Here is a 111,493-nt window from a genome sequence, read left to right as displayed (position 1 = left end):
TGCCGTCGCAGGTGACGAGCTCGCCGATCCCGACGTAGGCCGTCGAGCCCGCGACGGCGCCGCTCACGAGGACGCCCGCACGGCGAGGATCGACTCGGCGACGAGGTCGTCGACGGGTCCGAGGGCGTGGACGCCGCCGGAGACGACCCGGCGACCGCCGACCACGACGTCGGTGACGTCCGCGCCGGTCGCACCGAAGATGATCTGGCCGAGCGCGACGCCGCTCGTGCGCCGGCTGTCGGTGCGCACGGCGACGAGGTCGGCGAGCGCACCGACGACGATCCGGCCGCCGTCCCAGCCGAGGCTGCCGTAGCCGGCCGACGTCCCCATCTCGAGCAGCGCAGCGGTGCCGAACCGGCCGCGTTCGTGGCTCTTGAGGCGCTCGTGCATCTCGATCCCGCGAATCTCCTCGAACGGGTCGATGACGGCCTGCTGGTCGGAGCCGAGGCTGAGGGGCACGTCCTGGGCGGCGAGCTCGCACGCCGGTCCGATGCCGTCGGCGAGGTCGCGCTCGGTCGTCGGGCAGAAGCAGGCGCCGGCGCCGGACCGCCCCATGAGCTCGAGGTCCATGTCGGACATGTGGGTCGCGTGGACGGCGGTGAACGCCTCGCCCAGCACCCCCGTGTCCGCGAGGTGCTCGACCGGGCTGGCGCCGTAGACCATCTGGGTCGTGAGGTTCTCGCCGATCTGCTCGCTCACGTGCGCGTGGACCGGGCGGTCGCCGACGACCTTCGAGAACTCGCAGAGCTGGTCGCGGGTGAGCGCCCGCACGGAGTGCGCCGCCGCACCGATGCGGACGAGGTCGGTGTCGCGCAGCGCCTCGACGCGTTCCGCCCAGGCCTGCACGGAGCCGTCCGAGAAGCGGACCTGGACCTCGTCCAGCGGCAGGTGCCCGGACGAGGACAGCCCTCCGGAGAGGTAGCAGGTGTCGAGCAGCGTCAGCCGGATCCCCGACTCCTCGGCGGCCGCGATGAGCGCCTCCCCCATGGCGTTGGGGTCGTCGTACGGGCGACCGCCGGGACCGTGGTGGAGGTAGTGGAACTCCCCGACGACGGTGTAGCCCGCCGCGAGCATCTCGGTGAACACCCCTCTCGCGAGGGCGAAGTAGGTGTCCGGGTCGAGTCGGGACGTCACGGTGTACATCTGCTGCCGCCAGGTCCAGAAGTTGCCACCGTCGCCGTGGGTCCGCCCACGCAGCATCCGGTGGAACGCGTGGCTGTGGGCGTTGGCGAAGCCGGGGAGGACCACGCCACGCAGCCGGACGTCGCCGTCGCGCTGGGTGGTGGAGGTGGCGACCTCGGTGATGCGGCCGTCGGCGACGCTGATGCGGACACCTCGGTGGACCTTGTCGGGCAGCTGCGCGTGCTCACACCAGTAGGTCGTCACGCGCGGACCCCCGCGAGGTCGGTGAGCACCGTGACGAGCGCGTCGACCCCGGCGTGGCAGTCCTGCGAGGTGGCGAACTCCTCCGGCGAGTGCGAGATGCCCGTGGGGTTGCGGACGAACAGCATCGCGGTGGGGACGCCGGCGTTCGCGAGGATGCCCGCGTCGTGGCCCGCTCCGGTCCCGATGACCGGGATGCCGCCCAGCCGGGTCGCGAGGCGCCGCACCAGGGCCCGGTCGAACGGGGTCGGGCCGGTCCAGGAGTCCTCGACGACGAGGCCGTCGAAGTCGGCGACGACCTCGGTGACGTCGTCGACGACCGCGCGCACGGCCGCCTGGTCCACTCCCCGGGCGTCGAGCCACGCCGTGACCTCGCTCGCGATGGCGTTGACCCCACCGGGCGTGACGACGACCTTGCCGACGGTGGCGACGCAGCCGTGGGTCTCGGCGGCCCGGCGTGCGGCGATGACGGCGGCGGCGAACCCGAGCATCGCGTCGTCGCGGTCCTCGAGCCGGGTCGTGCCGGCGTGGTTGGCCTCGCCGAGGGTCCGGATGCGCCACCGCCCGTGCGGCCAGATGTCGCTGCCGACGGCGACGGGTGCGCCGACGTCGACGAGGTGCCGGCCCTGTTCGACGTGCAGCTCGACGAACGCGCCGATGCGGCGGACCGTCTCGCCGTCGGGCCCGAGATGCTCGGGGTCCCGGCCGGCCGCGACGAGGGCCTGCGCCAGGGAGACGCCGTCACCGTCGGTGAGGGATCGCGCACGGTCGGCGGTCATCGCGCCGGTGAGCACGCGCGACCCGGCGCAGGCCACGCCGAAGCGGGCCCCCTCCTCGTCGACGAAGTTGACGATCCCGATGGGCCGGCCGGGCTCGAAGCCCTTGTCCCGCAGCGCGTCCACGGCGGCGAAGGCGGAGACGACACCGAGCGGACCGTCGAAGGCGCCGCCGTCGGGCACCGAGTCGAGGTGCGACCCGGTGACCACACCGCGACGGCCGCCGGCGGACGCGCCGTCGGGGTCGCCCCACCAGGCCCACTGGTTGCCGACCCGGTCGACGGTGACGTCGAGGCCGCGGGACTCGGCCTCCCCGACGAACCACTCGCGCAGCGTGTGGTCCTCGCGGGTCCAGGCGAAGCGGCGGTAGCCACCGGTCCTCGCGTCCCGGCCGACCGCACCGAGGTCCCGCCACATCGCGTCGAACGTCACCGCTGCCCCTTCCGCCCTCGTCACCCGCCTGCCACCCCCATTCCACACCCCCGAGGGCACGCGGGCGCGGCACCGCGTCGCATCCGTGTCTGTGATTCGAGACCCTGGGTCCGCGGGAGGGGGGTCGGGGCAGCCCTAGAGTCGGGGGATGACCGACATCGGCAGGGCTGCGGACGAGGGCGACGGTGCCCGCAGGGCGCGCGAGGCGATCGAGGCCAGCGGCATCGAGCACCGGATCCTCGTCGCCACCGAACCGGCCCGGTCCCTGGCCGAGGCGGCTCGCCAGCGCGGCATCAAGCCGCGCGACATCGTCAAGACCCTGGTCGTGCGCCGGGGGCCGGGAGACCACGTGTTCGTCCTCGTGCCCGGCGACCGCGAGATCTCGTGGCCGAAGCTGCGCTCCCACCTCGGGGTCAACCGGCTGTCGATGCCGCCCGCCGACCAGGCGCAGGAGGCGACGGGCTACGAGCGCGGCACGATCACGCCGTTCGGGTCGAGCACCGCGTGGCCGGTCATCGCCGACGCCACCGTGCCCGGTCGCACGATCTCCATGGGCGCGGGTGCGCACGGCACGTCCGTGACCGTGGCCGCCGACGACGTCGTCCGGGTCCTCGGCGCGGACGTCGTCGACGTCACCAACCCCGCCTGAGCGCGCCTGAGCGCGCCTGAGCGCGCCTCAACGCCCACGGGGACGCGTGGCGTCAGGTGGAGATGACGTCCTTGACGAGGTGGGGCGGCAGGTAGTCGTAGCGGGCGAACCGTCTCGTGAACGTGCCGGTCCCGTGCGAGACCGAGCGCAGGTCGATCGGGTAGCGCGAGAGCTCCAGCGACGGGATCTCGGCATGGATGACCGTGCGGCCCTCGTGGGCCGACGGCTCGGTGCCGTGGACCTGCCCGCGTCGCCCGCGCAGGTCCGCGAGCGTCGACCCGACGGACTCGTCGGCGACGTCGATGTCCACGGCGTCGATCGGCTCGAGCATCGCCACCGTGCTCTCGTTGGCCGCCTCCCGCAGGGCGGTCCCGGCGGCCGTCTGGAAGGCCATGTCGGAGGAGTCGACCGAGTGCGACTTGCCGTCGACCAGGGTGACCCGGACGTCGACCGCGGGGTAGCCCGCGAGGACGCCCTTGTCGAGCTGGGCACGCACCCCCTTCTCGACCGACGCGATGTACTGGCGCGGCACTGCACCACCGACCACCTTGTCGACGAACTCGATCCCGGTGCCCCGGGGCAGTGGCTCGACGCGCAGCCGGCACACGGCGTACTGCCCGTGACCACCGGACTGCTTGACCTGACGACCGTGCGCGTCACAGGCGAGGACGAAGGTCTCCCGCAGGGCCGTCCGGAGCGGCTCGGCCTCCACGGGCAGGTGGTGGCGCTCCTCGAGCGACTGGGTGAGCAGGGCGACGTGCGCCGGGCCCATGGTCCACAGCACGACCTGGTGCGTCTCCGGGTTGAGGTCGAGCCGCATCGTCACGTCCTCGGACACGAGCGTCTGCAGCACCGTGGCGAGCTTGTCCTCGTCGCCCTTGCTCCGCGCCCGGATCGCGACGGGCAGCAACGGTTCGGGCAGCACCCACGGCTCGACCAGCGCCGGGCGGTCGGTCGACGAGAGGGTGTCGGTCGTCTCGGCGGCGGCCAGCCGGGCGACGAGCACGAGGTCGCCCGCGATCGCCTGCGGCTTGGACCTCGAGTCGGCACCGAGTGGCGCGGACAGCGCCCCGACCCGGTCGAGGTCGGCGTCGTGGTCGAGGTGGCCCCCGAGCCGGTCGCCGGCGAACTGCTGGAGGTGCCCCGACACGTGCACGGGGTCGTCGGGACGCAGGGTTCCGGAGAAGACCCGCACGAGCGACTGCCGCCCCACGAACGGGTCGCTCGTCGTGCGCACCACCTCGGCGACGAGCGGACCGCCGGGGTCGCAGGAGATGGCGCCGAAGTCGCCGCCGTTGGTGCGGAAGACGCGGGGGAGGCCGGCATCGGCCGGTGAGGGCAGCCCCCGCTCGACGAGGTCGAGGAGCTCCTCGATGCCGATCCCGCCCGTCGCGTGGGTCGGGAGGACGGGGAAGAAGCGCCCGGTCGCCACCGCGGCATGGAGGTCCTCGCGCAGGGTCTCGAGGTCTACCTCCTCCCCCTCGAGGTAGCGCTCGAGCAGCGTGTCGTCCTCGGACTCCTCGATGATCGCCTCGACGACGTCGCCGCGCCGCTCGGCGAGCAGGTCGACGAGCCCGGTGACGGCGGTGCCCGGGCCGTCCGGCTGCACGGGCTGCGCGAGCGGCTGGGCGTCACCGAAGACGCGGCGCAGGGTGGCCACGGTGTCGTCGAAGTCCGCGCGTGCGTGCTCGAGCCGGGTCACGGCGACGGCGCGCGGCATCCCGGCTGCGTCGCACTCGCGCCACAGCATCCGCGTCGACTCGTCCACCCCGTCGGCCCCCGAGACGACGAAGAGGGCGGCATCCGCCGCCCTCAGCCCTGCACGGACCTCCCCGACGAAGTCGGGGTTGCCCGGTGTGTCCAGGAGGTTGACCACCACCTCCCCGCTGGCGAAGCTCGCCGCGACGAGCCCGGTGGACGACGCGCGGTCGTCGTCCCGGGGTCGGCGTCCCTCGACACGGGCCGCCACGAGGTGCTCGAAGAGGGTGCTCTTGCCGGCACCTGGCGGCCCGACGAGGACCACGTTGCGGATCTGCTGCGGGCTGCTGGGAACAGGGGCGTCCTCGCCACCTGACGTGCGGTTCATGACCTCACCCTCCACCCGCCCACCTGCGCCGCACAAGGGCCCGCGAGCGAGGACCATGGGAGTCACCAGCTGGATCACCGGTCGCTCCCGGGAACCCGGGGCGGGCCTCGATGGTCGTTGGGGTGTCGGGAGCTCGCCGACACCTCGCCGTCTCGAGCACGGAGGTAGGCCATGGCAGGGAGTGAGGCGCTGTCAGCCATCTATGACGCGTCCTATGCCCGGCTCGTCGCCCAGCTCATGGCCGTCACCGGCTCCCAGGAGGAGGCCGAGGACGCGGTCCAGGAGGCGTTCGTCAAGGCCATCCGCCAGGGTCATCGGTTCGACGCGGTCGCCAAGCCCGAGGCCTGGCTGCGGACCGTGGCGATCAACAGCCAGCGCACCCGGTGGCATCGGGGCACGGTCCTGCGGCGGCTCCTGCCGCGCGTGCCCGGTCCGGTCCGGCCCGTCGAGCCCACGCCCGAACGACTGGCCCTCACCGAGGCGCTGTCACGCCTTCGGCCCGAGTGGCGCGTGGTCGTGGTCCTGCACTACCTCGCCGACCAGCCGCTCGCGGCCATCGCCGAGGACCTCGGCATCCCCATCGGGACCGTGAAGTCCCGCCTCGCCCGTGCCCGGGAGCAGCTCGGGACCGACGTGGCCCTCGCCGAGGAGGTCGACCATGCCTGACCTTCGGTCGTATGCCGCGGAGCTGGAGCGCGAGATCGTCGCACCTGCGCTGGCCGACCTCGAACGCGTCGCCACCCGACGCGCCCGGGTGCGGACCGGCGGCGCCCTGGCGCTCACGACCGCCGCGACCGTCGCCGTGCTCTCCGTGGTGTGGGGGGGACCGGCAGCCGACCGTGGCGGCCTGCCCGCGGTCACCCCCACGAACGGAGGCGTGGTCTCTCTCACCGCGGACGAGATCGTCCGGCTCAGCGGTGGGGCCACGGAGACCCTCGGCTCGGACGACGGGGTCACTGCCGCGCTGACCGCCCACGAGCTCTGCCCGGGGACCCCCGGCGCCCCCGCGGGGCTGGAGGAGTGCCGGGTGGCCTACCGGGTGACGGGGCCCGGGGGCGCCGAGCAGACGTACGTCCTCACGGGGAGAGGCGAGTCCCTCGGCCCGGTGGCCTATCTCGGGCGCGGCGAGTTCATCGTCTCCTGCACGGTCTGTGGCGACGACTCCGCCTTCTACGCGGTCTCGGCCGCGTCGCCCTCGCCCCGACGCCTGCTGGCCGAGGGGGCCCCGCGGCGTCCCGGCCCCGGGCTGACGCTCGTGCCGTGCCGTGGGGACACGTGCATCTTCGACCGGACCACTCGCACGCTGGCGCACCTCGACCTGGCCACGCTGCCGTTCTGGGTAGAGGAGCTCATGGCCACCCCCTGGATCGCCATGGAGCCCGAGGCCCAGAGGCTGGTGACCGGCGAGTTCTACCTTCCGGCCGACGTGATCCTCGGCGGTGGGTACGGCCGCTCGCCGGCACTCGTCGTCGAGCCCGGCCGTCGGGCTCGGGAGCTCACCCAGCCGAGGGGGCCGGTGCCGGCGACCCCGGGACTGACGGGCTGGGTGGGCGGCACCGCCATCGCCGGGGACTGCCCGTGCGTGGTGGACCCCGTCAAGGCGACCATCACCCGGATCGACCTCCCCCCGAACGTCACCTGGTCCCGGAACACCGCGGACGGCTTCTGGGGTCTGCTGGTGACGTCCGGCACCGAGGGGGCGATGACCTACACCGCCGTCCATGTCGGCGCTCGGGGGAGGCAGACCACCCACGACCTCGCGGTCGACGACCCGGATGGCTCCGTCCAGCTCGCCGAGGACGGGACGACTCGCGCCATGGCCTACTACGAGATCCTTCGGGACGGACCGAGCCGCCTGCACGTGAGCACCGACCGCGGCCTGACGTGGCGCATCCTGGCCGTGCCGGCAGCGGCCAAGGACTCCATCCAGAACGGCTACCTCCTCGCCACGTGGGAGCGCTGGCCGGAGGTGGGCTGACGAGCGCCTGACCGAACCCGGCCCCGAGGCGTACCGTCGTGACAGCGGAGCCGCACCACACCGCCACGACGGAGCATGTGATGAGAAGGACGCCGAACCCGGACCGGGACGCGGTCACCGGCTGGTTCGACCGCTCTGACCCGCGGGCCACCCGGAGGGTGAGCTGGGCCGCCGTCGCGGCTTTGGCGGTCGCAGTCGTGTGGTCCCTCCCGACCCCGGACGGCACAGGGGGCAACCTCGCGGACGGCCGTGGGGGCGCGAGGGCGGCGGTCGCCCCCGCCGTCGTCCCGAGGGCCCCGGCCTGCTGGCCCGAGTCCGGCCGACCGGACCCTCGCCCGGCGGGCCTCTCCGCCGTCTCGACCGGACCCGTCCAGCCGGGCGGGGTGGTGGAGTCGACGCGCTGGGGCAGGGAGGGGCGCCGCGGCCTCTGGGGCGTGGCCGCCGTCGCGGACTGCAACACGGTCCGGCTCGACGCCGTCTGGTTCGAGCCCAGCGGCCGGAAGCACCGGCACCGGATCGGTGGCTCAGGACTGTCCGCCACCGGTGTCGTGGCCAACGGCCTCGACGGCGCGATCGCCGTCTACTCCGTCCGCACGGACCGCCTGGGACGGCTGGAGGCGCTGCTGCACATCAGCACGGACTGGGGCACGACGTGGCAGGAGCGTCAGGTCCCCGCGTCCGCCGAGCCCCACGTCCGCGCCGGGAAGCTGTCGCCCGACTGGACGCGGTGGAGCGTCCTGCGCGGCTGAGAGTGCTGCTGGAGCGTCACCCCTCGCGCATCGGGACGCGGATGCCCTGCTCGGCCGCGGTGCGGTCGGCGATGTCGTAGCCCGCGTCGACGTGCCGGATCACGCCCATGGCCGGGTCGTTGGTGAGGACGCGCGCGAGCTTCTCGGCGGCCAGCGCGGTCCCATCGGCGAGCGAGACCTGACCGGCGTGCAGCGAGCGGCCCATGCCGACCCCGCCGCCGTGGTGGATCGAGACCCACGACGCACCCGACGAGGTGTTGACGAGGGCGTTGAGCAGCGGCCAGTCCGCGATCGCGTCGGAGCCGTCGGCCATCGACTCGGTCTCGCGGTAGGGGGAGGCGACGGAGCCGGTGTCGAGGTGGTCGCGACCGATGACGATCGGGGCGCTCACCTCACCCGTGCGGACGAGCTCGTTGATCGCGAGACCGGCCTTGTCACGCTCACCCTGGCCCAGCCAGCAGATGCGAGCAGGCAGGCCCTGGAAGGCGATCCGCTCCTGCGCACCCCTGATCCACTTGTGCAGGCGGTCGTTGTCGGGGAAGAGGTCGAGCACCGCACGGTCGGTCGCGGCGATGTCCTTCGGGTCGCCGGAGAGGGCCGCCCAGCGGAAGGGCCCCTTGCCCTCGCAGAACAGCGGCCGGATGTAGGCGGGGACGAACCCGGGGAACTCGAACGCCCGGTCGTAGCCACCCTGGCGCGCCTCGTCGCGGATCGAGTTGCCGTAGTCGAAGACCTCGGCGCCGGCGTCCTGGAACTCGACCATCGCCCGGACCTGGTGGGCCATCGACTCACGGGCGCGGTCGGTGAACTCCTCCGGCTTCTTCGCGGCATACTCCGACCAGTCCTCGAGGGCGACGCCCTCGGGCAGGTACGACAACGGGTCGTGCGCGGACGTCTGGTCCGTGACGATGTCGATCGGTACGCCACGGCGCAGCAGCTCGGGGAAGACCTCCGCGGCGTTGCCGACGACGCCGACGCTCCAGCCGCGCCTCTCGCCCTTGGCGCGCAGCGCCTTGTCGACGGCCTCGTCGAGCGAGCCGGCGACCTCGTCGAGGTAGCGGTGCTCCACCCGCCGCCGCAGCCGCGCCTCGTCGACGTCGACGATGAGGCAGACGCCCTCGTTCATCGTCACGGCGAGCGGCTGCGCGCCACCCATGCCACCGCATCCGCCGGTGAGGGTGAGCGTGCCCGCCAGGGTCCCGCCGAAACGCTTCTCGGCGATCGCCGCGAACGTCTCGTAGGTGCCCTGGACGATCCCCTGTGTCCCGATGTAGATCCACGACCCGGCGGTCATCTGGCCGTACATCGTCAGCCCGAGCTGCTCGAGCCGGCGGAACTCCGGCCAGGTCGCCCAGTCGCCGACGAGGTTGGAGTTGGCGATGAGGACCCGGGGCGCCCACTCGTGCGTCTGCATGACGCCGACCGGCCGTCCCGACTGCACGAGCATCGTCTCGTCCTGCTTGAGCGTGGACAAGGTGCGCACCATGGCGTCGAAGCTCTTCCAGTCGCGCGCCGCCCGACCGGTGCCGCCGTAGACGACGAGGTCGTCGGGACGCTCGGCCACCTCGGGGTCGAGGTTGTTCATGAGCATCCGCAGCGGGGCCTCGGCGCCCCAGTGGGTGGCGTGGGTCAGCTGGGTGCCGCGCGGGGCGCGGACGGGTCGTGCACCGTCCATGGTGGCGGGTCCTTTCATCGAGGCCTGGGATGAGTCGGGGTGGCTAGTGGAGGGGGCCGGTCACGGTCTCCGCGGCGGCGACGACGGTGCCGGCGACGACGGCCTCGTGTGCGGCGTCGAGGTCGGGTGCGAGGAACCGGTCCGGGCCGGGGTCGACCCGGACGGTCTCCGCGAGGGCGGCGATGACGGCGGACGACGCCGGCGACGGCGCGAGCGGGGCGCGCAGCTGGATGCCCCGTGCGGCGGCGACGAGCTCGATGGCGACGACGCGGGACAGCGCGTCGACCGAGCGGCGGAGCTTGCGCGCGGCCGACCACCCCATCGAGACGTGGTCCTCCTGCATCGCGCTGCTCGGGATCGAGTCGACGCTGGCCGGCACCGCGAGCCGCTTCATCTCGGAGACCATCGCGGCCTGGGTGTACTGCGCGATCATCAGCCCCGAGTCCACCCCCGGGTCGTCGGCGAGGAAGGGCGGCAGCCCGTTGTTGCGTGCCTTGTCGAGGAAGCGGTCGGTCCGGCGCTCCGAGATCGAGGCCAGGTCGGCCGCGACGATGGCGAGGAAGTCGAGGACGTAGGCGACCGGCGCCCCGTGGAAGTTGCCGTTGGACTCCACACGGCCGTCGACCGTGACCACGGGGTTGTCGATCGCCGCGGCGAGCTCCCACTCCGCGACCCGTGCGGCGTGGTCGACCGTGTCGCGCACCCCGCCGGCGACCTGGGGGGCGCACCGCAGCGAGTAGGCGTCCTGCACCCTCGTGCACGCGTCGGGGTCGCGGTGCGAGTCCCGGATCGGGCTGTCCGACAGCACCTTGCGCATGTTCTCGGCCGAGCGCGCCTGCCCGGGCTGCGGGCGCAGCGCCTGGAGGTCGGCCGCGAAGACGTCGTCCGTGCCGAGCAGCCCTTCGACGCTCATCGCCGCCGAGATGTCGGCCGTCGTGACGAGCATCCGGAGGTCGCTGATGGCGAGGCAGAGCATCCCCAGCATGCCGTCGGTGCCGTTGATGAGGGCCAAACCCTCCTTCTCGGCGAGCTCCACCGACGTGATCCCGGCGGCCCGCAGGGCGTCACCGGCCTCCATCAGGGTGCCGTCGGCGTCGCGGACCGGGCCCTCGCCCATGAGCGCGAGGGCGCAGTGGGACAGGGGCGCGAGGTCGCCGGAGCAACCGAGCGAGCCATACTCGTGCACGACCGGGGTGATGCCGGCGTTGAGCAGGGCGACGTAGGCCTCGAGGGTCGAGTCGCGAACGCCGGTGCGTCCGGTCGCGAGCGTCGCGATGCGCAGGAGCATGAGGGCGCGCACGACCTCGCGCTCCACCTCCGGACCCGCGCCTGCGGCGTGCGAGCGGATGAGCGAGCGCTGCAGCTGGGCCCGCAGGTCGACGGGGATGTGCCGGGTCGCCAGCGCACCGAACCCGGTCGAGACGCCGTAGTGGGCGACCGTGTCGTTCGCGAGCGCCTCGATCGTCGCTCGGGTCGCGCGGACGGCGTCGAGGGCCGTGGGGCCGATCTCGACGGGTGCGCCGTGCCGGGCCACCTCGACGACGTCAGCGATCCGCAGGGCGTCACCGCCGACGACGACGGGGCGGCGCTGGGTCTGGGTGTCCGTCATCCCCCAAGCAAAGCGCCGGTGTGCCGTCCGCGACAGCCGCGCACCCGGCATACCGTCTCGGATACGAGACCTTCACCCGATGCCCGACGCGCGAGGCTCAGGCGGGGTTGCATCCGGTGGCCGCGGTGGCGAACCGCTCGATCGCCAGCCGGGCCTGAGTCGGGCTGGCCGCGCCGTTCTCGATGATCGAGAAGATCCGCTGGCGGCCGTCGACGCCGTAGGCCGTGCCCGAGAGTGAGACGACGTCGCTGAGCCAGCCGGTCTTGGCGCGCACCTTGCCGCGGGCGCACAGGGTGTCGGGGGTGGCGAACCGGGTCTTGAGGGTGCCCGAGACGCCCGCGGTCGGCATCCCGCTCGGTGCGTAGAGCACCTGGTTGACCGCGGGGGTCCTCGCCGCCCGCAGGAGGAGGCTGGTGAGGTTGGACCCGGACATCCGGTTGGACCGGGACAGCCCGGAGCCGTCGTGGATGGCGACCCCCGAGGTGTTCACCCCGTGCGCCTTGAGCACCGCCAGGGCATGCACGTTGGCCGCGCTCCAGGTGGCCCCCTTCGCGGCTGCCAACGATGACTGCCGGTGGGTGTTCTCCGCGTAGTCGTTGTCCGAGCTGTCGACAAGCTGCCCCACGAGCGTGCGGACGTAGGGCGAGGTGGCACTGACGAGGGTCGTGGCTCCGGGAGCCACCTTGCCCCTGAGGGTCGACGAGACCGAGATGCCGAGGCGCTTGAGCTCGTTGCTGAAGGTCACGCCTGCGTCGAGGCTCGTGTCCATGACGCCGCGGCCTCCCACGACCAGCGCGCGAACCGGCGCCACGTCACCGGGGACGTAGGACGTCTTCCACCCGGTTGCGTTCGTCGGGGCGGGGAAGAGGGAGTCGTCGACGCGCACCGCCACGGTTCGGACGCCGGCCTTGACGAGGGCGGAGCGGGTCGTGGCTGCCATCTCCTTCACCCGGGTCACGGCCAGCGCCGGGTCACCTCCGCCGACGAGCCACACCGTGCTCCGCGTCGAGTTGGTCCGAACGGTGGTGCGGAACGTCTTGGTACCGGCCATCGAGGTGAGCCCCACGAACGCCGTCGTGAGCTTCTGGTTGGAGGCCGGCATGAGGGCGAGGGAGGGGTTGCGGCTGTAGAGCACCGCCCCCGTCGAGGCATCGATGACCACGGCGCTGACCCGGCTGCCGAGGGCGGGGTCCTTCCCGGCGACGGCGAGGCGCTGGGCAACGGAGCGGGTGTCCGCAGCCGACAGGTCCAGCTGCCCCTGACCGGGGGTCGTGCCCGAGTCGACCCGGTCCGGGGGCGGCGAGGACTCCGGGCGCGGAACCGGCGACAGCACGCTCGGGGGCACCGCCGAGGCAGTCGGTCCGGAGGCCATGAGAGCCGCTGCGGCGACCATCGATGCGGCTGCGACGAGAGTCGATCCGGACAGTCGGCGCGAGGTCATGGCATGAGCGTGGCACGCGTCGACCGAATCCGCTCGGCGAGCGAAACCAGCCCCGTCGGCTCAGGCTGCGGCCACGTGCGCCGGCCGCTCACCCGCGAGCGCGGCGTACCGCCCGCCCAGCGCGAGGAGCTCGCGGTGGGTCCCGCGCTCGACGATGCGGCCGTGGTCGAGGACGGCGATCTCGTCGGCGTCCTCGACGGTCGAGAGCCGGTGGGCGATGGTGATGGTCGTGCGGCCCTGGATGAGCATGTCGAGCGCGTCCTGGAGTGCGCGCTCGGTGTCGTTGTCGAGGGCGCTCGTCGCCTCGTCGAGGACGAGGACACGCGGGTCGCGCAGGATGGTCCGGGCGATCGCCAGTCGCTGCTGCTCACCGCCGGAGAAGCGGTGGCCCCGGGCGCCGACGACGGTGTCGAGCCCGTCCGGCAGGGAGGCCACGAGGTCGGCCACCTGGGCGGCGCCGAGCGCACGCCACAGCTCGACCTCGGTCGCGTCGGGCGCCGCGAGCAGCAGGTTCTCGCGGATCGAGGCGTGGACGAGGTAGGTCTCCTGCGAGACGACGCCGACGACGCGGGCGAGCACCTCCGGGTCGAGGTCGCGCAGGTCGACGCCGTCGACGGTGACCCGCCCGGAGGTCGGGTCGTGGAGCCGGGCGACGAGCGAGGCGAGCGTCGACTTGCCGGAGCCGGTGTGGCCGACGAGGGCGAGCGAGCCGCCCGCCGGGACCACGACGGAGATGTGCGCGAGCGCGTCGGGGGCGTCGGCGGCATACGCGAAGGAGACGTCCTCGAAGCGCACCTCGCCACGCACCCCCTCCGGATCGAGCGCGATCGGCGCGGTCGGCGCGGCGACGTCGGGGACGAGGTCGAGGTACTCGAAGACCCGCGAGAAGAGGGCCATCGACGAGACCCACTGCGCCCCGACGTTGAGCAGTCCCATGAGCGGGCGGAAGATGCCGGCCTGCAAAGTCGTGAAGGCGATGAGCGTGCCGATCGTCATGCCCCCGGACGTCGCGGGCAGCCCGGCGACGAGGTAGATGAGCGCCGGGATCGCGGCGAAGATGACCTGCATCGTCGCCATCCGCCAGCGGCCGGCGAGCTGGCTGCGCAGCTCGAGGTCGACGAGCTCGGAGGACGTCGACGTGAACCGCTCGGCGTGGCGCCGCCCGGCACCGAGGGTCTTGGAGAGGCGCACGCCGGAGACCGACAGTCCCTCCTCGATCTGGACGTTGAGGTCGGCGCGGCGCGACTGCTGGCGGGCAGTGACCTCGCGGCGGATGAGCGCGACCCGCCGGGTCATCCACACCGCCGGCGGGATGACGAGCAGTGACAGGAGCGAGAGCCGCCAGGAGAGCGCGACCATCGCGGCCGACGTGGCGACGGCGGTCGTGAGGTTCGAGGCGATCGAGGTCGCGGTCGTCGTGACGACGCCCTGCATCCCGTTGATGTCGTTGGTGAGCCGCGACTGGACCTCACCGGCACGCGTGCGGGTGAAGAAGCCCAGCGACTGCTGCTGGAGGTGGGCGAAGAGGTCGGTCCGCAGGCGGTGCATGACCCGCTGGCCCACACCAGTGGACATCCAGGTCTGCACGACGCCGAGGACCTGCGTCGCGGTGGCGACGGCGAGCATGGCGCCGACGGTGAGGAGGAGCAGGCGCACGTCCTGCTGCGGGATGGCGACGTCGACGACCTCCCGCACGAGGAAGGGTTGGGCCATCGAGATCGCGGAGGTCACGACGATGATCGCGGTGACGACGCCGATCGGGCGGCCGAAGCCGCGGAAGAGTGCGGCGACGCGCCGCACCGGGACCGGCTTGAGCTCGAGCTGGGCGCGGTCCCCGGGGTCGACCTGCATCGGGGCGCCGCCGCCGCGCCCGCCGCCGAGGCCGTGGCCCCGGCCGCCGGGGAGTCGGGACTGCGCGTCCCTGGGGGTGTCATGGGCTGTGGTGGCCGTCATGTGCACCCTCCCTTCTGTCCTGATGTTCTTTTCGTTCTGGGGGTTATTAGTGAGGCTAACTCACAATGAGTCAAACCGAAGACTTGCCGCTAACATTCCCGTATGCCGTCCGCCCGCTCCGCCGCCCCGTCCGAGCCGCCCCTGGGCGAGCTCGTCATGCAGGTCGCCCGGGGCCTGCGACGGCGGTTCGCCGAGACGCTGGAGCCGTGGGGCGTGACGCCGCACGAGTCGCGGGCCCTTCGGGTCATCGGACAGCACGAGCCCACGCGTCTCGGGGTCGTCGCCCAGCACCTGCGCATCGCACCACGCTCGGTGACCGACGTCGTCGACTCGCTCGAGGCCCGGGGGTTCGTGGCGCGCGAGCCCGACCCGAGCGACCGCCGCGCCACCCGTGTGGCCCTCACCGCGCGGGGCCGGACGGTCCTCGCCGAGCTCGACACAGCCCGCCGCGCCGACCACGAGAGCTACTTCGCGGACCTGTCCGAGCGCGACCGCGCCGCCCTCGCGAGGATCCTCGGACGCCTCGTGGACGACCGCTGACGGTGCCCGGGCCCACCGGGTTCGGCTGCGGTGGTCGTCGGGGCGGGTGGATGATGGGAGCCCCGCCCGTCGCACCGAGGAGGCCCCGATGACGCGCGCCATCCACTTCGAGATCCACGCCGCCGACGTCCCGCGCGCCGTCGCCTTCTACCAGGCGGTGTTCGGCTGGCAGGTCGAGGACTGGAGCGACTTCGCCGGGATGCCCTACTTCGGCGTGACGACCGGCCCCGACGACCAGCCCGGGATCAACGGCGCCATCATGCAGCGCTCAGGACCCGACCCGGGGGCCGGCGCCGCCGTGGCCGGGTGCGTGCTCACCATGGGCAGCGAGGACTTCGACGCCACCGCCGCCAGGGCCGTCGCCGCCGGCGCGACCGTCGCGCTGGAGAAGCACGCCCTGGCCGGCATGGCGTGGCAGGGCTACTTCGTCGACACCGAGGGCAACGTCTTCGGCGTCCACCAGCCCGACACCGAGGCGGCGTAGGCCGTCGGCGCCAGGACCCCTCGGCGGTCCCGTGGGCACCGCCGATGACCGATGAGCGCCACGACCGCGGCAGCGTGCCCGCGGCCGGGTACGCCCTCGACGTCCTCGAGCTGCTCGCGCGCCGCGGCGAGCCACTGCCGGCGGCAACCATCGCGCGCGAGCTCGGGCTCCCCCGGTCGAGCACGTACCACCTGCTTCGCGTCCTGCGGGACCGCGGCTACGTCTCGCACCTCGAGGGCGAGCGCCGCTACGGCCTGGGCGTCGCGGCATACGAGCTGGGGTCGGCCTACGGACGGCAGGCGCCGCTGCAGCGGATGGCGCGCTCCACGCTCAACCGCCTCGTCGACACGACCGGTCACAACGCCCACCTCGCGGTCCTCCACGGTCGCGACGTCCTCTACGTGATCGAGCAGCGTGCGCCGAAGGGCCCGGTGCTCGTCTCCGACGTCGGGGTCCGGCTGCCCGCGACGCTCACCGCGACCGGGATGGCGATGCTCGCCGCGCTGCCGGCCGGTCAGGTGCGTGCGCTCTTCCCGCACGCGGACTCGCTCGTCCAGCGCGACGGGCACGGCCCGGCCTCGACGACGCAGCTGCGGAGCCTGCTCCAGTCCGTGCGGGCACGCGGGTATGCCGTCGAGGACGGTCAGATCACCGGTGGCCTGAAGTCCGTGGCCGTGGCCGTGCTCGACCACAGCGACCACCCCCTGGCCGCGGTGGCGGTGACGTTCCGGGTCGAGCTCGTCGACGAGGCCGAGGTGGGGCGCCTCGTCTCCGCCGTGCGTCACGCCGCCGAGGATCTCTCGACGCGGCTGCACGGGCAGGTGCGCCCACCTCGGCGCCCGTGACGCGCCGACGCGGTCAGTCGTTGAGCAGCGGCGGCCGGTAGCCCGGCCGGCCGGCCAGCGCCGCCGAACGCACGACCGAGCGGCCCACGGCGCGGCTCGCGCGGCTGAGGACTCCGGGCGGCTCGTGCAGGAACCGGGGCGGCATGACGACGACCGGGCAGCTCGCCGCGTAGACGAGGCGCTGCGCGAACAGCGGCGGCCCGGTGAAGGTGCGGGGGGCGTCGATGACGAGCAGGTCGGCATCGTCGGCGGCCGCGAGGAGGACCTTGCGCTTCCCGCCGCGCACGACCCGGAGCTCGGCGCCGTGGTCGGGACCGAGCGCCTCCGCCACGTCGGCCTCGAGCGCAGCCCGTTCGGCGTGCTCGGCGTCCCGCTCGTCCGTCACCCGGGCAGCGGCAGCCCCCGACGTCGTGCCCGGCGGGCCGGTGACCCGCCATGACCGGACGGCCACGAGGCGGCCCTGGTTCTGCGCGGCCTGGGCGGCGCCCCAGATGAGGGCCTTCGGCGACCGCGAGGTGGCACTGACCCCGACGACGACCGTGTAGGGGTGGTCAGCCGGGTGGTCGTCGCCGTCGTCACGCACGTTCTCGATGTTCTCGCTCATGGCCGACCTTCTCAGACCGGGAGCTTGACGGTCTCGTTGCCGTCCTCGTCGTAGCTGCTCAGCGGTGGCGCGATCTCCTCGAGCGACTTGCCCTCGGCATCGACGCCCCAGACCGCCGCGACGGTGGCGCCGACGAGCATGATCCCCGACGCGATGAGGTAGCCCCAGAACATCGGGGTCCGGTCCTCACCCTCGCCGATGAGCCAGCCGTAGAAGACGGGGCCGATGGCGCCGAAGACCTGGGCGGTGGCGAAGAAGTACGAGATCGCCTGGCCGCGCACCTCCATCGGGAAGATCTCGGAGACGGTGAGGTAGCCGGCCGAGGCACCCGCCGAGGCGAAGAAGAACGCGAGGCACCAGAAGGCGGTGTGCGTCCAGGCCGACAGCATGTCCGCCTGGAAGAGGAAGGCCGACACCGCCAGCACGATGGCGGCGAACGCGTAGCAGCCACCGATCATCTTGCGTCGTCCGATGGTGTCGAAGAACGGGCCGAGAAGGAGTGGCCCGAGCAGGTTGCCGACGGCGAACGGGAAGAAGTAGATCGCGGCCCCCGACGCGTCCAGGTCGTAGAAGTTCTGGAGCACGAGGGAGTACGTGAAGAAGATGGCGTTGTAGAGGAAGCTCTGCGTGATCATCAGCGTCGCGCCGAGCACCGTCCGCTTGGGGTAGAGCGTGAAGAAGACGTAGGCCAGCTGCCTCGGGGTCAGGCCCTCGCGCGGCTTGAGCCACATGCCGTCCCGCTTCTCGTCCAGCTTGGGCAGCTTCTTGCCCGCGGCCACGACCTCCGCCTCGACCCGGGAGACGATCCGCTCGGCCTCCTCGGCCTTGCCGTGGGTGACCATCCACCGCGGGCTCTCCGGGATGTGCCGGCGCAGGAAGATGATCGCCAGGCCCAGGACCGGGCCGATGAGGAAGGCCAGTCGCCAGCCGACGTTGTCGCCGAAACGGTCGGTGTCGAGGAAGTAGAGGCTGGCGAACGCGCCGATGCCCGCGCCGAACCAGTAGGTGCCGTTGATCGCGAGGTCCACGCGTCCGCGGAAGCGGCCGGGGATGAGCTCGTCGACCGCGGAGTTCACCGCGGAGTACTCGCCACCGATGCCCATGCCGGCGACGAAGCGCAGGGCGAGGAAGACCCACATGTTCGGGGAGAAGGCCGCGAGGCCGGACGCGACGAGGTAGAGGGCGAGGGTCAGGGTGAAGAGCTTCTTGCGGCCGAGGGTGTCGGTGAGCCGACCGAACCAGAGCGCACCGACCACCTCGCCCAGCAGGTAGACCGTGCCGGCGAGGCCGATCTCGGCGGTGCTCATGCCCAGCGCCTTCTCGAACCCGCCCGCCGCGACGATCTGGACCTCGAGCCCGTCGAGGACCCACGCGGTGCCGAGACCGAAGATCACCATCCAGTGGAACTTCGTCCATGGCATGTCGTGCATCCGGGCAGGGATGAGGCTCCTGATCGGCTTGCTCTCGACTTCTGCCTCCACCGCTGCCTTCGACATGCGACGACCTCCCCGTGCCCAGTACGGGTCGACCGTCCGCCGACCAGATGGCACGCTACGCGCGAACGCGCTGACCTGCGGCTTTGGAGGTGGGGGTCTTTTCGCGGGCCCGCCGTCAGTCCCTGAGCGGGTGGGCGAGCTCGTCGGCGGGCAGCCGGGCCCAGAGGATCGCGACCACCGCGATGACGCTCGGGACGAGCCCGGCGATGAGGAACGTGGGCCGCAGCCCGATCGCCTCGGAGACGGGTCCGGCCAGCGCCATCGACACCGGCATGAGGCTGATCGAGACGAAGAAGTCCAGGCTCGACACCCGGCCGATGAGGGACGGGGGGACCCGGCGCTGCAGCAGCGTGCCCCAGATGACCATCGGGGCCGAGAAGCAGGCACCGAGGACGAAGGCGGACACGACGACGACCCAGAGCCGACCGGCATACCCGATCACGGCGAGCGGGACCGTCCCGACTCCCCACAGCAGGTTCATCCACGTGAGGTAGCGCCGCGGCATGCGCAACGAGGCCATGACGAGCGACCCGGCGGCGCCGCCGAGGCCGAACGCGGCGAGCACCCAGGCGTGCTCGCGTGGGCCGCCGCCGAGGCGGTCCTTGATGAGGAAGGGCAGGAGGACCTCGAGCGCACCCATGACCACGAGGACCATGAGGCTGGCGAAGAGCAGCGTCGCGAGCAGCCACGGAGCGCGGACCATGTAGGAGAAGCCCTCGCGCATGTCGGTCGCGGCCGAACGGACCGGGTGTCGCGCGTGGAGGTCGTCGAGCCGGCGGCGCAGCGGGGTCTCGGGGACGGCGATGAGCGCGAGCAGGCCGAGCAGCACCGACCCGGCGGCGATGCTCACCGCGAACCCCGGGCTGGCCGCGGCGACGGCGGCCCCGGCCACCGCGGGACCGATGGCCTGGCCGATCGTCGGGCGGACCATGCCCTCGAAACCGTTGACCGCCATGAGGTCTCGCTCGTCGACCAGCGCCGGCAGCCACGCCGTGTAGGCGGGGTAGTAGAACGCCATCCCGGCGCCATTGACGAACCCGATGACGGCGAGCATCCACAGCGCCGTCACCCCGGTGAGCGACAGCGCCGCCACCGTCGACATGCAGGCGAGCTCGACGCCGGCGACGACGAGGAGGATCCGCTTCTGCGGGACGCGGTCCGCGACGACACCGGCGAGCAGCGCGGGCAGGATCACCCCAACCGCCGACGAGGTCGCGACGACGCTCAGCTGCGACGCGCCGCCGCCGATGCGCACGACCTCCCACACCAGGGCGACGGCCCAGACCCCGCTCGCGAACGTCGTGAAGACGAGCGCGACCGCGAGCCGTCGGTACGCCGCACCCCGGAACGGGGTGAGGGCGCGCGGCAGCTGCCGCTCGGTGAGGTCGGTCATCCTCCCAGCGTCCACCCGTCCGCCGACAGCACGCCACCGGGTTTTGCGGTGGATGTGGCGAGAGCCCCCGGACGCGGACGGCGTGTGCCGGTCAGTGGCTGACCGGCACACGCCGTGCTGCGTGCTCGAGGACCGAAGCGTCAGACGCCGATGCGCTCCCACGGGCCCCAGATGGCGAAGGACATGCCATTGAACGCCTGGATGTTGACGAAGAGCGTCCGGCCGTCCGGGCTGAACGTCGACCCGGCGAACTCGTCACCGAAGCGAGGCGCCCCGTCGCCGCCGACCCGCAGCCGGTTGAGCGCGATGTCCCACAGCTGGCCGCCGCGGCTCAGGCCGCGCAGGTAGTTGTCGCCGCTGCTGTCCTCGCAGACGACGAGGGTGCCACGGTCGCTCACCGTGATGTTGTCGGGGAAGTCGAACGTCTCCTTGCCCGGCGACTGGTAGACGAGGCGCAGCTTCTCCGAGCGGGTGTCGTAGGCCCAGACCTGGCCGAAGCCGTTGCCGTAGCCGTTGATCAGCTCGTCACCGGTCTCGGCGGGGCCCCCGCCCTGCGTGGACGTGAAGTAGACGACCCCGTTGTCGTAGATCTGCCCCTCGAGTCGGGAGAACCCGGCCGCGCCCTGGGCCCGGCCTTGGTCGCCGACGTACTGCAGCGCCTCGTCGTTGGTCGTCGGCGCCGTCTGGCCCGGGGTGTAGGGGAAGGTCGGGTCCGGGTCGTCGATGTCGACCCACTCGACCTTGTAGGTCGCACCCTTGGACTGGTGGGCCTCGAGGTGGGCGTTCGGCTGTCCCTTGACCGCGAGCATCTGCAACCTGCCCATGTTGTCGAGGTGACCGGTCCGCATCGGGTTGCGCCTCGGGGTGTAGCGGTAGAAGCCCGACGGGAAGGCGAAGTTGTCCTCGGTGAGGTAGAGCCGGCCCTCGCGCGGGTCGAACGACACCGCCTCGTGCGGGAAGCGCCCGGCCTTCGTGATGGGCTCCGCGTCGGCACGCCCCCTGGTCGGCACCTCGAACACGTAGCCGTGCGGCTTGGTCAGCGTGATGTTCGGCCTCGTCGTGAAGTCCGGGCCGACGTCGGGACCGTTGACGGTCTCCTCGCACGTCACCCAGGCGCCCCACGGCATCTGTCCGCCCGAGCAGTTCATCATCGTGCCGCTGATCGCCGTCCACGCCGCCTTGACGTTGCCGCGCCCGTCGACGTCGACGTGGGTGCAGCCACCCTGAGCCATCGGGTCGTAGACGTGGTCGCCGCCACCGGCAGGTCCGAACGCCGGCCCGGGGTTGTTGACCTCGTGGTTGCGGATGAGGGTGATGGAGCCCCTGGGTCCCCTGAAGGCGCCCATGCCGTCGTGGCGACCGGGCAGGAGGGTGCCGTCGTCGAGGGTGACCGTGGTCTCGGTGTCGTGGAACGAGCGGTACGAGAAGCCCTCCGGCAGGTGCAGCCGCACCTTGCCGTCCCGCTCGTCCGGGATGGGGCGCAGCGCACGGAAGGCGGGCGCGCCCAGTCCCGCGGCCGGTCCGGCCACGAGTCCCTGGAACGGTCCGCCGAGGGCGGTGGCCCCCGCGGCGACTGCGGCACCCTTGAGGACGGTGCGTCTTTCAACTGCCATTGGTCCGACTCCTTCGTCGTGGACTGGTCCCCTCAACGTAGGTGGGGTCACCGACGGCGACAATGGTCATGTGAGTACATCCGTGACGGTTCTCGTGCTGGCCGGCGGGTCGTCACGCCGGTTCGGCTCGGACAAGCTCGACGCCCGCCTCGGCGACCGGTCGGTGCTGGACCACTGCCTGTCGGGTATGCCGTCGGGCTGGGACCTCGTCGTCGTCGGCCCGTCGCGTCCGGTCCCGGACGCCGTGGCCGGGCGGGTGCGCTGGGCCCGCGAGGTGCCGTCCGGCGGGGGCCCTCTCGCGGGGATCGCGGCCGGTCTGAAGGTCGTGTCGGCCGGCGTCGTGTGCGTGGCACCGGGTGACGCGCCACGCGCCGGCGAGGTGCTGCCGCTGCTGGTCGCGGCACTGGAGGCAGACCCCTCGCTGGCGGGTGCCGTGCTGAGCGACGGAGCGGGACACGTGAACCCGCTGCTCGCGGCGTACCGCACCGACGCCCTGCGCCGAGCCATGCCCGCCGACGCGCACGGCCTCCCGGCGCGCACCCTGCTGTCGATCCCCCACTGCGAGGTGCGTGCGCCCTTCGAGGTGCCCGACGTGGACACCCCGGAGGACCTCGACGCGATGACGCCCTGACGTCGATGACGGGGACATCGCGATCCGACCCGGTTGCAACCGGGCAGGGTGACGATGGCCGCGTCACCGCGCCGTACGTTGGGGACATGAAGGCGATCACCATCCCCACGCCGGGCGGCCCCGAGGCCCTCGTGCTCACCGACGTCGACGTGCCCGAGCCCGCCGCGGGCGAGGTGCGGGTCACCGTGGCCGCCGCCGGCGTCAACCGCGCCGACGTCATGCAGCGGATGGGTCGATACAACCCGCCGCCGGGCATGACCGAGGTCCCCGGCCTCGAGGTGTCCGGGGTCGTCGACGCCGTCGGCGACGAGGTCACCGAGTGGGTCGTCGGCGACCGGGTGTGCGCGCTCCTCGTCGGCGGCGGCTACGCCGAGCAGGTCGTCGTGCCCGCCGCCCAGGTGCTGCCGATCCCGCCGGGGGTCGACCTCGTCGAGGCCGCCGCCCTGCCCGAGGTGGCGTGCACGGTGTGGTCCAACGTCTTCCTCACCGCCAACCTCCAGCCGGGAGAGACCTTCCTCGTCCACGGTGGGTCGTCGGGGATCGGCACCATGGCCATCCAGCTCGCCCGCGAGGTCGGGGCCCTCGTCGCGGTGACCGCCGGCTCGCAGGAGAAGCTCGACGCATGCCGTGACCTCGGCGCCGAGGTGCTCATCAACTACCGCGACCAGGACTTCGTCGAGGAGATCCGGCGGGCGACCGACGGCCAGGGCGCCGACGTCATCCTCGACAACATGGGCGCGAAGTACCTGACCCGCAACGTCGAGGCGCTCGCCACGGCCGGCCGGCTCGTCGTCATCGGCCTCCAGGGTGGCGTCAAGGGCGAGCTCGACCTCGGCGTCCTGCTCCGCAAGCGGGCCGCCGTCATCGCCACCTCGCTGCGCGCCCGCCCCCTCGCCGAGAAGGCGACGATCGTCGCCGCCGTCCGCGAGCACGTCTGGCCGCTCGTCGCCGACGGCCGCGTGCGCCCCGTCGTGCACTCGCGGCACGCCCTCGCGGACGCGAGCCGGGCCCACGCCGAGATGGAGTCGAGCACCCACATCGGCAAGATCCTCCTCCTCCCGACCTGACCCGCGCTGACCCGCGCCTGAGCGCGGAGCGCCCCAGGGGACGAGCCCTTGCCCTGACCCGTAATACCCGGTATACATGTCCTGTACGAGCACGGCATACCGGGTATTCAGGCAGGTCAGGGGCCGCCCTGGGTCTAGGGTATGCCGGCTCGGCACCGCCCGCGAGAACGCAGGAGTCTCGCGTCGAGCCACCGAGGGAGACGCACATGTCGGTCAAGCAGGGACTCATGGCCCTCCTCGCGGAGGGCCCCATGTACGGAGCCCAGCTGCGAGCGGAGTTCGAGCAGCGCACCGGCGGCACCTGGCCGCTCAACGTCGGGCAGGTCTACACGACTCTCGCCCGGCTCGAGCGCGACGGACTCGTCGAGGCCACCGGCGAGGCCGACGCCGAGGGCCGCATCCCCTACCGCCTCACCCCGGCCGGCGCGAGCGAGGTCACCACGTGGTGGCGCACGCCGGTCGACCGCGACAGCACGCCGCGCAACGAGCTGACCATCAAGCTGGCGCTCGCCGTGACCGTGCCCGGGGTCGACGTGCAGGCCGTCGCGCAGACCCAGCGCACGAGCACCCTGCGCCACCTGCACGACCTCACCCGGCTCAAGCAGCAGGTCATGGCCAGGCAGCGCGCCGCCGAGCAGGCGGGCGAGGACAGCCGCCCCGGCGATGGCGAGGTCAACAACGACCTCGCCTGGCTCCTCGTCCTCGAGAACCTCATCTTCACCGCCGAGGCCGAGGTCCGCTGGCTCGACCACGTCGAGACCCGGCTCCACCGGGAGTCCCTGCGCCCTTTCCCCCGACGGGCGAGCGCTTACGCCGCGGACGCTGCGGGGGCCGGCCGGACGGCATACCGGCCTGAGCGGGACACCGAGACCGAGGCGACGGGGGCACGTCGATGACCACCCCCAGCCTCCTCCTCGACAACGTCAGCAGGGTCCACGGCACCGGCGAGACCGCCGTCCACGCCCTCGAGGGGGTGACCCTGGAGGTCATGCCCGGCGAGCTCGTCGCCGTCATGGGCCCGAGCGGCTCCGGCAAGTCCACGCTGCTCAACCTCGCCGGCGGCCTCGACATGGCGACCAGCGGACGCGTCGTCATCGAGGGGGACGACCTCACCGCGATGGACGCCAAGGGGATCGCCAGGCTGCGGCGTCGTCGCGTCGGCTTCGTCTTCCAGGACTACAACCTCATCCCCAGCCTCACCGCGGCCGAGAACGTCGCCCTCCCGCTCGAGCTCGACGGCGAACGGGTCGGCCAGGCCCGCCGTCACGCACGACAGGCGCTCGAGCTCATGGGCCTGCGCGAGCTCTCCGACCGGTTCCCCGACCAGATGTCCGGCGGCCAACAGCAGCGGGTCGCCATCGCCCGCGCCCTCGTCGGCACCCGCCGCCTCGTCCTCGCCGACGAGCCCACCGGGGCCCTCGACAGCCACACCGGCGAGGACGTCCTGCGGGTGCTCCGCGAGCGCTGCGACGCCGGCGTCGCCGGGCTGCTCGTCACGCACGAGGCACGGCACGCCGCGTGGGCCGACCGCGTCGTGTTCCTCCGCGACGGCGTCGTCGTCGACTCCACCGGGCGGGCCAGCTCGGCCGAGGACCTGCTCGACGCCACCGGCGCGAACCGATGACCACCCTGACCAGGCGGGGGGCTCGCACGGGGGCGCAGCCCCCCGCCGCCCCCGGGCCCTGCGCCGAGCCCGGCTCCGCGTGGCGCCGGTGGATCGGCAGCTGGGGCGTGGCCCTGCGCATGGCCCGCCGTGACGTGCGCCGGCACCGTGGGCGCAGCGCCCTCATCGTGATCATGGTGGCAGTGCCCACAGCGCTGCTCACCTTCGCGCTCGTCATCGGCGTGACGAGCCAGGTCAGCGGCGCCGAGTCGATCCCCGGACGCATGGGGAGCGGGGTCGCCGCCCTCACCTACCCCCAGCCCGGAGTCGTCGACCAGCCGTTCGACCCCGGGTTCTCCGCGGGGTCCGACGGCACCCGCGCGCCCACCCCGGGCTGGGTCGAGGAGGGGTCCGCGTTCGACAACGCCGAGGCGGTGGCCGCGCTCACCGGGACCCGGGCCGTGCCCTACGCGGAGGAGTACGGCACGACGAGGATCGGCGAACGACGTCTCACCGTGCAGAGCCTCGCGCTCGACGCGCGCGCCGGGGTCACCGACAAGGTCGAGGTCGTCAGCGGGCGTCTGCCCGAGCGACCGACCGAGGCCGTCGTGTCGACGTGGGGCGAGAGCCGTGGCCTGCCGACCAGCGGGTCGCTGCAGGTCCGAACCGGGGGGACCGAGGTGACGCTGCAGGTCGTCGGGCTGGCGCGCGTGCTCGGCGAGCCCGGCTCCCAGCTCGACCTCGTCGTCCCGCAGCCGCTGGTCGAGGGCCAGCCGGGCGGCGGGTGGATCCTGCTCGGCGACGACCCCGTCACCTGGCCCGAGGTCCGCGAGCTCAACCGCTACGGCTTCACCGTCTACTCCGCGGAGGTCCTCCAGAACCCACCCGACGTGAGCCAGCTGTCGGCCGACCAGAGGAGCCAGCTGGAGTACGACACCGACCGACTGGGGACGTTCCTGGCGATCGGAGGGGCTCTGCTCCTCGTCATCACGACCCTTCTCGTCGGACCGGCCTTCGCCGTGAGCGCGGCTCGCCAGCGCAGGACCCTCGCGCTTTCGGCGAGCAACGGCGCGACCACCGGGCAGCTGCGCCACACCGTGCTCGCCCAGGCCCTCGTCCTCGGCGCGCTCGCCGCCGTGGCAGGCGGCGGACTCGGCATCGCGGGCGCCTGGCTCACCACGCGCAGCGTCTGGCTCAGCTCCTACATCGGCAGCGGTGGACCCTTCGAGGTGCCGGCCGGGCCGGTCGTTCTCGTCACGCTCACTTCCGTGTCGAGCGCCGTCATCGCCGCCCTCATCCCCGCCCGTCGGCTCGGCCGCCTCGACATCGTCGGGGTGATGAAGGGCCAGAACGTCTCCCCGCCGCCGAGCCGGGCGGTGTTCGTCGTCGGGCTGGTCCTGGCCGGGACGGGGGCGTTCGCCGTGGTGTCCCTCGCCGCGGCGCAGGGGTCGGAGCTCGGCGTCGTCGTCGCCACCATCGCCCTCGTGGTCGGCGCGATCATGCTCGCCCCGATGGTCCTCGTCGTCATCGCCCGGCTGAGCGCCCGGTTGCCGGTCCCCCTGCGGATGGCGACCCGTGACGCCGGGCGCCAGCGCGCCCGCAGCGTCCCCGCCATCGCCGCGATCCTCGCGGGGGTCGCCGTCCTCACGATGACCCTCATCGCGAGCGGCAGCGACAACGAGCAGAGCCGGCGCGAGTACACGCCCCAGAACGTCATCGGGGACGCGACGATCTCCGGCAACACCAGCCCCACCCAGCAGCTCGACGCCGCCGCGATGCTCGCGAGCTTCACCCCGGTCCGCTCCGGCCTCCTCGTCACGCCTGTCGCCTCGGTCGCCACCGGCGACCCGTGGATGACCAGCAACGGAACCGAGCCGACCGAGCCCTTCGACCTCACGTCGGTCAACGTCGTGCCGCCGGGGTGCACTCCCGTCCAGACCGTCGAGGACACCGCCCCGTCGCCGGAGGACCGAGCCCCACGCTGCTCGGTCATCGGCACGCAGGCGATGGGCAACATCTCCGCGATGGGCATGACGACCACCGACGAGGTCGTCCGCCGCCTCACCCTCCTCGGACGCGAGGGTGACGTCGACGTCATCCGTCGCGGTGGTGTCGTCGTCGGCCGCGCCGAGGGCGCCCCCTCACTCGTCACGAACGGAACCGTCACGGTGGCCTCCGCCGTTCGCACCGTCGACCCGGCGGGTGACACCCCGCCGGAGGTCCGCGGGCTGCGGACCGTCTCGCTCCCGGCCGTGGAGGTCGAGCTCACCCGCGACACCGCCGGGATCATGCTGTCGCGGGCGATGCTCGTGCCCACGCCGGTGGCCACCGCCCACGGGTGGCCGCTCATGGTCGACCGGCTCACCGTCCACGACCCGGCCGGACCGATCTCGCAGGACCTCACCGACCGCCTCGGCTACACCGCGGACGACGACATCTGGATCGAGGCCGAGCGCGGCTTCCAGTCACCGCTGAAGTGGGTCGTCGCGATCCTCATCGGGATCTTCGTGCTGCTGCTGCTCGTCATCACCCTCACCTCCACGGCCCTCACGCTCGCCGAGCAGGAGCAGGACCAGGCGACGCTGGCAGCCCTGGGCTCCGGGCGTGGCACCCGGCGGGTCATGGCGGCCGCGCAGGCGTTCACGCTCTGCCTCATCGGCGCGGTCCTCGGCCTGGCCGTCGGCGTGGTCCCGGGGATCGGCCTCACCTACCCCCTCACCGCGCAGTCGTGGGACCCGGTCAGCGGCCAGAGCATCTCCTCCGACCCGGTCCTCGTCTTCCCGTGGCTCGTCCTCCTCGGGTTCGTCATCGCAGTCCCGGTGGTCGCAGCGGGACTCGCAGCGGCCGGCATACGGAAGGCTCCGGACGCGACCCGACGGACCGCCTGACTGACAGACTGCGCGTATGCCGTTGCCACACGACCCCGCCGGACGTCACCGTGCGATCGCCGCCACCTTCGCCGACCGGACGGTGGGCACGACCGACTGGGACGTGCCCAGCCCGGTCGACGGGTGGACCGCGCGAGACGTCGTGCGTCACCTCGTCGAGTGGTTCCCCGGCTTCCTGCGGGCGGGCACGGGAATCGAGCTCCCCGGCGGTCCGTCGGTCGACGCCGACCCGGTCGGGGCGTGGGAGGCGCAGGCCCGCGCCGTCCAGGCGGTCCTCGACGACCCGGCCACCGAGACTGCGATGCTGGAGAACCGGCACATCGGCACCATCCCCCTGCCCGGCGCGATCGACCAGTTCTACACGGCCGACGTCTTCATGCACACGTGGGACCTCGCCCGAGCGACGGGGCAGGATGACCGGCTCGACTCCGAGTTCGCGAACCAGCTGTTCAGCGGGATGCAGGAGCACGACGAGATGCTGCGGGCGTCGGGGCAGTACGGGCCGAAGGTGGACGTGCCGGAGAGCGCGGACATCACCGACCGGCTCATGGGCTTCGTCGGGCGCGACCCCTCGTGGACGCCGCCCGACCGAGGCCACTGACGCGCGTTGGGGCAGGATGATTGACATGACCGACCAGCCCCGCACCACCGAGGACGAGCAGGCCGAGCAGCCGCAGCAGGTGCACGGCACCGCGACGATCGACGACGACCGCGTCGTCGTCGTCACACCCGAGGGGATGGGTGTCGCCGACCGCACCGAGGGCGGGCGCCAGGTCCAGAACCCGGCCGACCTCGTCGAGCAGCCGGCCAAGGTCATGCGGATCGGGTCGATGATCAAGCAGCTCCTCGAGGAGGTCCGCAACGCGCCGCTCGACGAGAAGGGCCGGGTCCGCCTCGCCGACGTCCACGAGCGCTCCATCGCCGAGCTCAAGGACGGCCTCGCGCCCGAGCTCGTCGAGGAGCTCGACCGGATCGCCCTGCCGTTCAGCGACGACGCACCCTCCGACGCCGAGCTCCGGGTCGCCCAGGCCCAGCTCGTCGGGTGGCTCGAGGGGCTCTTCCACGGCATCCAGACGGCGCTCGTCGCCCAGCAGATGGCCGCGCAGGCACAGCTGCAGCAGATGCGGGCGCTCCCGCCCGGCCACGCGCCGGCGCCGGGAGCCCAGGGGCCGCCGATGGGCATGCCCAACATGCCCGGCGGCCGCCCCGTCCAGCCCGGCGAGGGCCCGGGCGAGGGCACCGGCCAGTACCTCTGACGTTCGGGTCAGCGGGACCTCACGCCGCGCGTGACCGCCGAGGTGCGGCAGGGTGGCGGGCATGCGCACCTCGATCAGGACCCTCACCGCTCCCCTCTGTGCCGTCGCGCGCTGCTCGCGCTCGCCGTCCCCGTCGCGAGTGCCTCACCACCTCCCGCGCCGGCCCAGCTCGAGTGGTCGGTGACGACCGTCGACGCCGACCAGAGCTTCCGCGGCCTCGACGCGGTCGACCGCTTCGCGGATCTACCGCACCACTGACGGTGGCACGACGTGGACCGAGACGTTCCGCAACACCGAACCGACCGCGTTCTCAACTGCATGGACTTCTACCCCGGCGGCAGGCGCGGCCTGGCCGTGAGCGACCCGGTCGACGGGAAGTTCCGGATCTTCACCGGGGACGGGGGCCGCTCGCGGGAGGTCCTACCGGACGCGGGGATGCCCGACTCGACCGGTGAGGCGAACTTCTCGGCGAGCGTCGACTGCCTCACCATCTCCGGTCGGGACGCGTGGTTCGGGTCAGGAGGCGCGGCCTCCCGGGTGTTCCACTCGACCGACCGCGGCCTGACCTGGACGGCCACCGACTCCGGGATCCCCGCCGGCGAGGCGGCCGGAGTCTTCGGCCTCGCCTTCGCCAACCCGCGCCAGGGAGTCGCCGTCGGCGGCGACTTCTCCGCACCCGCGGACGGGGTCGACGCGGCGTCGACGACCCGTGACGGGGACTCGTGGACCAGCGCCGGCGACCTCACGCACCTCGGCGAGGACGCGGCACACCTCCGTCGTCTGCTCGTCGTCGTCGGCGAGTCGGGAGCGGTGGGCGGCAGCAGCGCCTCGGCCGACGGCGGCCGGTCCTGGACGCGCTTCAGCGACGTCGGCTTCCACACCCTCGACTGCACCCGCGACGGCGCCTGCTGGGCCGCCGGGGGCCGGGGTCGCGTCGGCACCCTCTGACCACCACCTCGCCTCGTGTGCCTCAGCGCGAGCCCTGGCTCGCGCTGAGGCACACGAGGCGACGGGTGGGGCGAAAACACTGGCGAGTAACTGGAGGGGGTTAACTACGCGAGCGTAGGTTGGCCAGCATGACCGCGACCACCTGGAGCCAGACCGACCTGCTGCGCGAGATGAACCAGGTGGTCGAGGGCGAGCTCAACCGTCACCTCGCCGTCGCGAAGGACTGGTACCCGCACGACTACATCCCGTGGAGCGACGGGCGCAACTTCGACGGCCTCATGGGCGGTGACGCGTGGAGCCCCGACGACGCACCGATCTCTGACGTCGCGCGCTCGGCGCTCATCGTCAACCTGCTCACCGAGGACAACCTCCCGAGCTATCACCACGAGATCGCCATCATCTTCGGGCGCGACGACGCGTGGGGCGAGTGGGTGCACCGCTGGACTGCCGAGGAGGGCCGGCACGGCATCGCCATGCGCGACTACATGCTCGTCAAGCGCATGGTCGATCCGGCGGTCCTCGAGGACTTCCGGATGACCCACATGTCCAAGGGCTACGAGTCGGCCCACAGCGGCGAGCTGCTGCACTCGTTGGCATACGTGTCGTTCCAGGAGCTCGCGACGCGGGTGTCGCACCGCAACACCGGTCGGTTCACCGACGACCCGATGGCCGACCAGCTCCTGCAGCGGATCGCGGCCGACGAGAACCTCCACATGATCTTCTACCGCAACCTGCTCAACGCGGCGCTCCAGCTCGACCCCAGCGCCTCGATGATGGCGATCCGCGACGTCGTCAAGGGGTTCCAGATGCCCGGCACCGACATCCCGGGCTTCCAGCGCAAGGCCGTCGAGATGGCTGTGGCCGGGATCTACGACCTGCGCCAGCACCGCGACGACGTCGTCGCCCCGGTGCTGCGATTCTGGAAGGTGTGGGACGTCGAGAACCTCTCGGCCGAGGGCGAGCAGGCCCGGACCGAGCTCGACGCGCTCATGGCCGACCTCGACACCAAGGCCTCCCGCTTCGAGGACAAGCGCGACACCCTCGCCGCGCGCATGAACCTCTGACCCCTCTCGCCCCGAGCCGGTTCAGGCCGACTGATGGCGCATTCCGGTCGCTCTGCGCGCGGGTCGACCTCCGCGCGACTGACCGGAATGCGCCATCAGTCGGGCAGGTCCGTCAGGTGACCTGGCGGGCCGCGGCGCGCCCCGCGGCCCGGCCGGAGAACAGGCACCCGCCGACGAAGGTGCCCTCGAGCGAGCGGTAGCCGTGCACCCCGCCGCCGCCGAACCCGGCGACCTCACCGGCGGCGTACAGCCCCGGCACCGGGTCGCCGGACGCACCGATGACCTGGCTGTCGAGGTTGGTCTGCAGCCCCCCGAGCGACTTGCGGGTGAGGACGTTGAGGCGGACCGCGACGAGCGGGCCCCGCTTGGGGTCGAGGACGTGGTGCGGCGGGAAGGCGCGCTTGGTCAGCCGGTCCCCGCGGTACTGGCGGGCGACGTGGATCGCCGCGACCTGCGCGTCCTTGCTGTAGCCGTTGTCGACCTGCCGGTCGCGCTCGAGGACCTGCCGCTCGATGTGGGCGAAGTCCACCGGCGCCTCCGGCGTCAGCGCGTTCATCCGGTCGACGAGCTCGCGCAGCGTGTCGGCCTGCACGAAGTCGACGCCGTGGTCGAGGAAGGCCTGCACCGACGGCTGGACCTTGGTGACCGGGCGCTTGAGCACGTCGCGGTAGCTGCGCTCGGTGAGGTCGAGGTTCTGCTCGCTGCCCGACAGCGCGAACTCCTTGCCGACGAGCGTGCGGTTGGTGATGAACCACGAGTGGTCGTGCCCGGTCGTGCGCAGATGCGTCAGCGTCCCGAGGGTGTCGAAACCGGGGAAGTTGGGCGGGGGCAGCCGGTCGCCGTTGCCGTCGAACCACAACGACGACGGGCCGGGGAGGATCCGGATGCCGTGGCTGGGCCAGACCGGGTTCCAGTTGTTGATGCCCTCGACGTAGTGCCACATGCGGTCACGGTTGATGACGGTGCCGCCGGCGGCCTCGGTGATCGCGAGCATCCGTCCGTCGACGTAGGCCGGCACACCGGTGATCATGTGCTCCGGCGCCGACCCGAGGCGGTCGGGCCAGTTGGCCCGGACGAGGTCGTGGTTGCCCCCGATCCCCCCGCTGGTGACGAGGACGCACTGGGCGCCGAACTCGAAGTCCCCGACGACGTCGCGGTTGGTGGCCACTCCCCGGGCCGAGTCGTCCTCTGCGAGAGCGGATCCGCGGACCCCGGTGACGACGCCGTCGTCGGAGACGAGCTCGTCGACGCGGTGGCGCGGGCGGTAGATGATGCGGCCGGCCGCGATGTGCGCCCTCACCCGGTCGACGAACGGCGCGACGATCCCCGTGCCGGTGCCCCAGGGGATGTGGAAGCGCGGCACCGAGTTGCCGTGGCCCCCGGCGCGGCCGTCACCGCGCTCGGCCCAGCCGACGACGGGGAAGAAGCTGATGTCGAACTGGCGCAGCCAGTCGCGCTTCTCGCCGGCCGCCCACTCGACGTAGGCGCGACCCCAGCGGCGCGGCCAGTGGTCCTCGGCACGGTCCCAGCCGGCGCTGCCCTCCCAGTCCTGCCAGGCGAGGTCGAAGGAGTCCGTGATGCCCATCCGGCGCTGCTCGGGGCTGTCGACCATGAAGAGACCGCCGAAGCTCCACCACGCCTGCCCGCCGAGGTTGGCCTCGCTCTCCTGGTCGAGCAGGACGACGGAGCGTCCGGCGTCGGCGAGCTCGTTGGCAGCGACGAGACCGGCCAGGCCGGCCCCGACGACAAGGGCGTCAGCGTCCATGCCGCGACCCTAGTGCGCGCTACCCACCGGTACCAGCCGCACCGACCCCGCGTCCCCAACTCGCCAATTCCCCCGTTGGGCACACGGCGTGTCCGTCCCCCACCGGGGAATTGGCGAGTTGGGCACGGGTCAGGGGGTGGGGTCGGTGAGGCGGGTCCAGTCGACCTCGGCGACGCTGTCGAAGACGACGTCGGCGTCCTGCGCCAGCACCTCGACCGGGGTGGTCCCGAGGACGGCGAGCAGTCCGCCGGCGCCGGCCGCGCGCCCGGACACCAGTCCCGCGGTCGCGTCCTCGACGACGAGGCAGTCTCCCGGCGACAGACCGAGGAGCGCGGCTCCCCGTTCGTAGGGTTCGGGACCGGGCTTGCCGTGGCTCACGTCGCTCGCCGTGACGAGGACCTCGGGCCGCGGGAGCCCGGACGCAGCCAGCCGGGCGGCGGCGAGGTCGCGCTCGCACGACGTCACGATCGCGTGCCTCACCCCTCTCCGCGTGAGCGACTCGAGAGCCTCGAGCGCACCGGGCAGGACGACGACGCCCTCGGTGTCGGCGACCTCGATCTCCGCGATCCGCGAGTGCGCCCGCAGCCGCTCGCCCTCGGAGCGGTCCGCCATGACGACGGCGATCGTGTTGGCGCTGGTCCGCCCGTGCGACCCCGCGAGCGCCACGGGGTCGATGCCGAACTCCTCGCTCCACGCCAGCCACGAGCGCTCGACGGCCGCCATCGAGTCGATGAGCGTCCCGTCCATGTCGAAGAGCACCCCGGCGAAGGAACGCTCGGGGAGACGTCCGGCCCGCGGTGCACCCATGTCGTCAGCCTAGGGTTGGCTCATGGCGCCACGGACCTCGGGACACGTGCGCGGCGCCCTCGTGACCGCGACGACCGCGGTCGTCGCCCTCGTCGGTGGCTGGACCTGGGCCGCGGCGCGCCAGCCCGAAGGGTTCGACCCGGTGCGCGAGTCGATCAGCGCCCTCGCGGCCACGGAGACCCCGCACCGCTGGATCATGACCGTCGCGCTGGTCGTCACCGGCCTGGCCCACATCGGGTCGGCACTCCTGCTGCCGGGGATGCGTCGGGCGGGTCGCGGGGTGCTCGGGGCGGCCGGCGTGGCGACCGTCGCCGTGGCCCTCGTCCCCCTCCCCTCCCGCTCCGACGACTCCCTCACCCACACGGTCGTGGCCGCCGCGAGCTTCCTCCTCCTCGCGCTGTGGCCGTGGTTCGCCGCCCGTCCCACGGCCACCCACCTCCTGCGCACGCCGGTCGCCCGGACCGCCTCCGTGGTCCTGGTCGCGCTCGTCGCCTCCCTCGCCGTCGGCTCCCGGGCGGGTATGCCGTTCGGTGCTCACGAGCGCGTCGTCGCCGCCCTCCTGGCCCTGTGGCCGTTCGCGACCGCGGTCACCGCGTGGTGGGCGCTCGGGCACCGGGTCGGGGGTCGGCGCGTGCGCAGCCTGCTCACCGTCGCCGCCCTCACCCTCGCCTGCGCGGCCGGAGGCATCGCGACCACGCGGCTCGCCCCGGCCACGGCGCACACGACCCACTACTCGGCGGAGGTCCAGCTCTCGATGGACCCCCGGCAGTCGACCCGGCTCGTCGCCCGGACGCTGTTCGGTGACATCGACGTCGGCTTCACCGGCCTCGCGCCGGGGATCGAGGCGACCCCCCAGGTCAAGGCGTCGATCGCCGACATCCTCAGCCGACCGGGGATCACGGTGTCGAGCCTGCAGCCCGGACCGCTCGAGCTCAACGCCGCGATCGTCACGGCAGCCCGGGACGTCGGGCTGCGCTTCGCCCTCGGCGCCCTCGTCGTCGCCGCCCTCTGGCTCGTCGTGCGGTCACTCGTCCTGCGGCGCCGGCCGCGCCGCTGGTCCTTCCTCGGGGCCGGGGTGGCCTGGGCCGTCGCCTGCGCCGCCACCGGGGTGGGGATCTGGCAGACCTACCAGCCGGAGCGGCAGCACGAGTTCACCTCGACCGGGGTCCTCGGTACGGTGCAGCGCAACCAGTCCCTCATCTCCGACGTCGAGGCCCGGTCGGCGCAGGTCACGCCGTACCTGCGCAACCTCATCGCGCTGTCGTCGGCGCTGCAGGACAAGTACTCCCCCACCGAGCTCGGCCAGCCCGCGGCCCTGCGGGTCCTGCTCGTCTCCGACCTGCACGCGGGCAACCAGTACGCCCTGATGCGGACCATCGTCGAGGAGGAGGACATCGACCTCGTCGTCGACACCGGCGACCTCGTCAACTTCGGGACGGTGGCCGAGGGGAACGCCACCGAGATGTTCACGGGCATCGCCTCCCTGCCCGTGCCCTACCTCTTCGTCCGCGGCAACCACGACGCGACGTCCGCGACGGACACGGCCATCCTCGACCGGATGGCATCGATCCCCAACGTCGTCCTCCTCCAGCGCGACGCGGAGAGCTACACGCTCGTCGAGGCCGGCGGCATCCGCATCGGCGGGTTCAACGACCCCCGCTTCTTCGGTGACGACGGGAAGCGGAGCAGCGACAAGCAGCAACCGGCCAAGCGCGCCTTCACCGCCGCGTTCGAGGACGAGGTCCCTCTGGACCTGCTCGTCTCGCACGAGCCGTGGGCCGTCCAGGACGTGCCGAGGGCCGACGTCGCCGTCAACGGCCACATGCACACCCCCGACCTCGAGGGGAACCGGATCCAGGCCGGCACCTTCACCGGCGGCGGCCCGCTCACCCACTTCGTGGGGCAGGAGGACGGCGAGGAGCTCGTCGGCCAGCCCTCCGCCTTCGACGTCCTCACCTTCGGCGAGACCTGCCGCCTGACCTCGGTGACCCGCTACCGCTACCGCAACGTCATCGAGGGGCGGCCGGCATACGACGACGTCAGCCTGCTCAACGGGACCCGCATCGACACGGTGACCGACCCGGAGCGGCAGTGCGCGCGCCCCGAGGCGGGTGCCTCACCCCTCGACTCGCTGGTCCTGCGAGAGGTCCGGGCGCAGCGCCCCGCCACGGAGTCCGCCGGGGCAGACTGAGGCCCATGGCTGACTACACCGATGCAGAACGCGACACCGTCCGCAACGCCGCCTTCGGGGCGATCGCCCTCGTGAGCAAGGCCGACCCGGGCTTCCTCTCCTCCTTCAAGGAGAGCCTCGCCGGGTCCAAGGCCCTGGCGGCGGGACCCAAGGAGATCACCGAGCTGCTGCGCTCGGGCGGCTTCCCGTCCCCGCCGACGGGCGACCCGGCCGCGCAGGAGCAGGCGGTGATGTCCGGGCTGACCGAGGCCAAGGCACTCCTCGCGGCGAAGGCCGACGGCTCGGCCGAGGCGTTCTCGGGCGTCATCCTCGAGGCCACGCAGGCGGTGGCAGACGCCTCCGACGGCGTGAGCCCGGAGGAGCAGGCGGTCATCGACAAGGTCAGGGCCGCCCTGGTCTGAGCGCGAGCGCGCCCAGCAGGCCGCCAACGAGGTGCCGGTCGATCCGGCCGTCGCCGAGGCCGATCTCGACGAGCGCGTCGAACACACGCCGGTCGCGGCCGGCGGCCCGGATCCCGGCGTCGACCACGTCCGGCGACCGGGCGAGCCGCGACGACACCCACGTGTGCCTCAGGTGGGTGCCGAGCAGACGACGCACCTCACGGCGGTGGACCGCGCCCGCGTCGACCGGTCGGCGCAGGCGCACCGCGCGAGCAGCGGTGCGCCCGGCGGCGATCCCCGTCGCGACGGCGTAGTAGATCCCCTCACCCGTCATCGGGTTGACGAGCCCGGCAGCGTCGCCGGTCAGGAGCACCGGCCCGTCGGGCTGGTCCCAGTGCCAGGTGCTGAGCGGCAGGTGGTGACCGAGCCAGCCTGTGCCCGTCGCGGCCGCGCCCGGCACGAGCGCCTCGAGCTGGTCGAGCAGCAGCCGTCGGCTCGGTGCCGCGGGCGCGCGTCCCCGGCCCGACCGGTCGCCGGGGAGCAGCTCGCCGTAGCCCACGTTGACGAGCCCGTCGCCCCGGTCGAACGCCCAGGCGTAGGAGGGCTGCCGGCGGTCGCCGTACCGGATGACCTGACGTCCCCGCCATCTCTCGGTGACCGGCGCGTAGCCCCGCAGGGCGAGGGCGCGCGGCTCCCGACGTCGGCCGAGCAGCTGCGCGCGCACGACCGAGTGGGCCCCGTCCGCCCCGATGACGACGTCGGCGTCGATCCCGTCGACGCCGAGAGGAGCGGTGCTGACAGAGGTCACCCGATGCCGGCGCAGCTCCGCGCCGGCGGCCACCGCCCGCTCGACGAGCCGCGCGTCGAGGACCGTCCGCGGGATGACGTTGACCTCCCGGTCCATCTCCCCCTCGACGCGCACCGATCCGTGCGAGAGCTCGAGCCGGCGCAGCGGCGCCCAGCCGTCGACGACGTCGGCGGCCCCGACCTCCGCCAGCGCGGTGACGACGTGAGGGGCGATGCCGTCGCCGCACGACTTGTCGCGCGGGAAGGCGCTGCGGTCGAGCAGCACCACCCGGAGCGACGGGTCCTCGGTGAGCGCTCCCAGCGCCGCGGCGGAGCCGGCCGGCCCGGCGCCGACGACCAGGACGTCAGCCCTCACGAGAGAACCCGTATGCCGGTCAGTCGCCCTTGACGATGTCGTCGCGCCACTCGTGCTCCGGCGGTTCGATGTCGCCGTGGGCGAGCTGCTCCTCGCGCCCGCGCAGCTCGACCCTGCGGATCTTGCCCGAGATCGTCTTGGGCAGCTCGCCGAACTCGAGCCGGCGCACCCGCTGCCACGGCTGCAGGTGCTCGCGGGCGTGGGCGAGGATCGAGCGCGCCGTCTCCTCGGTGGGTTCGTGGCCGGGGGCGAGCACGACGTAGGCCTTGGGCACCGCGAGGCGGAGCTCGTCGGGCGCGGGCACGATCGCGGCCTCCGCCACCGCCGGGTGCTCGATGAGCACCGACTCGAGCTCGAACGGGCTGATCTTGTAGTCGCTCGCCTTGAAGACGTCGTCGGTGCGCCCTATGTAGGTGATGTACCCCTCCGCGTCGATGCTCGCGACGTCACCCGTGTGGTAGAAACCGTCGGCCATCGCCTCCGCGTTGCGCTCCGGGTCGCCGCGGTAGCCGGTCATGAGCGGCAGTGGACGGGCAGCGAGGTCGAGGCACAGCTCTCCCTCGGCGACCCCTTCTCCTGCGTCCACGACCCGCTCGCCGGTCGCGGGGTCGACGAGGACGACCGGGACGCCCGGCAGCGGGCGGCCCATCGAGCCGGGCTTGAGCCGTGACTCGGGGGTGTTGCCGATGGCCGCGGTCATCTCGGTCTGGCCGTAGCCGTCGCGCAGCGTGAGCCCCCACGCGCGCCGGACCTGCTCGATGACCTCGGGGTTGAGCGGCTCGCCGGCACCGATCACCTCACGCAGCGCCCCCGGCCCCCCGGACAGGTCGGCGTTGATGAGCATCCGCCACACCGTCGGTGGCGCGCAGAACGACGTGACCGCGTTGTCCCGCAACACGTCCAGCAACGCGGCAGGGTCGAACCTGGTGTAGTTGTGGACGAGGATGGTCGCCTCCGCGATCCACGGGGCGAAGAAGCACGACCACGCGTGCTTGGCCCAGCCGGGGCTGGAGATGTTGAGGTGGACGTCGCCCGGCCGGAGCCCGAGCCAGAACATCGTCGAGAGGTGCCCCAGCGGGTACGACACCTGCGTGTGCTCGACGAGCTTGGGCCGGCTCGTCGTCCCCGACGTGAAGTAGAGGAGCAACGGGTCGCCCGGCGCCGTCCCGGGGTGGGGCAGCGGAGGTGCGTCGACGGCATACGCGTCGGTGAGGTCGTGCCAGCCCGGTGTGGCGCCGACGCTGATCCGGGTGATGTCGTCGACGAGCCCGGCGAACTTGCCGACCTGGGAGGCGTTCGCGATGACGTGGCGTACCGCACCACGGGCGACCCGGTCCTCGAGGTCGGCGGCCCCGGCGGCCGAGGTCGTCGGCATGATGACGGCGCCGAGCTTCATCACCGCGAGCATGCAGTCCCAGAGCTCGACCTGGTTGTCGAGCATGATGATCACGGGATCGCCCTGTGCCACACCGCGTTCCGCGAGCCACTGCCCGACGCGGTCCGACCGGTTGGCCATGGCGTCGAAGGTCAGCTCACGACTGGCACCGTCCTCCTCGATGATGACGAGGGCGTTGGCGTCGTTGCCCCGCGCGATGACGTCGAACCAGTCGACCGCCCAGTTGAAGCGGTCACCGAGGTCGGGGAACGAGAAGTCACGCACGGCCTCCTCGTGCTGCCCCCGCCACTCGAGCAGCCGGTCGCGTGCCGCCCGGTAGAGGTCGGTGGCCGGGCTGCTGGCTGCCGTGGTCGGCGCGTCGCTCATGGGGACAGCCTGCCCGCCGCAGGGCTCGCCCACCACCCCGTTGCCGGTCAGCGGGGGTCGGGGACGACCATGGTCCGGTAGGCCGTGTGCTCGCCCGGGCCCTTGCCGCACGACAGCGGCACGGGAGGCAGCGCCTCGGCCGTCACCTCGACCCACGTCGTGTCCGGCAGCGGGTCGTCGCCGATCACCTCGACGCGGGTGACGGTCTCCGAGACGACGTCGATGGTGCCGGGCCGGGCAGCGGTGATGGGCGCCGGGCCGTGCGCGGCCAGGACCGAGCCCGTGGCCGCTTGGATCGCCGGCGACCAGCGGGCGACGCCGCGCAGGTGGGTCGTGTCGACCTCGCCCGCCCGGTGGGACCGGACGACGGCGACCGCGTTGGGGAGGTCGACGGTGCCGAAGCAGGTGCCGTCGGGCATGGAGAGGAAGGTGCCGGCGAAGCGGTGGCCCCCGAGGTGGGTGCACTCCCACACCTCGTCGGGGAAGACCCGGGCCAGGGCGGCGGTGACGGGCCGCCCGCGCAGCGCGCAGCAGGCGTCCCGGGTGCCCTGGGTGCAGACGAGCAGCATCGGCTCGGCGAGCGCCTCGGAGTGGGTCAGCGGGGCGCCGAGGGCGGCGACGGCGGCGAGAAGGTCGTCGCTGGTGCGCCACGTGCCGGTGACCCAGGTCCCGTGCGCGGTGTCGACGGCATACCAGGCGGGCGCCTCGCCGGGGTCGCGACGACCGTGACGACGCACGAGCAGCGAGCGACCGTGCAGCTCCGCGCAGGCCGACTCGATGGCCCGCGCGACGGGGCCGGCGATACCCGGCGTCTCGAGGTGGTCCCTGGACCACGGGCCGGGGTGCTCGATGAGCAGCCAGCGGCGGGCGACCGGCGCCGACCCGAGCATCGGCTCGCCCCGCTCACGGAAGGCGTTGGAGCAGCGTGTCGTCTCTGGGCTCACACGTTCGATGCTACGGGTCCTCGGTCCCGGCCCACCGACGGCCGGGTCGCGGATGAGGGCCCGGTGTGGGCGCGGTGTGGGTGTGCTCCGTGGGCCGCCGTCACGAGGCTGGTGGGACTCCCCGCACCCGAGCCGACAGGACTCCTCATGAGCACCACCGCCTTCAGCACCACCCCCACCACGGACCGGCCCTGGGTCCACGAGATGGTCATCGTTCACCGCGCCTTCCGGCGGGAGTTCCGGCTCCTGCCCCCGCTGCTGCGCGCGGTCTCCGACGGCGACCGTCCCCGGGCCGACGTGCTCGCAGGGGCCCTGCGCCTCGTCCTCGGTGGCCTGCACCACCACCACACCGGGGAGGACGACATCCTCTGGCCCGCCCTGCTCGAGCGGGCCGCACCCTCGACCGGCCTCGTGGAGACCATGCAGGCCCAGCACGAGGCCGTCGAGCGGCACGTCGACCGGCTCGGTCCGCTGCTCGAGGCGTGGGAGTCGGCTCCGACCCGGGCGGGCGCAGCCGGGCTCGCCGACGTGGTCGACCAGCTCGCCGACGCCCTCTGCGAGCACCTCGACGTCGAGGAGCGCGAGGTCCTCCCCCTCGTGCTCCGACACCTCACCGTGCAGGAGTGGAACTCCCTGGGCGCGCACGGCATCGAGGAGATGGACCAGTCGTCACTGCCGATCGTCTTCGGCGCGATCCTCGAGGAGTGCACCCCGGCCGAGCGGCGGGCCATGCTCGCGAGGCAGCCCCTGCCGGTGCGGATGCTGCTGCGGACGGTCGGTGCGGTCCAGTACCGCCGCTACGTCAGGCGGGTGCGCGGCTCGTGACGTCCGCGACGACCCGCGCGGCCAGCGCGGCGACCTCCGCGGGCGTCGCCGAGCGCCCGGCCTCCCACGCCGCGACGAACTCGTTCCCGGGAAGGGCGTCACGGGCCACCGCGAGGCCGGCGTCCGCGGTCTCTCGGGACGGAGGGAACTGCGGGTCCACGGCGGTCGAGGCGCCCAGCGTCGCCGCGGCCCCGAACAGCGTGGCGGCGGCGACCGGGAGACCGGCCCGGGCGGCCACCCCCGCGAGGGCCGGGACGGCATATCCGATGGTCCAGCTCAGCCGCAGCGGCCAGGCCACCTCGAGCGACTCCCCGAGGAGGGACGCGGCGCCCCGGTCGTCGCCGACCGCCTCCCGGAGCGTGGCCATGGTGTTGAGCGTCGTGGCGACGGCGAACTCGTTGCCGAGGGCCCGAGCCTCGGCGAGCGACGCCTCGAGGAGGGCTCCCGCGGTGCTGACGTCCCCGCCCACCATGGCCGCCTGACCCAGCCCGATGCGGGCGTGCAGGCGCATCCAGCGCCGTCCCGCGTCGTCCGCCAGCCGCAGGTCGCCGTCCAGCAGGCGCCGTCCCTCCTCGAGGTCCCCGGCGAAGACCGCGGCCAGACCGGCGAGGACGCTGACCTCGCCGAGGAGCACGGGGTCACCGACCCGACCGGCCAGCGGCAGCGCGAGCCCTGCCTCCTGCCGCATGCCGGCCACGTCGCCGATGACGAGGAGCAGTCCCATCCGCCCGACGGCCCGGTGCACCAGCGCCTCGTCGGACCCCGCGCCCTCGAGCCGGTCGAGCCAGCCGAGCCCTTCGCGGGCGTGGCCGCGCAGGGCGAGGTGAAGCCACAGCGACCCGGCCAGCTCGGCGGCCTCGGCCGTCCGGTCGAGCTCGAGCAGGCGCAGGAAGGCCGAGCGCAGGTTCGCATGGTCGGCCTCGAGCCGGTCGAGGACGGGTCTGGTGTCGCCGCCCCAGAGCCGGCGGTGCGCGGCCACCGCGACGCGGTGGAAGTGCTGTGCGTGGGCGCCCGACGTCTCGGCCGAGAGCCCGGTCGCCCGGGCCCGCACGGCCGCATACTGGCGCACCGGCTCGAGCAGCCGGAAGCGCGCGACGCCGTCGGGGGTGGCCACGGGCACGACGAGCGACTGCTGGACGAGCGAGGTCAGCGCCGGGAGCACGTCGTCCGCGTGCCCGTCCTCGGCCGACGCGCCGACGATCGCCTCGACCGAGTCGAGCGAGAAGCCGCCCGAGAAGACCGCGAGCCGGGCCAGCAGTCGCGCCTCCTCGGGCTCGAGCAGCTCGGCGCTCCAGTCGAGGACGGCGGTCATCGTCCGCTGGCGGGCCGGCAGGTCCCGAGGGCCGGCGAGGCCGGCGTCGGGTCCTCGCTCCTGCAGCCGGGTGAGGAGGGCCTCGGGGGGCAGCACCCGGGCCCCGGCGGCGGCCAGCTCGAGGGCCAGCGGCAGGCCGTCGAGCAGTCGGGCGATCGCCGCGAGCGCGGGCGCGGCGGCCGGAACGTCCACCCGGGCGCCAGCCGCCGTGGCGCGGTCGACGAGGAGGGCCACCGCCGGCGAGGCGAGCACCGTCGCCGGCTCGTCGTCGTGCGGGAGGGCGAGGGGGCCGAGCGGGACCTCGCGCTCGGCCCGGACCCGCAGCGGCGCCCGGCTCGTGGCGAGGACGGTCAGCCCGGCCGCTCCGGCCACGAGGTCGGCCACCCGGGGGGCGGCCGAGAGCACCTGCTCGAGGTTGTCCAGCACGAGGAGGACCCGCCGGCCGGCCAGGTGCCCGACGACCCGGTCGAGGAGGTCCGTGGCGGTCGTGGTGCCCTCGGCGACGCCGAGTGCCGCGGCGATGCGAGGCAGCACGAGCGCGGGCTCACGGACCGCCGCGAGGTCGACGACCGTGGCGCCCCCGCCGAACTCGCCGGCGAGGCGCTGCATCACCTCGGTCGCGAGCCGTGTCTTGCCGACCCCACCGGGACCGGTGAGGGTGACGAGCCGCCCCTCCCCGGAGGAGAGCAGGTCGAGGAGAGCGTCCACGTCGTCGTCCCGGCCGATGAGCGGCGCGCCAGGGGCCGGGGGCGTCGGCGGCGGCGCCGCGGCTCCGGTGCCCGGGTGCGGCGCCCCGCCCGGCGAGGAGGGCCCGGTGGCTGCGGCGACGAGCCGGGCCCGGTCGGCCGCGTCGAGGCCGAGGCCGTCGGTCAGCGACCGGACGGTGTGCGGGTACGGGCGGCGGCGCTCCCCCCGCTCGAGCGCACCGATCGCCTTGGCCGTGAGGCCGGACCGCTCCGCGAGCTCCTCCTGGGTCAGCGAACGGGACTGCCGGAGGGCCCGCAGCACGGACGCGAAGTCCCCCGGTCCGGACGCCGCCTCCATGCGCCAGACGCTAGCCCGTCGGACAAGGCCCGACGCCGGGTTCGCCCAACACCCGCCGGGCGGTGTGGGGGCTGTGTGGACGTGCTGTGGGTGGGACGGCGGCCGCCGCGGCACGACGGTGGGAGCGACGGCACCTCGGCCGTCCGAGACGAAGGGACTCCACCATGACGACCAGGACCACGGCCGCGAGCATGACGGCGACCACCGGACGGCCCACGGACCGCGTTCTCCCACAAGCGCGTCGCACCCGGACCTCCGGCCGACACCAGTGCGGGGTGCTCGTCGCCGCGTTCACCCTCTCCGTCGTGCACACCGTCCACAGCTGGACCCAGGGCATCGACGACCCGAGCTTCACCGTCGACTCCCCCCTCGCGTGGGCGTTCTACGCCGTCGCGTTCGGGATGGCCGCCCTCGTCCGCCGGCCCCAGCGGTGGGCCCAGCTCACCGTGCTCGCGTTCCTCGCCCTGGTACTGGCCGTCGCCGTCCTGGTGTACCCGACGATGTTCGGGCCGGAGCAGCAGACCGTGTTCGGCTGGTTCGAGAACGACGCGTACGTCGGCCTGCTCGTCGTCGCGGCCTACCTCGGCATGCTGCGCCTCCGGGGCGTGGAGCTCGGCCGCGGCTGAGGCCCCGCGGCCAGGAGCGCGTCGGCGGTCTCGCTCGTCGTGACGAGCGAATGGACGAGTCCGCCCCGCACCGCGGCGGTGATCGCCTCGACCTTCGCGACGCCGTGCGCGATCGCGATGACGTGGCGTATGCCGCGCAGCTGGCTACCGGTGAGCCCGATGATGCGGGCGGTGAGCGGGGTGTCGACGACGGCACCGTCCGCGTCGAAGAAGACGCCGGCGGCCTCGCCGACCGCGCCGGCCTCCGACACCGCGGCGCGCTCGGCCACGCTGAGGACCTCGTGGACGGTCGACGTGCCCGGCGCCCACGCGCCCAGGCCGATGACGGACAGCGTGACGTCGGCGACGTGGTCCAGGGCGACGCGCACCGGGGGCTGGCGTCGCATCACCTCGGCGCTGGCGGCGTCGTCGAGGACCAGCGGCGAGTAGAAGACGTGCCGGTCGCCACCGGCGATGAGGGCGGCCCGCCGGACGACGTCGACCGAGCTGCTGTCCTCGCCCGGCGTCACCATCGCGCCACTGAGCTGGACGACCGGGACCTTCGGGAGGTGCTCGAGGGCGCCCACCATCCTGCTCACCGAACGGCTCCACGGGAGCCCGACGACGTCCTCGTCGGTGACGACCTCGGTGAGGAGGGCGGCCGCGGCGGCGGACACCGCGGGACCGGCCTGCGGCCCGGACCCCGGGACGACGACGCAGTGGCGCAGGCCGAGAGCCTCGCCGAGGCGCACGGACCGGTGGGTGTCGATCCCCTGCGGCGACACGATCTCGATGGTGACCATGCCGCTCTCGCGCGCCGCCTCGAGGAGACGCGCCACCTTGAACCGGCTGATCCCGAGGGAGGCGGCGAGGTCGACCTTGGACTCGCCGTCGATGAGGTGACGACGAGCGACCTCCGCGGCGAGGACGGCCTCGCCGGGATCGAGGGGTTCAGGCACGCGCGCACCCTGCGCCGTGCCGCGACCGGTTGACAATGTGACCTGGGTCATACAGTCTCATTCGTGCAGCATACGCGCTCATATGAGCACCCATGCCACAGCGGCGAAGGAGGGCGACGATGCCCGGGACGACACGGCACACCTCGATCCGGGGACGACGACGCGGACGGTGGACCGCGCTCGCCACGGCCGGCGCCCTGAGCGTCGGGCTCGGCGGCTGCGCGGGATGGGGAGGTGGCGGCATCGGCGGCGGGGGCCCGAACTCGATCGACGTGCTCATGGTCAACAACCCGCAGATGGTCGACCTCCAGCAGCTCACGGCCGAGCACTTCACCGCCGACACCGGGATCCGGGTCAACTTCACCGTCCTGCCCGAGAACGACGTGCGCGACAAGATCAGCCAGGAGTTCTCGAGCCAGTCCGGCCAGTACGACGTCGCCTCCCTCTCCAACTTCGAGATCCCCATCTACGCCAAGGCCAAGTGGATCGCGCCGATGGACGACTACATCGCGCAGGACCCCGAGTTCGACCAGGACGACATCCTGGCGCCGATGACGACCTCGCTCTCCAGCGAGGGCAAGATCTACGGCCAGCCGTTCTACGGCGAGTCCTCCTTCCTCATGTACCGCAAGGACGTCCTCGACGCCAAGGGCGTGACGATGCCCGCGAAGCCCACGTGGCAGGAGGTCGCCGACATCGCCGCGAAGGTCGACGGCGCCGAGCCCGGGATGAACGGGATCTGCCTGCGCGGTCAGCCCGGCTGGGGACAGGTCTTCGCCCCGCTGTCGACGGTCGTCAACACGTTCGGGGGCACGTGGTTCGAGGAGGACTGGACGCCCCGGGTCAACGCGCCCGAGTTCACCGAGGCGGTCCAGTTCTACGTCGACCTCGTCCGGGCGCACGGCCAGAACGGCGCGCCGCAGGCCGGCTTCACCGAGTGCCTCAACAACCTCATCCAGGGCAACGTCGCCATGTGGTACGACGCGACGTCGGCCGCCGGGTCGCTCGAGGCCGACGACTCCCCGAACAAGGGCAAGTTCGGCTACGCCCCGGCCCCGGTCGTCAAGACCGACTCGTCCGGGTGGCTCTACGCCTGGTCGTGGAGCATCCAGCAGGCGAGCACCAAGAAGGACAATGCCTGGAAGTTCATCTCGTGGGCGTCGGGCAAGGGGTACGAGGAGCTCGTCGGCGAGGAGATCGGCTGGACCAGCGTCCCGGCCGGGAAGCGCGCGTCGACCTACGAGAACGAGGACTACCTGGCCGTGGCGTCGGCGTTCGCCGAGCCGACGCGGCAGGCCATCGAGGCGGCCGACCCGACGAACCCCGGCGTGCAGCCCCGACCGGCGATCGGGATCCAGTTCGTCGACATCCCCGAGTTCCCGGACCTCGGGACCCAGGTGAGCCAGGACGTCAGCTCGGCCATCGCCGGGCAGACCACGGTCAAGGAGGCGCTCGACCGAGGCCAGGAGCTGGCCGAGGACGTCGCCGAGCGCTACCAGACGAGGAGCAAGTGATGGCATCCGACACCGTCGCCGACGCGCCGGCCAAGCGCCCTCCCGGCGAGGACCCCGCGCGCAGCACCCGCCTGGCCAAGGCCGGTGACTGGTCGCGCCGGGCGCCGCTGCTCCCCGCGCTGATCTTCGTCATCGTCCTCACCCAGCTGCCGTTCCTCGCGACCCTCGTCGTGTCGTTCATGAACTGGAACGCCTACTACCCCGAGGAGCGCGGCTTCGCGGGGTTCGACAACTTCGCCCGGGTCTTCACCGACAGCAACACACGCAACGCCGTCGTCGTGACGATCATGCTCACGGTGCTCGTCGTCGGCATCAGCCTCGTGCTCGGGATGCTCATCGCGCTCCTGCTCGACCGCAAGTTCCTGGGCCGGGGCATCGTGCGGACGCTGATGATCACGCCGTTCCTCATCGTGCCGGTCGCGGCGGCCCTGCTGTGGAAGCACGCGCTCTACAACCCCGAGTACGGCCTGCTCAACGGCACGCTCAAGGCGATCTTCGGCGAGGACGCGCCCCAGCCCGACTGGATCAGCAACAACCCGCTCATCTCGATCGTCGCGGCGCTCGTCTGGCAGTGGACGCCGTTCATGATGCTCATCCTGCTCGCCGGCCTGCAGTCCCGCCCTCTCGACGTCGTCGAGGCCGCCCGCATCGACGGCGCCAGCGCGTGGCAGATCTTCCGGACGATGACGCTGCCGCACATGCGCCAGTACATCGAGCTGAGCGGCCTGCTCGGCGCGATCTACGTCGTCCAGAACTTCGACCACGTCTTCACCATCACCTCGGGTGGCCTCGGCACGGCGAACCTGCCGTACTTCATCTACCAGACCTTCTACACCGCCCAGGACTACGGGCGAGCCTCTGCCGCAGGCGTCGTCGTCGTCATCGGCACCATCATCATCGCGACCGCCGCACTGCGGACCGCGTTCAGCCTCTTCAAGGAGGAATCTCGATGAGCACCACCGCCGAGACCCGGCGCGCGACCGCCGAGACCCGCGAGCCGCAGGCGATCAACCACCACAAGAGCCCGAAGAGCCACATCCTGCTCACGCTCGCCGCGTGGCTGTGCGGGCTGCTCTTCGCCCTCCCCGTGGTGTGGATGATCGTCACGTCCTTCCACAAGGAGGAGGACGCGGCGACGAACCCGCCGAGCCTGTTCGCCCCGCTCAGCCTCGACGGCTACCGCTCGTTCTTCGACGCCGGCCCGTGGCCGCCGCTGCTCAACTCGCTCACCGCGAGCGTGCTGTCGACGATCCTCGTCCTGCTGCTGGCGTTCCCCGCGGCCTACGCGCTGTCGATTCGACCGGTGAAGGCGTGGACCGACGTCCTCTTCTTCTTCCTGTCGACCAAGATGCTGCCGATCGTCGCCGGCATCCTGCCGATCTACCTCTTCGCCCAGAAGGCGAACCTGCTCGACAACATCTGGCTGCTCATCATCCTCTACACGTCGATGAACCTGCCGATCGCCGTGTGGATGCTGCGCTCCTTCCTCGCGGAGGTGCCCGTGGAGATGCTCGAGGCGGCGCAGGTCGACGGTGCCTCGCTGACGATGACGCTGCGCAAGGTCATCGCGCCGGTCGTCATGCCAGGCATCGCCGCCGCCGCGCTCATCTGCTTCATCTTCAGCTGGAACGAGCTCCTCCTGGCGCGAGTCCTCACCGGGACCGTTGCCGGAACGGCCCCGGTGTTCTTGACTGGGTTCGTGACCAGCCAGGGGCTCTTCCTCGCCAAGGTGTGCGCGGCGTCGTTCGTCGTCTCGCTGCCGGTGCTCGCCGCCGGGTTCGCGGCGCAGGACAAGCTCGTCCAGGGCCTCTCCATGGGTGCGGTCAAGTGAGGCGGCGGTGGTGAAGCTCAGCCAGGACACCCTCGGCGACCTGCCCGCTGAGGTGGCGCGGCCGGCATACGACCGCTCGTCGGTCACCCCCGGCATCGTCCACTTCGGGGTCGGGGGGTTCCACCGGGCGCACGAGGCGATGTACGTCGACGCCCTCATGAACGAGGGCACGGCGCTGGACTGGGGCATCGTCGGGGTCGGGCTCATGCCGGGCGACTCCCGGATGCGCGACGCCATGGCCGCCCAGGACAACCTCTTCACGCTCGTCGTCAAGCAGCCCGATGGGCGCCTCGAGCCGCGGGTCATCGGGTCCATGATCGGCTACCTCTTCGCCCCCGACGACCCGCAGGCGGTCCTCGACCGGCTCGTCGACCCCGCCACGCGGATCGTGTCGCTCACCGTCACCGAGGGCGGCTACCACGTCAACCAGGTCACCGGTGAGTTCGACGCGAGCGACCCCGTCCTCCAGGCCGACCTCGACGCCGAGGGACTGCCGCGGAGCATGTTCGGCTTCGTCACCGAGGCCGCGCGCCTGCGCCGGGAGGCCGGCACCGACCCATTCACGGTGATGTCCTGCGACAACCTCCCCGGCAACGGCGACGTCGCGAAGAAGATGATCGTCGCCTTCGCCCGGCTCAGGGACCCCGAGCTCGGCGACTGGGTGGAGGGCCACGTCGCCTTCCCCAGCTGCATGGTCGACCGGATCACCCCGGTGACCTCGCCGGAGGACGTCGCAGCCCTCGCCGACCGGTTCGGTGTGCAGGACGCGTGGCCAGTGGTGTGCGAGCCGTTCACGCAGTGGGTGCTCGAGGACCACTTCCCCTCCGGCCGGCCGCCGTTCGAGGACGTCGGGGTCCAGGTCGTCGACGACGTCGTCCCCTACGAGCTGATGAAGCTGCGGCTGCTCAACGCGAGCCACCAGGCCCTCTGCTACCTCGGGTACCTGTCGGGGTACCGCTACGCCCACGAGGTCGCCCAGGACCCGCTGTTCGCCGAGTTCCTGCTCGGCTACATGGCGGAGGAGGGCTCGCCGACGCTGCCCGAGGTGCCCGGGGTGGACCTTGGCGTGTACCGCCGACAGCTCATCGAGCGCTTCGCCAACCCCGAGGTGCGCGACACGCTGGCCCGGCTGTGCGCCGAGAGCTCCGACCGCATCCCCAAGTGGCTCGTCCCGGTCATCCGGCACAACCTCGGGACGGGCGGGGGCTTCGAACGCTCGGCGCTCGTCGTGGCGTCCTGGGCGCGTTACGCCGAGGGCGTCGACGAGGCCGGTGAGCCCATCGAGGTCGTCGACCGGCACAAGGACAAGGTCATGGCGGCGGCGCTCCGCCACGAGGAGGACGAGCTCGCCTTCCTGCGCGACCGCGACTTCTTCGGTGACCTCGTCGACAGCGAGCCGTTCACCACGGCCTACACCGCGTTCCTGAGGTCGTTGCACGACAACGGCGCTCGGGTCACCCTCGAGGACCTGGAGTCCAATCGATGACGTCCACCACCGCCCCCGCCACGATGCGGACGGCCGTCCTCACCGAGCCGGGGGCGATCACGGTCGAGTCCCGACCCGTGCCCGTGCCCGCCCCCGACGAGGTGCTCATCGAGGTGCGCTCGGTCGGCGTCTGCGGCTCCGACACCCACTACTTCGACCACGGCCGGATCGGCGACCACGTTGTCACCGGACCGCTCGTGCTCGGCCACGAGAGCGCGGGTGTCATCGTCGCCGTCGGGTCTGGCGTCCACCCGGGGCGAGTGGGCGAGCGGGTGGCGATCGAGCCGGGCGTGCCCTGCCGGTCGTGCGCCCAGTGCCTCGCCGGTCACTACAACCTCTGTCCCGACATGGTCTTCCACGCGACCCCTCCCGTGGACGGGACGCTCGCGGAGTACGTCACGCACCTGGCGTCGTTCGCGTTCACGCTGCCGGACTCCGTGTCCTTCGACGAGGGCGCGATGCTCGAGCCGCTCTCGGTGGGCATCTGGGCGTGCCGTCGGGCCGCCGTCGGGCCGGGGGTGCGGGTGCTCGTCACCGGCGCCGGGCCGGTGGGACAGCTCGCCGCGCAGACCGCGATCGCGTTCGGCGCCACCGAGGTGGTCGTAGCAGACGTCAACGCGCACCGGCTGTCCGTGGCCACCTCCCTGGGCGCGACCGAGGTCGTCGACGTCTCGTCGACGTCGCTCGCCGACGCGTATGCCGGCCGGCCGGGTCCCGACGTCGTGCTCGAGTGCTCCGGGCACGAGGGCTCCACCCAGGCCGCCATCCGCGTCGCCGCCCCGGCCGGGCGCGTGGTCCTCATCGGCATGGGTGGCGACACCCTGGCCCTGCCCCTCGGTGACGTCCAGAACCGTGAGCTGTGGGTGACGGGAGTCTTCCGCTACGCCAACACGTGGCCGACGGCGATCGACCTCGTCGCCTCGGGTCGCGTCCGGCTCGAACCCCTGGCCACGGGCCACTTCCTCCTGGACGACACGGCTGCGGCCCTCACGGCTGCTCGCACCGACCCCGAGGCGATCAAGTCGATCATCCACCCCGCGGGCCGGGAGCCGGGAGAGCGCTGATGCCGGAGTCGATGGCGGCCGTGCGCCTCCCCGGGGACAGCACGGTCGAGCACGTGAGGGTCGACGTCCCGACGCCGGGGCCGGGGCAGGTGCTCCTGCGGATGCGTGCCTCCGGCATCTGCGGCAGCGACATCCGCGCGATCTACCGCGAGCACCTCGGCCACGGCGCCGAGGCCTACCAGGGTGTCGTCGCCGGGCACGAGCCCTGCGGTGACGTCGTCGCGCTCGGTCCGGGAGTGGCGGCGCTCGAGGTCGGCCAGGGTGTCGCGGTCTACCACATCACCGGCTGCGGCTCCTGTGCCGAGTGCCGGATCGGCTACCCCATCGGCTGCACCTCACCGACCCGGGCGGCCCACGGGTGGCAGCGCGACGGCGGGCACGCGGAGCACATGGTGGCCGAGGCGGTGTCGTGCCTCCCCCTCCCCGACGGGGTGACCCACGTCGACGGTGCGCTCGTCACGTGCGGGTTCGGGACGGCATACGAGGGTCTGCTGCGTGGCGAGGTGAGCGGTCGGGACCGGCTGCTCGTCACCGGCCTCGGCCCGGTCGGTCTCGCCGCGGCGATGCTCGGCCGGCACCTCGGCGCCTCGACGGTCATCGGTCTGGAGCCCAACGCCGACCGTGCGGCCATGGCGCGCGACCTCGACCTCGTCGACGTCGTCGTCACCGACCCGGCCGACCTCGCGGACGCCGTGGGCGACGCGACCGGCGGTCGGGGCTGCGAGGTGAGCCTCGACTGCAGCGGCAACGCCGGTGCCCGCGTCGCCGCCCTGACCCACACGGCCGCGCGCGGACGATGCGTCATGGTGGGCGAGGGCGGCCGGATCGACTTCGCGGTGTCGGACCTGCTCATCCACAAGCAGGTGGCGCTGCACGGGTCGTGGGTGACCTCGCTCGGTCACATGGCCGAGCTGCTCGACCTGCTCGCCCGCTGGGGCGAGCATCCCGAGCGGATCGTCACCCACCGGTTCGCGCTGGCCGAGGCCGAGGACGCGTATGCCGTCGCGGCCGCAGGCGCTTCCGGCAAGGTCGTCATCACCTGGGACGACGCGTGACTCAGGGTGCTCCCGGTCGACGGATCGCGTCCGCGGCCCAGTCGTCGGTGTCGGTGTAGGTGCGGGCGTTGCCGGCGAGGACCGCCGAGGTCCGGTGCACGGCGCGCGCTCCGGCATCGAGGCTGCGCTCACCCTTGCCGAGCTGGTCGTTCAGGGCCGTGGCCAGCGTCGTCGCCGACGGGACCTCACCGAAGCTGCTCGCCGAGACGGTGACCCCACCGACGAGGTTGGCCGCTCCGGCGAGGGGACGGGCCGCGGTGTCGAAGTCGGTCGCGGCGGCGCGCAGAGACTCCGGTGAGACCTCGATGTCCTCGCTGAGCCCCAGGGCCTCGAGGGACGTCCTCGTCATGTACGGGTTGGCCCAGAGGTCGTCGTCGTCGGACCCGTCCGGCCCGTACGCGTCCGCACCCGACTCGTAGGTGGCGACGATCTCCCCGTCGAGCTCGATGATCCCCTCGGACATGGAGGGCAGCTCGTAGGCGTCGCCGCGGTCGCCGTTGCCCGGTTGGTCGTCTTGGCGGTCCTGCGTGATGAGGCGGCCCGCCCTGTCACGCCCGAGCGAGGTGCTGAAGACGTACTCGCCGTCGCGCACGACGACGCCCTGGGCCTGGGGCGGTGTGTGCACGTAGCCGGCACCGCCGCCGAAGCTCGTGTCCTGGGTCCACCCGCCGTGGCCGTCCGGGGTGTAGCGGTAGAGCCGGCCGTCGTCGTCGGCCCCGTCGTAGGCGTTGCCCCCGCCTCCGATGTCACCCACGTGCGTGCCGACGTAGAGCGCCCCGTCCTTGACCGTGCCGTACGCCCCGGCCCCGTCGGGGAGCTGTGTGGGCGGGCCGATCGGCGCGACCGTGCCCCCGCCGTTCCTGAGGTCCGAGGTGAGGTAGGTGAACACGTGCGACGGGTTGCCGCTCGACGTGATGTAGGTGTACCTGCCGTCGGACGCCACCCCACCGGCGTGGTCGGGGGTCGGGAGGTCGACGTCGTCGCCCGCGGAGTCCTGGCCGGTCCAGCCCCCGAGCTCGACGTCGACCATCTCCTTGCCGGTGCTCGGGTCCACCATGGACAGGGTCGAGGGCTGGTCGCCGTCCTGGGAGTAGCTGGTCTGGATGATCCACCCGGTGTCCGGGTCGATGCCCAGGCCCTGAGGGGTGAGACCACGGGTGTCACCGCTGAGCCCGAGGTTGGGGATCAGCGGTCCCAGTCCGCCGCCGTGCTCCTTGAGCCAGTCCGCGGTCTTGTCCATCCCGTTCGCGAGCCACTCCAGGGTGTCGGCGTCGAGCTCGTCGCGGTCGATCTCCTCGCCTGCCGCGAAGGCGGCGACCGTCGACAGGCGCGCGTTGTAGGTCGCGGACACGGACACGAGCCGGGCGTGGACCAGCAGGCCGAGGAGCTGCTCGACGACGATGTGGAGTCCCGACGGGCGGTCCCGCCAGTGGCCGATGGCCGTGGTGGCGCGGCCCTCCATCGCGTCGTACGCGGTGGCCCCGGTGGTGAGTGCGGTCTGCAGGCGCCCGAGGGCGAAGCGGTTGACCTGGATGCCCTGGCTGACCCCGGCGGTGCGGACGCGGTAGCCGGCGGAGGCCGCGCTCGTCCACGTCGGCCGGTCGGCGGCCTCGTCGACGCGCGTCGCCGACTCCTCGACCTTCTTGATCGCGTCCCCGACCGTGTCCGCCTGCCCCCGCACGGTCGACGAGCTGCCCGAGACGAGAGTGGCGTACAGGACCTCCGGATCGACCATCAGCGCTCCCTCCCTCAGTGCGGCCACGGGCAGCGGCCGAGCCTCGCTCCTGAGGATCCAAGCACGGATCGGCCCGCCGGTCTGTGGGGAGCACTCCCCGTCGGGCGTCGGGCGTCGGGGGGGAGCGCCCGGAGCGGGTCGGCCCGGCGCAGCCCTCGCGTGCCCGTGCGCCGTGACCTCCGTTCGGCAAGGATGCAGGTATGGCCATCCAGCGCGAGCAGCTCGTCGCGGGCGTCGACTCGTCCACCCAGTCCTGCAAGGTCGTCGTGTGCGACGCCGGCACCGGCGAGGTCGTGCGCCAGGGACGGGCGTCCCACCCCGACGGCACCGAGGTCCACCCGAGCGAGTGGTGGACCGCCTACCAGGCGGCGACCGCCGACGGGCTGCTGGACGGGGTCTCGGCGATCGCGGTCGGTGGGCAGCAGCACGGCATGGTCACCCTCGACGACGCGGACGAGGTCGTCCGCCCGGCGCTGCTGTGGAACGACACCCGCTCGGCGCAGGACGCGTCGGACCTCATCGACGAGCTCGGTGGCGCGCAGCGGTGGGCCGCCGAGGTCGGCGTCGTCCCCGTGGCGTCGTTCACCGTGACCAAGCTGCGGTGGCTCCGCCGCTGCGAGCCCGAGTCCCTGGAGCGCACGCGCACCTGCGTGCTCCCCCATGACTGGCTGACCGGCCAGATCCTCAAGCAGGACGGCGGGTTCGACGGATGGACCACCGACCGGGGCGATGCCTCCGGCACGGGCTACTGGTCCGCCGGGTCGGGTGACTACCTGCCCGACGTGCTCGACCTCGCCATCGGGCGTCAGGTCGGGCTGCCGCGCGTGCTCGGCCCGACCGAGGCCGCCGGCCGCACCGGGACCGGCCTCGTCGTCGCGCCCGGGACCGGCGACAACATGGGAGCCGCGCTGGGGCTGGGGCTGCGCCCCGGCGACGCGGTGATCTCGCTCGGGACGAGTGGCACCGCCTTCGCCCGGCACGACGCGGCGATTGCGGACGCCAGTGGCGCCGTCGCGTCGTTCGCCGACGCGACCGGGGGCTTCCTCCCCCTGCTCGCCACCCTCAACGCCGCCCGGGTGCTGACCGCGGGTGCCTCGATCCTCGGTGTCGAGCTCGCCGAGCTCGACCGGCTGGCGCTCGCCGCCGAACCCGGCGCCGGCGGGCTGTCCCTCCTCCCCTACCTCGACGGCGAGCGGACACCCAACCTGCCGACCGCCACGGGCACGCTCTCGGGTCTCACCCGCACCAACGCCACCCCCGAGAACCTCGCCCGGGCCGTGGTCGAGGGGATGCTCACCAACCTTGCCGAGGCGCTGGACGCCCTGCGCGGGCAGGGGGTCCGCGTCGAGCGGGTCCTGCTCATCGGCGGCGCCTCCGCCTCTGCCGCGGTGCGGTCCGTCGCCGCCGACCTCTTCGGGGCGCAGGTCCACGTGCCCGCGTCCGGTGAGTACGTCGCTCTCGGTGCGGCCCGCCAGGCCGCCGCCACCCTCCTCGGCACCGACCTGCCCCAGTGGGAGGTCCGGACCGATGCCGTCCTCGAGCCGGACGCGGCGGCCGGCGAGCGGACGAGCGAGATCCGCGGCCGCTACGCCGACCTGCGCGGGCTCCTGCACGACCGCCCCGGCGCCTGACCCGCGGCCGGCGCCCACGAGTCGGGGCCTGCTCGACGAGTCGGGGCGTCTGGGACCCCCGACTCGTCGAGGGACCCCCGACCCGTCGAGGAGCCGCCCCGTGCGGACCTAGTCTGTGCGGGTGAGCGCAACCCTCGTGGCCAAGGACCTGTCCGGAGGACACGCCCACCGCACCCTCTTCGAGCACCTCGACCTCACCGTGGCCCCGGGCGACGTCGTCGGCGTGGTCGGCGCCAACGGTGCGGGCAAGACCACGCTCCTGCGCCTCCTCGCCGGCGAGACGGCCCCGCTGGCCGGCACCATCACGACGGCTCCCCGCGACGCGTTCGTCGGGTGGTTGCCGCAGGAGCACGAACGCGTCCCCGGCGAGACCGTGCGCGACTACCTCGCCCGACGCACGGGAGCCACCGCCGCGACCGAGACGATGGAGTCGGCGGCGGCGGCGCTCGGCGGCTCCGCAGGCAGCGGGAGCGCCGAAGCGGACGAGGCCTATGCCGTCGCCCTCGACCACTGGCTCGCGAGCGGCGCCCCGGACCTCGAGGACCGCGTCCCCGCCATGCTCGGCGAGCTCGGGCTCGACGTGGGCCACGACGCCCTCATGACCTCGCTGTCGGGCGGCCAGGCGGCCCGGGCGGCGCTGGCGGCCCTGCTGCTCAGCCGTTTCGACGTCGTCCTGCTCGACGAGCCGACCAACGACCTCGACCTCGCCGGGCTCGACCGGCTGGAGGCGTTCGTGCGCGGCCTCCGCGGTGGCGTCGTGCTCGTCTCGCACGACCGCGAGTTCCTGTCGCGCTGCGTCACCCGCATCGTCGAGCTCGACCTCGCCCAGGGCTCCGTCGCCGTCCACGACGGTGGCTACGAGTCCTGGCTCGAGGAGCGCGAGATCGCCCGCCGTCACGCCCGCGAGGCGTACGAGGAGTTCGCCGGGACCAAGGCCGACCTCGAGTCACGAGCGCGCACCCAGCGCGAGTGGAGCAGCAAGGGCGTGCGCAACGCGGTGAGGAAGAGCCCGGACAACGACAAGATCCGGCGCGCCGCGAGCATCGACTCCGCCGAGAAGCAGGCCCGCAAGGTGCGCCAGATGGAGTCGCGGATCGCTCGGCTCGACGAGGTCGAGGAGCCCCGCAAGGAGTGGGTCCTCCAGTTCTCCATCGGCGACGCCCCGCGCTCGAGCTCGGTCGTCGCCACGCTCAACGACGCGACGCTGCGTCGGGGCGACTTCACCCTGGGTCCGGTCTCGCTCCAGGTCGACGCGGGCGACCGCATCGGCATCACCGGGCCCAACGGCGCCGGCAAGACGACGCTGCTCGGGCTCCTCCTCGGACGGCTCACCCCCGACAGCGGCAGCTCCAGCCTCGGTGCCAGCGTGGCCATCGGCGAGATCGACCAGGCGCGCACGGGGCTGCGGGACGACCTGTCGCTCGCCGACGCGTTCGGCGAGGCCGTGCCCGACCTCGTGCCCGCGGAGCGGCGCACCCTGCTGGCGAAGTTCGGCCTCCGCGCGGACCAGGTGACGAGCCCGGTCTCACGGCTCTCCCCGGGCGAGCGGACCCGGGCCGCCATGGCGCTGCTCCAGGCGCGCGGCGTCAACCTCCTCGTGCTCGACGAGCCGACCAACCACCTCGACCTCCCAGCCATCGAGCAGCTCGAGGAGGCGCTGGACTCCTACGACGGCGCCCTGCTCCTCGTCTCGCACGACCGCCGGCTGCTCGAGAACGTCGCCCTCGACCAGCGCTGGCACGTCGACGCCGGTCGGGTCACGCGCCCCTGACGTCCGCGGGGACGATGAGGCCCGCGAGAGCCAGACGTCGCCGCAGCCCGTGGTCGAGCTCCGCCGGGTCGCGTATGCCGTCGAGCACCTCCGCGACCGCCTCGCGTTCGTGCGGGCCGAGGACCAGACGACCCACCCGGCTGACGAGGACGGCGTCCTCGCCCTCGCCCCCGCCGTCGGCCCAGTGGGCCGCGAGGCCACGCCGCAGACGCCAGGGGGAGGTCTCGTCGTCGGCCCGTCGCGTCTGGGCGAGCACGCCCAGCGGCTCCGCCCGCTGGGCCCCGCGCACCGCGGAGCGCAGGGCCTCGGTAACCTCGTCGGCACCGACGTCCCGCAGCGCCTTCTCGACGAGCTCCCGGACGAGCTGGACGTCGGCGTCGGCGTCGATCGTCGAGGACCCCGAGCGTCCGCCCGCGAGGGGCAGGCTGCGCCGCGCCTCGACGTCCGCGGCCAGCCGGGCGCCGACGCGCGACAGGAGGGTGTCGACGAGGTGGCGACGCGTCCACGTGTGCACGCCGACGGTGAGGTGGACGCTCGTCCCACCCAGGGCCGTCGCGGAGTGGAGCCAGCCGCGCGGTAGGTAGAGGCAGTCGCCCGGCGCGAGGGTCGCCTCGATGAGTGGCTCGGCCTCGGCAGCGCGCGCGACCTCGTCGCGCCGCTGCTCCCATGGCTGGTCGCGCAGCGGCGCCTCGAGCACCGGCGGCCGGATCCGCCACCGTTTCTCGCCGGTGACCTGGAGGACGAACACGTCGTGGACGTCGTAGTGGTCGGAGAAGCCCTGGTTCTGGGGCGGCGTGACGTAGGCGTTGACCTGCACCGGGTGGCCGAGGTCGTCCCCGAGGTCCGCGGAGAACTGCTGGATCGGCGCCCAGGTCCGGTGCAGCGCCTGCAGGACCAGGGTGGCGCCCGCGGCGAACTCACGCAGGACGCGGTCCTCGCTCAGCTGGTCGCCGATGGACGCCCCGACACCCCCGCCGAGGGTGAAGGTCCGGTCCGCGAGCGTGGCGCCGTCCCGGGCCATGCGCGCGAAGGGCGTCCGGAGGCCGCGGCGGGCCACGAGCTCGTCGACCGCGGCGGTGCCGAAGAGGTCGGCGAAGTCGCGGGGCAGGTCCGCGGCACGGGTGAGGAGGGGCGCCCTGGACCAGACGTCGGCAGCGAAGTCCGCGGACGGCATACCCACGAGTCGTTCGAGTGCGGAAGGACCCGCGACCGGGGCGTCAGCCACCGGTCGCGGGTCCGTGGGCGCCTCGGTCACTGCGAGCCGTCGGCCCCGCCGTCGGCGCCGCCGTCGTGCTCACCGGGGACCGCCGGCTCACCCGCACCGCTGTCGGCCGGGCCCTCGGCGTCGTCCGACCCGCCCTGGCCCTCGTCCGCGCCACCGTCGGCGCCCCCGTCGTGCTCACCGGGCAGCGCCGGCTCACCCGCACCGCTGTCGGCGGGGCCCTCGGCCCCCGAGCCGGTCATGCCGTCTCCGCTGCCGAAGGACTGGACGTCCTCGGAGCTCGTGTCACTCGTCGGGTCTTGCGTCATGGCAAACCTCCCAGTTGGTGTCCGGCACCCGCGCGGCGCCGGTTCTCCTGTCTACCATCCGGGATCGCGACGACGGCCTCGCGAGCCCGACCGAATCTGCAGGTCAGGCGGTGGATCCGGGCTCGAGCCGGGCCCCGGGCGCGATGACCGCGCCTCGGGTGACGCGGCTGTCCCGGCCGACGAGGACCAGCCGGTCGTCGCCGATCCGCGAGCCGGGGGGTGTCGCTCCCACACGGGCCCCACGTCCGATGCTGCAGCGCGAGTCGACGACGGCGGCCCGCACCTCGGCGCCGGCCTCGACCACCGTCTGGGCGAAGACGACCGAGTCCTCGACCACGGCTCCCTTGGCGACCCGCACCCCGGGGCCGATGACGCTGCCGACCACGGTGCCGGCGATGTCGGCCCCGGCACTGAGGACGGAGTGCTCGACCGTGGCGCTGCGGCGCACCAGGGCCGACGGCAGCTCGGGCCAGCGGGTGAGGATCGGCCACTGCGGGTCGTCGAAGACGTCGACCCGACCGGCGAGCAGGTCCCGGTGGGCGGCGACGTACTCGCTCGGCGTCCCGAGGTCACGCCAGTACCCGGGGAGGGCGAACGCGTGCACCGAGCCGTCATGCACGAGACGTGGGATGAGGTGCTCGCCGAAGTCGCCGATACCGGAGTCGTCGCCGTCGGCCGCGTCAACCCGCTCGGCGCGCAGGTCCTCGAGGGCCGCGGCGAGGCGCGAGGGGTTGTAGGCGAAGATCTCGGCGGCGATCGTGGACGCCTTCGGGTTGTCCGGCTTGTAGTCGAGCCCGGTGACGACGCCGCCGGTCCCGACCTCCACGACGGCCTTGGCCGCCGCCTGCGCGCGCGAGACCTCGGTCGTGACCACGGTGCACGACGACCCGGTGTCGAGGTGCTGGTCGACGACGTCGCGCAGGTCGAGGCTGAAGACCTGGTCGGCGCTGAGGACGAGGACGACGTCGGCGCCGAAGTCCCGGATCGAGTCGAGGTTGCGATAGAGGTCGTCGCCGTTGCCCTCGCTGAAACCGGACTGGGCCGCCGACCCGCTGCCCTCCTCGGGCGGGAGCCACTGCAGCCCGCCCCGGGTGCGGTCGAGGTCCCACGGCCGGCCGGCGGCGACGTGCTTGTGCAGGCTCGTGGCGAGGTACTGCACGGACAGCCACACGTCGGTGACCCCGCTGTGCGCGAGCGACGACAGGGCGAAGTCGACGAGCTGGTACTGACCGGCATACGGAAGGGCCGGCTTGGCGCGCTCGCGGGTGAGGACGTCCATGCGCGAGCCCTGGCCGCCGGCCTGGACGATGGCCAGCACCTTGGGTCGCCGAGTCATGGGCCCCACTCTGCCCCACCCGGCGGTGTGCGAGGCCATGCGGGACATCGCCTAGATTCGGGCGATGAGCACTGAGCGTGAGTTCGACCTCGTCCTTGTCGGCGCGACCGGCTTCGTCGGCCGCCTGACCGCCGGACACCTCGCGGAGCACGCCCCGTCCGGGGTGCGCGTCGCGCTGGCGGGTCGGTCGCAGGAGCGGCTCGACGCGGTGCGCTCGTCGCTCCCCCACCGGGCTGAGGAGTGGCCGCTCGTCGTCGTCGACACGACGGACGCCGCCGCGGTTGCCGACCTCGCCGCCCGCACGCGGGTCGTCGTCACCACCGTGGGCCCGTACGCGAAGCTCGGTATGCCGCTCGCGTCCGCCTGCGCGGTGGCCGGCACGCACTACGCGGACCTCACCGGAGAGGTGCTCTTCGTCCGCGACAGCATCGACGCCAACCACGAGGAGGCGGAGCGGACCGGGGCGAGGATCGTCCACGCGTGCGGCTTCGACTCGATCCCGTCCGACCTCGGGGTCTGGAGGACCGCGCAGCGCGTCGCCGCCGACGGTGAGGGCACGCTCGGCGAGACCGTCCTGCACGTCCGCAGCCTGAGAGGCGGGGTGAGCGGCGGCACGATCGACTCGATGCGCAACCAGGCCATCGAGTCCGCCGACCCCGTCCGCCGCCGGGCCGTCACGGACCCGCACGGGCTCAGCCCCGACCGCGGCGCCGAGCCGCCGTCGCGCAACCGGCCGACCGACGACTTCGGCCTCCTCGGCAAGGTGCAGGCGGTCACGGGCACCCGCTACGACAGCGTGACGAAGCGCTGGGTCGCGCCGTTCTTCATGGCGTCCTTCAACACGCGGATCGTGCGGCGCAGCAACGCCCTCACCGACTGGTCCTACGGTCGCGAGTTCCGCTACGACGAGGTCATGGACACCGGCCGCGGACCGGTGGGCGCCGTCAAGGCCGGCCTCACGTCCGCCGTCCTCGGCGGCCTCTTCGCGGGGATGTCGTCGGCGCCGACCCGTCGGCTGCTCGACGTCGTGCTGCCCAAGCCGGGCGAGGGTCCGTCCGAGGAGACGATGGAGAACGGCCGGTTCGTCATGGACGTCGAGACGACGACGACGACGGGTGCCCGCTACCGGACCCGGGTGGGTGCGGCGTACGACCCCGGCTACTCCGGCACGGCGATCATGCTCGGGCAGGCGGGCCTGTCGTTGGTGCTCGACGAGCTGCCTTCCGGCGGAGGCGTGCTCACGCCTGCGGTGGCGTTCGGTGACGCCCTCGTCTCCCGGCTCGAGGGCAACGACTTCGAGTTCACGACGAGCCGCCGGTGACGGGCGCCCCGGCGGTCGGCCGCGTGGGCGCCCGGCGAGGGGACCTGGTGGCCTACGTCCCGCTCGCGGCGGTGACCACGGCGGCCGTCGTGCTGGGGCGCGAACGCGCTCATCTCGCGAGCAAGATGCTGCTGGCTCCGAGCCTGGCTGCCGGCGTCTTGGCGACTCGTCACCAGCGGTCCCGGGGTAGAAGCGCCACCCTGCTCGTCGCGCTCGCCGGGTCGACCGTGGGGGACTGGTACATGAACGCGTCCGGCCGGGAGGTCTCCGACGAGGCGCGCCGCCGCGGGCTGCTGCGCCGGGGTGCGGGGGCGTTCGCCGTCCAGCAGGCCGGACTCATCCGCCTCCTGCTCGCCGACGGCGTCCGCCCCCGGGCGCTGCCGGCCACCGTCGTGGGCGCCACCATGGCGGCTCTCGCCGTCAGCGACAGCCTCGCCAACGACGGACGGCCAGACCCGGTGCTCAGCGGCTACGGCGCGCTGCTCGGCTCCATGGCGGCACTCGCGACGAGCGACGTCGTGGCACCGCGAGGTCGACGTGCCGTGCTGCTCGGTGGCGGGCTCTTCCTGATCTCCGACGCGACGATCATCCTCGGGGAGCAGCTGGCCACCTCCCCGCGACAGGAGGTCGTCGTGTCCGGCATCGTCATGGCGACGTATGCCGCAGCCCTGGCACTGCTCGTCCACGGCCTGCGCGACGAGCCGCTGCGCGTCACGCACGAACCGAGGGGCACGGCCGCGTGATCATCCGCGAGGTCACCGAGGACGACTGGGTCGAGTTCTTCCCGACGTTCACCGAGATCGTCGAGGCCGGTGAGACCTACGCCTTCCCGATCGGGCTCTCCCTCGACGAGGCGCGCGGCTGGTGGGTCGAGAAACCACCGGGGGTGACGGTCGTGGCGGTGGGTGACGACGGCGAGGTGTTGGGGTCGGCCAAGTCGGGCCCGAACCGGCCGGGCCGCGGGTCCCACGTGGCCACCGGGTCGTTCATGGTGACCAGCTCGGCTCGCGGTCGTGGTGTCGGGCGGGCGCTGGGCGAGTGGGTGATCGCTTGGGCTCGTGAGCACGGTTATGCCGCAATGCAGTTCAATGCGGTCGTCGAGACGAACACGGTCGCGGTGAAGCTGTGGCAGGACCTTGGCTTCACCATCATCGGGACCGTGCCGGAGACCTTCGACAGCAGGGCTCACGGCCGGGTCGGCCTGCACGTCATGCACCGCCGCCTCTGACGGCGAGCCCAGCACTCGACTGGTCCGAGTCGTCGGGAACCGCTGTTCAGCCGACCGCGACGCTCTTGTAGCGGATGTAGTGACCGGCGTCGCACGATGCCGAGGAGGTCGACTTGACGCCCTGTGTTCGCCACGGGCCGAACCTCGTGTAGGCCGACTGGCCGTAGACCACACTGCAGGTGATCCGCGCCCGATACCGGGTTCCGGTCACGCCGGCGTCCGGGCACCACGCGAGCATGGTGTTGCCCGTGGACGACAGTTTGCAGAGCGAGCTGGCCTGCGCCGGCTGGGCGGCGGCGACGGAACCCGCCATCGCTGCAACGGCGACGAACGACGCCACGACGCTCTGGCTGAACAAGGTCTTCCCTGACATGCTGACGCTCCTGTGGTCCTCGGATGTGGTGCGGCCGTTGCGCCCGGCGCGCCCCTCCACGCGCCGGGTGCGGACGACTCGGACAGCACACGTGCTGCCGCTGCGAGCCTGCCAGTGGCTTGGCCCACGCGCAGCATCGAGACACGAAGTCCGCGGTTTCGTGGGGTTCCGACGTCAACGTGCAGCGGGTCACCCGGTCAGAGCTCTCCGCGGCGAATGCGCGGTTCGGTCAGGGCGTCAGGTGAGCTTGCGGACGATCCCGAGCGGAAGGTGGCGCATCGCGGTGCCGAGGGGCTTCCACGGCCAGGCAGGGACACGTGCGGTGTCGACGCCCTTCTCGATCGCCTCGACGATGCCGCGCACACCGGTCTCGGTGTCGACCATGAACTTCGTCCGCTGCTCGACCTTCTCGTTCATCTCGGACCGGATGTAGCCGGGGTAGATCGTCGACACGGTGACGTCGAGGTCGGGCTTGTCGCGCATCTCGAGCCGGATGCCCTCGGCGAGGTGGGCGATCCCGGCCTTGGTCGCGGCATACGTCGTCACGGTCTTGGGCATCCCGCGCATCGCCGACATCGACGAGATGACGACGAGGTGACCGCGCTTGCGCGCCCGGAAGATCTCCATCGCGGCCTCGCACTGCGCCAGCGCACCGATGAAGTTCGTCATCGCCGTCGCCCTGTTCGCGGCATACCCACCGACGCCGATCGGCGCTCCCTTTCCCAGCCCAGCGTTGACCACCACCCGGTCGACGCCACCGAGCTCGGTGTCGAACTCGTGGAACACACGGAACACCGCCTCGTCATCGGTCACGTCGAGCGCCTTGAAAGCGACGACCCGATCGGGATGCTCACCCAAGATCTCTGCGCGCAGCTCGTCGAGCCGCTCGGTTCGGCGTGCACACAGCGCGAGGTCGTGGCCGCGGGCGGCGAGCTGGCGGGCGAGCTCGGCTCCGATGCCCGAGCTGGCTCCGGTGATCAGGGTGGTGGTCATGAGCAGGGTTCTCCTCAGCGGGTGGTGAGCAGGTCGGGAGCGCGCTCGAGGTGGGACGTGTCGTTGAAGGTGCGCAGGACCGGCCCCGTCGCACCCACGGACAGCGTGGTGAGCGAGGCGTTGGCGATGACGCGCTGCAGCGAGGTCCAGACCGGCGACCCGCCTCCCAGCAGTGCGGCCGCCACCCAGGAGATCGTCCCCGCCGAGCTGATGACGACCGCGGTCTCGCCGCGGCCGACGTTCTCGGACAGGGATGTCAGCCCGGCGAGGACGCGCTCACCGAATGCGGAGAACGGCTCCTCGTAGTCGTCCTCGTGTCCGCCGGCGACCCAGCGTTCGGTGGCCACGGCATACATCTCGTCGAAGGCTCGGTGCGGGCGCAGGGTGCGCGCGAGGTCGGCCTTCATCAGCGCCATCGAGCGGTAGGCGGGCCGGTAGGCGGTGAGGATCGCCGTGTGCGCGTACTCGTCCCACGCCTTGTCGGTCACGACGTCCGCCGCCCAGCCGGCTTCGTCCACCAGGTCGGCGGCCGTGTCGCGCTGGCGCCGCATGGAGCCCGTGACGACACGGGAGGCCTCCACCCCGCGAGCGGCGAGCTCACGGCCGACCTCCCGGGCCTGCTCGTGGCCGAGCTCGGAGAGGTTGTCGTAGTCCTTCTTGCCCCACGACGCCTGGCCGTGGCGGACGAGGATGATCCGGCTCATCGCCGACCCGTCCGTCGCGCGCGGCGCTGCTGCCGGAGCAGCATCCGGCACCGGACGTCGAGGTAGAGCACGAACCAGCGCATCCGCTTCGCCTGCGGGTTGCTCGTCTCGCCGCGGTAGGTGCGCAGGTAGATCTGCTGGGCGATGACGGCGAGGCGGAACAGCCCGAACATCTCGTAGAACGCCCACCGCTGCGCGTCCATAGTGATGCCCATGCGGTCGCAGTAGTAGCGGACCGCCTCGACCCGGGTCAGCATGCCGGGGGTGTGGGTCGGCTGCAGCCGGAGCTGCTTGGCGACCGGGTCGTCGCTCGCCTGGACCCAGTACGCCATGGCCCCGCCAAGGTCCATGAGCGGGTCGCCGACGGTCGCCATCTCCCAGTCGAGGACGCCGACGATGCGGGTCGGGTCGTCGTCGGCGAGGACGAGGTTGTCGAAGCGGAAGTCGTTGTGGATGAGCACCTGACCCACGTCGTCGGGGCGGTGGGCCTCGAGCCACGCCATGACCGGTTCGAACGACCCGACGTTGGGCGTGCGGGCCCTGCGGTATCGCGCGGACCACCCGGTCACCTGCCGCTCGACGTAGCCCGGGCCGCGACCCAGGCCGTCGAGCCCCGCGCCGGCGACGTCCACCCGGTGCAGGTCGACGAGGGTGTCGAGGGCGTGCAGGCACAGCCGGGTGACGTCGTCGGGCGCCAGGCCGAGCGAGGCCGGGACGTCACGACGCAGGATCGTCCCGACGAGGCGCTCCATGACGTAGAACTCGGAGCCGATGACCGACTCATCGCCGCAGTGGACGACGATCCGCGGGACCCGGTCGTAGACCGTGCCGAGGGCTGCCTGGATGCTGCTCTCACGGCGCATGTCGTGGGCGCCCTTGGCCTTGGTGCCGATCGGGGGTCGGCGCAGGATGAGGTCGCGCGTCGGGTAGCGCAGCAGGTAGGTGAGGTTGGACGCACCACCGGAGAACTGCCGCACCTCGGGGGTCCCCTCGAGCCCGCGCTCGCCGGGCGCGTGCTCGCGCAGCCAGGGGGCCAGGACCTCGACGTCGAACGCGTCCTCGTCGCGCACGGCGACAGCGTTGCGCGGGGTCGAGGGGGAGACGTCAGCCATCGCCGGACTTCCGGGCGAGCTTCTGCCCCGCCCTGGTGGCCATGGCGTCGTATGCCGGCCGCACCAGCCGCTTGGTCCAGAAGGCCTGCCGCCCGAGCCGGTCGGTGAGGATGACCCGCCGGTGCCGGTCGATCCCCTTGAGGACGATCTCGGCCACCTCGTCCGCGCTCATCGAGGCCCGGGTGATGAGCTTGAGCGCGGTCTCCTCCATCGCGGTGTCCTTGCCCTGGAGAGACTCGTGGAGGTTGGTCCTGAAGAATGCCGGGCACACCACGGACACGTGGATGCCCCACGGTGCGAGCTCGAAGCCCAGCGTCTCGGACAGCGCGACGACGCCGGCCTTGGCGGCGTTGTAGGACGACATGCCGGGTCCGTGGATGAGGCCGGCGAGCGAGGCGGTGTTGACGATGTGACCGGAGCGCTGCTCCTTGAACAGGGGCGTGAAGGTCTGGCAAGCCCGCACGACACCCAGCAGGTTGATGTCGAGGACCCGCTCCCAGTCGGAGATCGACTCGACGTCGATGCGGCCACCCGTGGCCACTCCGGCGTTGTTGACGAGGACGTCGAGCCCGCCCCATCCGTCACGAACGTGGGCCAGCGCGGCGTCCCAGTCCTGCTGGCTGCGCACGTCGAGCCGGAGGTAGTCGGCTGCCTCGGGCACCGAGGCCGGTCGCGACTCGGCGAGGTCGCCCACGAGCACGCGGTCACCCCGTCCGAGGCAGGCGGTGGCCAGCGCGAGCCCGAGTCCTGAGGCCCCACCGGTGATGAGGACCCGGCGGCCCGGCGTGTCGCGGACCGGAGAGGAGGAATTGGCGAGTTGGGGACGGGAGCTCATGCCCGGCTCGCCTTCTCTGCGTAGGGGTGGAGCAGGATGCGGGCGATGACACCCAGGTGCACCTCGTCGGGGCCGTCGGCCAGTCGGAGCGAGCGGGCGTTGGCGTAGGCCGCCGAGAGCGGGAAGTCCTCGGACATCCCGGCACCACCGTGGAGCTGGATCGCCATGTCGATGACGTCGCAGGCCATCTGCGGGACGGCGACCTTGATCTCGCTGACGTCACTGAGGGCGCCTGCTGAACCTTTGCTGTCCAGCTTCCATGCGGCGTGGTGCACGAGGAGCCGAGCCTGGTTGATGGCGATGCGTGCGTGGGCGAGCCGCTCGCGGTTGCCGCCGAGGTTGGCGATCGGCTTGCCGAAGGCGGTCCGCGAGGTCGCCCGCTCACACGCCATCTCGAGGGCACGCTCGGCCAGGCCGACGAGACGCATGCAGTGGTGCACCCGGCCGGGCCCGAGGCGGCCCTGCGCGATCTCGAACGCGCGGCCCGGCCCGGCGATGATGTTGGTGACGGGCAGCCGCACGTCGGTGAGCGAGACCTCGCCGTGGCCGATCGGCTCGTCGTGCTGGCCGAAGGCCGAGAGCATCCGCTCGACCCTGACCCCGGGGTGGTCGAACGGCACGAGCACCATCGAGTGCCGGCCGTGGCGGTGCGCGTCCGGGTCGGTGACCCCCATGAAGATCGCGACCTTGCAGTCGGGGTTGCCGACGCCTGTCGACCACCACTTGGTGCCGTTGAGCACGACCTCGTCGCCGTCGACCGTCGCCGTGGCCTCCATGTTGGTCGCGTCGGACGAGGCGACCCCGGGCTCGGTCATGAGGAAGGCGCTGCGGATCCGGCCGTCGAGGAGTGGCTCCAGCCACTGCGCCTTCTGCTCGTCGGTGCCGTACTTGAGGAGCACCTCCATGTTGCCGGTGTCCGGGGCGTTGCAGTTGAAGACGAGCGGCGCCGAGAACGAACGACCCATCTCCTCGGCGATCGGGGCGTACTCGGCGTTCGTCAGACCGGCACCGCCGTCGGTCCCGAACTGCACGGCATAAGGGCCCTCGTGGCCGGCCGGGAGGAAGAGGTTCCACAGTCCCTGCTCGCGGGCCTTGAGCTGGAGCTCGGCGATGAGGGGGTGCGCGGGCCACGGGTCCTCACCGGCGGCCCGGCGGGCGGCGACGTCGGCCGCCATGACCGCCTCGGCCGGCTCGATCTCCGTGTCGACGAAGGCGCGGACACGCTGGGTCAGGTCGAGCGAGCGGTCCGACGGTGAGAAGTCCATGGACCCAACCTAGGTGAGCGCCCGCTTAGCCGGAAGAGGGGACGGTCCTCCCGGCGAAACGACGTGAGGTGGGTGCTGACCTCCCGGTGTTCCCACCCGTGGAGCGCGACGTCGCGACGTGGAGGGGGAGGTGGATGGCCAGGCCCGTCAGGGCAGCCACGTGGGCGGCGACCGCCGCCGCCAGCGGAGGCCCTTGGACGAAGGCCACGAGCCCGGCCAGCGACACCAGCAGCAGCACGGGAATCCATCTGGGCAAGGCTCGCGACACCAGCAGCCCCACCGCCAGGAGCAGCATCCCGACTCCCCATCCCACGACATGGACGAGCTCGGCCGCGATGAGGGGCGCAGAGCCCTCGACCGCTTCGACGACCCCGACCTGCTCCTGGAGGGGGGCTCCGCTGCGTGCGAGGTGGGGGAGGTAGACGCCGGCGGCATCGATCAGCGCAAGAGCGGTGCCGCCGGCAGCCAGCGCCAGGCCGGCCGCCCCGGCCAGGCGCGAGCGCCGACCGGTCATCCTGGTGAGACCGACTCCCGCAAGGGTCCAGGCCAGACCGGACAGCAGGAAGAGCGTGCCGGTCGTCACCCACCGACCCGGCTCCTTCGCCACCGCCCCCAGCAGCTCGCTGGTGCCGTCGGTTCCGGGGGTGAGGTCAAGGAGCATGGCCGACCCCATGAGGAGCGGGGCGACGACGAGGGCGACACGAGGCACGAGCTGAGCTCGTCGGTGGTGACTGGGACTGAGACTGGCGCTGGGACTGGACATGGTGACCTCCGCATGGTGATGGTGGGACGGAGCACCCACGGTGTCGGTGGACGGGCTGTGGGCGCATCCTGCTGACCGTCCGCCCGGGTGGCCCTGAGCAGGACCGGGGTTCCTCCCGAAGGAGGACGCGAGGGCCGAAGCCGTGTCCTATCGTGACAACGTGTCGTGGCCTCGCGAAGCTGCCCCGGCCCTCGCGCTGACCCTGGGTGCAGTCGTCGAGGCCGTCGCGGTGTACGGCCCGGACGGCGCTCGGTTGGCCCTCGCCATCCTCACCGCTCTTCCCCTCCTCTGGCGAGGCTCGCACCCCCGCCTCGTGTGGCTCGTCGTCACCTCGGCCTTCGTCGTGCAGCTGCCGTGGGCGTCGGCGCGTCTGTTCGAGGGCACCTTCGTCGGCTACCTCTGCCTGGTGGTCGCGGCCTACGCCCTGGGCCGGTTCGCCGCGCAGGGTTCGGCTCGCCCTTTGGGCGTCGTGGGCACGGTGGCGTGCGGCCTGGTGGTCGGGGTGAGCGACCGCAGCCTGTCGTCGGGCCTGCTGGCCGTGGGCATCCTCGGCTCCTTCGCGCTCACGGGTGAAGCGATCGCGTTGCGAGCGCGGGCTCGATCGCTGCTGGCGGCCCGGGCGAGCGAGATCGCGGACTCCATGGCGGCTGTCGCCGAGGCGAGGGCCCTGGAGGCGCGAGCCTTGGCCGCGACGTCGATCCAAGGTCTGCTGCACGGGCGGGTTCTCGCCATGACGGACGCCGCCCGGCGAGCCAGGCGCCTCATCCCGACGGATCCGACCAGGGCCACCGGGGTTGTCGCGCAGATCGAGGAAGAGGGGCGCCGAGCGCTGGCTGACATGCGGCGCACCCTCAGCGACATGCGGGCGACCGAGACGACAGCGAGTCATCCTACGTCGCCGCCGGACGTCGTTCCCGCGCGCGACTCGCTGGAACCGTGGTTGACCCTTGCGGTCCTCGGCCTCGCCATGACGGAGGCGTTCTTCCTGGGCCGGCACGCCGGTGTGGCCGCCCCGACCGCGTGCGCCCTCGCCGGCGCCATGGCGCTCCCCCTGCTGGCCCGGCGTTCTCGACCCATCGAGAGTGCCGTGCTCGGGTGGGCTGGGGCCTGCCTGTTCTCCCTCGTGGTGGGGGTCTCCACCGTCATGGTGGTCGTCGGGATGCTTCTCGCAGCCGCGGCAGGGCAGGCGCGCTCGAGGTCACGCCGATGGGTCCCGCTCGGTGTGGGAATCGCGGGAGTCGTCGGGGTGAATGCCGTGGGTGGGCCGTCCGGACAGGATGACCACGTCTTTCCCGTCCTGTTGCTGACGATGGCATGGGTGGGAGGAGCCGCCGCCCGCACCCAGCAGGCCCTGGTCGCCGAGGTCGCGGCGCAGGCCGACGAGCTGCATCGGACCCGCGAGCTGCGCGCGTCGGCGGCAGCCGTCGAGGAGCGCCTCCGCCTGGCCCGGGAGCTGCACGACGTCGTGGCCCATCACCTCGTGGTCATGGTGGTCCAGGCCGGGGCCGCTCGTCGCACGACCGACCGCGGCCGGTCGGGTGCGGTCGAGTCCCTCGGCGCCATCGAGCGAACCGGTGACGAGACCCTGGCGGAGCTCGACGCCCTCATGGCGCTCGTCACGCCGTCGGGGGCCGGATCCGGCCCCGCGCACGGGATGGGCGATCTTGCCCAGCTGGTCGACCGGGTCCGCGCCGGCGGGTTGGCCGTCGACGTGATCGTGGAGGGTGCCCCGAGAAGCCTGCCCGGGGGCCTCGACGTGGTCGCGCACCGGATCGTCCAGGAGTCGCTGACGAACGTGATCCGCCATGCGGAGGCGACCCGGGTCGAGGTGCGAGTTGCCTACCACCCGGATCGACTGACCCTCGAGATCGCTGACGACGGTCACGGGCTCCGGCCGGACGCACCCGCCGGACTCGGGGTCACGGGCATGCGCGAACGCGTCCGTCTCCACGGGGGGACGTTCGCCCTCGACGGCTGCTCCGGGCGTGGGGTGCAGGTCCGCGCGACGCTGCCCCTGGACGACTCGGCCGCCAGGACTCCGGCATGACGAGGTTGCGCGTCCTCATCGCCGACGACCAGGACCTGGTGCGCCATGGCCTCGCACTCATCCTGGAGGCCGAGGACGACATCGAGGTCGTGGCCGAGGTGGACGACGGGGCACGCGCCGTCCTTCGAGCACACGAGACCCAGCCGGACGTCGCCCTGCTCGACATCCGGATGCCGGTCCTCGACGGGCTCGAAGCCGCTCGACGCATCCTCAGCGCGCCCCACAACCGGACCCGAGTGGTGATGCTCACGACCTTCGACCTCGACGAGTACGTCTACGAGGCCCTGCGCATCGGCGCCAGCGGGTTCATGCTCAAGGACACCCCGGCCGAGCAGCTCGCTGCGGCGATCAGGGCGGTCGCCGGGGGCGAGTCGATCCTGGCTCCTGCGGTGACCGCGCGGCTGATTGCGCACTACACGCGGGACCGACGTCCGCGCACTGACCTGATGAGCAGGTTGACCGCCCGGGAGCGCGACGTGTTCGCCCTGCTGGCCCGCGGCTCGTCCAACCAGCAGATCGCGCGGGAGCTCTTCCTCGGGGAGACGACCGTCAAGACGCACGTGGCCCGCGTGCTCGCCAAGCTCGGCCAACGAGACCGGGTGCAGGCCGTGGTCTACGCCTATGAGAACGGTCTGGTCCAACCGCGCGGCGCCGGCGGAACCGAGCGCTGACCTCTCGAGCTCGAGGTCAGGGCTCGTCGGTCGCTGCGAGGGTGACGACGACGGGTATGCCGTTGAGCACCGCGTTGCCCGACACCCCTTCGACGCGGGCCGGGTCGGTGAGGTCGTTCATCGTCACGCCGGGGACCTCGACGGCGTGGGCCATCCGGACGCCGGGACGGCGGTGACCGTAGCCGTGCGGCAGGGACACGACGCCGCGCATCACCTCGTCGCTGGCGCGGACGTCGACGCGCACCGACGAGACCTCGGACGTCACGGTGGCGAGCGACCCGTCTTTGAGGCCGCGGGCCGCCAGGTCGTCCGGGTGCATGAGGAGCTGGTGGCGAGGCCGACCTCGGGTGAGCCGGGGGCTGTTGTGCATCCACGAGTTGTTGTCGCGCTGGTGCCGGCGGCCGATGAGGACCAGGTCGTCGCTCGACGCGGCCCGGCGCAGGGCGGGCAGCCGCGACCTGAGGAGGGCGAGCCCGTCCGTGACGACCTCGGGGGTGAGCGAGATGCGGCGGTCGGGCGTGCGCAGCCGCTCGGGGAGGCAGGGCCGCAGCGGCCCGAGGTCGACCCCCCCGGGTGTGCGGGCGAGCCGACGCACGGACAGCCCGGTGCGAGCCGAGCGCAGGAGCAGGTCGATCGAGAGCCGGGGCGAGACTGCGAGGCGCAGGCGTTGCTGGAGCGACGGACGGCGTCCGCGACGCCGCAGCAGGGCGAGGGTGAGGTCGCGGGCGATCTCCCAGTCGTGGCGTGCGTCGTCGGGCCGCTCGAAGAGCGCGGGAGAGAAGCGAGCCGTGTTGCGCACCGCGAGCGTGTGGAAGATGAGGTCGTAGTGGTCGCGCTCGAGCGGGCCCGTCGGCGGCAGGATCACCTGCGCGAGTCGCGTGGTCTCGTTGATGTAGGGATCGACGGCGACGACGGCCTCCAGCGAGGCCATCCGCTCGGACAGCCGTGAGCCGGCCGGGGTCGACGACACGGGGTTGCCGGCGATGGTGAGCAGTGCGCGGATCGCCGGCGCGTCACCCTCCATCTCCTCGGCCATCACCGAGACGGGCAGCTCGCCGCCGAACTCGGGCAGCCCGCGCACCGCCGACGTCGTCCGACCCCGGTGGCCGCGGCCGATGAGGCCGCGCCCGACGATGTCGACCGCCGGGGTGGTGAACATCGTGCCGCCGGGCTGGTCGAGGTTGCCGGTGATCACCATGAGGCACTGGATCGCCCACTGGCAGAGGACCCCGAACTCCTGGGTCGACACCCCCATCCGCCCGTGGACCGCGGCGCCTCCCTGCGCGATGTCGCGAGCGAGGTCGCGGATGGCTTGCGCCGCAACGCCGCTGACGCGTGCCGCGACCTCGGGCGTGAAGTCCGCGACGAGCAGCCGGAGCGCGCCGATCCCGTCGACGTACGCCGCCGGGCGGGCCAGGCCCTCGGCGAGGACGACGTGGACGAGCGCGAGCAGGACGGTCGCGTCGGTGCCCGGGCGGACGAAGTGGTGCTCGTCGGCGACAGCCGCCGTCTCGGTGCGGCGCGGGTCGAGGACGACGAGGCGCCCGCCACGGTCGTGCAGCTCGCGCACCCGGGCGGGGAAGTCCGGCACCGTCCACAGGGAGCCGTTGGACGCCATCGGGTTCGTCCCGACGAGGACGACCAGCCGGGACCGGTCGATGTCGGGGACGGGCAGGAGGAACTGGTGCCCGTACATCGCCCACGCCACGACGTGGTGCGGCAGCTGGTCGACGCTCGTGGCGCTGAAGACGTGCTTGCTGCGGAGGGTGCGCGGGACGGAGATCCCATGGGTGAGGGCGCCGAGGCTGTGCACGTTGGGGTTGCCGAGGTAGGTCGCGACGGCGTCGCGGCCGTGCCGCTCCTGCACCCCGTGCAGGAGGTCGGCGGCGAGGTCGATCGCCTCGGACCAGCCGATCTCGACCCACTCGTCCCCGACTCGCCTGACCGGGCGCCGGAGCCGGTCGGGGTCGGTGTGAAGGTCCTGGAGCGCGACGCCCTTGGGGCAGATGTGGCCGCGCGAGAGCGGGTCCTCCTTGTGGCCCTTGATGCTGACGATCTCGGGCCCGCGGACCTGCACCTCGAGTCCGCACATCGCCTCGCAGAGCACGCAGGTGATGTGCCGGGTGCTCACCTCCGATTCGGCTTCAGTCGCCACGGCGTCAGCCTCTCGGGTCGATGCCGGCACGCGGTCGGTATGCCGGCCGCTCGCGTCGCGTGGCCGCCCGCCGCGCCTCGGCCGCGTTGGCGCCCATGAGGAGGCGGGCCTGCTCGAGACGCTCCCACCGGAAGGTCCGACGGTCGCCGGAGCTCCACGTCCGGTTGAACAGCCGCTTCGTGGCGGCGACGGAGTCCGGCGAGCGCTCGGTGATCGCGGCCGCGAGGGCCAGCGCACCGGCATACGGGTCGTCGTGCTCCTGCGTCGCGAGGCCGATCCGGACGGCCTCGGTGCCCGAGACGGTCTCGCCGGTCATCGTCAGCCGCTTGGCGACGTCCATCCCGACCTGCTGGGAGAGCGCCTGGATGCCGCTCATGTCGGGGATGATCCCCCACTTGGCCTCGAGGACGCTCCACGAGGCGTCGGGCGCGGTGACCCGGAAGTCGGCCGCGAGCGCGATCTGAAGCCCGCCGCCGAGGCAGTGGCCCCGGACCGCGGCGATGACGGGCACGGGCAGCCGCCGCCACGCCCAGCACGCCTCCTGGAAGGTGTTGGTGCCGCGCCACGGTCGCGGGGCGAACGCGGCGGCGACGCGTCGCGGCTCGCTGAGGACGGCGGCGAAGTCGAGCCCGGCGCAGAAGGTGTCGCCCTCGCCGGAGAGGACCACGGCCCGCAGCGTCCGGTCCCCGTGCAGCCGCCGCGCCGTGTCGACGAGCTGCTCAAGGGTGTCGAGGGTGAGCGCGTTGAGCTTGTCGGGACGGTTGAGCGCGACGTGCGCGACACCGGCCTCGATCCGGCTGGTGACGAGTTCGGTCATGCGAGCGACTCTAGGCCCGGGCCAGCACCGGCCGGGTGTCGGAGCGGTGCTTGAGCAGGCTCAGGCCGAGCACGACGGCGCCCAGCACGGACAGTCCCGCGCCGATCCAGCTCGGCGCGGTGTAGCCCCAGCCGGCGGCGATGACGAGGCCCCCCAGCCAGGCCCCGAGGGCGTTGGCCGTGTTGAGCGCCGCGTGGTTGCTCGCTGCGGCCAGGGTCTGAGCCTGCCCGGCGACCTGCATGAGGCGCAGCTGGAGGTTGACGACGAGGATCCCGGCGAGCACCGACGAGAGGAAGTAGAAGAACAGGGCGGTCGGCCACCACTGCGCGGTGAGGGCGAACGCCACGAGGTTCACGCCCATGCCGACGCAGCCGATGGTGATCGAGCGCAGCACCGACCACTCGCCCAGCCGGCCGGCCAGCGGCGTGCCCACGAGACCGCCGATGCCGGAGGCGAGGAGGAAGATCGGGACGGCTCCCGCGTCGAGCCCGGTGACGTCGGTGACCGTCGGCGCGATGTAGCTCGCCATGGCGAACATGCCGCCGAAGCCGATCGCCCCCACGAGGAGGGTGAGCGCCACCTGGGTCGTCGCGAAGCCCTTGAGCTCGCTCTTGATCGTGCTCTCGAGGTTGCGCGCGATGTGTGGGATGCAGGTGGCGAGCATGGCGACGGTGAGCACGCCGAGGACGGCGACGAGCCAGTAGGCCGAGCGCCAGCCGTAGTTCTGACCGAGCCACGTCGCCCCCGGCACCCCGGCGACGTTGGCGACGGGGATGCCGAGCATGACCCGGCTCACCGCGCGACCGGACTGCCCGGCCCTCGCGAGGTCGACCGCGACGAGGGCGGCGACGCCGAAGAAGGCGCCGTGCGGCATGCCGGAGACGAACCGGGCGACGAGGAGCCAGTCGTAGTCGGGCGCGAGCGCGGTCCCGACGTTGCCGATGACGAACGCGACCATGAGGCCCACGAGCAGCGCCTTGCGCGGCCAGGTCGCCCCGAGCACGGCGAGCAGCGGGGCGCCCACGACGACGCCGGCCGCGTACGCCGAGATGGTGTGGCCGGCCTGCGGGATCGACACCGAGACGCCCTCGGCGATGTCCGGGAGCAGACCCATCGTGACGAACTCGGTGGTGCCGATGGCGAAGCCGCCGACGATGAGGGCAATGGTGGCCCAGAGGGCATGGCGGGGTGCAGGCACGAAAGAACAAGCCACCCGGGGGCCGTGGCATTCCCTCGGAGCCGGACCAATCGGCGGGCGGCTCCCGGGGTCCCCCCCGGAAGGCGGCTCCTAGGATCACGGGTATGCGCGCAGCGATGGTGACCCGGCTCGACGGACCCGACGCGGTCGAGGTGGTCGACGTGCCCACCCCAGAGGTGCCCACCGGCCGGGTGCTCATCGACGTCGCTGCCGCCGGGGTGGCCTACCCCGACGTGCTGCTGACCCGCGGCGAGTACCAGGTGAAGCCGCCGCCGCCCTTCACCCCCGGCGCCGAGGTGGCCGGCTTCGTGAGGGTCGCCCCGGCCGGGAGCGGTCTCGAGGTCGGTGACCGGGTCGCGGCCTTCCCGTTCCTCGGCGGGTTCGCTGAGCAGGTCGTGTGCGACCCGGACCTCGTCCTCCCGCTGCCGGACGGCGTGACGTTCGACCAGGGCGCGGCCCTTCCGATGAACTACCTCACCTGCCACTTCGCCCTCCGCCACCGCGGACGCCTCGCCGAGGGCGAGAAGGTCCTCGTCCACGGGGCGGCCGGCGGGATCGGCACCGCCGCGGTGCAGCTCGCCAAGGCGTGGGGCGCCACGGTGTACGCCGTCGTGTCCGACGACACCCGGGCCGACGTGGCGCGCCGGGCGGGCGCCGACGAGGTCGTCCTGGCCGAGGGGTTCAGGGACGCGGTGGCCGACCTCACCTCGGGCCACGGTGTCGACGTCGTCGTCGACCCGGTCGGCGGGGACCGGTTCACCGACTCGCTGCGCTCGCTGGCGCCGCTCGGCCGGCTGCTCGTCATCGGCTTCACCGCCGGCTCGATCCCCGAGGTCAAGGTCAACCGGCTGCTCCTCAACAACATCGACGTGGTGGGCGTGGGCTGGGGTGCCTACTGGATGGGCCGCCCCGGGTTCGTCCGCCGGCAGTGGGACGACCTCGCGCCGCTGCTCGAGGCGGGCGTGCTCGATCCGGTCATCGGCTCCGTCCGCGACCTCGAGGAGGTGGCGGTCGCGTTGGTCGACATCGACGAGCGCAGGGCGACCGGCAAGGTCATCCTCACCCCCTGATCTGCGCGAACAGCGGCCGGCCGACGGTCGGGTCCTGGCGCAGGCGCTCGAGGTCGGTCGTGTTGCGGGAGATCGAGACGAGCAGTGCCCCACCGGCGAGCGGGACCTCCGGGTGCGCCAGCGGCGCGTAGCTGAACTGGTCCGTGCCGGTGAGGAACGGTGCCGCGAGGGCAGCGGTGCGGGTCCACGGGCCGACGGGCGTGTCCGAGGTCCACGTCGCCACCGTGGAGCCGAGGTCCCCGTCCTGCTTGGACACCGCGACGACCTCGCCGTCGACCTCGTCCACCGACAGCGTCTGCGACACCCCGCCGTCCGCGGCGATCACCGGCGCCGCGCGCCGGGCATCGGGCTGCCAGCGCGACCCGTCCCAGAACTCCCATGTCCGTCGGTCCGTGGGGTTCGACAGGGCGGTGCGCCCCACCATGAGGGCCCGCCCGAACGCGGTCCCGGGCGGAAGCGCCGTCCCGTAGACGTAGACGTGGTCGTCGGACAGCATGGCGGCCGAGCCCCAGTCGACCTGCTGGGCGCTCTCGTCGTCGGGCGTGAGCCGGAGGATGCCCTCGAGCTGGGGCGCCTCGCCCGGCTCCACGGTGAACGTCACGGCGTCCGACCCCAGGTAGCGGAACCCCCACACGTCCTGGCTGCCCCCGCGCCGGATCCGACCGGTGAGGACGACGATCTTCTCGGCGCCGCCGTCGCGCACGACCGTCACCGACATCGGCCAGCGCACCACGCCGGGCTCGACGTCGGGGATGACCGCGCCCCTCGCCGTCGGCAGCACCTGGCTGAGGCAGAGCCCCGACGTGACGAGCATCGAGTTGGCGACCATGCCCGGCGCGACTCCCGGACGGCGCAGCGTGTCACCGAACAGCCAGACGATCCGGCCGTCGCCCAGCCGCGCACTCGCGCCGATGTCGCCCGCCTGCCAGTGCGGCAGGTCGGCACGGGCGACGACGGCGTTGAGCTGGTCGACGGTCGGAATGCCCGTCCCCGTCGCCGGGGCGGGTGGGCAGTCCACCGACATCGCGTAGGCCGCGCCCTCGCGTGGGCCGTCTGACCGGGTGGCGCAGCCGCCGGGGACGAGCAGCACGGCGAGGAGCGCCGCCACCGTCGACGCCGGGTGACGCCGCGTGACGCCGGCGCGCCCGGGGACGACGCGCGGGAGTGCAGCCATGGCGTCTCCGGTCGCTGTCGTCCGCGAACGCCCCCTCGGCGGCGGCTCCCCTGCGGGAGCGACTGCTGGGCGCCCTCGGCAGGGCCCTCGTCGAGCAGGGCCTCGCGAGGACCACCGTCGCCGACGTCGCCCGCCTCGCGGGAACGAGCAAGCGCACCTTCTACGAGCACTTCGCCGGCAAGGACGAGGCGTTCCTCGCCCTGTATGCCGCGCGCTCCGAGCAGCTCATCGCGTCCATCGAGTCGGTCGTCACCGACCCTGCGGCGCCGATGGAGGACCAGGTGCGCGGCGGCGTCGCGGCCTACCTCGGCCACCTCGGGTCGGACCCCGAGCTCGCCAAGGCGCACATGCTCGAGTCGCACACCCTGGGCCCCACCGGGCTGGAGGCCCGCCGTCGACTCATCGACACACACGCGGCGTACCTGCGCGAGCTCGTCGCCCGGGCTCGCCCCCACCACCGCGAGCTGCGGGCGCTGTCCGAGCCGGAGTCGGTCGGTGTCGTCGCGGGGCTCACTGAGCTCACCCTGCGGGCCAGCCTCGACGAGGAGCCCCTCGACGGCGAGGCGCACGTGGCCGTGGTCGTCGGCTTCCTCACCACGATGCTCACCCGGAGCTGACGGCCGGGAGTGCGAACGACACGCCGACCATCGCCACGCCGCGGCCGTCGTCCTCGTATGCCGTCCGCTCCAGCGCCGCGAGCGCCGTCCGGACGAGCGCGGCCGGGTCCCGCTCCGGCTCCTCGAGGGGGCCGGGGGCCACGAGCGTGTGCCCGTCGTCGAACCGGATGTGGACGTCGAGGCGGGTGGGTGCGCGCGGGTCGTCGCCGAGCCGGTCCAGGGCGCGAAGGACGTTGTCGCGCAGGGCGTCCCGGATGACCGAGCGCTGCCGCGTGGCCCGACCGAGCGACCGCTGCGACGACACCGACCGGCGCGGGCCGGGCAGGCGGATCGTCGCGTCGTCCTGCCCGTCCCGGATCGCGACGAGGTTCCTGGCCATCGCCTTGGCGACCCGTCGCTCCACGAGGGCGTCGACGCTCCACCCGGCGAGGTCGGCGACGTGCACGATGCCGGCGTCGTGCAGCCGCCCGGACGTGGCCGGGCCGACGCCCCAGAGGTCGGCCACGGGGAGGCGGGGCCGGACACGCGCCTCCGTCTCGGCGTCGACGACGACGAGCCCGTCGGGCTTGGCGCGTCGGCTCGCCAGCTTGGCGAAGAGCTTGGCGCGGGCGACGCCGGCCGAGACGGGCAGGCCCAGCTCACGCCGAGCCCGGGCGCGCACGTCTGCCGCGATCCGGCCGGCCTCCTCGACCGATCCACCGTCGAGGGCGGAGACGTCGAGGAAGGCCTCCTCCATCGAGCCCGGCTCGACGAGCGGCGTCACGTCCGTGAACAGCGACATGAGCGCGGCGCTCGCCGCCTCATAGGCCTCCCCCCGGAACTCCGCCACGAGCAGCCCGGGCCAGCGACGCAGGGCGAGACGCAACGGCATACCGGCATGGACGCCGAGCGCCCGCGCCTCGTAGCTTGCACAGGCGACCACCTGGGGGCCGACGACCACGGGGCGGCCGCGCAGCGCGGGGTGGTCACGCTGCTCGACCGAGGCGAAGAACGCGTCCGCGTCGGCGTGGATGAGCACGCCTCCCACGCTGCCAGCCGCCGCCGACACCCTCTCGCGCACCGCTGTGCACTGCTGCGCCGGGCGGCAGCACCGCACACTCCCCCTGTGCACTGCTGCGCCGGGCGGCAGCACCGCACTCTCCGCCTGTGCACTGCTGCGCTGGGGTGCAGCAGTGCACCGTCGGCCTGCACTGCTGCGCCGGGGTGCAGCAGTGCACAGCGCGAACCGGGAACGTGCGCGTGCTCTGACAGACTCGCGGCATGGACTTCCGCAACGCCTACGCGCACGGGTTCGCCCGGGTCGCCGCCTGCACGCTGCCCGTCGTCATGGCCGACCCGGCGAGGAACGCCCAGGCAACCCTCGAGCAGGTGCGGACCCTCCACGACGACGGCGTCGCGGTCGCCCTCTTCCCCGAGCTCGGGCTCAGCGGGTACGCCATCGACGACCTCCACCTGCAGGACGTCCTCCTCGACGAGGTCGACCGCGCCATCGTCACCATCGCCGAGGCCACCGCCCAGCTCACCCCCGTCGTCGTCGTCGGTGCCCCCCTGCTCATCGGCAACCGCCTCTACAACTGCGCCGTCGTCATCCAGGGCGGCCGCGTCCTCGGCGTCGCGCCGAAGTCCTACCTGCCCAACTACCGCGAGTTCTACGAGAAGCGCTGGTTCGCCGCCGGGGACGACGCGGTCGACACGCTCGTCAACCGCCCGCACTGGCCCGGCGCCGACGAGGACGGCGACATCGCCTACGGCACCGACCTCCTCTTCGAGGCGAGCGACGTCCCCGGGCTCACCGTCCACGTCGAGATCTGCGAGGACATGTGGGTGCCGGTGCCGCCGAGCCACCGCGCCGCCCTCGCGGGGGCGACGGTGCTGCTCAACCTCAGCGCCTCCCCCATCACCGTCGGCCGGGCCGAGGACCGGCACCTCCTCGCCCGCAGCGCCAGCTCACGCTGCAACGCGGCCTACCTCTATGCCGCCGCGAGCGAGGGTGAGTCCTCGACCGACCTCTCCTGGGACGGCATGACGATGGTCTACGAGATCGGCGACCTGCTCGGCCAGAGCGAGCGCTTTCCCACCGGGCCGCGCGCGACGGTCGTCGACGTCGACCTCGACCGGCTGCGGCAGGAGCGGTTGCGCCAGGGGAGCTTCGACGACAACCGCCGCGTCGAGGGCATCGGCGAGCCCGGCGGCGAGTCCTTCCGCGTCGTCGCGTTCGAGCTCGACCCGCCGACCGGCGACCTCGGGCTGCGGCGCAAGGTCGACCGTTTCCCGTTCGTCCCCGACGACGAGGCCCGGCTCGCCCAGGACTGCTACGAGGCCTACAACATCCAGGTGTCCGGGCTCGAGCAGCGGCTGCGCGCCATCGGCCAGCCCAAGATCGTGATCGGCATCAGCGGGGGCCTCGACTCGACCCACGCCCTCATCGTGGCCGCCAAGGCGATGGACCGGCTCGGCCGTCCCCGCACCGACATCATCGGCTTCACCATGCCCGGGTTCGCGACGAGCGAGGGTACCCGGTCCAACGCCATCCACCTCATGGAGTCCCTCGGGATCACCTTCGAGACCCTCGACATCCGGCCCGCGGCCACGCAGATGCTCAAGGACCTCGGCCACCCCGCGGGCGACGGCGACGAGGTCTACGACGTCACCTTCGAGAACGTCCAGGCCGGCCTGCGCACCGACTACCTCTTCCGCGCGGCCAACCAGCGCGGCGGGATCGTCCTCGGCACCGGGGACCTCTCCGAGCTGGCGCTCGGCTGGTGCACCTACGGCGTGGGGGACCAGATGAGCCACTACGGCGTCAACACCGGCGTCCCCAAGACCCTCATGCAACACCTCATCCGCTGGGTCGTGGCCTCGCAGCAGTTCGAGGGCGAGGTCAACGACACCCTCGGCGAGATCCTCGACCAGGAGATCAGCCCCGAGCTCATCCCCACCAAGGAGGGCGAGAAGGTCCAGTCCACCGAGGACTCCGTGGGGCCCTACGCGTTGCAGGACTTCACGCTCTACCACGTGCTCCGCCGGGGCTACCGACCGAGCAAGATCGCCTTCCTCGCCCAGCACGCCTGGTCCGACGCGGGGAGCGGTGAGTGGCCGGCCGGCTACCCCGAAGGTGAGCGGCCGGCATACGACCTCGAGACGATCCGGCACTGGCTGGAGGTCTTCGTGAGGCGCTACTTCGCCAGCCAGTTCAAGCGCTCCGCCCTGCCCAACGGGCCCAAGGTCGTCGCGGGCGGCACGATGTCGCCCCGCGGTGACTGGCGTATGCCGTCCGACGTCTCGGCCACGGCGTGGCTGGCCGAGATCGAGCGCAACGTCCCCGCCGCCTGACCCTTCCCGGTCGAAGCCGTCATTAGTTGACGGAACAACAATTGGTCTGGCAAAGTTACTTGAAGTGTCAACCAACGCGTCCTCTGCCCCGGGAGTCCCCATGACCATCGCCGCCGTCCGCCTCAACCACGCCGTGCTCTTCGTCGCCGACCTCGAGCGCAGCCTCACCTTCTACGAGGCCGCCTTCGGCGTCGAGGTCGTCGCGCGGGAGCCACGCGCCAACGCAGCCTTCCTACGGATGCCGCGCTCGGGCAACCACCACGACCTCGGCCTCTTCGGCGTCGGCGCGCAGCCGCCGCGCCAGCGCGGGGCGATCGGGCTCTACCACCTCGCGTGGCAGGTCGACACGATCGAGGAGCTGGCGCAGGCCCGCGCCACCCTGGTCGAGCTCGGCGCCTACGGCGGCGAGTCCAGCCACGGTGCGACGAAGAGCATCTACGGCCAGGACCCCGACGGCAACGAGTTCGAGGTCATGTGGATGCTGCCGCGCGAGAGCTGGGGCGAGTACGAGAACTCCGCCCCCATCGACCGCCTCGACCTCGACGGCGAGATCGCCCGGTGGGCGGGCACCCGGACCGCGTCCGAGCTCGTGCCGCTCAACTCGGTCGACGCGCCCGACTCGGTCGACGCGTGATGACCGCCGCCTTCGGCGCCCCCGTCGTTGCGTTCCACGGTGCGGACCTCCCCGAGCAGCCCCTCGTCGTGCTGCTCCACGGCCGCGGCTCCGACGAGCGCGAGATCCTCGCGCTCGCGCCACACCTCCCCGCGGGAGCGACGTACGCCGCGGTCCGCGCCCCGATCGCCGAGGGCGGCGGGTACGCCTGGTTCGCCAACCGCGGCATCGGCCGCCCCGTCGCCGAGTCCCTGGCCGCGACGATGGCGTGGTTCCGGGGATGGCTCGACGAGGTCGCCCCGGCCGGGCGCCCGGTCGTGCTCGTGGGTTTCAGCGGTGGCGCCGCGTTCGCCGGGGGGCTCGTCCTCTCCGACCCCGCCCGGTATGCCGGCGCCGCGATCCTCTACGGCACCCTCCCCTTCGACGCGGGCGTGCCGACCACTCCCCACCGCCTGGCGCTGCTGCCGGTCTTCGTGGCCCAGGGCGACAGCGACACCGTCATCCCGCGCGAGCTGCTCGACCGGACGTGGAGCCACCTCCACGCCGAGTCGGGCGCCCCCACCCAGGGGCATCGCGACCCGGGGGGCCACGGCATCACCCCGTCCGCGCTGCAGCAGCTCGCCGGCTGGCTGCACGCGCGCCTCACCCACGTCCTCACGCACGGGACGCCCTCACCGGTCGCCGGGCCCACCGGTGGCGCCGACGTCGCGTGGCCGACCGTGCCCGGCGGGCGGCTCGCCGACCGTCGCGGAGCGCGTCCGGAGGTCTCCTGGCGCATCCCCCAGCAGCAGCTGTCCGACACCTCCCCGGTCGAGGTCCAGGAGCGGCTGTTCGACCGGATCTCCGCCCTCCCCGACGTCAGCAGCGGCGAGTCCCGGATCTCCGTGCCCGGCGCCCGCGGACTCGTCCTCGGGGCGTCGTCGGGTCCGGACGAGGCCTTCCTCGTCCCGGAGGTCCGGGAGTTCGCGCACCTCCACCCGGCATACGACGGGTCACTGCACCTGGCCCTGCCTCCCCGGCAGGCCGCGGACGTCGTCGCCCACGGCTGGGGCACCCCGCACCCGTGGGCGGGCAGCCGCCTCGGCCTCGGCTTCACGATGCTCTTCGGTCCGCGTGACGACGACGAGCTCGAGGTCGTCGCCGGCATCGTCGCGGCCAGCCACGCCTTCGCGTCGGGCACCGCCGGCGCCTGAGACAGGTACCTGCGACCGGGCTCGATCCTCCTCCTCCGTGACGGTCGAAGGAACGCGTCCTCGGTGACCATCACCGAACTCCTCCGGCTCGTGATCCGGAGGGGACTCCCATGCCTGACGACAAGAACGTCGAGAAGTCGCTACGCCTGCGCCAGGAGCTGCACACGCTCCTGGCCGCCAACCCGAACTACTTCGGCAACCTCGAGGACACCGGGTTCGGGCAGGAGCTCGAGATCGTCCAGGACACCGCCTTCGAGGAGCTCACCTGCCTCGGGTTCCACCCGGCGACGGACGTCCTCGAGGCGACCGTCCACGTCAAGCTGTCCGGTGGCTACGGCGGCGACCTGTGCCTCGCGGGCAGCACCGAGTGGGTGCGGTTCTACCTCTCCTACGACGAGGGGGCCAGCTGGGAGGACGTCGGCCTCGGGTCCTTCAACGCCCACGACATCCCGGACTCCGTCGACTGTCACAAGGACCGGACGAAGCCGCTGGTCTACACCGTCGCGTTCCCGCTCAACGACCCCCAGAGGCAGCGGTGCTCGCGACCGGTCCTGCCGCTCGTGCGTGCCATCCTGTCGTGGCAGGTCCAGCCACCGGCCAACCAGCCAGGCTGGAACCCCATCTGGGGCAACCGGCTCGACCGTCACATCCAGCTCCGCCCGAGCCGCCGCCTCTTCCGCGACGTCCTCCAGGACCTGGAGATCGACCCGGGGAAGATCCCCCACTGGTACGACACCGTCCTCCCCCTGCCGATCCCCGAGCCGGACCCGGCACCGTTCTCGTTGGCGCACGCCGCCACGGTGGCGAACAGGGGCAAGGTGCCGCCGCACCGGTTCGCGGCCCCGATGCTCGCAGCCGCCCAGCAGACCGGCTTCCTCGACCAGTCGGTGCTCCAGGCCCAGGCCAAGGAGTTCGCGGTCCTCGACCTCGACTACCCGAAGCTCGTCGGCGAGTTCAACGACAACCACGGCGACACGACGTACGAGCAGATCAGCTGCCTCGGCCTCGACTACAACCGCGACCTGCTCGTGTCGACGCTCCAGGTCAAGCTGCCCTCCGGGTTCTCGGGGCCGCCCTGCAGCGACGGCTCGGTCGAGTACGTCGCCTTCTGGGTCGACTACGACAACACCTGCGACTGGACCTACCTCGACACCGCCCAGGTCGCGGTGCACGACTACGCATCGATCCCTGCCGACGGCCTCAACTACTGGCTCGGCGTGCCAGCGCGGACGGCGACGCACTCCCGCAGCTGCAAGGAGCCCAAGGTCGGCCGGATCCGTGCTGTCCTCTCGTGGAACACACCCCCGTCGACGACGAACCCGTTCGACATCCCTCGATGGGGCAACGCCGTGGAGACCCACATCGAGATCCCGCCGCGACGCCGACCGCCGACCGACAGGCCGGACATCCGTGCCCTCGGCCGCATCCCGGTGGAGACCATCGACACCGTGACCAGCGGGCTGACGACGTCCGGCGCCGTGTTCATCGAGTACGGCTCGCCGGCCGACGCCCTCGACCGGCCATGCCCGTTCGGCGGAACCGTCACCGTCCACGCCTACGCCAACGACGCCTTCGCGGCGGCCGGCCGTCAGTACCGGGCGATGTGGCGCCCCGCGGGCAGCCTCTCCGACGGGACCCCCGTGACCGGCCCCTTCGTCACCGGATTCTTCCCCGTGGTGACCCGGACACCGGACCCCACCACCGGCTTCACGCCCTACCTCTCCACGGCGCTCAACCCGTTCGGGCAGCTCGCGGCATGGCAGACCTCGGGTGTCGTCGTCGACGGGCGCTACGAGATCCGGCTGGAGATGGTCGACGCGGCGATGAACCCGATCGGCGTCACCGCGTGGCACACCATCCGCATCGACAACACCGCGCCCAGCGCGGACATCACCTTCACGAGCGGCACGTCCTGCAACCGGGCGAACCCCGGGGACCTCGTGCAGGGCACGTTCACGGCGACCGACCCGTTCTTCGGCTCGTTCAGCCTCAACACCCTGCCGGCCAGCCTGGCTCCGCCCAACCCGACGCACACACCGGCGTCGACGACGTCACCGGTCGTGAACGGGACCTGGGAGCTGGCCACCACCGTGGACTGGCTGCAGTGCGGGTACGTCGTGGAGCTCCACGTCCACGACAGGTCGATCGTCAACAGCGTTCCGTGGCAGAAGAACTACGCCCACGACGACATCGGGTTCTGCCTCGGTCTGTAGTCGTCGACGGTCCGGGCGGGTGCGTGCTCCGGGCGCGCACCCGCCCTCGGTCCGTCTCGCGCCGCTGCGACGCGGTCAGGAGTCGACGTCGAGGACCACGCGCCCCCGGGCGGCACCCGAGGCCAGGTGCTCGAGCGCCGCGGCGGCCTCCTCGAGCGGGAACGTCCGGTCGATGACCGGCCGGAGCCGGCCGGAGGAGGCGAGGTCGGCGAGCTCGCGCAGGTACTCCAGCTTCGGCCGGCTCGAGAACGACGCCTTCGGGACCTGGTCGCTGACGGCGGACCGCGCCATGAGGCCGAACATCCTCGGGATGCTCCCGAGGACAGCCCGCCCCTCCCGGCCGTACTGGTCGTGGCCCACCAGCACGTAGGTGCCCCCGGGGGCGAGGACGCGCCGGATCGCGGCGAACGGGTGGTTGCCGGGGATATCGATGACCGCGTCGTAGCGGTCCTCGCCCCGGGTGAAGTCCACGCGGGTGTGGTCGATGACGTGGTCTGCCCCGATGGTGCGCAGCAGGTCCTGCTTCTCGGGGCCGTCCACGGCCGTGACGGTGGCGCCGTCGGCCCGGGCGATCTGCACCGCCAGGCTGCCGACCCCGCCGGCGGCGCCGTTGACGAGGACACGGTCACCGGCGGCGACGCCGGCGTTGTCGCGCACGGACTGGAGGGCGATGATGCCCGCGGTCGGGAGCGTGCACGCCTCGACGGGGGACAGCCCGGCGGGCATGGGCAGCAGCCTCTCCTGCTGCACGGCGACGTACTCCGCCCAGGTCGCGCCGTTGACCCACTGCATGCTCGGCAGCGACTCCCCGAACACCTCGTCGCCGACGACGAACGCGCGCACGTCGTCGCCGACGGCCGTCACCACGCCCGCGAAGTCGCTGCCCGGCACGTGCTCCTTGGGTGCGCGCAGCCCGGAGCCCATGAGCCGCAGCACGGCGGGCCGGCCGGTGACGACGTGCCACACGTCCGGGTGCACCGACGCCGCGTGCACGCGCACGAGCACCTCATCGGCCGCGACCTGCGGCACCGGCACCTCGCCGCAGCGCAGCCCCGACACCGGCCCGTACCGGTCCTGCAGGACGGCTCTCACAGTCGCGAGGCTAGCCCCCTGCGACCGGCGGGGCGGCCCGATCCGGCCCGATCCGGCCCGATCCGGTCCGATCCGGCCCGATCCGGGTCAGGCGCCGAGCTCGCCCAGCGCCGCCCCGTCCATCCGGAAGACCGTCCACTCGTCCTGCGCCCGGGCACCAAGGCTCTCGTAGAAGCCGATGCTCGGCTCGTTCCAGTCGAGCACCCACCACTCGAGCCGCTGGTAGCCGCGCTCCACGCAGGTGCGCGCGAGGGTGGCCAGCAGCGCGCGCCCGAGGCCGCTGCCGCGCCGCCCGGGCTGGACGAACAGGTCCTCGAGCCAGATGCCGTTGACGCCGGTCCACGTCGAGAAGGTGAGGTACCAGACCGCCATCCCGACGACCTCCCCGTCGACCTCGGCGACGTGCGCGAACGTCGTGGGGGTGCCGGTCTCCGGGAAGAGCACGGCATGGAAGTGGGCCGGCGTCGCCAGCACCTTGTCCGGTTCCTTCTCGTACGCGGCGAGGTCGTGCACGAGCTGCAGGATGGCCGGGACGTCGGCCGGCGTGGCCTCGCGGATCGTCATGGCCGCGACTGTATGCCGCGCCATAGGTTGGCTTCCATGGCTTCCATGGCGAACGACGAGGGCACCGGCAGATGAGCGTCATCGGCGACGGGCGCATCCACCACGTCACCTCCCCGGACACCTGGGCACGCGCGGTCGAGGAGGGGTCGTTCACCGAGTCGACCCTCGGCCGGAGCCTGGCGGAGGAGGGGTTCATCCACTGCTGCGACCCGGCCCAGCTCGACGGGGTGCTGACGAGGTACTACGCCGGCGTGCCGCACGAGCTGCTCCTGCTCACCGTCGACCCCGAGCTCCTCGAGTCGCCGCTGGTGCGCGAGGTCGGCGACCCCGCGACCGGCGAGACGTTCCCGCACGTCTACGGGCCGATCGGCCTCGACGCGGTCATCGAGACACGGGTCCTGCGCCCACCCCACGCCCGGCCCTGACCGAGCGGCGGGCCTTGACGACCGCCTCCGTGCCGTCCCACACCGTGATGACGACGATGATCGCGGCGACGAGAGCCGCAGGCACGGACCAGTCGGTCGACCAGCCGAACCGCTCGCCCAGCACCGTCGGCAGGTCGGTGAGCAGCTCGTCGCGCGAGAGCAGCCAGAGCAGCAGGACTGCCGCGGCCGCGTTGCTCGCGACGTTGACGGCCGCCAGTGTCGGGGTCCAGCGCCCGACCCGCCGGACGGCCACGGCCAGCACGGCGTCGACGACGAACAGCCCGACGAGCGCGATCTTCCAGATGGCGTCCAGGTCGGGGTTGAGCACCTGCACGGCGTTCCCCGAGACGCCGGAGAACTGCCACGCGACGAGCGCCGCCATCGCCACCGAGAACACGACCGAGGTCACCGTCTCGCCGAGGCCGACGCTGCGCCACGGCACCTCGGTCGTGAGCTGGTCGGGCTTCCACTCGCTGAGCGGGCGGTCGCGCTCGGCCTCGGGCCGGGACCACTCGATGACGGCGAAGGTCAGCGTGACCCAGAACGCGAGGTGCACCCCGACCGACAGCACGAGCAGGAACGCGTCGAGCAGGATCTGCCCCCAGCTCTCCCCCGTCGAGACCACCCGTGCCGCGAAGCTCCCGACGAGGACGAGCGGGAGCACGATGACCGGCAGGATCCGCATGAGCCGCACGTAGTCGGGGTAGACGCCCGGACCGATGAGGTATGCCGGCCGCCCACCGTAGGTGCGGGCCAGGACGTCGGGGTCGCCGAGGTCCGAGAGCACCTCCTGCTCGGCCAGCGCCGGTTCCTCCCCGGTGTCCACCTTGGCGTCGACGGCGTCGGCGATCGTCGCGCGCAGCTCGCGGGCGACGTCGGGCCCGGTGTCGTCGGGGAGGTGGCGGGTGACCGTCCAGACGTAGCGGTCGGTCAGGGTCGTCGTCGTCATCGTCCTTCTCCTCCGTCGAGGGCACCGATCGCCCGGTCGAGCGACCGCCATTCGGTCATGAGCTGGTCGAGCATCCGGGCGCCGTCCGGGCTCACCCGGTAGAACTTGCGCGGCCTGGCCTCGTCGGTGTTCCACTGGCTCGTGAGCAGCCCCTGCTTCTCGAGGCGGCGCAGCAGGGGGTAGAGGGTGTTGCCGTCGACCTCGAACCCCGCCTCGGCGAGGGTCTCGAGCAGCCCGTAGCCGTAGTGCGGCCGGGCCAGGGTCGTGAGGCAGGCGAGCACGATGGTGCCGCGCCGCAGCTCCTGCAGGTGTCCCGCGACCAGGTCCTCGTCCATGCCAGACACATTACTGTGCGTCACACACTGTAGTCAACGGCACACCCTGTCCGGGGCCGCCGACACTCCCGGGTCACCCCGCGACGGGGCGTCCGCGCCGTGACGGGTGCGTGTTGAGGTCGAGGAGCATCTCGAGCAGGTGCTCGGCGGCGGGGTTCGGCCGTCCGGTCTCGCGCACGAGCGCCGAGATGTGGCGCACCGGGGTCGGCTCGGTGATCCGCAGCCGGGTGACCTCCCGCGGCAGCGCCCGGGCGGCGAGGCGCGGCATCACCGAGATCCCCACACCCGCCGCAACGAACTGGATCGCCGAGTGGTGCTCCTGGGCCTGGACCGCGAACCGGGGGGTGAAGCCCGCCGCGGCGCAGGTGGACACGACGATCCGGTGCCCGAGGCTGCCGATGAGGTCGTTGGACACCCAGGTCTGCCCGCGCAGGTCCGCCAGGCTCACCGCCCGGGCGGACGCGAGCTCGTGCTCGACCGGAACGACGGCGACGAACGGGTCGCTGGCGAGCGGCACGTGCCGGTAGCCGGCCCGCCCACCCCCGTCCGGCGGGTCGATGACGATGTCGATGTCGGGGGTGACGTTGCGGCCCGTCACCTCGGTGAGGACGAGGTCCACGGTGAGGTCGGGCAGCTGTGCGGTGAGGCTCTTCACGAGCTCGGGCATCCACGCCGAGCCGGCCGAGCTGAAGTAGCCGACCGTGAGCCGGCCGCTGCGGCCCTCCCGCAGGTCGCCGACGACCGCGTCGAGCCGACCCCACTGGCTCATCGCCTCCTCGCTCTGGGCCGCGAGCTCGAGCCCGGCCGCGGTGGGCGTGATGCCCCTCCCCTGGCGCTGGAAGAGCACGAGCCCGGTCTCCCGGGCGAGGGCGCTGAGGTGCTGGCTCACCGCGCTCGAGGTGAGGCCGAGGTTGTCGGCGGCGGCCTGGACCGAGCCGCTGCCGACGACGGCCCGGAAGACGCGGAGGCGGTGGGGGTCGAGCATGCCCCTATCCTACAGTGACACTTAACTACTACTTAGTAAGATCACGTTGTGCTAAGGAGTTGAAGGCTGCATCATTGAGACATGATCCCCCGTACGCAGACCCTCTCCACCGCCCACCGCATCGCCGACCGCCTCCGCAGCTTCCGTCGCCAGGGCACCTCGGGCTGGTCCACCACGGTCGACATGGACCAGACCCGCGCCAGCCACGAGCTCATGGTGGCCCAGCAGTTCCAGCAGCACCACCGCTCGATCTGACGCCACCGCACGACGAGCTCCACCCCGCGCCCCACGGCGCCCCAGCGCTGAACCGGCCATCGGTTCGGCGCTGACTCATCTCCCGAGGCGCTCGCGGACGAGCCGGTCGAGCTCGTGGAGCTCCGCGCTCGCGGCCGCAGCCTCCGGGCCGATGGCGGGATGAGCCGCCCGCCGAGCGAGGCCGGCCACCCGCTCCGGGTCGAGCCCGTGGCGCAGGGCGCCGTCGAGGCTCTGCCGGGACAGCAGGTCCGGCAGGCTGAAGGTCGGTGCCGTCCCGGGTCGCTGCGGCCCCTCCTGCACCACCACCTCACCGGGCGGGCGGGAGAGGTCGCCGGGGGCACCGAACGCCTCGAGCACGAGCCGCGCGTAGGCCGTGTGACCCTCCGGGTTGGGGTGGTAGGACTCCTCGAGCGGCCACGAGACGCCGCTGAGCCACTCGTCGTCGTCGCAGACCGCGTGGTCGGCGAACGTGGCGCGGGGGTCGACGAACGCCGCGCCGCCCGCGCCCGCAGCGCGGCCGATGACGTCGGTGAGGTCGCCGACCCCCCGCTCCAGGCGGTCCATCTCGTGCGGGCTGAAGAACGTCAGCGCGTTGCAGTCCTCGCCGTTGAACAGCACGGGGTATGCCGTGACGACCAGCTCCGCACCCGGGGCCAGCTCGCGGACCCGCGCCACGACCCGGCTCAGCCGGCCGGGCAGCTCCCCGGTGAGCACGGCGAAGGCGGCGTCGATGACGGCGTCGGAGTCGACCATCCAGGACGGCTTGGCGCACTCCACGAGCACCGGCACGAAGCCGACGTCGTTGCCGCCGACGGTGAGCGAGACGTGCGTGGTGTCGGGGCCCAGCCCTCCGAGCTGGTCGCGCTCGACGTCGGCGACGGTCGCTCCGAGGCAGGCGTGGTGTGCGAGGTCCTGCCCGAGGGCCTGCGCGACGAGCACCGGGTAGCCGCCGACGGTGCGCCAGCACTCGCCGCGCCGGCCACCTCCCCCGACGCCTGCGGCATACGAGTCTCCGAGCGCGGCATAGGTGAGGGGCACCCGGTCATCCAACCAGCCGGGACCCCCGCGGCTCAGGCCTCGGGCTGCGCGGCCTGGCTCGCGACCTTGGCGCGGACGTCGTCCATGTCGAGGTCCTTGATCTGCTCGATGATGCCCTCGAGGGCCGGGCCGGGGAGGGCTCCGGGCTGCGAGAAGACGAGGATCGAGTCGCGGAAGGCCATGAGCGTCGGGATCGACGTGATCTGCGCAGCGGCCGCGAGCTGCTGCTCGGCCTCGGTGTCGATCTTGGCGAAGACGACGTCGGGGTGCTTCTTCGAGGACTCCTCGAAGACCGGGGCGAACCGCTTGCACGGGCCGCACCACTCGGCCCAGAAGTCGACGAGCACGATGTCGTTGCTTGTCACGGTCTTCTCGAACGTCTCGGCGGTCAGCTCGACGGTGGACATGCAGGAATCTCCTCTGGAGCGGGGTCAAGGTCGTGTGCTTCACGGGGGTCAACACGCGAGGGCCCGGAGTTCATCCACGGGCAGCGCCGGCACCTGACGGAGACATGCACGGGGACACGCCACGGGCGCGCGTCGGTACAGGGATTCACGACGCGCGCCCGGCTGGTGTACACCCTAGCGAGGTGGACGGGGTTTGAACAGAAATCAACCATGTGACACGCGCCGCGCCCAACCGGTCCTCCTATGCTGGCGAAGGTGACCACGCCGAGCCCCCTCGCCCCCAGCACCCCCACCCCCACGGCCGCTGCCGACCGCAGGCACGTCTTCCACTCCTGGTCCGCGCAGGCACAGATCTCCCCGGCCGAGATCACGCGGGCCCGGGGCTCGCACTTCTGGACCGCCGACGGCACCCGCTACCTCGACTTCTCGAGCCAGCTCGTCAACGTCAACATCGGCTACCAGCACCCCCGGCTCGTCGCCGCCATCCAGGAGCAGGCCGCGCGGCTGCTCACCGTGTCGCCGGCCTTCGCCAACGAGTCGCGCTCCGAGGCGGCCCGGCTCATCGCCGAGCTCGCCCCCGGCGACCTCGACGCGGTCTTCTTCACCAACGGTGGGGCCGAGGCGACCGAGAACGCGATGCGGATGGGCCGGCTGCACACCGGTCGCCACAAGGTGCTGACGACCTACCGCAGCTACCACGGCGCGACGGCCGGGGCCATCGCGGCCACCGGCGACCCCCGCCGCTGGGGCTCCGAGCCGTCGATCCCCGGGATCGTCCACTTCTGGGGCCCCTACCTCTACCGGTCCGCGTTCCACGCGAGCACCGAGGCGGAGGAGTGCGAGCGCGCCCTGCAGCACCTGCGCGACACGATCATGGTCGAGGGCCCGGGAACGATCGCCGCGATCATGCTCGAGACCGTCGTCGGCACCAACGGCGTGCTCGTGCCGCCGGACGGCTACCTCGAGGGGGTGCGCCGGATCTGCGACGAGCACGGGATCGTCTTCATCGCCGACGAGGTCATGGCCGGGTTCGGCCGGTGCGGCGAGTGGTTCGCGGTCGACCGCTGGGACGTCACCCCCGACCTCATCTGCTTCGCCAAGGGCGTGAACTCGGGCTACGTCCCGCTCGGCGGGGTGGTGATCTCGGCCGCCATCGCGGCGACCTTCGCCGACCGGCCCTACCCCGGCGGGCTGACCTACTCGGGGCACCCGCTCGCCTGCGCCTCGGCGGTGGCCTCCATCGGCATCTTCCGCGACGAGGGCATCCTCGAGCACGTGCGCGGCGTCGAGGAGACGGTCCTGCGGCCCGGGCTGGAGGCCATCGCGGAGCGCCACCCCAGCGTGGGCGAGGTCCGCGGTGTCGGCTTCATGTATGCCGTCGAGCTGGTGCGATCGCGCGAGACCCGCGAGCCGCTGGTCCCGTTCAACGCCTCCGGGGCCTCCGCCGGACCGATGAACGAGTTCGCGGCGGCGTGCCGCAAGGGTGGCCTCTGGCCGTTCGTCCACTTCAACCGGACGCACGTCGTGCCGCCGTGCACGACGACCGCCGACGAGATGCGCCAGGGCCTGGAGATCCTCGACTCGGCGCTCGAGGTCGCCGACGCCCACGTCACCGACTGACCCCCCCCACCCCCCCACCCCCCCACCCGCGCTCCCCTCCCCTCGCAGCGTCAGCGCCAAGGGTCGCTAGAGCGACCGTTGGCGCTGACGTTGCACCCGCGCGCCTCGCGGCGGGGCGGGTGGGCGGGGGGTCAGGACTCGCGGGTGAGGACGACGGCGCTGTAGGGGCCGAGCATGAGGGTGGCGCTCTGGTCGCAGCCGTCCATCGCCGGCCCGTCCGCCTCCACGTCGAAGGCGTCGTGGCCCCCGAACTCCGGCGCGTAGTGCGGCGAGTCCGAGTTGAACCGGACCTTCCAGTGCCCCGGCGCCGGGAGCCCCACCGCGAGCTCGTGGTGGGACGCGGTGGAGAAGTTGAGGACGACCACCGTGTCGTCGTGCACGCCACCCTCGGCCCAGCGGTGCAGGGCGATGATCTTGGCCTCGTCGTCCACGCGGAGCGGGTGGATCCCGGCGCCGCGCAGCCCGCGGCTCACGCCGTCGGCGTTGCGGCGCAGCCGGATGAGGTCCCGGTGCAGCGCGACGATGCCGGAGTGGAGGTCGAACTTGCCCCAGTCGAGCGCGACGGAGTCGTCGAACCACCGGTCCTCGAGGAACTCCTGCCCCTGGAACAGCATGGGCAGGCCCGGGGCGCACATCACGGTGACGAAGCCGAGCGCGGCCCGCTTCTTGGCCGCCCAGGAGTCGGCGTCGCCGGGGGCGACCGCCTCGGGCAGCCGCGTCTTGCCGTTGGCGACCTCGTCGTGCGACTCGGTGTAGATGACCCGCGAGCCGGACGGGCCACGGCCCTCGCCGACGACGGCCACGGCGACCGCCGCCATGTCCCGGTGCTCGTCGCTCAGCTCGGTGAGCGCCTTGCGCACCGGGTGGACGAAGCCGGCGTCCCACTGGGCGTGGAAGCCGAGCCCGCCCTCGTCCGGGGAGGCGATGACCGCGGGGTCGTCCTGGAGGTCCTCGGCGATGAGGAGCTTCCACGGCTGGCTGGCCCGGATCTCGCCCGTGAGCCAGCCGAGGTAGTCGGCGCCGTCGGGGATGGCCGCCCCGTCGTCCCAGGTGCCGCCGGTGACGGAGCGGATGTAGTTGGTCGCGTCGAACCGCAGCCCGTCGCAGTGGAACTCCTCGAGCCAGAGCATCGCGCTGTCCCGCAGGAACCCCCGCACCTCCGCTCGCCCGTAGTCCGGCCGCGTCGCTCCCCACGGGGTGTCGGCCCGGTGGTCGTTGTAGAAGTAGATGCCGCCGCCCTCGCCCTCGTGCCAGCCGTCAAAGCGCCACAGGTCGAGGTCCGAGGGGCCGATGTGGTTGTGGACGACGTCGACGATGACGGCCATCCCCTGCTCGTGCGCCGCGCGGATGAACTGCTTGAAGGCGTCGGGGCCGCCATAGCCGGACTCCACGGCGAACAGGTGGCTCGGGTTGTAGCCCCACGAGATGTCGCCGGCGTACTCGAACGGCGGCATGACCTGGATGACCGAGACCCCGAGGTCGCGCAGGTGCTCCAGCCGGCCGATCGCCGAGTCGAAGCTCCCGCGCTTCTGGCCGTCGCCGGAGAAGGTGCCCACGTGGAGCTCGTAGATGACGACGTCGTCCCAGTCCGGCATACGGAAGTTGTTGTCGCCCCAGTCGAAGGAGTGGGAGTCGTAGATGACGCAGTTGCCGACGGAGCTCGTCATCTGGCGCGCGTAGGGGTCGGCGCGCCACACGACCTCGGAGCCGGTGTCGAGCTGGAACTGGTACTCCTGACCGGGCATGGCGCCGGGCACGTGCACCGACCACAGGTCGGACGAGCCGTCGCCGTCGCGCTCGAGCTGGGGGTTCGCGCCGCTGTCCCACCCGTTGAAGTCGCCGATGACCCACAGCCGCGTGGCGTGCGGAGCCCACACCCGGAAGGTCACGCCGCCCTCGACCGGGACGGCGCCCATGCCGGCGTGGGGTGAGGGAGCGGTGAAGTTCATGGCGATCAACCTAGTCGGCGGCGGCGCCCCCACAGCGGCTCGTGTCACGGGCAGGATGGCGGAATGGACGTGCGCATCGTGGGTACCTCGCTGCCGCCGCCGGTCGTCGCGGGCCACGAGGTCCTCGTCGGCCTGCAGCGTGGGCGCGAGGTCGTCGCACCCCACCCGGTCGCGGGCTCGCAGATGACCTTCGAGGCCGACCTGGACGTCGTCCTCACCCCCGCCGGCGTCGACTACCGCGGGCCGTGGGTGCAGGGCCGACGCGGCGACCGGTTCCTCTACCTCTGCTGGGGCCACGACGGCGGCTCGGGGTTCGTCACGGCCCGCCGTGCCAAGCTCATGCTCGGCGTCCTCGACCCGGCCGAGATGGCGACGGCCCGCCCGGGCGCGACCCTCGAGGCCCGCCTCCCGCTCACCGACGCCGGCGGCGAGCCGGTGTGCGCGGCGGTCCGGCCCCCGGCGATCCGCTGGACCCTGGCCTGACCGACCGCACCGCCCACACCGCCCGCAACCAGGACGGACCCGCGCCGGCTCAGGGGTGGGTCATGTCCTCCGGGACGACCCACTCGTCGAACTGCTCGCCGGTGACGTGACCCGACGCGAGCGCCGACTCGCGCAGGCTCAGCCCCTGCTTGTGGGCGTTCTTGGCGATGGCCGCCGCCTTGTCGTAGCCGATGTGGCGGTTGAGCGCCGTGACGAGCATGAGGTTGCTCGACAGGTTGGCCTCGATCCGCTCGGCGTTCGGCTCGATCCCGCGGGCGCAGTGCGCCGTGAACGACCGGCACCCGTCGGCGAGGAGCCGGATCGACTCGAGCACCGCGTGCGCCATCACGGGCTTGTAGACGTTGAGCTGGAAGTTGCCCTGCGACCCGGCGAACGCCACGGTCGCGTCGTTGCCGAACACCCGCGTCGCCACCATCGTCAGCGCCTCGGCCTGGGTCGGGTTGACCTTGCCCGGCATGATCGAGGAGCCCGGCTCGTTCTCGGGGATCCGCAGCTCGCCCAGGCCGTTGCGCGGGCCGGACGCGTACCAGCGCACGTCGTTGGCGACCTTCATGAGCACACCGCCGAGCGTGCGCAGCCCGGCGCTCACCCCGACGAGGGCGTCGTGGGCCGACAGCGCTGCAAAGAGGTCGGGCGCCTGCCGGAACGCCTGCCCGGTCTCGGCCGCGATCTTCTCCGCCGCGAGCGCCCCGAACCGGGGGTGGGCGTTGAGCCCGGTGCCGACCGCCGTGCCACCGATGGCGAGCGCACGAGCCGACTCGACGGCATACGACAGCGCGAGCATCGCCTCGTCGACCTGCGCGACCCAGCCGCCGAAGACCTGCCCGAGCGTCACCGGGGTCGCGTCCTGGAGGTGGGTGCGCCCGACCATGACGACGTCGGCGTATGCCGTCCGCTTCTCGTCGAGGACCGCGCGCAGCTCCGCGACGGCGGGCTCGAGCCGCTCGACGACCTCGAGCACGACGGCGATGTGCATCGCCGTCGGGAAGGTGTCGTTGCTCGACTGGCCGCGGTTGACGTGGTCGTTGGGGTGGACCGGGGTCTTGGAGCCGCGCTCGCCGCCCGCGAGCTCGATGGCGCGGTTGGACACGACCTCGTTGGCGTTCATGTTGGACTGCGTGCCGGAGCCGGTCTGGAACACGACGAGCGGGAACTGGGCGTCGAGCGAGCCGGAGATGACGTCGTCGGCGGCGCGCGCCACGAGGTCGGCCACGTCGGCGGGGAGCTCACCGAGCTCACCGTTCGCCAGTGCCGCAGCCTTCTTGAGGATGCCGAGCGCGCGGATCATCGGGCGGCCCCAGACGAAAGTGTCGCGGCCGATGTCGAAGTTCTCGATGCTGCGCTGGGTCTGCGCCCCCCAGTAGGCCTCGGCAGGGACCTCGATGCTGCCCATCGTGTCGGATTCGGTGCGGTGTGCGGTCGGTTGCGCCATGACTCCACCGTAAGGCGCGACAATGGCGCCATGACAGAGGCATCGCAGTGACCGGACCGGCGATCGAGACCTGGCTCACCGACATGGACGGCGTCCTCGTGCACGAGGAGCACGCGATCCCCGGAGCCGCGGACTTCCTCGCAGCGCTGCAGAGCGCCGGCCGCCCCTTCCTCGTCCTCACCAACAACTCGATCTACACGGCCCGCGACCTGCGCGCGCGCCTCCTCGCGAGCGGCATCGACGTCCCGGAGAAGGCGATCTGGACCTCGGCCATGGCGACGGCGCAGTTCCTCGCGGACCAGCGGCCGCAGGGCACGGCCTACGTCGTCGGCGAGGCCGGCCTCACCACGGCGCTGCACGACGTCGGCTACATCCTCACGAGCCGCAAGCCGGACTACGTCGTGCTCGGCGAGACGCGCACCTACTCCTTCGAGCAGATCACCCAGGCGATCCGGCTCATCGAGAAGGGCGCCCGGTTCATCGCGACCAACCCGGACGTCAGTGGTCCGTCCCCGGAGGGCATCCTCCCCGCGACCGGGTCGGTCGCCGCGCTCATCTCGACCGCGACCGGCCGCCAGCCCTATTACGTCGGGAAGCCGAACCCGCTCATGATGCGCAGCGCCCTCAACCGCCTCGACGCCCACTCCGAGTCGACGGTGATGATCGGCGACCGCATGGACACCGACGTCGTGTCGGGTCTTGAGGCGGGGCTGCGCACCGTCCTCGTCCTCACCGGGTCGACCACCCCCGCCCAGGTGGAGCACTTCCCGTACCGGCCGACCGCGGTGATGGACTCGATCGCCGACCTCGTCCCGCTCGTCGCGACCGGCGGGCCGATCGCGTGAGCGCCGCGACCCCGGACCCGCTGTCCGAGACCGAGATCCCGCCGCACCAGTCCGGCCTGCCCGACCTCTCCGGTATGCCGGCCGGCTGGGTCGCGCGCGTGCCCTCGCGCGACGACGTGGCCGCCCTCGTCGCCCTGTCCGAGGCGCACCAGCGGGCGGTCAAGGGGTCCGGCTCCGTCGACTCCGACACGGTCGAGAGCAACGTCGCCGGCACCGGGTCGTGGACGCGCCACCAGGCCGTCGTGGCCGACGCCGACGGCAGGGTCGTCGCCTGGGTCTCGATCCACGACCGCGCGGCCGGGCGCACACTCGTCGAGGTGCTCGTCGACGAGGCCCTCGACGAGACGCTCGCCGACGCGCTGGCGACCACCCTGTTCGCCTGGTCGGAGCAGGCGGGACGCGTCATCGCCGGCGGCCGGGACCTGTCCGGCACCCAGCTCGACTCCGGCGCGTACGCCGACGACGAGCGCCAGCGCCGGTGGCTCTCGGCCGCCGGCTACCGCCACACGCGGTCGTGGCTGCAGATGTCGAGGCCAGTGCGGCCCGAGGAGGCCGAGGCCGGGGCGCTCCCCGGGCCGCGGGAAGGCGTGACGATCCGACGGGTCCGCAAGCACGACAACGGGCTGCCGGTCGCCGCCGACCTGCAGACGGTGCACCGGATGCTCGAGGAGTCGTTCGCCGACCACTTCAACAGCTACCGCGAGTCCTTCCCGGAGTTCCTGTCACGGCTGCGCGAGGACCCCGGCCACCGCTGGGACCACTGGTGGATCGCCGAGCTCGAGGTCGACGGTGAGGTCGTGCCCGGCGGCGCGCTCGTCGCGACGATCCTCCCGCCCGACGCGTCCGACGCGTCCGGCGCGTTCGGCTCCTACGTCGACTACATCGGCGTCCACCGCCTCTCCCGGGGTCGGGGCGTCGCCAAGGCCCTGCTCCACACCGTGATCCGGGACGCTGCGCAGCGGGGCCACAACCGAGTGGGGCTCGAGGTCGACGACGACTCCCCCACCGGGGCGAACGGGCTCTACGTCTCGATGGGGTGGGGCACGGTGTACCGGACCGAGTCCTGGCACCGCGACATCACGACCTGAGCGGCATCGCGTCAAGGACCTGCCGCAGGCGGTCCGACCGGCCTACCGTGGAGGGATGATCACCGCGGTCCACACCCTGGTCTACTCGGACGACGCCACGGCGACCCGAGCCTTCTTCCGCGACGTCCTGCGGTGGCCGTCGGCCGCGGACGAGGTCGCGGAGGGCGAAGCCGAGTGGCCCATCTTCCGCTCCGGCCCGAGCGAGCTGGGCGTGCACCCGACGTCGGGTGAGGGCGGCGACCACGCGCCGAGGCACCACTCCATCTCGCTCATGTGCGACGACCTCGCCGCGACCATGGACGAGCTCCGCTCGCGGGGGGCGGAGTTCACGACCGACCCGGTCGACCGGGGGTTCGGGGTCCTCGTCTTCATGACCGTGCCCGGCGCCGACGACATGATGCTCTACGAGCCGCACCACGCCGTCGCCCACGACCTCCCGGCGGGCTGAGCCGGGGTCAGCCCGGGGGTCAGGCGGTGGTGAGGCGGGACAGGATGACGGCGAGGACCGCGTCGTCGTCGCCCATGGGCGCGGTGACGTGGTCCGCTCCCGCGTCGGCCAGGCGGTCGTGGAAGAAGCCCTCCGCCAGCAGGTAGGCCGCGACGGCGACCGACGTCGCACCGCCGGCCCGGGCGGCGGCCACCGCGTCGGGGACCGAGGGCGCGGTGCCCGCGGCGTACGCGACCGTCACCGCACCGTCCCACCGCTCGTCGAGCTGGTCTGCTGCGACCTCGACGTCCTCGGCCGCCTCCGCCCGGCTCGAGCCGGCCGCCGCCATGACGACGTGCGCGGTCGAGGGCACGCCGGCGGCCTCGAGGCCCTGCACCATGCGCTCGGCGAGGAGCGGGTCCGGCCCCAGCTGGGCCACGACGCGCGAGCCCGGGTGCGCAGCGACGGCCTGCGCGATGTCGACGTCGACGTGGAAGCCCCGGCTGAGCAGCAGCGGCACGACGAGCACCGCGTCGTGCCGGGTCATCAGGTCGTCGAGGACCTCGCCGACGAGCGGCTCCTGCACGTCGACGTAGGCCAGACGCACCTCCTGCGCCGGCACGGCGTCGGCGACGCGCGCCGCCAGCCGCCGCACGGTGTCGGCCCCGCGGGCATCCCGGGTGCCGTGGGCGACGAGGACGACTGCGCTGTGCTCCATGCCGGAAGTCCAGCACATGCACCGGCGCGCGACGGGGGCGCGCCAGCACGTGGGCCGATCAGAGCTCCCCGGTCTGCACCTTCCACAGTGACGCGTAGATGCCCCCGGCGGCCAGCAGTCCCTCGTGGGTTCCGGACTCGGCCACCCGGCCGTCGTCCAGGACCCAGATGCGGTGCGCGTGCCGCACCGTCGAGAGCCGGTGGGCGACGACGATCGCGGTCCGATCGAGGGTCGCGCGGCGCAGTGATGCCTGGATGGCGGCCTCGGTCTCGTTGTCGACCGCGCTCGTGGCCTCGTCGAGGACGAGCACGGCCGGGTCGCGCAGGAGGGCGCGGGCCAGCGCCACGCGCTGGCGCTGGCCGCCCGAGAGGTTGACCCCGCGCTCGCCCAGGTGCGACGCGAACCCGTCGGGCAGCGCGTCGATGAAGTCCACGGCGGCCGCCGCGACCGCCGCGGCGCGGATCTCGGCCCGGCTGGCGTCGGGACGCCCGTAGGCGATGTTGTCGGCGACCGACCCCGAGAAGATGTAGACGTCCTGGGCGACGTAGCCCATCGAGCCCCGCAGCGAGTCCCAGTCGAGCTCACGCACGTCGCGCCCGTCGAGGAGGACCGCCCCCTCCCGGGGGTCGTCGAAGCGGAGCACGAGGCGCAGCAGGGTGGACTTCCCCGACCCGGTCGCGCCGACGATCGCGTGGGTCTCTCCCGCCGGGATCACCATGTCGAGGCCGTGGAGGACCACCGGCCCCTCTCCGTACCCGGCGCGCACCCCCCTCAGCTCCACGGCCCCCCGGACCGGACGCTGCAGGGCATCCGTCCCCGCCGGGACGGTGACCGGTTCGTCGAGCAGCCGCAGGATCCGGCCCGCCGACGCCCGCCCGCGCTGGTAGAGGTCGAGCACCGTCGCCACCTCGGTGAGCGGCCAGAGCAGCCGCTGGGTCATGAAGACGAGCACGGAGTACAGGCCGATCTCGAGGTCACCACGCAGGGTCGCCCACCCGCCGAAGAGCAGCGTGCAGGTGAAGCCAGCGAGGATCGCCATCCGGACCAGGGGGACGAACGCGGCGCTCGAGCGGATTGCGTCGACGTTGGCCTCCCGGTAGGCCGTGGAGAGGACCGCGATCCGGTCCCGCTCGCGTGACTCGGCAGTGAACGCCTTGATGGTGGCGATGCCGGCGAGGTTGGCGCTCAGGGCACCCGAGAGGTCCCCCACCGTCTCCCGGACCCGCGCGTACAGCGGCTCCAGCCGACGCTGGAAGAGCAGCGACCCGGCGATGACCACCGGAATGGGCAGGAACGCGAGCACGAAGAGCTGACCGCTGGCCGCGGCGAAGACGGCCCCGACGAGCAGCACGTTGAGCACGGTCTGGAGGATCGCGGCAGCACCGACGTCGAGGAACCGCTCGAGCTGGTTCACGTCGTCGTTGAGTGTGGCCAACGTGGTGCCGCTCGCCCGGCCCTCGTGCCACGACATGTCGAGGTGCTGCGCGTGGTCGTATGCCTCCACCCGGAGGTCGTGCTCGATCCCCTGGGCCAGTCCCCGCCAGAGCACGTCGGCGACGTACTGCGAGAGCGACTCGATGACCCAGACGACGACGTTGATCGCGGCGAGCCACGCGAGCTGGGTGTAGCGCGACTCGATGCCGAGCACCGAGCCCACGAACGAGTCGTCGCCCCGGACGACGACATCCACCGCTGCCCCGATGAGCAGCTCCGGCACGACGTCGGCGACCTTGTTGACCGTGGACATCGTCACGGCGGCCACGAGCCGGCCCCGGTAGCGGCGGTGCCGCTCCCAGAGGGCGATGAGCGGGCGGTCCGGGCCGGCGGGACGAGTCACCGGCACCACCCTAGGTCTCGCGCCGGCCACCCCGGCACGACCCTGCCGGGCGTCGCCGTTCCGGGCCGTCCGGGCCCGGGGACGTGCGTCCTAAGGTTGGGCCCATGAGCGCAACGTCGAAGGACAACACCCGGCCGATCGAGGCCGGCATCCACACCGACTTCGCCAAGGAGATGAGCTACGGCTCCTACCTCGCGATCGACGAGCTCCTCAGCGCCCAGCACCCGGTGAGCGACCCCGAGCACCACGACGAGATGCTCTTCATCATCCAGCACCAGACGTCGGAGCTGTGGCTCAAGCTGGTCCTCCACGAGCTGCGCTCCGCGGCAGCGCTGCTCGCCCAGGACGAGATGCGGGTGGCCCTCAAGCGCGTCGCCCGGGTCAAGCACATCCAGCGCACGCTCACCGACCAGTGGTCGGTGCTCGCCACCCTCACGCCGACGGAGTACAGCCAGTTCCGCGGCTACCTCGGCCACGCGTCCGGCTTCCAGTCGTGGCAGTACCGCGGGGTCGAGTTCATGCTCGGCAACAAGCACCGCGGCATGCTCAAGGTCCACGAGGCCGACCCGAAGGCCCACGCGCTGCTCGAGGAGCTCCTCGAGGCCCCGAGCATCTACGACGAGTTCCTGCGCCACCTCGCACGGCGGGGGTATGCCGTGCCTCAGGAGATCCTCGACCGGGACGTGAGCGTCGCCCACGTCCCGAACGACGACCTCGTCCGGCTGTTCACCGACATCTACGAGGACGCGGAGACGCACTGGGACGTCTACGAGGCGTGCGAGGAGCTCGTCGACCTCGAGGACAACTTCCAGCTGTGGCGCTTCCGCCACCTCAAGACCGTGCAGCGGGTCATCGGGATGAAGACGGGCACGGGTGGCTCGAGCGGCGTCGGGTTCCTGCAGCGCGCCCTGGAGCTCACCTTCTTCCCCGAGCTGTTCTCGGTCCGCACCGCGATCCGCGAGCCCCGGCGCTGACCGGGCCGGCCGGAACGGGCACCCGCGCCCGCTAGCTCGGCGGTCTACCCGCGGCCCTCTTCGTCGGCTTGCGCACCTTGGGCGGAAGGGTCTCGACGTGCGCGCGGGCTCGCTCGAACCAGTCGGCGGCGTCGGCGTCGGACAGGTCCGGGGGCAGCGACTGCCAGCCGTTCATCGGCCGCTCGGTCGGTCCGAACGGACCGCTGCCGGGCAGGGCGCGCAGCTCGTCGAGACCGGACTCGTCGAGCTTGACCCCGAGCGACTCCCCGAACAGGCCCGCGAACATGGTGCCGTTGACGAACGCTCCGACCGAGCCGAACATCGGCTTCACCTCGACGCCGGGGACGTCGGGGACGAGCGTGCGGAAGTGGGCCTTGGCCTCGTCGCTGTGCCGGGGCATCTGCATGGCAGCCGACTCCACTTCGGTGACGCGCCCTCAGAGGGCGCGGGCGCGGTTGTTGCGGGGAAGGTGCTCGAGCTCGATGAGGCCGAGCTCCTCGAGCAGGGGCGGGAGGTACATCCCGAAGCGACCGCGGTAGCCGGGGCGCAGCCCGTACCAGCCGCCCACCGGGTTGTCGTCGGCCCGGCCCCACGCCTCGACCGTCCCGTCCCTGGCCGGCTTCTTCTCGTCGGCCGCGCCGAGGTCGACCCAGTCGCCGCGCTCCCGGAGCATCGCGTGCAGGTCCTCGACCGCGCTGAGGTGGTACCTCAACGTCGTCGACCCGACCTGGCACACGAGGGCCGGCGGGTCCGCGGACTCGTCGCGGTACATCGTGTAGGCCGAGGTGCCGGGGGCCGTCGTCAGCTCCCAGGGTGAGTCCTTCGTGCCGTCACCGCTCATGGCATCATTGTGTCAGGGCCGAGGTGCTCGCGGACGAGCTTCTTGGGAGCCTTGGCCGCCCACGCCTCGACGATGATCTCCTCGAGCTCGGCGCGGTCGATCTCGCCGATGCGGGACAGCCGCACGAGCACACCCGGGTGGTTGCGGAAGTGGGGATGTCGAAGAACGGGCTGTCGGCCTCGACGAGGGACTGCTTGACCCCCATGTCCGGTGTGAAGACGACGAGGAGGTCGTCCCACATCTCCCCCGTCTCGGGGTCGACGGCGGTCTTGTGCGGCATGCGGTAGAGCAGGAACCCCTTGCCGCGGACCTTCCACGTCGGCCGGTCGCCCCAGGAGATGCCGAGCTCGGTCTCGGGCAGCGCACCGGCGATGGCGTCGACGTCGCTCGCCCTCGCGCGCCGGACCATCACCGCCTCCCCGGCTTCTCGCTGGCGCCGACGTACTGGTCGCACCACTCGATGAGTGGCCGCAGCGCCACCCAGTCCTCGCGCACCCGGTCGGCGACCTCGTCGGCCTCCAGCCAGTCCGGCGTGCCGTGGTCCCGGGACGCCGTGAGGGTCCGGTGCCGCAGCAGCTCCAACCGTGGATGGTCTGCGGGTGTGCCGCGTGGTCGCGTCGCGAGGACGTCACCCCCGATCTCGAAACCGTTGTCCGACAGCGCCTCGACGAGGGCCACGAGCCGGTCGCCGACCACGTCGTCGGCGACCGAGGCCCGGTAGCGGGCCACCTGGTCGGACTCGGACGCATAGAACCCGCCGGCGGTCCGGAGGCCGTCGGCGCGGACCTGGACGTACCAGCCCATGCGCGCGGAGGTCGGGACGAACAGCCCCTGGTGGTCCTTGTACGGCGCCTTGTCCTTGCTGAAGCGGACGTCCCGGTTCGGCCGGAACAGCCTGGGCTCGCCGAACTCCTCGGTGAGCACGTCACCGAGGTGCGCCATGGGCTCGCGGACGCTCGCGGCATACCGCTCCTTGTTGACGGCCCACCACTCGCGCGAGTTGGCGAGCTCGAGCGCACGGTAGAAGTCGACGGCGTCGAGCGGGATGCCGGCGACGTCAGCCGAAGCCGTGGATGGCGAGCGGGTCATGGAGCGCCTCCTCCTCGTAGGACAGGTGGGCCAGCAGGGCGTCGGAGAGGTCGTCGAGGGCGTCGGACAGGCTGTCGAGGGCGCGCCGCCCCGAGGAGCCGTGGCCCGCGTCACCGACGAGCGCCACGAGGGCGCGATCGAGCCCGTCGAGCAGGCCGGCGATCACCTCGTGCTCGTCGTGGAGCCGCGTGACGACCGGCTGGAGCGCCGGGTCGGCCCGCAGCAGGTGGGGGAAGATCCCCCTGTCCTCGTTGGTGTGGTGGCCCGTGACGATGCGGCAGTACGACTCGCAGTAGGCGCCGAGCGTCCAGTTGTTCTGGCGCATGGTCATCGTGTTGATGACCGACCGGGCGGCGGCGACGCTCTCGTGTCCCTCCCGCACCTGCCGGACGATGTCGCGGACCTGCTCGAGCTCGCGCCGGAGGTGGTCGTGGACCTCGACGAGGTGCCGGGGGACGGCCAGCTGCTCGGTTGTGAACGCCGACCGGTCCTGCGCCACAGCGGTTCCCGCCGCCTGCTGAGCCCCGGCGCCGTGTCTCCGCGATGGCGTCACCTCGTCCGGCCGACCGCCCTCACGCTCGGCCGCCACGAGCTCGCGCGCCAACGGCACGACCTCCTCGGCGAAGCGCCGGACGACATTCGGGTCGTCGGCGCCGAGGATGAAGGTGCACATGCCGATGCCGACCGCGAGGTCGGTGAGCTGCTCGGCCCAGTCTCCCGGCCCGCCCTGCAACAGCCCCGACCCCGAGCCGAACCGGCCGGAGATGTTGTAGATCCGGCGGATGTCCTGAGGTGCACGACCCGCGGCGACCGCAGCCTCGTCGAGCCGGGCGGTGAGGTCCGGAAGGGCCGACGGGTCGGCGTAGGCCATGCTCGGGACCCAACCGTCGGCGACCCGGCCGGTCAGCCGGATCATCCGTGGCTGGTAGGCGCCGAGCCAGATCGGGATGTCGTGGGCCGGTCGTGGCCCCGGGCGCAGTCCCTTGGTCGTGTAGTGCTCGCCCTCGAACCGCCCCCGCTCGCCCGCCCAGAAGGCGCGCAGGACCGAGACCGCCTCCGCCAGCGCGTCGACCGACTCCCCCGGCGTGCGCCGCTCGCCCCCGGCCGCGACGATGCCGTCCCAGAACGCCCCCGCCCCGAGGCCCAGCTCGACCCGCCCGCCCGTGAGCAGGTCGAGGGTGGCCGCCGCCTTCGCGAGCACCACGGGTGGCCGGAGCGGCAGGTTGGCCACGTTGGTCGACAGCCGCACCTGGCTGGTGCGGGAGCCGATCACCGACAGCAGCGTCCACGTGTCGAGGTGGGCCGCCTGGTAGGGGTGGTCCTGAATGCTCACGTGCTCGAGGCCCAGCACGTCGGCGAGCTGGGCCAGCTCGAGCACCTCGTGGTGACGGGAGGCGTCCGGGGTCGGGAAGATGCCGAACTCGAGGTCGAGACCGTAGTCGGGCATGAGGCATTGTCCCAGTGCGGAGTGGGTAGGACTCGACGTGTACCCATCCCCGCCACAAGGAGGACCCATGACGCGCCCCGAGCTCACCGAGATCCCCGGCCAGTCGCAGGACTGGCCCGGAACCACTGACGGGCTCCGTCCCAGGCCCGACCACGGGGAGTCCTCGTGGACGGGCCGCGAGCGCCTCGGGGGCAAACGGGTGCTCGTCACGGGTGGCGACTCGGGCATCGGTCGCGCCGTCGCGATCACCATGGCCAAGGAGGGCGCGGCGGTCGCGATCGCCCACCTCCCGCAGGAGCAGGCCGACGCCGAGGACACCGTCCGGGTCGTCAGCGAGGTCGGCGGCACCGCCCACCTCTTCGCGACCGACCTCACCGAGCTCGCGGCCAACCAGCAGCTGGCCCGGGACGCCGTGGAGGTCCTCGGCGGGCTGGACGTCCTCGTCTGCAACGCCGCGTACCAGATGACGTTCGACGACCTCGAGGCCTTCCCGCCCGAGCAGATCCAGCGCACCTTCGCCACCAACGTCTTCTCGACGTTCTGGCTCGTCCAGGCGCTCGCGGCGGACCTCGAGAAGGCCGGCGGCTCGGTCATCGTCACGACGTCGATTCAGGCCTACGAGCCTTCCGAGCACCTGCTCGACTACGCCGCGACGAAGGCCGCCCTCAACAACCTGGTGGTCAACCTCGCCAGCGAGCTCGGTCCGCGTGGCGTCCGCGTCAACGCCGTCGCCCCGGGACCGATCTGGACACCGCTCATCCCCGCGACGATGCCGCCGGACAAGGTCGAGGGCTTCGGCGCCGACACCCCGTTGGGCCGGGCCGGGCACCCGGTCGAGGTGGCCGCCGCGTACGTCTTCCTCGCCTCCGACGAGGCGAGCTACGTCTCCGGGACCGTGCTGGGCGTCACCGGCGGGCGCCCCGTCTTCTAGGCCGGATCGGCCCGGTGCATCGTCCGCATCGCCCCTGCCCACCGCTCCACCGCGGTCCGCATGGCCTTGCGCTTGGCGCCCTGGTCCTCGCGCGGGCGCATCCATCCGGACGAGTCCATGTCGTCGAACGTCGACAGCTCGACCTGCGCCCGCACGACGGCCACCTGGAGCTCGTTGAGGGTCAGCGGGAGCTGTTCGGCGGCGCGGAAGCCCCCGTTGCTGCCGTAGCAGACGATGCCGGCGACCTTGTCGTTCCACCGCGCGTAGAGGAAGTCCAGGGCGTTCTTGAGCTGGCCGGGGATGCCGTGGTTGTCCTCGGGCGTGACGAACACGAACGCCTCGAAACCGTCGACGCTCGCGGCACAGGCCTCCGTGTGGGGCAGCGTGTCGCTGCCCGAGCTCGTCGGCTCTTGTGCCGTCCGTGCTCACCCTCAACGTGTCGAACCCACCCCCGGCCCGCGCCGAGTCGCTCCTGCACTGGCTGTGGGCGCGGCCGAGGAGCTCTGGGTGCTGACCGCGGCCGGTGCCAGCACAGGGTCGCGGCTCATGCTCTCCGTATGCCGTGCCGCCGGCTTCGAGGTCAACATCACCGACCTCAGGGAGCTGGGTCCGACCCGGTCCGCTACTCGAGCGCGACGCAACGGGAGCAAGCGGCCTTCGGCCTGACCCCTACCGTGGGCGAGCTGGGTCGTGCCCGAAGGGATGCGTCCGGGATGCTCAGACCGTCAGCAGGTTGAGCACGTCGGCCTTGGCCGGCACCACGAGGACGAAGGTCGTCGTGGGTGCGTCGGCGAGGGTGAGGTAGCCACCGACCGAGATCGCGAGCTGCGAGGCGATGGTGAGCCCGAGTCCATGACCCTGGCTGTCCGCCGCGCTCGCACCGCGGCGGAAGACCTCGTCGTCGACGGACCTCGCGCCCTCGTCCACGACACCCACGTGCAGGAACTTGCCGAGGTCTCGAGCGCCGGCCACGACCCGGCCCTCGCCGTGCGCACAGGCGTTCTCGAGGAGGACGTCGAGGATCTGGGCCACCGGACCGCGCACGACGTGCGCCAGCACGCGCTCGTCCGGGTCGTGCAGCAGCTCACGCCCCGCGGCTGCGAAGCGCGGGCGCCAGCGGGCGACTGCCTCGGCCACGAGCTCGGACAGGTCCAGGTCGACCGCTTCGCCCAGGCGCTGGCCCCGGGACAGCTCGAGGATCTCGGTGATCGCGCCGCTGAGGCGGTCCAGCTCCGAGATTGACTCAGTCAGCTCGGCGGCGACGTTCGGCGTCGTCTCGGGCCACATCGTGAGGTCCTCGAGGGTCAGCCGCAGGGCGGTGACCGGTGAACGCAGCTGGTGCGACACGTTGGTCGCGAACTCGCGCTCGCGCCCGACGAGGACGTCGAGCTGGGCGGAGGCCCGGCGCAGGGCGCTACCGATGGCCTCGGCCTCACGGATCGAGTAGTGCGGCAGCTCGAGGTCGAAGCGCGCCTGTCCCACGTGTTCGGCCGCATCGGCCAGCTCGGCGAACGGTCGTGCCAGTCGGCGGGCGAGGACGAAGCCCAGCCCGGCAGCGAGGACGACGAGCACTAGTGCGGCGACGATGGAGGGCCGTACGGCGTCCGAGACCCGCTGCTCGACGAGGGCGCCCGAGCGACTCATCGTCACGGACGCTCCGCCCTCGAGCCGCCGGGTCTGCACGATGTCGCCCTCGGCGCCGACGACCGGCTCCCCCGCGCGCACGACCGTGTCGCCCGGGGCGACGTACTCGATGCCGTCACCATCGTCGAGCAGGCCCTCGAGGAACGCCGAGGTCACGGGCGCGGCCGCCCGGGTGTGCTCAGCGATCGCCACGGTCACCAGGTCTGCGGACCTCTCGACCTGACGCTCCTCCTGGGTCGTCACGAGGTCGGCGAGCAGGTACGCCCGAGGAACGCCGAACAGCGCCATCATCACGATGGCCATCCCGACGAGGACCACCACGAGCCGCTCACGCATGCGCGACGTCCTCGAGCCGGAATCCCACCCCGCGCACCGTCGTCACCTGCGCCGGGGCATCCGAGTCGTCGAGCTTCTGCCGGAGTCGGCCGATGGTGGCGTCGAGTGTCTTCGTCGAACCGAACCAGTTTTCGTCCCACACTTCGCTGATCAGCCGCTCCCGGCTGACCACGGCCCCGCGATTCGCGTCCAGCAGCGCGAGCACGTCGAACTCCTTGGACGTCGCGGCGAGCTCGCTGTCACGGACCCAGATGCGGCGCGCGGTGACGTCGACGCGCAGAGCGCTGGTCCTCGTGGCGACCGGCGCGACCGCGACCGGAGACGGAGCGGTCGCCACGGCTCCCGCCCCGCGTCGCACGAGGGCCCGGACCCGGGCGAGCAGCACCGAGAGCCCGAACGGCTTCGCGAGGTAGTCGTCCGCTCCGACGTCGAGCCCGACCACCAGGTCCAGCTCGCCGTCGCGCGCCGTGAGGATGATGATGCCGCCGGTGAACCCTTCCTCACGGGCACGGCGGCACACGTCAAGGCCGTCGATGTCGGGGAGGCCGAGGTCGAGGAGCAGCAGGTCCACCTCGCCGCTCGCCAGCCGCGGGAGCGCCGGAAGCCCCTCGGACAGGCGCTCGACCTCGTAGCCCTCGCGGCCCAGGGTCCGCACCAGGGGTGCGGCGATCCGGTCGTCGTCCTCGACGACAAGCACGTGAGCCCCCATGGAGGCAGCATACGGCTCGGCTGCGGTCAGCGCTCGGCGCGTCGGTCACGCGCGTCGAGCACGAGCAGGACACCGATCACCGCCGAGAGGACGAGGATCACGACGTGCATCGGCGAAACCGCCGTCCGGGCGCTGCCCGGCATACCGAGAGTGAGGCTCAGTACGGTGCCGATCGTCGTGGCAAAGGTCGCGACGACGACGGCGAGATGTGACTCGAAGCCGTTGTGGAGCCACATCGCGACACCGCCGGCGAACGCGAGGAGGGCGACCACGCCCGTCAGGATCATGGCCGTGGTCGAGGCGGCCTGGACGGTGCGCTCCACGAGGACCAGACCGAGGACCACCGCGGCGAGGGCCGCCCACCGGGGGGTGGTCGTGAGCGCGGGGTGCATCAGAGGTCCCGGTCGGAGGCGCCGGTCTCGGTGACCGGGGTCGTCGAGGCGGGACGGCCCTGCAGGTCGGTGACCGCGGCCGACGGGGTCCAGATCATCGCGCCGTTCGTCGAGGAGGTTTTGAGGGCGCTGTGACCGGAGCCGACGACCGTGCCGAGCCGCAGGGTGATGGTGGTGCGGATGACACCGGTGCTCGTCGTGACGGTCCCCGCGGTCATGGTCGCGTTGAACGTGGCCGACTTCGCCTTCTTGATGAAGTCCCTCCGAAGGTTGACCGAGCCGAGGTTGACCGCGGTGGCCCCCGAGAGCACGTCGATCGTGTCGTCGGTGGAGGTCCTGCCCAGGGACTCCCCGTCGCGCAACCTCACCGTGACCGCCGTGCCGGCCCCGGTCCACCCGGGAATGACCGTGGCGAGTTCGACCTGGCCGCTGTAGGTCAACGTGACCGTGTCTTCCGCGTCGGCCTTGCCAACCGAGCCTGCACCGTTGGCGCTCTGGACGTCCACGCCGCGCAGCGGGGCGTTGTCGACGAGCTGTCCGGGGACGACCGCGGAGGTCAGGGACTGGCCCGTGCCGTCCACGAGGATGCCTCGGACGTCGTAGGGCCCGTCGAGCATCGTGGTCGTGTCCCAGGTGCAGGAGTAGGGCGAGGTGGTGTCGGTGCACAGGTCGGACCACATGGCGGACCCGGTCGGCGTGACCTGGATGCGGACCGAGGTGACACCGGCGGTCGAGCTGGCCGCTGCGGCGACGGTGACGGTGCCGGTGAGGGTCGAGGGGACGTCGACCGTGATCGAGGAGATGGTGTTGTCCACGATCCGGTTCGCGATGGTCGCCGAGGTGGTCTGGTTTCCGGCCACGTCGGTGGCAACGGCGCGGAAGGAGTAGGTCCCGTCGAGGAGCGCGGAGGTGGCGACGCGGCAGGACCACGGCTCGTCGGACATCGTGCACAGGTCCTGCCAGGTGGAGGTCCCACTGCGCCGGTGCTGGATGCTGACCGCGGTGACGCCGGAGTCGGCGTCCGTGGCGGTGGTCGCGAAGGTCCGCGTGCCGCTCAGCGGGCTGCCGGGGTCGGCCATCGTGATGCTCGGCG

105 protein-coding genes (2 of these 105 only partly in view) are annotated in these 111,493 nt (G+C 72.6%); 49 read left to right on the top strand and 56 right to left on the bottom strand.

Annotation, left to right across the window (positions count from 1 at the left end; translation table 11 throughout):
- The 3 genes in view from hutI to AC3EU2_RS08865 are tightly spaced (each overlapping or abutting the next) and all read right to left on the bottom strand, a layout consistent with a single transcriptional unit that may run on beyond the window.
- Positions 1-67 carry the start of an imidazolonepropionase gene (gene hutI / locus AC3EU2_RS08875; RefSeq protein WP_488179346.1) on the bottom strand. Its footprint begins 1,109 nt before the window's first position, so the window shows 67 of its 1,176 coding nt (coding positions 1-67); it begins with the start codon at positions 65-67; the stop codon falls past the left edge of the window.
- Complete coding sequence (locus AC3EU2_RS08870; protein ID WP_488179345.1) at positions 64-1,386, bottom strand: formimidoylglutamate deiminase; 1,323 nt, start codon at positions 1,384-1,386, stop codon at positions 64-66. The genes hutI and AC3EU2_RS08870 overlap by 4 nt, the downstream gene beginning before the upstream one ends.
- On the bottom strand, positions 1,383-2,591 hold the full coding sequence (locus AC3EU2_RS08865) for an allantoate amidohydrolase (protein ID WP_488179344.1): 1,209 nt from the start codon (positions 2,589-2,591) through the stop codon (positions 1,383-1,385). Before AC3EU2_RS08865 ends, AC3EU2_RS08870 begins: the two co-directional genes overlap by 4 nt.
- A gap of 148 nt (positions 2,592-2,739) precedes the next feature.
- On the opposite strand from AC3EU2_RS08865, the gene AC3EU2_RS08860 reads away from it, so the two are divergent.
- Complete coding sequence (locus AC3EU2_RS08860) at positions 2,740-3,240, top strand: aminoacyl-tRNA deacylase (protein ID WP_488179343.1); 501 nt, start codon at positions 2,740-2,742, stop codon at positions 3,238-3,240.
- Between the two features lie 52 nt (positions 3,241-3,292).
- Here the strand turns inward: AC3EU2_RS08860 and AC3EU2_RS08855 are convergent, their stop codons facing one another.
- Positions 3,293-5,326 carry an elongation factor G gene (locus tag AC3EU2_RS08855; protein WP_488179342.1) on the bottom strand — a complete coding sequence of 678 codons (2,034 nt, stop codon included), beginning with the start codon at positions 5,324-5,326 and terminating at the stop codon, positions 3,293-3,295.
- 171 nt (positions 5,327-5,497) lie between these two features.
- On the opposite strand from AC3EU2_RS08855, the gene AC3EU2_RS08850 reads away from it, so the two are divergent.
- The 3 genes from AC3EU2_RS08850 (at position 5,498) to AC3EU2_RS08840 (ending at position 8,053) form a co-directional block, all read left to right on the top strand.
- Complete coding sequence (locus AC3EU2_RS08850) at positions 5,498-5,992, top strand: RNA polymerase sigma factor (RefSeq protein ID WP_488179341.1); 495 nt, start codon at positions 5,498-5,500, stop codon at positions 5,990-5,992.
- The gene (locus tag AC3EU2_RS08845) at positions 5,985-7,304 is read left to right on the top strand and encodes a hypothetical protein (protein ID WP_488179340.1); all 1,320 of its coding nucleotides are present in this window, start codon (positions 5,985-5,987) and stop codon (positions 7,302-7,304) included. Before AC3EU2_RS08850 ends, AC3EU2_RS08845 begins: the two co-directional genes overlap by 8 nt.
- Positions 7,305-7,384: 80 nt before the next feature.
- Positions 7,385-8,053: a hypothetical protein gene (locus AC3EU2_RS08840; RefSeq protein WP_488179339.1), complete on the top strand. Its 669-nt coding sequence runs from the start codon at positions 7,385-7,387 to the stop codon at positions 8,051-8,053.
- Between the two features lie 16 nt (positions 8,054-8,069).
- Here AC3EU2_RS08840 and hutU read toward each other — a convergent pair whose 3' ends face one another.
- From hutU to AC3EU2_RS08820, 4 genes are all read right to left on the bottom strand, one after another.
- Complete coding sequence (gene hutU / locus AC3EU2_RS08835; protein WP_488179338.1) at positions 8,070-9,728, bottom strand: urocanate hydratase; 1,659 nt, start codon at positions 9,726-9,728, stop codon at positions 8,070-8,072.
- Between the two features lie 43 nt (positions 9,729-9,771).
- The gene (gene hutH, locus AC3EU2_RS08830; protein WP_488179337.1) at positions 9,772-11,337 is read right to left on the bottom strand and encodes a histidine ammonia-lyase; all 1,566 of its coding nucleotides are present in this window, start codon (positions 11,335-11,337) and stop codon (positions 9,772-9,774) included.
- A gap of 97 nt (positions 11,338-11,434) precedes the next feature.
- Positions 11,435-12,778 carry a D-alanyl-D-alanine carboxypeptidase/D-alanyl-D-alanine endopeptidase gene (gene dacB, locus AC3EU2_RS08825; RefSeq protein ID WP_488179336.1) on the bottom strand — a complete coding sequence of 448 codons (1,344 nt, stop codon included), beginning with the start codon at positions 12,776-12,778 and terminating at the stop codon, positions 11,435-11,437.
- A 60-nt stretch (positions 12,779-12,838) separates the two neighbouring features.
- Complete coding sequence (locus AC3EU2_RS08820) at positions 12,839-14,731, bottom strand: ABC transporter ATP-binding protein (RefSeq protein WP_488179335.1); 1,893 nt, start codon at positions 14,729-14,731, stop codon at positions 12,839-12,841.
- A gap of 102 nt (positions 14,732-14,833) precedes the next feature.
- Between AC3EU2_RS08820 and AC3EU2_RS08815 the strand changes: the two genes are divergently transcribed.
- The 3 genes from AC3EU2_RS08815 (at position 14,834) to AC3EU2_RS08805 (ending at position 16,600) form a co-directional block, all read left to right on the top strand.
- A complete protein-coding gene (locus AC3EU2_RS08815) occupies positions 14,834-15,271 on the top strand; it encodes a MarR family winged helix-turn-helix transcriptional regulator (RefSeq protein ID WP_488179334.1) in 438 nt (145 codons plus the stop codon).
- An 88-nt stretch (positions 15,272-15,359) separates the two neighbouring features.
- Positions 15,360-15,755 carry a VOC family protein gene (locus AC3EU2_RS08810; RefSeq protein ID WP_488179333.1) on the top strand — a complete coding sequence of 132 codons (396 nt, stop codon included), beginning with the start codon at positions 15,360-15,362 and terminating at the stop codon, positions 15,753-15,755.
- Positions 15,756-15,799: 44 nt separating this feature from the next.
- Positions 15,800-16,600: an IclR family transcriptional regulator gene (locus AC3EU2_RS08805; protein ID WP_488179332.1), complete on the top strand. Its 801-nt coding sequence runs from the start codon at positions 15,800-15,802 to the stop codon at positions 16,598-16,600.
- 13 nt (positions 16,601-16,613) lie between these two features.
- On the opposite strand, the gene AC3EU2_RS08800 is transcribed toward AC3EU2_RS08805, so the two are convergent.
- The 4 genes from AC3EU2_RS08800 to AC3EU2_RS08785 all read right to left on the bottom strand — a co-directional run bounded on the left by AC3EU2_RS08800 (position 16,614) and on the right by AC3EU2_RS08785 (position 21,706).
- Positions 16,614-17,204, bottom strand: a complete 591-nt coding sequence (locus AC3EU2_RS08800) for a universal stress protein (RefSeq protein WP_488179331.1) — start codon at positions 17,202-17,204, stop codon at positions 16,614-16,616.
- Between the two features lie 11 nt (positions 17,205-17,215).
- Complete coding sequence (locus AC3EU2_RS08795; protein WP_488179330.1) at positions 17,216-18,700, bottom strand: MFS transporter; 1,485 nt, start codon at positions 18,698-18,700, stop codon at positions 17,216-17,218.
- A gap of 115 nt (positions 18,701-18,815) precedes the next feature.
- Positions 18,816-20,093: an MFS transporter gene (locus tag AC3EU2_RS08790; RefSeq protein ID WP_488179328.1), complete on the bottom strand. Its 1,278-nt coding sequence runs from the start codon at positions 20,091-20,093 to the stop codon at positions 18,816-18,818.
- A 140-nt stretch (positions 20,094-20,233) separates the two neighbouring features.
- Positions 20,234-21,706, bottom strand: a complete 1,473-nt coding sequence (locus AC3EU2_RS08785) for an alkaline phosphatase PhoX (RefSeq protein ID WP_488179326.1) — start codon at positions 21,704-21,706, stop codon at positions 20,234-20,236.
- 70 nt (positions 21,707-21,776) lie between these two features.
- Here AC3EU2_RS08785 and mobA point away from each other — a divergent pair, with 70 nt between their 5' ends.
- The 10 genes from mobA (at position 21,777) to AC3EU2_RS08735 (ending at position 31,163) form a co-directional block, all read left to right on the top strand.
- A complete protein-coding gene (gene mobA / locus AC3EU2_RS08780; RefSeq protein WP_488179325.1) occupies positions 21,777-22,337 on the top strand; it encodes a molybdenum cofactor guanylyltransferase in 561 nt (186 codons plus the stop codon).
- A gap of 86 nt (positions 22,338-22,423) precedes the next feature.
- A complete protein-coding gene (locus tag AC3EU2_RS08775; RefSeq protein WP_488179324.1) occupies positions 22,424-23,404 on the top strand; it encodes an NAD(P)H-quinone oxidoreductase in 981 nt (326 codons plus the stop codon).
- A 206-nt stretch (positions 23,405-23,610) separates the two neighbouring features.
- A complete protein-coding gene (locus AC3EU2_RS08770; protein WP_488179323.1) occupies positions 23,611-24,300 on the top strand; it encodes a PadR family transcriptional regulator in 690 nt (229 codons plus the stop codon).
- On the top strand, positions 24,297-25,028 hold the full coding sequence (locus tag AC3EU2_RS08765) for an ABC transporter ATP-binding protein (protein ID WP_488179322.1): 732 nt from the start codon (positions 24,297-24,299) through the stop codon (positions 25,026-25,028). Before AC3EU2_RS08770 ends, AC3EU2_RS08765 begins: the two co-directional genes overlap by 4 nt.
- Positions 25,025-27,895 (top strand): FtsX-like permease family protein, encoded by a 2,871-nt coding sequence (locus AC3EU2_RS08760; RefSeq protein WP_488179321.1) that lies wholly within the window; start codon positions 25,025-25,027, stop codon positions 27,893-27,895. Before AC3EU2_RS08765 ends, AC3EU2_RS08760 begins: the two co-directional genes overlap by 4 nt.
- A gap of 16 nt (positions 27,896-27,911) precedes the next feature.
- Positions 27,912-28,496: a TIGR03086 family metal-binding protein gene (locus AC3EU2_RS08755; protein WP_488179320.1), complete on the top strand. Its 585-nt coding sequence runs from the start codon at positions 27,912-27,914 to the stop codon at positions 28,494-28,496.
- Positions 28,497-28,521: 25 nt separating this feature from the next.
- On the top strand, positions 28,522-29,151 hold the full coding sequence (locus AC3EU2_RS08750) for a bacterial proteasome activator family protein (protein WP_488179319.1): 630 nt from the start codon (positions 28,522-28,524) through the stop codon (positions 29,149-29,151).
- Positions 29,152-29,181: 30 nt separating this feature from the next.
- Positions 29,182-29,409 carry a hypothetical protein gene (locus tag AC3EU2_RS08745; RefSeq protein WP_488179318.1) on the top strand — a complete coding sequence of 76 codons (228 nt, stop codon included), beginning with the start codon at positions 29,182-29,184 and terminating at the stop codon, positions 29,407-29,409.
- A 60-nt stretch (positions 29,410-29,469) separates the two neighbouring features.
- Positions 29,470-30,099 (top strand): WD40/YVTN/BNR-like repeat-containing protein, encoded by a 630-nt coding sequence (locus tag AC3EU2_RS08740; protein WP_488179317.1) that lies wholly within the window; start codon positions 29,470-29,472, stop codon positions 30,097-30,099.
- Positions 30,100-30,227: 128 nt separating this feature from the next.
- Positions 30,228-31,163, top strand: coding sequence for an acyl-ACP desaturase (locus AC3EU2_RS08735; protein ID WP_488179316.1), 936 nt, complete (start codon positions 30,228-30,230; stop codon positions 31,161-31,163).
- 112 nt (positions 31,164-31,275) lie between these two features.
- On the opposite strand, the gene AC3EU2_RS08730 is transcribed toward AC3EU2_RS08735, so the two are convergent.
- Both AC3EU2_RS08730 and AC3EU2_RS08725 read right to left on the bottom strand, forming a co-directional pair.
- Positions 31,276-32,928 carry an FAD-binding dehydrogenase gene (locus AC3EU2_RS08730; RefSeq protein ID WP_488179315.1) on the bottom strand — a complete coding sequence of 551 codons (1,653 nt, stop codon included), beginning with the start codon at positions 32,926-32,928 and terminating at the stop codon, positions 31,276-31,278.
- 129 nt (positions 32,929-33,057) lie between these two features.
- A complete protein-coding gene (locus AC3EU2_RS08725) occupies positions 33,058-33,735 on the bottom strand; it encodes an HAD-IA family hydrolase (RefSeq protein WP_488179314.1) in 678 nt (225 codons plus the stop codon).
- Positions 33,736-33,757: 22 nt separating this feature from the next.
- Here AC3EU2_RS08725 and AC3EU2_RS08720 point away from each other — a divergent pair, with 22 nt between their 5' ends.
- Both AC3EU2_RS08720 and AC3EU2_RS08715 read left to right on the top strand, forming a co-directional pair.
- On the top strand, positions 33,758-35,926 hold the full coding sequence (locus tag AC3EU2_RS08720; RefSeq protein ID WP_488179313.1) for a DUF998 domain-containing protein: 2,169 nt from the start codon (positions 33,758-33,760) through the stop codon (positions 35,924-35,926).
- A 5-nt stretch (positions 35,927-35,931) separates the two neighbouring features.
- Complete coding sequence (locus tag AC3EU2_RS08715; protein WP_488179312.1) at positions 35,932-36,327, top strand: hypothetical protein; 396 nt, start codon at positions 35,932-35,934, stop codon at positions 36,325-36,327.
- Here AC3EU2_RS08715 and AC3EU2_RS08710 read toward each other — a convergent pair.
- The 3 genes from AC3EU2_RS08710 to AC3EU2_RS08700 are packed head-to-tail and all read right to left on the bottom strand — an operon-like array spanning position 36,308 to position 40,174.
- The gene (locus tag AC3EU2_RS08710) at positions 36,308-37,468 is read right to left on the bottom strand and encodes an NAD(P)/FAD-dependent oxidoreductase (protein WP_488179311.1); all 1,161 of its coding nucleotides are present in this window, start codon (positions 37,466-37,468) and stop codon (positions 36,308-36,310) included. The two genes, AC3EU2_RS08715 and AC3EU2_RS08710, sit on opposite strands and share 20 nt — an antisense overlap.
- A 19-nt stretch (positions 37,469-37,487) precedes the next feature.
- Positions 37,488-39,230: an AMP-binding protein gene (locus AC3EU2_RS08705; protein ID WP_488179310.1), complete on the bottom strand. Its 1,743-nt coding sequence runs from the start codon at positions 39,228-39,230 to the stop codon at positions 37,488-37,490.
- Between the two features lie 47 nt (positions 39,231-39,277).
- Positions 39,278-40,174 carry a ferredoxin family protein gene (locus AC3EU2_RS08700; protein ID WP_488179309.1) on the bottom strand — a complete coding sequence of 299 codons (897 nt, stop codon included), beginning with the start codon at positions 40,172-40,174 and terminating at the stop codon, positions 39,278-39,280.
- A 147-nt stretch (positions 40,175-40,321) separates the two neighbouring features.
- Here AC3EU2_RS08700 and AC3EU2_RS08695 point away from each other — a divergent pair, with 147 nt between their 5' ends.
- Complete coding sequence (locus AC3EU2_RS08695; RefSeq protein WP_488179307.1) at positions 40,322-40,999, top strand: hemerythrin domain-containing protein; 678 nt, start codon at positions 40,322-40,324, stop codon at positions 40,997-40,999.
- Here the strand turns inward: AC3EU2_RS08695 and AC3EU2_RS08690 are convergent.
- Complete coding sequence (locus tag AC3EU2_RS08690; protein WP_488179306.1) at positions 40,977-43,355, bottom strand: ATP-binding protein; 2,379 nt, start codon at positions 43,353-43,355, stop codon at positions 40,977-40,979. The genes AC3EU2_RS08695 and AC3EU2_RS08690 overlap by 23 nt on opposite strands.
- A 164-nt stretch (positions 43,356-43,519) precedes the next feature.
- On the opposite strand from AC3EU2_RS08690, the gene AC3EU2_RS08685 reads away from it, so the two are divergent.
- Positions 43,520-43,981, top strand: coding sequence for a hypothetical protein (locus tag AC3EU2_RS08685; RefSeq protein ID WP_488179305.1), 462 nt, complete (start codon positions 43,520-43,522; stop codon positions 43,979-43,981).
- Here the strand turns inward: AC3EU2_RS08685 and AC3EU2_RS08680 are convergent.
- Positions 43,933-44,919 (bottom strand): sugar-binding transcriptional regulator, encoded by a 987-nt coding sequence (locus AC3EU2_RS08680; RefSeq protein ID WP_488179304.1) that lies wholly within the window; start codon positions 44,917-44,919, stop codon positions 43,933-43,935. The two genes, AC3EU2_RS08685 and AC3EU2_RS08680, sit on opposite strands and share 49 nt — an antisense overlap.
- 119 nt (positions 44,920-45,038) lie before the next feature.
- On the opposite strand from AC3EU2_RS08680, the gene AC3EU2_RS08675 reads away from it, so the two are divergent.
- Genes AC3EU2_RS08675 through AC3EU2_RS08650 form a run of 6 tightly spaced genes read left to right on the top strand, consistent with a single transcriptional unit; the run spans position 45,039 to position 51,869 of the window.
- Entirely contained in the window at positions 45,039-46,433 is a 1,395-nt protein-coding gene (locus AC3EU2_RS08675) for an ABC transporter substrate-binding protein (RefSeq protein ID WP_488179303.1), read from the top strand.
- Positions 46,433-47,386 (top strand): carbohydrate ABC transporter permease, encoded by a 954-nt coding sequence (locus AC3EU2_RS08670; RefSeq protein ID WP_488179302.1) that lies wholly within the window; start codon positions 46,433-46,435, stop codon positions 47,384-47,386. The genes AC3EU2_RS08675 and AC3EU2_RS08670 overlap by 1 nt, the downstream gene beginning before the upstream one ends.
- Positions 47,383-48,264 (top strand): carbohydrate ABC transporter permease, encoded by an 882-nt coding sequence (locus tag AC3EU2_RS08665; RefSeq protein WP_488179301.1) that lies wholly within the window; start codon positions 47,383-47,385, stop codon positions 48,262-48,264. Before AC3EU2_RS08670 ends, AC3EU2_RS08665 begins: the two co-directional genes overlap by 4 nt.
- Positions 48,265-48,271: 7 nt before the next feature.
- Positions 48,272-49,750, top strand: a complete 1,479-nt coding sequence (locus AC3EU2_RS08660; protein ID WP_488179300.1) for a mannitol dehydrogenase family protein — start codon at positions 48,272-48,274, stop codon at positions 49,748-49,750.
- Positions 49,747-50,814: an NAD(P)-dependent alcohol dehydrogenase gene (locus AC3EU2_RS08655; protein WP_488179299.1), complete on the top strand. Its 1,068-nt coding sequence runs from the start codon at positions 49,747-49,749 to the stop codon at positions 50,812-50,814. The genes AC3EU2_RS08660 and AC3EU2_RS08655 overlap by 4 nt, the downstream gene beginning before the upstream one ends.
- A complete protein-coding gene (locus AC3EU2_RS08650) occupies positions 50,814-51,869 on the top strand; it encodes an alcohol dehydrogenase catalytic domain-containing protein (RefSeq protein ID WP_488179298.1) in 1,056 nt (351 codons plus the stop codon). Before AC3EU2_RS08655 ends, AC3EU2_RS08650 begins: the two co-directional genes overlap by 1 nt.
- Position 51,870: 1 nt before the next feature.
- Here AC3EU2_RS08650 and AC3EU2_RS08645 read toward each other — a convergent pair whose 3' ends face one another.
- Entirely contained in the window at positions 51,871-53,604 is a 1,734-nt protein-coding gene (locus AC3EU2_RS08645) for a hypothetical protein (protein ID WP_488179297.1), read from the bottom strand.
- 200 nt (positions 53,605-53,804) lie between these two features.
- Here AC3EU2_RS08645 and xylB point away from each other — a divergent pair, with 200 nt between their 5' ends.
- Together xylB and AC3EU2_RS08635 are read left to right on the top strand one after the other, a co-directional pair.
- Entirely contained in the window at positions 53,805-55,235 is a 1,431-nt protein-coding gene (gene xylB, locus AC3EU2_RS08640) for a xylulokinase (protein WP_488179296.1), read from the top strand.
- A 121-nt stretch (positions 55,236-55,356) separates the two neighbouring features.
- Positions 55,357-57,006, top strand: a complete 1,650-nt coding sequence (locus AC3EU2_RS08635) for an ABC-F family ATP-binding cassette domain-containing protein (protein WP_488179295.1) — start codon at positions 55,357-55,359, stop codon at positions 57,004-57,006.
- Here the strand turns inward: AC3EU2_RS08635 and AC3EU2_RS08630 are convergent.
- The 3 genes from AC3EU2_RS08630 to AC3EU2_RS08620 all read right to left on the bottom strand — a co-directional run bounded on the left by AC3EU2_RS08630 (position 56,993) and on the right by AC3EU2_RS08620 (position 59,872).
- Positions 56,993-58,180 (bottom strand): cupin domain-containing protein, encoded by a 1,188-nt coding sequence (locus tag AC3EU2_RS08630; RefSeq protein WP_488179463.1) that lies wholly within the window; start codon positions 58,178-58,180, stop codon positions 56,993-56,995. The genes AC3EU2_RS08635 and AC3EU2_RS08630 overlap by 14 nt on opposite strands.
- Positions 58,181-58,257: 77 nt before the next feature.
- A complete protein-coding gene (locus AC3EU2_RS08625; protein ID WP_488179294.1) occupies positions 58,258-58,536 on the bottom strand; it encodes a BatC protein in 279 nt (92 codons plus the stop codon).
- Between the two features lie 103 nt (positions 58,537-58,639).
- A complete protein-coding gene (locus AC3EU2_RS08620) occupies positions 58,640-59,872 on the bottom strand; it encodes a glucose-1-phosphate adenylyltransferase family protein (protein WP_488179293.1) in 1,233 nt (410 codons plus the stop codon).
- Positions 59,873-59,936: 64 nt separating this feature from the next.
- Here AC3EU2_RS08620 and AC3EU2_RS08615 point away from each other — a divergent pair, with 64 nt between their 5' ends.
- The 3 genes from AC3EU2_RS08615 to AC3EU2_RS08605 are packed head-to-tail and all read left to right on the top strand — an operon-like array spanning position 59,937 to position 62,421.
- A complete protein-coding gene (locus AC3EU2_RS08615) occupies positions 59,937-61,193 on the top strand; it encodes a saccharopine dehydrogenase family protein (RefSeq protein WP_488179292.1) in 1,257 nt (418 codons plus the stop codon).
- Positions 61,190-61,936, top strand: a complete 747-nt coding sequence (locus AC3EU2_RS08610; RefSeq protein WP_488179291.1) for a lysoplasmalogenase family protein — start codon at positions 61,190-61,192, stop codon at positions 61,934-61,936. The genes AC3EU2_RS08615 and AC3EU2_RS08610 overlap by 4 nt, the downstream gene beginning before the upstream one ends.
- Positions 61,933-62,421: an N-acetyltransferase family protein gene (locus tag AC3EU2_RS08605; RefSeq protein ID WP_488179290.1), complete on the top strand. Its 489-nt coding sequence runs from the start codon at positions 61,933-61,935 to the stop codon at positions 62,419-62,421. Before AC3EU2_RS08610 ends, AC3EU2_RS08605 begins: the two co-directional genes overlap by 4 nt.
- 46 nt (positions 62,422-62,467) lie before the next feature.
- On the opposite strand, the gene AC3EU2_RS08600 is transcribed toward AC3EU2_RS08605, so the two are convergent.
- The 7 genes from AC3EU2_RS08600 to AC3EU2_RS08570 form a co-directional block, all read right to left on the bottom strand.
- Positions 62,468-62,794: a hypothetical protein gene (locus tag AC3EU2_RS08600; protein WP_488179289.1), complete on the bottom strand. Its 327-nt coding sequence runs from the start codon at positions 62,792-62,794 to the stop codon at positions 62,468-62,470.
- Between the two features lie 237 nt (positions 62,795-63,031).
- Positions 63,032-63,787, bottom strand: coding sequence for an SDR family oxidoreductase (locus AC3EU2_RS08595; protein ID WP_488179288.1), 756 nt, complete (start codon positions 63,785-63,787; stop codon positions 63,032-63,034).
- 14 nt (positions 63,788-63,801) lie between these two features.
- A complete protein-coding gene (locus AC3EU2_RS08590) occupies positions 63,802-64,491 on the bottom strand; it encodes a histidine phosphatase family protein (protein ID WP_488179287.1) in 690 nt (229 codons plus the stop codon).
- A complete protein-coding gene (locus tag AC3EU2_RS08585; RefSeq protein ID WP_488179286.1) occupies positions 64,488-65,603 on the bottom strand; it encodes a phosphotransferase family protein in 1,116 nt (371 codons plus the stop codon). Before AC3EU2_RS08585 ends, AC3EU2_RS08590 begins: the two co-directional genes overlap by 4 nt.
- Complete coding sequence (locus AC3EU2_RS08580) at positions 65,596-66,438, bottom strand: SDR family NAD(P)-dependent oxidoreductase (protein WP_488179285.1); 843 nt, start codon at positions 66,436-66,438, stop codon at positions 65,596-65,598. Before AC3EU2_RS08580 ends, AC3EU2_RS08585 begins: the two co-directional genes overlap by 8 nt.
- Entirely contained in the window at positions 66,435-67,703 is a 1,269-nt protein-coding gene (locus AC3EU2_RS08575) for an acyl-CoA dehydrogenase family protein (protein ID WP_488179284.1), read from the bottom strand. Before AC3EU2_RS08575 ends, AC3EU2_RS08580 begins: the two co-directional genes overlap by 4 nt.
- Positions 67,704-67,728: 25 nt before the next feature.
- A complete protein-coding gene (locus AC3EU2_RS08570; RefSeq protein WP_488179283.1) occupies positions 67,729-68,412 on the bottom strand; it encodes a hypothetical protein in 684 nt (227 codons plus the stop codon).
- A 214-nt stretch (positions 68,413-68,626) separates the two neighbouring features.
- Between AC3EU2_RS08570 and AC3EU2_RS08565 the strand changes: the two genes are divergently transcribed.
- Together AC3EU2_RS08565 and AC3EU2_RS08560 are read left to right on the top strand one after the other, a co-directional pair.
- A complete protein-coding gene (locus tag AC3EU2_RS08565) occupies positions 68,627-70,513 on the top strand; it encodes a sensor histidine kinase (protein ID WP_488179282.1) in 1,887 nt (628 codons plus the stop codon).
- On the top strand, positions 70,510-71,184 hold the full coding sequence (locus AC3EU2_RS08560) for a response regulator (RefSeq protein ID WP_488179281.1): 675 nt from the start codon (positions 70,510-70,512) through the stop codon (positions 71,182-71,184). The genes AC3EU2_RS08565 and AC3EU2_RS08560 overlap by 4 nt, the downstream gene beginning before the upstream one ends.
- A gap of 16 nt (positions 71,185-71,200) precedes the next feature.
- On the opposite strand, the gene AC3EU2_RS08555 is transcribed toward AC3EU2_RS08560, so the two are convergent.
- From AC3EU2_RS08555 to AC3EU2_RS08545, 3 genes are read right to left on the bottom strand one after another with little or no spacing between them, the layout of a single operon-like run.
- Positions 71,201-73,339, bottom strand: coding sequence for a molybdopterin-dependent oxidoreductase (locus tag AC3EU2_RS08555; protein ID WP_488179280.1), 2,139 nt, complete (start codon positions 73,337-73,339; stop codon positions 71,201-71,203).
- Positions 73,340-73,343: 4 nt separating this feature from the next.
- Complete coding sequence (locus AC3EU2_RS08550) at positions 73,344-74,156, bottom strand: crotonase/enoyl-CoA hydratase family protein (protein ID WP_488179279.1); 813 nt, start codon at positions 74,154-74,156, stop codon at positions 73,344-73,346.
- A 10-nt stretch (positions 74,157-74,166) separates the two neighbouring features.
- Positions 74,167-75,354, bottom strand: a complete 1,188-nt coding sequence (locus tag AC3EU2_RS08545; protein ID WP_488179278.1) for an MFS transporter — start codon at positions 75,352-75,354, stop codon at positions 74,167-74,169.
- Between the two features lie 104 nt (positions 75,355-75,458).
- Here AC3EU2_RS08545 and AC3EU2_RS08540 point away from each other — a divergent pair, with 104 nt between their 5' ends.
- Positions 75,459-76,424, top strand: coding sequence for an NADPH:quinone oxidoreductase family protein (locus AC3EU2_RS08540; protein WP_488179277.1), 966 nt, complete (start codon positions 75,459-75,461; stop codon positions 76,422-76,424).
- Here AC3EU2_RS08540 and AC3EU2_RS08535 read toward each other — a convergent pair.
- A complete protein-coding gene (locus tag AC3EU2_RS08535; protein ID WP_488179276.1) occupies positions 76,414-77,598 on the bottom strand; it encodes a DUF5005 domain-containing protein in 1,185 nt (394 codons plus the stop codon). The genes AC3EU2_RS08540 and AC3EU2_RS08535 overlap by 11 nt on opposite strands.
- On the opposite strand from AC3EU2_RS08535, the gene AC3EU2_RS08530 reads away from it, so the two are divergent.
- Positions 77,589-78,215, top strand: coding sequence for a TetR/AcrR family transcriptional regulator (locus tag AC3EU2_RS08530; RefSeq protein ID WP_488179275.1), 627 nt, complete (start codon positions 77,589-77,591; stop codon positions 78,213-78,215). The two genes, AC3EU2_RS08535 and AC3EU2_RS08530, sit on opposite strands and share 10 nt — an antisense overlap.
- Here the strand turns inward: AC3EU2_RS08530 and AC3EU2_RS08525 are convergent.
- Positions 78,202-79,233, bottom strand: a complete 1,032-nt coding sequence (locus AC3EU2_RS08525) for a Y-family DNA polymerase (RefSeq protein ID WP_488179274.1) — start codon at positions 79,231-79,233, stop codon at positions 78,202-78,204. The genes AC3EU2_RS08530 and AC3EU2_RS08525 overlap by 14 nt on opposite strands.
- A 242-nt stretch (positions 79,234-79,475) precedes the next feature.
- Between AC3EU2_RS08525 and AC3EU2_RS08520 the strand changes: the two genes are divergently transcribed.
- The 4 genes from AC3EU2_RS08520 (at position 79,476) to AC3EU2_RS08505 (ending at position 85,567) form a co-directional block, all read left to right on the top strand.
- Entirely contained in the window at positions 79,476-81,548 is a 2,073-nt protein-coding gene (locus tag AC3EU2_RS08520) for an NAD(+) synthase (protein ID WP_488179273.1), read from the top strand.
- Positions 81,549-81,648: 100 nt separating this feature from the next.
- Entirely contained in the window at positions 81,649-82,182 is a 534-nt protein-coding gene (locus AC3EU2_RS08515) for a VOC family protein (protein WP_488179272.1), read from the top strand.
- Positions 82,182-83,354, top strand: a complete 1,173-nt coding sequence (locus AC3EU2_RS08510) for a luciferase domain-containing protein (protein WP_488179462.1) — start codon at positions 82,182-82,184, stop codon at positions 83,352-83,354. The genes AC3EU2_RS08515 and AC3EU2_RS08510 overlap by 1 nt, the downstream gene beginning before the upstream one ends.
- A gap of 110 nt (positions 83,355-83,464) precedes the next feature.
- Complete coding sequence (locus AC3EU2_RS08505; protein ID WP_488179271.1) at positions 83,465-85,567, top strand: hypothetical protein; 2,103 nt, start codon at positions 83,465-83,467, stop codon at positions 85,565-85,567.
- Positions 85,568-85,642: 75 nt separating this feature from the next.
- Here AC3EU2_RS08505 and AC3EU2_RS08500 read toward each other — a convergent pair whose 3' ends face one another.
- Both AC3EU2_RS08500 and AC3EU2_RS08495 read right to left on the bottom strand, forming a co-directional pair.
- Positions 85,643-86,659 carry an NAD(P)-dependent alcohol dehydrogenase gene (locus tag AC3EU2_RS08500; protein ID WP_488179270.1) on the bottom strand — a complete coding sequence of 339 codons (1,017 nt, stop codon included), beginning with the start codon at positions 86,657-86,659 and terminating at the stop codon, positions 85,643-85,645.
- 87 nt (positions 86,660-86,746) lie between these two features.
- Complete coding sequence (locus AC3EU2_RS08495; RefSeq protein WP_488179269.1) at positions 86,747-87,223, bottom strand: N-acetyltransferase family protein; 477 nt, start codon at positions 87,221-87,223, stop codon at positions 86,747-86,749.
- A gap of 71 nt (positions 87,224-87,294) precedes the next feature.
- Here AC3EU2_RS08495 and AC3EU2_RS08490 point away from each other — a divergent pair, with 71 nt between their 5' ends.
- On the top strand, positions 87,295-87,648 hold the full coding sequence (locus AC3EU2_RS08490; RefSeq protein ID WP_488179268.1) for a DUF952 domain-containing protein: 354 nt from the start codon (positions 87,295-87,297) through the stop codon (positions 87,646-87,648).
- Here AC3EU2_RS08490 and AC3EU2_RS08485 read toward each other — a convergent pair.
- From AC3EU2_RS08485 to AC3EU2_RS08475, 3 genes are all read right to left on the bottom strand, one after another.
- On the bottom strand, positions 87,605-88,597 hold the full coding sequence (locus tag AC3EU2_RS08485; RefSeq protein WP_488179267.1) for a hypothetical protein: 993 nt from the start codon (positions 88,595-88,597) through the stop codon (positions 87,605-87,607). The two genes, AC3EU2_RS08490 and AC3EU2_RS08485, sit on opposite strands and share 44 nt — an antisense overlap.
- Positions 88,594-88,932, bottom strand: coding sequence for a PadR family transcriptional regulator (locus AC3EU2_RS08480; protein ID WP_488179266.1), 339 nt, complete (start codon positions 88,930-88,932; stop codon positions 88,594-88,596). Before AC3EU2_RS08480 ends, AC3EU2_RS08485 begins: the two co-directional genes overlap by 4 nt.
- A 73-nt stretch (positions 88,933-89,005) precedes the next feature.
- Entirely contained in the window at positions 89,006-89,917 is a 912-nt protein-coding gene (locus AC3EU2_RS08475) for a LysR family transcriptional regulator (protein ID WP_488179265.1), read from the bottom strand.
- 81 nt (positions 89,918-89,998) lie between these two features.
- Between AC3EU2_RS08475 and AC3EU2_RS08470 the strand changes: the two genes are divergently transcribed.
- A complete protein-coding gene (locus AC3EU2_RS08470; RefSeq protein ID WP_488179264.1) occupies positions 89,999-90,172 on the top strand; it encodes a hypothetical protein in 174 nt (57 codons plus the stop codon).
- A 75-nt stretch (positions 90,173-90,247) separates the two neighbouring features.
- On the opposite strand, the gene AC3EU2_RS08465 is transcribed toward AC3EU2_RS08470, so the two are convergent.
- Both AC3EU2_RS08465 and trxA read right to left on the bottom strand, forming a co-directional pair.
- A complete protein-coding gene (locus AC3EU2_RS08465; RefSeq protein WP_488179263.1) occupies positions 90,248-91,210 on the bottom strand; it encodes an SGNH/GDSL hydrolase family protein in 963 nt (320 codons plus the stop codon).
- A gap of 32 nt (positions 91,211-91,242) precedes the next feature.
- On the bottom strand, positions 91,243-91,617 hold the full coding sequence (gene trxA, locus AC3EU2_RS08460; protein WP_488179262.1) for a thioredoxin: 375 nt from the start codon (positions 91,615-91,617) through the stop codon (positions 91,243-91,245).
- Positions 91,618-91,860: 243 nt separating this feature from the next.
- Here trxA and AC3EU2_RS08455 point away from each other — a divergent pair, with 243 nt between their 5' ends.
- Positions 91,861-93,237, top strand: coding sequence for an aminotransferase class III-fold pyridoxal phosphate-dependent enzyme (locus AC3EU2_RS08455; RefSeq protein WP_488179261.1), 1,377 nt, complete (start codon positions 91,861-91,863; stop codon positions 93,235-93,237).
- Between the two features lie 131 nt (positions 93,238-93,368).
- Here AC3EU2_RS08455 and AC3EU2_RS08450 read toward each other — a convergent pair whose 3' ends face one another.
- Positions 93,369-95,186: an alpha-amylase family glycosyl hydrolase gene (locus AC3EU2_RS08450; RefSeq protein ID WP_488179259.1), complete on the bottom strand. Its 1,818-nt coding sequence runs from the start codon at positions 95,184-95,186 to the stop codon at positions 93,369-93,371.
- A gap of 63 nt (positions 95,187-95,249) precedes the next feature.
- Between AC3EU2_RS08450 and AC3EU2_RS08445 the strand changes: the two genes are divergently transcribed.
- Positions 95,250-95,669: a DUF5990 family protein gene (locus AC3EU2_RS08445; protein ID WP_488179258.1), complete on the top strand. Its 420-nt coding sequence runs from the start codon at positions 95,250-95,252 to the stop codon at positions 95,667-95,669.
- A gap of 49 nt (positions 95,670-95,718) precedes the next feature.
- On the opposite strand, the gene fumC is transcribed toward AC3EU2_RS08445, so the two are convergent.
- Positions 95,719-97,122 carry a class II fumarate hydratase gene (gene fumC, locus AC3EU2_RS08440; RefSeq protein ID WP_488179257.1) on the bottom strand — a complete coding sequence of 468 codons (1,404 nt, stop codon included), beginning with the start codon at positions 97,120-97,122 and terminating at the stop codon, positions 95,719-95,721.
- Positions 97,123-97,205: 83 nt separating this feature from the next.
- Between fumC and AC3EU2_RS08435 the strand changes: the two genes are divergently transcribed.
- The 3 genes from AC3EU2_RS08435 to AC3EU2_RS08425 are packed head-to-tail and all read left to right on the top strand — an operon-like array spanning position 97,206 to position 99,503.
- Complete coding sequence (locus AC3EU2_RS08435; RefSeq protein ID WP_052112598.1) at positions 97,206-97,967, top strand: HAD-IIA family hydrolase; 762 nt, start codon at positions 97,206-97,208, stop codon at positions 97,965-97,967.
- A complete protein-coding gene (locus AC3EU2_RS08430; RefSeq protein ID WP_488179256.1) occupies positions 97,964-99,055 on the top strand; it encodes a GNAT family N-acetyltransferase in 1,092 nt (363 codons plus the stop codon). The genes AC3EU2_RS08435 and AC3EU2_RS08430 overlap by 4 nt, the downstream gene beginning before the upstream one ends.
- 55 nt (positions 99,056-99,110) lie before the next feature.
- Complete coding sequence (locus AC3EU2_RS08425; RefSeq protein WP_488179255.1) at positions 99,111-99,503, top strand: VOC family protein; 393 nt, start codon at positions 99,111-99,113, stop codon at positions 99,501-99,503.
- Positions 99,504-99,522: 19 nt separating this feature from the next.
- Here the strand turns inward: AC3EU2_RS08425 and AC3EU2_RS08420 are convergent, their stop codons facing one another.
- The gene (locus tag AC3EU2_RS08420; protein ID WP_488179254.1) at positions 99,523-100,200 is read right to left on the bottom strand and encodes a sirohydrochlorin chelatase; all 678 of its coding nucleotides are present in this window, start codon (positions 100,198-100,200) and stop codon (positions 99,523-99,525) included.
- Positions 100,201-100,258: 58 nt separating this feature from the next.
- Entirely contained in the window at positions 100,259-102,037 is a 1,779-nt protein-coding gene (locus tag AC3EU2_RS08415) for an ABC transporter ATP-binding protein (RefSeq protein ID WP_488179253.1), read from the bottom strand.
- A gap of 104 nt (positions 102,038-102,141) precedes the next feature.
- Between AC3EU2_RS08415 and kynA the strand changes: the two genes are divergently transcribed.
- Positions 102,142-103,011, top strand: coding sequence for a tryptophan 2,3-dioxygenase (gene kynA / locus AC3EU2_RS08410; protein ID WP_488179252.1), 870 nt, complete (start codon positions 102,142-102,144; stop codon positions 103,009-103,011).
- Between the two features lie 31 nt (positions 103,012-103,042).
- Here kynA and AC3EU2_RS08405 read toward each other — a convergent pair whose 3' ends face one another.
- From AC3EU2_RS08405 to AC3EU2_RS08385, 5 genes are read right to left on the bottom strand one after another with little or no spacing between them, the layout of a single operon-like run.
- The gene (locus tag AC3EU2_RS08405; protein WP_488179251.1) at positions 103,043-103,417 is read right to left on the bottom strand and encodes a TfoX/Sxy family protein; all 375 of its coding nucleotides are present in this window, start codon (positions 103,415-103,417) and stop codon (positions 103,043-103,045) included.
- Between the two features lie 30 nt (positions 103,418-103,447).
- Positions 103,448-103,852: a DUF6855 family protein gene (locus AC3EU2_RS08400; RefSeq protein WP_488179250.1), complete on the bottom strand. Its 405-nt coding sequence runs from the start codon at positions 103,850-103,852 to the stop codon at positions 103,448-103,450.
- 4 nt (positions 103,853-103,856) lie between these two features.
- Complete coding sequence (locus AC3EU2_RS08395) at positions 103,857-104,261, bottom strand: hypothetical protein (protein WP_488179249.1); 405 nt, start codon at positions 104,259-104,261, stop codon at positions 103,857-103,859.
- Positions 104,261-104,941: a DUF2461 domain-containing protein gene (locus AC3EU2_RS08390; RefSeq protein WP_488179248.1), complete on the bottom strand. Its 681-nt coding sequence runs from the start codon at positions 104,939-104,941 to the stop codon at positions 104,261-104,263. Before AC3EU2_RS08390 ends, AC3EU2_RS08395 begins: the two co-directional genes overlap by 1 nt.
- Complete coding sequence (locus tag AC3EU2_RS08385; protein WP_488179247.1) at positions 104,910-106,388, bottom strand: LLM class flavin-dependent oxidoreductase; 1,479 nt, start codon at positions 106,386-106,388, stop codon at positions 104,910-104,912. Before AC3EU2_RS08385 ends, AC3EU2_RS08390 begins: the two co-directional genes overlap by 32 nt.
- A gap of 67 nt (positions 106,389-106,455) precedes the next feature.
- Between AC3EU2_RS08385 and AC3EU2_RS08380 the strand changes: the two genes are divergently transcribed.
- Entirely contained in the window at positions 106,456-107,319 is an 864-nt protein-coding gene (locus AC3EU2_RS08380; protein ID WP_488179246.1) for an SDR family oxidoreductase, read from the top strand.
- Here AC3EU2_RS08380 and AC3EU2_RS08375 read toward each other — a convergent pair.
- The 5 genes from AC3EU2_RS08375 to AC3EU2_RS08355 form a co-directional block, all read right to left on the bottom strand.
- Entirely contained in the window at positions 107,316-107,702 is a 387-nt protein-coding gene (locus AC3EU2_RS08375; protein ID WP_488179461.1) for an NADPH-dependent FMN reductase, read from the bottom strand. The genes AC3EU2_RS08380 and AC3EU2_RS08375 overlap by 4 nt on opposite strands.
- 334 nt (positions 107,703-108,036) lie before the next feature.
- Entirely contained in the window at positions 108,037-109,299 is a 1,263-nt protein-coding gene (locus tag AC3EU2_RS08370; RefSeq protein WP_488179245.1) for a sensor histidine kinase, read from the bottom strand.
- Positions 109,292-110,008, bottom strand: coding sequence for a response regulator transcription factor (locus AC3EU2_RS08365; RefSeq protein ID WP_488179244.1), 717 nt, complete (start codon positions 110,006-110,008; stop codon positions 109,292-109,294). The genes AC3EU2_RS08370 and AC3EU2_RS08365 overlap by 8 nt, the downstream gene beginning before the upstream one ends.
- Positions 110,009-110,034: 26 nt before the next feature.
- A complete protein-coding gene (locus tag AC3EU2_RS08360; protein WP_488179243.1) occupies positions 110,035-110,400 on the bottom strand; it encodes a hypothetical protein in 366 nt (121 codons plus the stop codon).
- Positions 110,400-111,493, bottom strand: the 3' portion of a protein-coding gene (locus tag AC3EU2_RS08355) for an Ig-like domain-containing protein (RefSeq protein ID WP_488179242.1). 718 nt of this gene lie beyond the right edge of the window; only the last 1,094 of its 1,812 coding nucleotides appear in the window; its start codon lies off the right edge, out of view — the gene reads right to left on this strand; the stop codon is at positions 110,400-110,402. Before AC3EU2_RS08355 ends, AC3EU2_RS08360 begins: the two co-directional genes overlap by 1 nt.

The organism is Knoellia sp. B-D-2 (assembly GCF_057714695.1).
This window is presented reverse-complemented; position numbering and strand designations above follow the sequence as displayed.

Bases quoted from the DNA above. Each gene is read 5' to 3' on its own strand.
- AC3EU2_RS08445 (WP_488179258.1), top strand. From the start codon at position 95,250: ATGGACGTGCGCATCGTGGGTACCTCGCTGCCGCCGCCGGTCGTCGCG.
- AC3EU2_RS08785 (WP_488179326.1), bottom strand. From the start codon at position 21,706: ATGGCAGTTGAAAGACGCACCGTCCTCAAGGGTGCCGCAGTCGCCGCG.
- AC3EU2_RS08730 (WP_488179315.1), bottom strand. From the start codon at position 32,928: ATGGACGCTGACGCCCTTGTCGTCGGGGCCGGCCTGGCCGGTCTCGTC.
- AC3EU2_RS08675 (WP_488179303.1), top strand. From the start codon at position 45,039: ATGCCCGGGACGACACGGCACACCTCGATCCGGGGACGACGACGCGGA.
- AC3EU2_RS08850 (WP_488179341.1), top strand. From the start codon at position 5,498: ATGGCAGGGAGTGAGGCGCTGTCAGCCATCTATGACGCGTCCTATGCC.
- AC3EU2_RS08810 (WP_488179333.1), top strand. From the start codon at position 15,360: ATGACGCGCGCCATCCACTTCGAGATCCACGCCGCCGACGTCCCGCGC.
- AC3EU2_RS08540 (WP_488179277.1), top strand. From the start codon at position 75,459: ATGCGCGCAGCGATGGTGACCCGGCTCGACGGACCCGACGCGGTCGAG.
- AC3EU2_RS08450 (WP_488179259.1), bottom strand. From the start codon at position 95,186: ATGAACTTCACCGCTCCCTCACCCCACGCCGGCATGGGCGCCGTCCCG.
- AC3EU2_RS08390 (WP_488179248.1), bottom strand. From the start codon at position 104,941: ATGACCCGCTCGCCATCCACGGCTTCGGCTGACGTCGCCGGCATCCCG.
- AC3EU2_RS08705 (WP_488179310.1), bottom strand. From the start codon at position 39,230: ATGAGCGACGCGCCGACCACGGCAGCCAGCAGCCCGGCCACCGACCTC.
- AC3EU2_RS08400 (WP_488179250.1), bottom strand. From the start codon at position 103,852: ATGAGCGGTGACGGCACGAAGGACTCACCCTGGGAGCTGACGACGGCC.
- AC3EU2_RS08425 (WP_488179255.1), top strand. From the start codon at position 99,111: ATGATCACCGCGGTCCACACCCTGGTCTACTCGGACGACGCCACGGCG.
- xylB (WP_488179296.1), top strand. From the start codon at position 53,805: ATGGCCATCCAGCGCGAGCAGCTCGTCGCGGGCGTCGACTCGTCCACC.
- AC3EU2_RS08365 (WP_488179244.1), bottom strand. From the start codon at position 110,008: ATGGGGGCTCACGTGCTTGTCGTCGAGGACGACGACCGGATCGCCGCA.
- AC3EU2_RS08395 (WP_488179249.1), bottom strand. From the start codon at position 104,261: ATGGTCCGGCGCGCGAGGGCGAGCGACGTCGACGCCATCGCCGGTGCG.
- AC3EU2_RS08800 (WP_488179331.1), bottom strand. From the start codon at position 17,204: ATGAGCGAGAACATCGAGAACGTGCGTGACGACGGCGACGACCACCCG.
- AC3EU2_RS08735 (WP_488179316.1), top strand. From the start codon at position 30,228: ATGACCGCGACCACCTGGAGCCAGACCGACCTGCTGCGCGAGATGAAC.
- AC3EU2_RS08370 (WP_488179245.1), bottom strand. From the start codon at position 109,299: ATGCGTGAGCGGCTCGTGGTGGTCCTCGTCGGGATGGCCATCGTGATG.
- dacB (WP_488179336.1), bottom strand. From the start codon at position 12,778: ATGACCTCGCGCCGACTGTCCGGATCGACTCTCGTCGCAGCCGCATCG.
- AC3EU2_RS08490 (WP_488179268.1), top strand. From the start codon at position 87,295: ATGAGCGTCATCGGCGACGGGCGCATCCACCACGTCACCTCCCCGGAC.
- hutU (WP_488179338.1), bottom strand. From the start codon at position 9,728: ATGGACGGTGCACGACCCGTCCGCGCCCCGCGCGGCACCCAGCTGACC.
- AC3EU2_RS08645 (WP_488179297.1), bottom strand. From the start codon at position 53,604: ATGGTCGATCCGGAGGTCCTGTACGCCACTCTCGTCTCGGGCAGCTCG.
- AC3EU2_RS08685 (WP_488179305.1), top strand. From the start codon at position 43,520: ATGACGACCAGGACCACGGCCGCGAGCATGACGGCGACCACCGGACGG.
- AC3EU2_RS08790 (WP_488179328.1), bottom strand. From the start codon at position 20,093: ATGACCGACCTCACCGAGCGGCAGCTGCCGCGCGCCCTCACCCCGTTC.
- AC3EU2_RS08665 (WP_488179301.1), top strand. From the start codon at position 47,383: ATGAGCACCACCGCCGAGACCCGGCGCGCGACCGCCGAGACCCGCGAG.
- AC3EU2_RS08630 (WP_488179463.1), bottom strand. From the start codon at position 58,180: ATGCCGTCCGCGGACTTCGCTGCCGACGTCTGGTCCAGGGCGCCCCTC.
- AC3EU2_RS08620 (WP_488179293.1), bottom strand. From the start codon at position 59,872: ATGACTCGGCGACCCAAGGTGCTGGCCATCGTCCAGGCCGGCGGCCAG.
- AC3EU2_RS08360 (WP_488179243.1), bottom strand. From the start codon at position 110,400: ATGCACCCCGCGCTCACGACCACCCCCCGGTGGGCGGCCCTCGCCGCG.
- AC3EU2_RS08740 (WP_488179317.1), top strand. From the start codon at position 29,470: ATGGACTTCTACCCCGGCGGCAGGCGCGGCCTGGCCGTGAGCGACCCG.
- AC3EU2_RS08775 (WP_488179324.1), top strand. From the start codon at position 22,424: ATGAAGGCGATCACCATCCCCACGCCGGGCGGCCCCGAGGCCCTCGTG.
- AC3EU2_RS08420 (WP_488179254.1), bottom strand. From the start codon at position 100,200: ATGGAGCACAGCGCAGTCGTCCTCGTCGCCCACGGCACCCGGGATGCC.
- AC3EU2_RS08625 (WP_488179294.1), bottom strand. From the start codon at position 58,536: ATGACGCAAGACCCGACGAGTGACACGAGCTCCGAGGACGTCCAGTCC.
- AC3EU2_RS08845 (WP_488179340.1), top strand. From the start codon at position 5,985: ATGCCTGACCTTCGGTCGTATGCCGCGGAGCTGGAGCGCGAGATCGTC.
- AC3EU2_RS08820 (WP_488179335.1), bottom strand. From the start codon at position 14,731: ATGACGGCCACCACAGCCCATGACACCCCCAGGGACGCGCAGTCCCGA.
- trxA (WP_488179262.1), bottom strand. From the start codon at position 91,617: ATGTCCACCGTCGAGCTGACCGCCGAGACGTTCGAGAAGACCGTGACA.
- AC3EU2_RS08485 (WP_488179267.1), bottom strand. From the start codon at position 88,597: ATGACGACGACGACCCTGACCGACCGCTACGTCTGGACGGTCACCCGC.
- AC3EU2_RS08455 (WP_488179261.1), top strand. From the start codon at position 91,861: ATGCTGGCGAAGGTGACCACGCCGAGCCCCCTCGCCCCCAGCACCCCC.
- AC3EU2_RS08585 (WP_488179286.1), bottom strand. From the start codon at position 65,603: ATGGCTGACGTCTCCCCCTCGACCCCGCGCAACGCTGTCGCCGTGCGC.
- AC3EU2_RS08805 (WP_488179332.1), top strand. From the start codon at position 15,800: ATGACCGATGAGCGCCACGACCGCGGCAGCGTGCCCGCGGCCGGGTAC.
- AC3EU2_RS08575 (WP_488179284.1), bottom strand. From the start codon at position 67,703: ATGGACTTCTCACCGTCGGACCGCTCGCTCGACCTGACCCAGCGTGTC.
- AC3EU2_RS08670 (WP_488179302.1), top strand. From the start codon at position 46,433: ATGGCATCCGACACCGTCGCCGACGCGCCGGCCAAGCGCCCTCCCGGC.
- AC3EU2_RS08580 (WP_488179285.1), bottom strand. From the start codon at position 66,438: ATGAGCTCCCGTCCCCAACTCGCCAATTCCTCCTCTCCGGTCCGCGAC.
- AC3EU2_RS08590 (WP_488179287.1), bottom strand. From the start codon at position 64,491: ATGAGCCGGATCATCCTCGTCCGCCACGGCCAGGCGTCGTGGGGCAAG.
- AC3EU2_RS08435 (WP_052112598.1), top strand. From the start codon at position 97,206: ATGGACGGCGTCCTCGTGCACGAGGAGCACGCGATCCCCGGAGCCGCG.
- AC3EU2_RS08725 (WP_488179314.1), bottom strand. From the start codon at position 33,735: ATGGGTGCACCGCGGGCCGGACGTCTCCCCGAGCGTTCCTTCGCCGGG.
- AC3EU2_RS08765 (WP_488179322.1), top strand. From the start codon at position 24,297: ATGACCACCCCCAGCCTCCTCCTCGACAACGTCAGCAGGGTCCACGGC.
- kynA (WP_488179252.1), top strand. From the start codon at position 102,142: ATGAGCGCAACGTCGAAGGACAACACCCGGCCGATCGAGGCCGGCATC.
- AC3EU2_RS08690 (WP_488179306.1), bottom strand. From the start codon at position 43,355: ATGGAGGCGGCGTCCGGACCGGGGGACTTCGCGTCCGTGCTGCGGGCC.
- AC3EU2_RS08615 (WP_488179292.1), top strand. From the start codon at position 59,937: ATGAGCACTGAGCGTGAGTTCGACCTCGTCCTTGTCGGCGCGACCGGC.
- AC3EU2_RS08720 (WP_488179313.1), top strand. From the start codon at position 33,758: ATGGCGCCACGGACCTCGGGACACGTGCGCGGCGCCCTCGTGACCGCG.
- AC3EU2_RS08760 (WP_488179321.1), top strand. From the start codon at position 25,025: ATGACCACCCTGACCAGGCGGGGGGCTCGCACGGGGGCGCAGCCCCCC.
- AC3EU2_RS08795 (WP_488179330.1), bottom strand. From the start codon at position 18,700: ATGTCGAAGGCAGCGGTGGAGGCAGAAGTCGAGAGCAAGCCGATCAGG.
- AC3EU2_RS08855 (WP_488179342.1), bottom strand. From the start codon at position 5,326: ATGAACCGCACGTCAGGTGGCGAGGACGCCCCTGTTCCCAGCAGCCCG.
- AC3EU2_RS08510 (WP_488179462.1), top strand. From the start codon at position 82,182: ATGACCGCCGCCTTCGGCGCCCCCGTCGTTGCGTTCCACGGTGCGGAC.
- AC3EU2_RS08560 (WP_488179281.1), top strand. From the start codon at position 70,510: ATGACGAGGTTGCGCGTCCTCATCGCCGACGACCAGGACCTGGTGCGC.
- AC3EU2_RS08860 (WP_488179343.1), top strand. From the start codon at position 2,740: ATGACCGACATCGGCAGGGCTGCGGACGAGGGCGACGGTGCCCGCAGG.
- AC3EU2_RS08655 (WP_488179299.1), top strand. From the start codon at position 49,747: ATGACGTCCACCACCGCCCCCGCCACGATGCGGACGGCCGTCCTCACC.
- AC3EU2_RS08495 (WP_488179269.1), bottom strand. From the start codon at position 87,223: ATGACGATCCGCGAGGCCACGCCGGCCGACGTCCCGGCCATCCTGCAG.
- hutH (WP_488179337.1), bottom strand. From the start codon at position 11,337: ATGACGGACACCCAGACCCAGCGCCGCCCCGTCGTCGTCGGCGGTGAC.
- AC3EU2_RS08815 (WP_488179334.1), top strand. From the start codon at position 14,834: ATGCCGTCCGCCCGCTCCGCCGCCCCGTCCGAGCCGCCCCTGGGCGAG.
- AC3EU2_RS08840 (WP_488179339.1), top strand. From the start codon at position 7,385: ATGAGAAGGACGCCGAACCCGGACCGGGACGCGGTCACCGGCTGGTTC.
- fumC (WP_488179257.1), bottom strand. From the start codon at position 97,122: ATGGCGCAACCGACCGCACACCGCACCGAATCCGACACGATGGGCAGC.
- AC3EU2_RS08405 (WP_488179251.1), bottom strand. From the start codon at position 103,417: ATGCAGATGCCCCGGCACAGCGACGAGGCCAAGGCCCACTTCCGCACG.
- AC3EU2_RS08650 (WP_488179298.1), top strand. From the start codon at position 50,814: ATGCCGGAGTCGATGGCGGCCGTGCGCCTCCCCGGGGACAGCACGGTC.
- AC3EU2_RS08750 (WP_488179319.1), top strand. From the start codon at position 28,522: ATGACCGACCAGCCCCGCACCACCGAGGACGAGCAGGCCGAGCAGCCG.
- AC3EU2_RS08600 (WP_488179289.1), bottom strand. From the start codon at position 62,794: ATGTCAGGGAAGACCTTGTTCAGCCAGAGCGTCGTGGCGTCGTTCGTC.
- AC3EU2_RS08515 (WP_488179272.1), top strand. From the start codon at position 81,649: ATGACCATCGCCGCCGTCCGCCTCAACCACGCCGTGCTCTTCGTCGCC.
- AC3EU2_RS08505 (WP_488179271.1), top strand. From the start codon at position 83,465: ATGCCTGACGACAAGAACGTCGAGAAGTCGCTACGCCTGCGCCAGGAG.
- AC3EU2_RS08695 (WP_488179307.1), top strand. From the start codon at position 40,322: ATGAGCACCACCGCCTTCAGCACCACCCCCACCACGGACCGGCCCTGG.
- AC3EU2_RS08380 (WP_488179246.1), top strand. From the start codon at position 106,456: ATGACGCGCCCCGAGCTCACCGAGATCCCCGGCCAGTCGCAGGACTGG.
- AC3EU2_RS08470 (WP_488179264.1), top strand. From the start codon at position 89,999: ATGATCCCCCGTACGCAGACCCTCTCCACCGCCCACCGCATCGCCGAC.
- AC3EU2_RS08770 (WP_488179323.1), top strand. From the start codon at position 23,611: ATGTCGGTCAAGCAGGGACTCATGGCCCTCCTCGCGGAGGGCCCCATG.
- AC3EU2_RS08535 (WP_488179276.1), bottom strand. From the start codon at position 77,598: ATGGCTGCACTCCCGCGCGTCGTCCCCGGGCGCGCCGGCGTCACGCGG.
- AC3EU2_RS08595 (WP_488179288.1), bottom strand. From the start codon at position 63,787: ATGACCACCACCCTGATCACCGGAGCCAGCTCGGGCATCGGAGCCGAG.
- AC3EU2_RS08480 (WP_488179266.1), bottom strand. From the start codon at position 88,932: ATGGACGAGGACCTGGTCGCGGGACACCTGCAGGAGCTGCGGCGCGGC.
- AC3EU2_RS08520 (WP_488179273.1), top strand. From the start codon at position 79,476: ATGGACTTCCGCAACGCCTACGCGCACGGGTTCGCCCGGGTCGCCGCC.
- AC3EU2_RS08475 (WP_488179265.1), bottom strand. From the start codon at position 89,917: ATGCTCGACCCCCACCGCCTCCGCGTCTTCCGGGCCGTCGTCGGCAGC.
- AC3EU2_RS08550 (WP_488179279.1), bottom strand. From the start codon at position 74,156: ATGACCGAACTCGTCACCAGCCGGATCGAGGCCGGTGTCGCGCACGTC.
- AC3EU2_RS08715 (WP_488179312.1), top strand. From the start codon at position 35,932: ATGGCTGACTACACCGATGCAGAACGCGACACCGTCCGCAACGCCGCC.
- AC3EU2_RS08385 (WP_488179247.1), bottom strand. From the start codon at position 106,388: ATGCCCGACTACGGTCTCGACCTCGAGTTCGGCATCTTCCCGACCCCG.
- AC3EU2_RS08755 (WP_488179320.1), top strand. From the start codon at position 27,912: ATGCCGTTGCCACACGACCCCGCCGGACGTCACCGTGCGATCGCCGCC.